The sequence below is a fragment of the Sulfitobacter dubius genome, assembly GCF_900113435.1.
GTDB classification, from domain to species: Bacteria; Pseudomonadota; Alphaproteobacteria; order Rhodobacterales; family Rhodobacteraceae; genus Sulfitobacter; species Sulfitobacter dubius.
The window spans coordinates 1,127,578-1,242,920 of record NZ_FOPG01000001.1 but is presented as its reverse complement, the minus strand read 5'-3'; the positions used below and the strand labels follow the sequence as shown (position 1 = coordinate 1,242,920).

Here is a 115,343-nt window from a genome sequence, read left to right as displayed (position 1 = left end):
GGGCCGAACGGATCACTGGGCGGCGCAATTCGAGCAGGAAGGCGACGAACAGACTTAGCATAATGCTGGCGAGGCCGCCGATGATAGCAAGCTTTTTGCGGCTGGCCGAGACTGGATATTCGGGCAGTTCGGCCTGCTCAAGCGTGATCAGTTTTTCGCCGCGCTGATCGGTTTCGAGCGAGAAGCCGACTTCGGCCTCATTGCGCCGGGCTGTGATTACTTCCAACTGGTTTTGCAATTGGGTCATCCGGCGCTCAAACCGGGCCAATTCACGCTCAACCTCTGGCGAGGTTTGCAGGCTTGCGGTCAGTGTCTCGCGCTGTTCTTGTAGCAAATCACGCTGTGTTGTGAGGCTTTCCATCGTGGCGTCCAGCTCAGCCTGTTCGCGGGCGATGGTGGCGGCGCGGGCGTCGGGGTTCACCCGGTCACGGGCCAGCCGCGTGGCGATGATCTCACGATCAAGCTCTAGGATCGCGTCATTCAAGCTGCTGATCTCGCCGCGGCGAAATTCTAGACTGCCTTCGAGGGAAAGATCATTTTCGGCGCGGTAGTTGGCCAATTCAGCCTCAAGCGTAGAAATATCGCGGATCAAGTTTTGCTCTTGGCGTTGGAAAAACTCCAAGGTTTCGAGGGTCTGGCTTTGACGCTGCGCGGCAGACATCTGGCGGGTGCGGTCGGCAAATTCGCGGGCCACGGCCTGCGCATCGGCTGGGTTGCCCATCTCGGCGGTGAAGGTCATCACCGAGATGGTGCCATCATCGGCAAAGCCCTCACGCGGGGCTGCGACCCCTGTAATTGTGACGGAACGGCGCAGCAGGTCGACTTTTTCTGACATCCGCAGCGCGGTCAGGTCTTCATAGAGGCCAAATCTTTGAATGATGTCGACAAGCGTTCCGCGTGCCATCAACTGCTGTTCGATCAATTGCAGGCGACGGGCTGACGACCCTTCGACGGTAGAAGGGGCAAGATCATTGGCGATCTTGGGCTGTTCGATCTGAATGACTTCGGAAGATTGATAAACATGGGCGATCGACAGCGCCCAAAATACCGAAGCGACACAGCCCAAAAGCGTGACCAGAATAATAACGCCCGCGCGGCGGCGCAGCATGTCGATGATGTCATCGAATGTATAGATCGGTCCCATGTGCCTCTTTCCAACCTGCTTTGGCCCCCAGTCCATTGCTTGGCGGGGTTTCCCTGCCTAGACCAGAAGACTTGGGCGATAATAGGGCGCTAACAGGCGCAAAGACAGGGGGTGTCAGGCATATTTCGGAAGGCTTGAAGACCGGGCACGGTTCAGGACGATGCCCAAAAGCGGCACCTGACCTTCAAGCATACGTTCACATTCACGCAGATGCCGCGCCATGGTCTGACTGCCGTCAGAGATCAACAATACCCCGTCAAGCTGAGGCAAGAAGGCCGACAGGTCGTCATGCTCCAACATAGGCGGCATGTCATATAGGACGATCTCTGGCTGGAGCGTCGCGCGCATCCGCAGCAAGGTTTCGGCCGTTGCGCTGTCTTGAAGGATTTCGGCGGCGTTCACCTCGGGTTGGTCATTCAGGCCAAGCGCCAACGTATCGCTTACACGAACCATCTGCTGGCCCAGACTGGTCCGACCGGCCAAAAGGTCGCTCATTGCACCGGGGGCGTCCGTGTCAAATGCGCGGGCCAGACCGGGATTGCGCATATTCATATCCATCAGGACAGTCCGTGATCCCGGCACTCGGGACAGGCTCAGCGCCAAATTGGTGGCTGAGAAAGTATTGCCGCAGCCTGACGTGGGCGCGGTGACGGCGATATTCACCCAGCCATGTTCCAATATCGTCTGACGCAGACGCGTGCGCAGCAGATCAAAGGCCCGTGCGGCCGCGCTGTTACGGTGATCATCGACCAGCGGCATGTCCCCACCGGGGCCGGGTGTTGCGATGGGCAGGTCTTGCCAACGTGGGGCGCGGTCATCGCTGACGTATTGCGTGATCTTAGGGGCGGCGACGGGCAGAGGCTCCTCGAAGGACAGATCGCCGTCGAACTCGTCCTCATTATCCATCACTGTACGACGCGGGCGGATGCTGTGCCGCATCCCCGGGCCGCCAAAGGTCGCCAAAACATCGCTGTTGTCCGCCCCGAGGGCGTCAGATGCGTAAAGATCCTTCATCTTGTTCCCTTTCGATTTTCTAAACATGAGGTGGACAATTTCCGATTGTTAGCAGGCGTGGTCAGCATCGCTCAGCACCCCGTCCGACGCAAGACGACCCCGACGGTTTTGATCAGAATGGTCAGATCCATCGGTAGAGAGAGGTTGCGACGGTAGGCGCCATCTACTTCATTGCGGTAGGTAAAGCGGCTGTTGTTGCGCGCAGAGACCTGCCAAAGTCCGGTAATGCCGGGGCGCAGAGCAAAGTAGGATTTCGGGTCGCCGTACATTTCAAGCTGTTCCGGCATCATTGGGCGCGGTCCGATCAAGCTCATGTCGCCAATCAGCACGTTCCAAATCTGAGGCAGTTCATCGATGGATGTGGCCCGCAAGAAGTTACCAACCCGCGTGATGCGCGGATCGTTCTTCAGCTTTTGCATCTCATCCCATTCCGCACGCATGGCCGGATTTGCGGCAAGATAGCTTTCCAATACCGCATCGGCGTCACGAACCATGGTGCGCAGTTTGAGGATGGAAAAGCGTTTCCCGCTACGGCCCAGCCGCTGCTGCGTGTAAAAGGGTTGGCCGCTTTCGATCCACAGCGCCAGCGCACAAAGGGCAATGATCGGCAACGCGATAGGCAGGACGGCAAGGATCAGCAGTTTGTCGAGAACCGGTTTGGCGTAGCGACCATAAAGACCCTTGGGGCGCAGGCAGAAAGAGGCCAATTCACGCGATGCCTGCAAAACGGCAGCGCCCGCAGCATTAGGTGCGCGGTCCATCTGGCGGGCCAGCACCGGAGGTCCGGCAGTGATTTCCATCAGGCCAAAAGCGTGTCGGTCGGCGTTAAAGTACTTCATCAAACCCCCCAGGGTCTATCGCATTCATTCGGGCCACTGCGGCCCGCGGCGCGTTCTCGCCGCTAAAAGTCGAAAGTCTATCCGACCTATACGTTCAGGTAGGGTACGTATCATTTGTTACCACCTTCGCGCCTTATTTGCTCCTTTTTTTAAGAAACAGACTGTTTCCTTCTTGGCGAGGCGGGCAGGATTTCATCAATGATCTGGGGGAGTTAGAGCAGGGGGCATCGGCATGGTGAGAGATGAGATCGGACCATTCATATCACGGTGAAAGGCGCGCCCGGAGGTATTGGAGTATATTATAAGGCACTGAATTATAATCTATAATTCCTAGGGATCGCGTCAGCTTTGTTTTCCGGTAGCGATGCGGGGCACTATTCATTCTGTGTTCGCAGGATCGATAATCCTGCCTCTGCCAAGGTGACCAAAACGCGTCAAAAGGACCCCGCGCCCCAGCCATGGTCACGAAAATGTCAAAGGGAAAGCTGGGCGACAGTTGGGCGAAACGCAAGATGCGTGGGCTTATCCCTCCCCAATGAACGGTTGAATCCCAAAGTGATTCCCTGTGGCTGTTCAGGGTCGGTCCGGCGATTCAATACGAGGAAAAGCATTAATCGAAATATGTGGTGTGGATGACCTGGCCATGGTTGTGCGTATCAGCCTTAAGTCCTCGATCCATTTGCTATTCGCGGGGATGACAAGTTTGCCGCCATAGCGGCTTGGGCACCTTTCACAAGTGATGGCTGCGATACTGGACAAGCGCTTACACAGCTCTCAGCGCAAATCTTACGAGCAGTGTGCACATCATCTGTTCGCTTCGACATTCACGATACCCCTATCGGTCCAAGCCGGATGTATCAGTTATGTCTGAGGCCCGTGCGGGCACTTCCTGCGCTTCTGCCGCTCTTCCCGAAGAGGTGCGGATTAGATTGGGGGCGTCCAACTCATCTGCGGGATCAAGCACCCCCGTTTAGGGGGACGAGGTCGCATAGCATTTGCGCTGGATCAATTCGCGCGCAGTAATCGCCGCAAGCGCGCGAAAGCCGCGCACCGACATCTCTACAGGTTTGTCGCCGCCCAATTGACCCAAGTCAAAACGCCCCCGGTCGGGCCATGCGATCCGTCTTTGAAAGAGTGAAGGATTCGGAATATGATCGATATGGTGAAGTTGATCCTCTTCGCGCTGATCGCGTTTTTCGCGGCGCTTGGCGCGGATTGGGCCCGCGATCCGGCTTATATGGTTCATGCGGTGCTCATCATGGTGCTCGCGGCGGGGGCCTTTATCTGGCAGTTGCGCCAGATCCCAGTCGAGGATGCCCCGGCAGCGCCCAGCGTGTCCGCGCAGGCCTACGGGATGCGGGACTATATGGACGGGCCGGTCCGCTACGGCGTGATCGCGACGGCCTTCTGGGGCGTCGTCGGTTTCCTCGTCGGGACCTTCATCGCCCTGCAATTGGCCTTTCCGGTGCTCAACATTGACTGGGCGCAGCCCTATGCCAACTTCGGCCGCCTGCGCCCGCTGCATACCAGCGCGGTGATCTTTGCTTTTGGCGGCAACGCGCTGATCGCCAGTTCCTTCTACATCGTGCAACGCACATGTGCGGCACGGCTCTGGGGCGGCAATACCGCGTGGTTCGTCTTCTGGGGCTATCAGCTTTTCATCGTTCTGGCGGCCACAGGCTACCTTCTGGGCGCCACGCAGTCCAAGGAATACGCCGAGCCCGAATGGTACATCGACATCTGGCTCACCATCGTCTGGCTGGCCTATCTCGCCGTCTTCTTCGGCACGATCATGAACCGGCGCGAGCGGCATATCTATGTCGCCAACTGGTTCTTTCTGGCCTTCATCATCACCGTGGCCATGCTGCATGTGGTCAACAACCTTGCCATCCCGGTGTCGATCTGGGGCTCTAAATCGGTGCAGGTCTTCGCCGGCGTGCAGGATGCCATGACGCAGTGGTGGTATGGTCATAACGCCGTGGGCTTTTTCCTGACCGCCGGGTTCCTGGGCATGATGTATTATTTCGTGCCGAAGCAGGCGGGGCGGCCGGTCTATAGTTACAAGCTGTCAATCATTCACTTCTGGGCGCTGATCTTCCTCTACATCTGGGCCGGACCGCACCATCTGCACTACACCGCCTTGCCCGATTGGGCGGCGTCGCTGGGGATGGTATTCTCGATCATCCTATGGATGCCCTCATGGGGTGGTATGATCAACGGCCTGATGACGCTAGAAGGTGCCTGGGACAAGATCCGGACCGATCCGATCATCCGCATGTTCGTGGCCTCGCTCGCCTTCTACGGCATGTCGACCTTCGAGGGGCCGATGATGTCGATCCGGGCCGTGAACTCGCTGAGCCACTACACCGACTGGACCATCGGCCATGTGCATTCCGGCGCGCTTGGCTGGAACGGGCTCATCACATTCGGCGCGCTCTACTTCCTGACCCCGCGGCTCTGGGGCCGGACGCAGATGCATTCCATGGCGGCGATCAACCTGCACTTCTGGCTCGCGACCGTGGGGATCGTCCTCTACGCGGCCTCGATGTGGGTGACCGGCATCATGGAAGGGCTGATGTGGCGCGAGGTCGATGCCAACGGGTTCCTCGTCAACAGCTTTGCAGACACCGTCGAGGCCAAGTTCGTGATGTACGTGATCCGGGCTCTGGGCGGGGTGCTCTACCTCGCGGGCGGTGCAGTCATGGTCTGGAACATGTGGATGACCATCCGCGGACCGAAATCACGACCCGTTACCGTCGCCCTGCCTGCGGAGTAAGACAATGAGCAAGAACCCCCAAAGCCCCGACTACGACCCCACCGATGATCCCAAAGTGGTTACCGCCGGAGAAGGTATGCAGCAGGGAAAGATCCCAAACGAACTGCCGCCCGAGACGCAGACCATCACCTTTCATCAGCGGTTCGAGCGCAACGCGACCTTGCTACTGATGGCCTCGCTCGCCGTGGTCAGCATCGGCGGCATCGTTGAGATCGCGCCGCTGTTCTGGCTGGAGAACACCATCGAGGAGGTCGAGGGCATGCGCCCCTATTCGCCGCTCGAACTGGCCGGGCGCGAGGTTTACGTGCGCGAAGGCTGCTATGTCTGTCACAGCCAGATGATCCGCCCGATGCGCGACGAAACCGAGCGTTACGGCCACTACAGCCTTGCTGCCGAATCCATGTACGACCACCCGTTCCAATGGGGCTCGAAACGCACCGGGCCGGACCTTGCGCGTGTCGGCGGGCGCTACTCGGACGAATGGCACGTGGATCACCTGATCGACCCGCAGTCGGTGGTGCCCGAAAGCGTCATGCCGAAATACGCCTTCCTGATGGACGCGCGGCTCGATGGTGACGAGGTGGCCGATCTGGTCGAGACCCACCGTATGGTGGGCGTGCCCTACAGCGACGAGATGATCGCCAGCGCCAGTGCCGATTTCCGCGTTCAGGTCGATCCGTTCGGCGATTACGACGGGCTAATCGAACGCTATCCCGGCGCGCAGGTCCGCGATTTCGACGGCCAGCCGGGGGTAAGCGAGATGGATGCGCTGATCGCCTATCTGCAGATGCTCGGGACGCTGGTCGATTTCTCGACCTTCGTGCCCGACGCCAGCCGCTGAGGAGCCGCTGATGGACACCTATTCCTTCCTGCGCGAACTGGCCGACAGCTGGGCGCTTTTGATCCTCACTTTGATCTTTCTGGGCGTGATCGGATGGGCCTTCCGGCCCGGCTCGCGCGCGCTGCACGATGATGCGGCGACCGTACCGTTCCGCGATGAACCCGCGCCCAAGGGCCCAGAAGACGGAGCCACAAAATGACCGACAACCGCAAGATCGACCCCACCACCGGGACCGAGACCACCGGCCACAGCTGGGACGGGATCGAGGAGCTCAACACGCCGCTGCCACGGTGGTGGCTCTGGACCTTCTACGCAACCGTCGTCTGGGGGGTGATTTACACGATCCTCTACCCGGCATGGCCGATGGTCTCGGGCGCGACGACGGGGCTTCTGGGCTATTCTACCCGCGGCGAGGTCGCCGCCGAAATCGCCCGCGTCGAACTGTCGAACGCCGATCTGACCGAGAGCCTCGTCACCGTCGATCTCGGCGTGTTGGCGGAGAACGAAGAGCTACACCGTTTCGCCGTACAGGCAGGCCGCTCGGTCTTCGCCGCACATTGCTCGCAATGCCACGGCGCGGGGGCGGGGGGCGTGAAAGCCTCGGGCTATCCCAACCTTCTGGACGACGACTGGCTTTGGGGAGGGACTATGGCCGAGATCACCTACACTGTGCGCCATGGCATCCGCAACGAGGAGGACCCCGAGGCGCGGTTTTCGGAAATGCCCCCCTTTGACTGGATGGCGCCCGAGGAGCTGGACGCCACCGTGCATTACGTGCGCAGCCTGTCGGACCTGACGCATGACGCAACCGCCGCGGGGCAGGGGGCAAAGCTCTACGCCGACAACTGTAGCTCCTGCCACGGGGCCGCGGGGCTTGGCGACCGCGAGATCGGCGCGCCGAACCTTGCCGATGCGATCTGGCTGCGCGGCGACAGCTACGCGGACATTCTGGCGCAGCTCAAGGCACCGCGCATGGGGGTCATGCCTTCGTGGCAGGCCCGTCTGGGCGAGGCCGAGGTGCGCGCCGTGAGTGCCTATGTTCATGGGCTCGGCGGCGGTGAAGCCGACGTGGGGGAGGCCGCGGCGACAACTGCCGATTAAGCGCCGCGCTTTGATGCAGATCAAAGTGGCCTGTGCCCGACGGGTGTAGGCCACTGAGGCAGAACCCGGAGCCCGCAACCCCCATGTCCACACAAGCCCCGCCACTCTTCGCCCCGCGCGAGCCGATCTTTCCCCGCCGGGTCAACGGCTTCTTCCGCTCGCTGAAATGGGCGATCCTGATCTTCACGCTTGGGATCTACTACGTGACCCCGTGGATTCGCTGGGACCGGGGGCCAAACCTGCCTGATCAGGCTGTGCTGGTCGATCTGGCCAATCGGCGTTTCCATTTCTTTTGGATCGAAATCTGGCCGCATGAATTCTACTTCGTCGCCGGGCTGTTGATTATGGCGGGTCTGGGGCTGTTTCTCTTCACCTCCTCTCTGGGCCGGGTCTGGTGCGGTTATGCCTGCCCACAGACCGTCTGGTCGGACCTTTTCATGACCGTGGAGCGCTGGATCGAGGGCGACCGCAACGCGCGCATCCGCCTGCACAAGGCCCCGATAAGCCTGCGCAAGGCGCGACTGCGGGGGGCGAAATGGGCGGTCTGGCTCCTCATCGCCATGGCGACCGGCGGGGCCTGGGTCTTCTATTTCGCCGACGCCCCGACGCTGGCGCGCGATCTGGTCAGGCTCGAGGCGGCACCGGTGGCCTATGCCACCATCGCGGTACTAACGGCGACGACCTTCCTATTCGGCGGCTTCATGCGCGAGCAGGTCTGCATCTACATGTGCCCCTGGCCACGCATCCAGGGCGCGATGGTGGACCCGGGCACGCTGACCGTCGGCTACCGCCGCTGGCGAGGTGAGCCGCGCGGCAAGGGCGGGGTGAAACGTGCGCAGGCCGCGGCCGAGGCGGTGGGCAGCGGGGAGGCGGTAGCGCGCTATGGTGCCGCGCTCGACAAGGACAGCGCAGGTGCGCGGCAGTCCCGTAGCGGAGAGGCCCTCGGCGATTGCATCGACTGCAACGCCTGCGTCGCGGTCTGCCCCATGGGCATCGACATCCGCGAGGGCCAGCAGATGGAATGCATCACCTGCGCGCTCTGCATCGACGCCTGCGACGACGTGATGGACAAGATCGGCCGCCCGCGCGGTTTGATCGACTATCTCGCGCTCGACGACGAGCCGCCGACGCGCCCGGGCGAAAGTGCGGCGATGGCCGACTCCAACTGGCGGCCAAAACCGCTCTGGCAGCATGTCTTCCGGCCTCGAACCGTGTTCTACACGCTGGCTTGGGCCGCGATCGGCGTGGCGCTGGTGGTGGCGCTCTTCGTCCGGCCCGAGATCGACATGACGGTCGCCCCGGTGCGCAATCCGACCTTCGTGACCCTATCTGACGGGTCGATCCGCAACGCCTATGACATCCGGCTGCGCAACAAGCACGGGGAAGCGCGCGACTTCCGCCTGTCGCTCGGCGCGGCGGCGGGACTGAAACTGGCGCTTGAGGGTTACGTGGGAACCACCGTCGCGGTGCCCCCCGACAGCACGCAGCGCCAGCGGGTCTATGTCATCGCCCCGCCCGAGGCTCCGGCGGCCGCGCGCGCTCGCAGCGACCTGCGCTTCTGGGTCGAGGACGTCTCCTCGGGCGCGCGGGCGCATGGCGATACTATCTTCAACGGAAAGGAGTGAGGCGATGACGGCAAGGCAGGTCAATCGGCCACTGACGGGATGGCACGTGCTGGCGGGCTTCGTCGGCGGTTTCTCGATCATCATCGCGGTGAATCTCGCGCTGGCGATCAACGCGGTACGGACCTTCCCCGGCAAGGAGACCGAGTCGAGCTACATCGCCTCGCAGCACTTTCAGGCCGACCGGGCGGCACAGGAAGCGCTTGGCTGGGCGGTAGAGACCGATCTGACAGCAAATGCCCTGCGGCTGGTGGTGACGGCGGAGGGGCGCAGCGTCCGGCCGGAAATTCTCTCGGCGACGCTGGGCCGCGCGACCACCGTGGCGGATGACATCACGCCGATCTTCACTTGGGACGGTGCGGCTTGGGTGGCGCCGGTCAAGGCTGGGCCGGGCAACTGGAACCTGCGGATAGAAATGCGCGCGGCCGACGGCACCCCGTTCCGCCGCCGCATCCCGCTGCGGGTGGCACCATGAGCGTTGCGGCCTGCCCGGGCTGCATCGCCGCAGCCCCCCTGACCGAAATGCCGGCGCGCCCGGCACCAAAGGCCGGGGACGCGATATACATCGCCCTGCCGCAAATCCACTGCGCCGCCTGTATCGCGGGGGTGGAGCGCGTCTTGGCCGATCTGCCGTCGGTCGCCGCGGCGCGGGTGAACCTCGGGGCCAAGCGGCTGCGCCTTCTGCCGACCGCGGGCCATGACGAGAGTGAAGCCCTGAGCGTGTTGAACGCCGCCGGGTTCGATGCGCATCTGCTGGACGCTTCCGCCCTAGGTCCCGCGGGAGACGAGGAGGGCCGCAAACTGCTGGCGCGCGCCGCTGTCGCCGGGTTCGCCATGATGAACGTCATGGCCGTCTCCGTCGCTGTCTGGTCCGGTGCGGGCGAGGTCACGCGGGAGATGTTCCATTGGGTCTCCGCATCCATCGCACTGCCGGCCCTGGCTTTTTCGGCCGTGCCCTTCTTCGCCTCTACCGTCACGGCGCTGCGGGCGGGGCGTATGAACATGGACGTGCCGATCGCGCTTGCGATCTTTTTGGCTGCCGCGACCTCGCTCTACGAGACCTTCGCCGACACCGGCGCGCATACCTGGTTCGACGCGGCGCTGTCGCTGTGTTTTTTCCTTCTGGTGGGGCGCTATCTTGAGCACCGCGCGCGGGCCACGGCGCGCTCGGCGGCGGCAGAGTTGACAGCGTTGGAACTGCCCCGCGCGACCCGGCTGACCGAGGCGGGGCGCGAGACGGTGAATGTCTGCGCGCTGATGCCCGGCGACCGCATCGCGCTGGCGGCTGGCGCGCGGGCCCCGGTCGACGGGACCGCCGAAGGCCCCGCCACGCTCGACCGCTCCGCGCTGACCGGAGAGGCCGCGCCGGTGCCGCTTTCGGTGGGCGGCGCCGTCTGCGCGGGCGAGGTGATCCTTGGTGCGCCCCTGACCTTGGCCGTGACACGCCGGGCTGAGGACAGCACCCTGCGCCGCCTTGCCGCCCTTGTGGAGGTGGCTGAGACCGGACGGCACCGCTACAGCGGCCTCGCCGACCGCGCCGCACGTCTCTATGCGCCAGTGGTGCATGGGTTGGCCGCGTTGGCCTTTGCCCTCTGGTGGGGGCTGACGGGCGATCTGCATCACGCCATCTCGGTGGCGACGGCGACGCTGATCATCACCTGCCCCTGCGCTTTGGCGCTGGCCATCCCGGCCGTGACGGCGGCGATGACCGGGCGGCTGTTCCGCGGCGGCGTACTGCTGAAATCCCCCACCGCGCTGGAGCGTCTGGCCGAGATCGACACGGTGGTCTTCGACAAGACCGGCACGCTGACCGAAGGCGTGGCGCGGCTGCCCGGTCTCGCGCCCGAGGCCGCCGCGGTCGCGCGGGCGCTGGCCGAGGCCTCGGATCACCCGGTTTCCCGCGCACTGGTGGCGGCGCTTGCGGAGTGCGCTCCGGCGCAATTGACCGATCTACGCGAATTGCCGGGCGAGGGGGTTGAGGCGCGTTGGAACGGCAGATCGGTGCGGTTGGGGCGCGGAGCGAAGGGCCCTGTGCTCGAATTGCCCGGCGAAGTGATCCCGTTGCCCCTAACCGAGCACCTTCGACCGGGCGCATTGGAGGTGATCGCCGATCTGGAAGCGACGGGTTTTGACGTCGTGATGCTGACCGGAGACACCCCGGCCCGGGCCGAGGTGCTGGCACGGCGGCTCGGGATCGCCAAGGTTCATGCCGGGGTGCGCGCGGGGGACAAGGCCGACTGCCTTGCAGGGATGACCCGCGAAGGCCGTCGCGTGCTGATGGTGGGCGACGGGTTGAACGACACCGGCGCACTGGCAAGGGCTCATGCCTCGCTCGCGCCCGCCAGCGCGCTCGACGCCGCAAGGGTGGCCTCCGACGGGGTGATGCTGGGCGTGGACCTGCGTGCGGTGGCGCAGACGCTGGCGCTTGCCCGCCGTGCGCGGCGGCGCATCCGGCAGAACCTCGCCGTCGCGGCGCTCTACAATGCCGTGGCAATCCCGGTCGCGGTGCTGGGCCATGCCACGCCGCTGATGGCGGCGGCGGTCATGTCGTCGTCTTCGATCCTTGTGGCGATGAACGCGGTGCGCCGATGAATATCCTGATCATTCTCATTCCCGTGTCGGTCCTGCTGGGCGCGGGGGGGCTGGCCGCCTGCCTCTGGACCCTGCGCAACGGGCAGTACGAAGATCTCGAGGGGGATGCCGCGCGCATCCTTCTGGAAGATCCCCTCGACCCGCGGGGGCCGGACAGCAAAACGCCCGCCGCGCCGGAGTGAACCGGCGGGCGGGCATGCGTTGCAGATTGGAGCTCAGCGCGAAAACAGCACCGGCACCTCCGAATGGCGCAGCAGGTCGCGGGTGGCCGCGCCGATCACCAGATCATAGGCCCGCGAATGGCCGAAGGCGCCGACGGCCACCATGTCGGCACCACGCTCCATGGCCTCGCGGCTGAGCGCCGCGGCGACTCCCGGCCGTTCCCAACTGCGCTCGACCAGCGTGGTCTCAATCCCGTGGCGGTCGAAGGCCGCGGCCAGATCGCCCGAGGTCGCCTTTAGCCCCGCGTCGTGGCTGTGGTCGTTCACGCGCAGGATATGCGCGCAATCGCCCGCCTGCAGCAAGGCCAACGCGTCATGCGCCGCGCGGACCGCCTCGCGGGTGCCGTTCCAGCCCAACACGATGCTCTGCCCCAGATGGTCGCCCGAGAAATCCTGCGGCACCACCAACACCGGGCGGCCCGCATCGCGGATCACGCTTTCCAGCAGGCGGGCATGGGCGGGGGTGTCGGCATCGGGATCGGCGGCGGCCATCAGCACGATGTCCGCGCAATGCGCGCTTTCCACGATTCGTTCGGCGGCGGTTTCGGACTGGCTGTGCAGCAGGCGCCATTCGTGGGCAAATTCCTCTGCTTGATAGGACGTCTCGAAGATCTCCTTGATGTCCTCCGATTGCGCGACCTGCGATCGGCCGTATTCGGTGAAGACGATGTCGGGCACATGCAGGGCGACGCCGGGATAGACGGCGAGCGATTCGACAGTGTGCAGCCCGATCACATGGGCGTCATGACGCCGCGCGATAAGCGCCGCGGCGGCCAGCACGCTCTTGGCAGAGCGCGGGTCCGTGAGGCAAGAGAGGATGGTCTTGATGGTCATGATCTGTCTCCTTTCATGCGGTGGCGCGGCGTCAGACACGCGCCTGTGCGGCCGAGAGCAGTGCGTCCTTATCCTTGATCAGCACCGTCTGCGCCCGGTCAAAAGCGATCACCCCGGCCTTGCGCAGCCGCGTGAGGGTGCGGCTGACGGTCTCGATCGTCAGGCCGAGGAAGTCGGCGATGTCGGCGCGGCTCATCGGCAGGGCGCAGCGCGTGAGCCCGTCGCGACTTGTGCCGATGCGGTCCGAGAGGGTGACGAGGAAAGAGGCCACCTTCTCCATCGCCGACTTGCGGCCCAGCATCATCAGGTGATCCTGCATCGCCGAAATCTCGCGCAGAGCGGCGTGCAGCAGCCGCTGGTGCGTGGCGTCGTCTCCTTTTAGCGTGTCCAGCGTATGGCGCCGGTGGGAGATGACCGCGCCGGCCTGGATCGCCTCGCAATCGCTGTGATGCACGGTGCCGTTCGGAAAGCCGATGATGTCGCCGGGCAGGCCGAAGGCGATCACCTGCCGCCGCCCGTCGTCCAGCACGCGGGAGAGACGAAAGACGCCCGAGGTGATCTCGTAGATGTTATTGGCGATGTCGCCCTCGCGGAAAAGATGGGCGCCCACCGAAAGCGTCCGGCGGTGTGCCGGGGCCGGGTTGGGTATCCCGACGGGGGCTGCAATGGCGGGGGTGAATGCGCTTGAAAGTGTCACGTACATGCGGGCGTCCTTGTTCTGTCGCAAGGCACTTTCCCAAGCCGAGGTCGCGGCGATACGCTTGGCCGTGTAACGGATTGTATCGGTTTGTCGCCGGGCGCAGCATTGGATAGGATGAGGGGCCCTGCTTGAACGCGCGAGACGGGGCCGCAACAGGGGGCTTAGCCGTGACCACGAAGAGAATTCTCGTCGTCGATGACGACGCCAAAATCCGCACCCTCCTGCGGCGCTGCTTTGAGAGCGACGGCTACGAGGTGGCCGAGGCCGAGGGCAGTGAAAGCGTACGCGCGGCCTTTGCCGAGGGTGATTTCGATCTGGTTACGCTCGACCTCAACCTCGGGGCCGAGGACGGTCTCGACATCGCGCGCGAATTGCAGCGCGAGCATGACGTGCCGATCTTCATGGTCACCGGCAAGGACGATGTAATTGACCGGGTGGTGGGGCTGGAGCTTGGCGCCGATGATTACCTGACCAAGCCGTTCCACGTCCGCGAGGTGCTGGCGCGGGTGCGCTCGGTGCTGCGTCGCACGGCCAAGCGCCTGCCGCCCGCCGCGGCGTCAGGAGAAGTCGCCGAGCTGTGGCAGTGCCTCGACGGACTGCGGATCAATTTCGACGCCATGCAGCTTCTGGACCGCGAGGGCCGCGACTGCGCGCTGACCACGTCGGATTTTAAACTGCTGGCGGCTTTCGTGGGCAACCCGCAGCGCCAGCTGTCCCGCGACCGGCTGATGGATCTGGTGAACGGCAGCGATTGGACCCCGCTGGACCGCACAATCGACAATCAGGTCGCCCGCCTGCGCAAGAAGCTTGAACGCGACCCGGCCCGCCCGCAGTTGATAAAGACGGTGCGCGGGCTGGGCTATATGCTGACCGAAAAGCCTGTCGATCTGGCCGGTTAGCTGGACAGGAGCGCGCCGAGCGCCTCTGCCAGATCGGCCTGCCGGTAGGGCTTGCGCAGCATCGGGAACTGCTCGGCCACGGCCTTGCTTCCGAGGATGTCTTCTGAAAACCCCGAGGTGATGAGAACCTTGATCCCCGGCATCTCTTCCGCCACGCGCAGGGCAAGCGCATGGCCCGAGAGTTCCCCCGGCATCATCAGGTCGGTGAAGACCACGTCGATATCCCGGCGCGCCTGCAGGGTCTCCCAAGCCGCATCGCCACTGGTCGCCGTGACGCAGACGAAACCAAGCGCCTCGAGCCGGGTCTCCGACAGGCGCAGCACGCGCGGATCGTCCTCGACCAGCAGGACCCGCCGCCCGGCACCGATCCCGGCATGGCCCTTCGCGCGGTCATCTGCCTCGTCCCCCTCGGGCGCGGCATTGGGCAGAGCGGGGAAATAGAGGCTGATCGTCGTGCCCTTGCCGAGCTCGCTGTAGATCGAAATATGCCCGCCGGACTGTCGGATGAAGCCATAGACCATCGACAGGCCTAGACCGGTGCCTTGCCCCACCGGCTTGGTCGAGAAAAAGGGCTCCATCGCGCGGGTGCGGGTCTCTGTCGTCATGCCCTCTCCGGTATCGGCGATGGAAAGCCGTATGTAATTGCCCATGTCGATGCCGATTTCCTGCACGACGTAGCTGTCGTCGAGCGCCATGTTCTGCGTCTCGAGGGTGAGCCTGCCGCCCGCAGGCATGGCGTCCTGCGCATTGAGCGCGATGTTGAGCACCGCGGTCTGCAACTGGGTCGCGTCGATCATGGTCTGCCACAGGTCCGGGGCGAAGGCCGTCTCGATCGCGATATGCGCGCCGATGGTGCGTCGCAGCATCGCGACTGCCTTTGAGACCTCGGCGTTGAGATCGGTCACCTCGGCGTTAAGCGTGCTTTTGCGGGCAAAGACCAAAAGCCGCGAGGTCAGGTCGGCGCCCACCTCGGCGGCCTCAAGCGCGTCCGAGATCAGCGCGCCGCTTTTCGTAGAGGTTTCCGCAATCTCGAGCAGTTCGAGGTTGCCAATGACGACGGTCAGCAGGTTGTTGAAATCATGCGCGATACCCCCGGTCATCTGGCCAATGGCATCCATCCGTTGCGAGCGGGCCGTCGCCTCCTCGGCGGCCTTGCGGCGCGAGAGGTCGTGCATGATCCCGACAAAGGCGACCTCGCCCTCGATATCGGCGCGGCCCACCGAGAGGTGCAGCGGGAACACGCTGCCATCGGCGCGCAGACCCTCGACGTCGCGGCCTATGCCGATGATCCGTTTCTCCCCGGTGTCGAGGTGGTGGTGCAGAAAACCATCGTGCCGAGCCGCCATGTCGGCGGGCATCAGCATGCGGACATTGCGCCCAACGAAGGCCTCGACCGGGTGCCCGAATAGGCCGGCTGCCGCCTTGTTGACCCGCAGGATCCGCCCCTCGTGGTCGGCGATGACCATAGCATCAACCGCGGCATCCAAAAGCGCGAGCAGGACGGGGCTTGTGTCGTTGATCTTCATGCGGGTTTCCGTCGGTCAGGGGCGTCAGGGCAGCAAACGCGCTGGCGTGGGGTCTTGCAAGCAGTCTGTCGTTTAGCAACGCTGGCTGTTAACGTTGTATCGTCTCCAAGTAATCGAGAAGGTTCTCGAAGTCTGTCTCCAGAACTTCGCCATCCGCGCCGCCATGAGGGTACACATTTCGCAACCCCTGCGCGGAGAAATCCGGCATCGGGGAGGCGGGATCGTCCTTTTCCAGCTGGCCCATGACAAACCGGCTGACGAACTCGCGCGGGAAATAGCCGTCGTTGCGACGTTTCAGCAGGGTGAGGTCGGGGGCCACCACGTAGGTAGGGCTCGCAGCCGCGTTGCCCGGCTCCATGCCGCCGCCATGGCATGCGGCACATTCCTTGGCGTAGATCCTCTGCCCTTCCCGCACCGCTCGAGGGTCGCGGTCAGGCGGCTCGGAACAGGCGGTAAGAAAAGCGCAGATCGTTCCGACGAAGAAAATTGAGCGTGTGTGCATGGCAGATCGTTCCTCTCGTTATGAGTGAACCTTGGCGGCGTTGTTAATTATGGGGCAGGGGGAGGCAAAGAAGGGTCTGACCCACCCTTCTTCATCGGTGTTGTCGAGTGGTGCTGCTGAATAGGTACTAGAAACATTACATCTCGAGAATGCGTGATTTCGGGGGAAACTCCTTGATCTGAATCAATCGTCGTCGGGCTTTGCCTCGAAGGAAAGAAGGAACTTTCCGGATGTCACTGCCGAAACATCCGAAATAAGAGCTTACTGCGCGCAGTGCTGACCTTGAACACTTGCGATGCTGCGCGGCCTTGCCGATGTCGGGTTACTGGCGCTTTGCCATAGCTCTAAGCTAATTGGTAAAGGTCCGCTTTGGGCCGTCAGCGGCTGTCATCAGGACATAGTTCCGGATCACTTGCCAAATGGTCAATCAGTGCGCGTACTCGGGTTGTTAAACGCCTGTTTTGAGGGAACAGCGCGGCGACGACATAAGGCGAAATCCGGTTCTCCGCAAAAAGCTCGACCAGCTCTCCGGTCTTCAGGCAATCGGCGACAGTATATGCCGGACACCGGGCGATAGCTGCGCCTTGTCTTGCAAGACGTGCGGACGCTGCGGGCGCGTCCATTCGGAAGCGCCCGTTTACTTGGACGGTTTCTTCCCGGCCACCGATATTAAATCTCCACATCGTGGGCTCGGCCATATTGCTATCCAAGATACACTCATGCGTTATCAGTGACCGTGGGTGGCTTGGACGTCCTGCGCGTTCCAAATACGCCGGAGAGGCACAGACAACCAAAGCCATGGGGCCCAGTTGTCGGATTTTCAGAGAGCTGTCCCGCATGGGGCCAATCCGGATAGCAAGGTCGAGGCCTTCCTCTACAATCGATGCCCGCCGGTCCGAGAACCTCAGATCCAGTTCTACATGTGGGTGTGCCTCGGAAAACTTTGTGAGCGAGGGGACCAGCCGCGTTACCCCAAAGCCCGTTGGTGCCGAGATGTGGATCACACCACGCAGCGAGACTTGTTCGTTCCGAACCCGCTCTTCCAGCTCGTCGAAACCGTCCAAAAGAGGTTCGCACAGCGTGAGGTATGTCGCCCCTGCGTCCGTCAACGAGACGCTACGCGTTGTGCGATTGAGCAACTGCACCCCAAGCGCGTTTTCCAGATCAGCCACGTATTTGCTTACAAGGCGCGCGGAACGCCCCATGCGTTTCGCGGCAGTGGTGAACGATGCGTTCTTTGCGACCAAGGCAAAGGCCCGCATACGGTCGATTTTGTCCATCAGATTGCGCCTTTTGAGGGCTTATAATAGGTCGAATTTAGGTGATTATCGCCAAAAGATGCAAGGTGTATTGCTGGGCCAACATCCAAATCCAAACGGAGAGTCATATGCCCAATGCTGTTCGCATTCACCACTTTGCCAAGTCCGGCCATGCGCATCGCGCCTTGGTTTTCGCCAAGCTTGCCGGGATTCCGCATGAAATCGTTCCAGTCGATCTGGCCGCGGGCGCGCACAAGTTGCCTGAGTTTCTGGCCATGAACCCCAATGGCCAAGTTCCAGTCCTTGAGGATGGAGATGTGGTCGTGTCCGACTCGAACGCGATCCTTGTCTATCTTGCTCGGGCTTACGCGCAGGACTGGTTTCCGAGCGACGCGATCGGAGAGGCCGATGTCCAGCGCTGGCTTACTTTGGCGGCTGGAGAAATCGCCTTTGGTTCCTGCGCTGCGCGGTTGATCACTGTCTTCGGTGCTCAGTTGGACCCGGATTTTGCCGCCGCTGTAGCTGCAAAAGCGTTGCAAAAGCTGGAGTATCGCCTCACGGACCATGATTGGCTTGTCGGTGATGGACCCACGATCGCAGATGTTGCCTGCTATTCGTACACCGCGCATGCGCCAGAAGGGAACATCTCGCTCGATTCTTACCCTCACGTTCGCGCTTGGCTGGCCAGGTTCGAAGCACTGCCAGGCTTCGAGGCAATGCCGTCGACAGCCGTTGGCTTGGTTGGAAACTGAAAGGATAGATTTATGGCACCAGAAGCCCCGCGGCATCCTTCGCCACCCTTCACAAAAGAAAGTGCTATTCAGAAGGTGCGCTTGGCGGAGGACGGCTGGAATGGCCGAAACCCGTCGCAAGTCGCGCTGGCCTACAAGCCGGACAGCAAATGGCGCAATCGGGCTGAGTTTCCCGAAGGACGCGATCAGATTGAAGCGTTCCTAACCCGGAAATGGGCCAAGGAGCTCGACTACCGCCTGATCAAAGAGCTTTGGGCCTATGATGGGAACCGTATCGCGGTGCGCTATGCTTACGAGTATCGCGACGACAGCGGGAATTGGTTCCGTGCTTATGGCAACGAGAATTGGGAGTTCGACACGAATGGCTACATGGAGCGCCGTTTCGCCAGTATCAATGAACAACCAATCAAGCCGGCGGACCGCAAGTTCCACTGGCCGCTCGGGCGGCGTCCGGACAATCATCCCAGTCTGAGCGATCTGGGGCTCTGACTGGCAGAAAGTGGAAGGATCAAGCGATGGAGCAGATGCACAAATCGCACTGGGGAGAGTTGGCTTTGCAAGCGCGGCGTCACACGCCGCAGGAGCTGAGCGATGCAATCCCGCATTACATCTACAGCGAAATGCCACAGCAACACGCGGGGTTCTTTGCGGGATTGTCCTATTTGCCGTTGGGGACGCTTGATCGGCAGGGACGCCCTTGGGTGAGCCTTCTGGTCACGCAGTCCGCCAGCGATCCATCGCTTGGCATTCATATTGCGGGCGAGAACGCGATACAGGTCGTGGCGCAAACCAATCCCTTTGACCCCTTTGTGCGCGCAATCAGTCAAGATCACTCTACAAACGGCGATGCCCGGCTATTTGCTGGGGTCGGGGTCGATTTCAGTAACCGTCGGCGCAACAAGATTTCAGGTTTAATCGAGGATGCTGCGGTCGAGGGCGGGGGAAAGATCAAACTGAACCTGACCTCAAATCAGCATCTTGGGAACTGTCCGAAATACATCACTGTCCGTGCTTTGGAATACGCACAGCGCAGCGCGAAAATTGCTCTTGATCGCTTTGACGTGCAGTGTTCGACACTGCCGGAAGCGGCAAAGTCCGTAGTCGCGCGCGCCAGTACGGTGTTTATGGCGACGAAACACACGAGCGATAGCAGCGCTCAGAGCGACATGGGTGTCAATCATCGCGGTGGCGCTCCGGGTTTTGTCCGGTTGTACGAGGCGGGCTATGGCGACACGTATCTGGTTTTGCCTGATCATTCCGGCAATCGTTTTTACCAATCGCTCGGGAATATCGAAACCGACCCACAGGTCGGATTGGTCTTTCCGGATTTTGATACCGGTGAAGTTCTCTATATCACGGGAGAGGCCGAAAATTTACTTGGGGCTGACGCGGATGCTTTGATGCCGCGCACAAGCTTGCTGACGCGCATCAAGGTAACAGGTGCAGTCTTTGTGCGGGGCGGACTAAACTTAAAGCTTACGTCTCAAGAAGAGCTGTCGCCCTATAATCCGCCGGTCAAACTCTTACGCACGGAGTTGGAGCAGAGCGGGCATGCGATCAAAACGCATATCAGTACAGAGGTGCTTACGGCTACGCTTGTCTCGACAAAAACCCTGTCTCTCACGATCACGACCTTCGATTTCGAGCTTTCCCAAGCGGTTCAGATGCCATTGCCCGGCGGGTTTGGTGTTTTTGACTTCTCTGGCCTTTTGCACGCGGGCTACAGCCACATGAACGAGGCGAACCCGCAGCTAGTGAATGAAGACTTCGTACGCACTTGGACTGTGTCCAACGCGCCGGATTTAGGCGCAGATCGAACCGGCTTTGGTCGGACCAACCGGGTCAGTGTTACCGTCAAACGCAAACCGGGAGGCCTGATGTCGAACGTTTTGCACGACAGCGCGGATCAATTGCTAGCGCAGGCTCTTCCTATTCAGTTCAAAGGAATGGGCGCTGGTTTTACTTGTTTTTCGGGCGATGCTGGAGAGGGGTATCCAAAGTTCCCTGAAAAGATGCTGTGGGTCGCAGGGGGTGTGGGCATCACACCGTTTATGGCGATGTGGGATGGGATCCAAAAGCTGGCAATGGCGCATCCGCAGAAACAACCTATCGACATCGTGCTTTTGTTTTCTGGACGGGACGATGACATCGCAGTTCTTCATCACTTTGTGCTGCAGAAATGCTCTGAATTGGACCCGTTGAGACTGCAAATCGTTGCGTTTCAAAGCGCGGGAGAAAACCTGTTGGCTGGTGAGTCCGCTTGGAATGAACTTCGTGAGACATTCGCTGGTCAGTCGCTAGAGAGAAAGGCGCGACGCATGCAGCCCGAAGACGTTAAGGCGGTTGCGCATCTTGGAATGCGGGATGTGTATATGTGCGGCCCGGACGCCATGATGAACAGTGTCGAAGCGGTCCTAGACGAGCTGAGCATTGAAGAAACACGGCGTCACCGCGAAACATTTGTCTTTTGAAAGATGGCGAGTTTGGGTTGCAGGTCTGTTCAGAAGGCACCTCAAATGCCTCTTGGTCAGGAATGTTCAGCGACCGTAAAGTGGGGGGCGGTAAAAACCGGAAGAGCAAGGATCGGAAGCTTTGTGCCCAATGACCGGCTCACATAGCAGTTCTGATCCGATCCTGCGCGGTATCATTAGTGCATTGACCGCAGCCGAGGGCCTCACAGCCGCATTTGGCAATGCGGAGCAAGTGGGGGTGTTGAACGAAGAAGGGTTCGAGCATGTCAATAATCTGCACCGGGGCCGCCACGATCGCAGCACGGCATCCGGAAAACTCGCGCAGAAGAGATCGTTGAGCAAGGCGGTTCAGTTTACGAGGTGTTGGCGGTCCTACCGCACAGCGACATAAAAACTGCTGAAATTTACATGAAGAAATTCCGCCGTGCGGGCCTGGTAAAGCAGGCTGCTGACCGCCGTGCGCAGCGTGGAAGAGCCTCAAGTGTCCCACTCCGTGGGATATTTCCGTATAGGAAATGTAGCGAGTTTAAGGTCTTATCAGGAGAAGTGGCAGCCCGTAGGGGGCTCCAATAAACCGCGAAAACCCCAATAAATTATGGGGCAGGGTGTACCAACGGCAGTCGGATGTGGATCCATGCGATCAATAGGTTAGAACGAATGTGTACCACAGGAGGAGGGTGCCGCCCTGAAACTGAAATGCCAGTGGATTAGGTTTCGGAACCCTAATCTTGTACTGAGCGCTTGATAAAAACCGCTTACGATGAGCGAGGTAGACTATCCCCTTTCATTCATTTTTGACTTACGTTTTGGTTCTGTGCTCTTGGACGTGGCACTACGCCGCAGCTTTGCTTTCCGCGAACTAATGCCCGGCCTGTCCGACCTTTCGGAATATGTGGGAGGCGTCGGCCGTCAGAAGCTGCTGGCTCCGGTTAGCGCGCGCAGCTTTTGATTTGGTTTTGCCCAATCAAGGTCGGCAGGCTCAAGGGCTGGCGGCGTCGCAACTTGCTACGGCCGATGCCTAAAAGACTTCCTCACAGCCATCGCTCTCGCCGCTACTTTCACCCACTGACCTGTGGGGCTCGAGCCTAGCCTGGCCTAGAAGGCGGTCACGCGCTGTGAGCGCTGCCTAATGCCTCAACGCGGAGGCCAGTATTCGGTGGCAGAGGAATAGACCAATTCAACCGACATGCGCACAAGGATCGCACCTATAAGTAGACACGGGGCATGCGAGAATAAGGTCTTGTCTAACGACAGGGCGGCAGCAAAGGCTCTGCATAAGAACTGGTCTAAAGGCGGGAGGTCGCTTCGTGCAGTTCGGCGACCTCTGATTGCCTTCGCTCCTTTAGTCGTCGGAGGGGTGATACGTGTTCCGGAATATATAGAAACCGGCATACCTATTATTTACTTCGCAGCAATATCGCGCCCTCGAGGTTTTAAACGCAAGTTGGGCCGGCCTTTCGGAACGACGCGTTTTTCGGAATTATCAGTCTTTGTGATTACGACCTTGGCCCTCGAATCGAAGCCGTTCTCTGGGAAGATTTCGCTTATGTAGTGGCTTTTCGGTAGAATGTTTGAGATCATAAGCTTAATTGTCGACGCAAAACGTTTCTTTTGCCACGCATCAAAGTCGTGTCTAAGGAGGTCATTTTCGATGATATCACGGGCATATCTGTAAGGGTTTACCTCATCGACAACATAGTCGCATAGCGCTTCTATCCAGCTAATCGTGTAGGTCTCCTCATGGGTTACGAAGTTCGTTCTGGGAAGGTATTTGCTAAACTTCTGAAGGGCATTCCCGACGCTTGTGCTGTCTGTTTCCCAAAAAAATTCTCCGAATTCCGTTGGACGTTCGTCAACTGATCGGAAATACGCCGTGCCCATAACTGCGGGTTTGGAAATTGTGTTGCTCAGGAATAGATAGACTGCATCCGACATCTGTATTTCGGACTGATCCATTTGTACGATGCGCCTTGCAATCCGATGATAGCGCTCTCCCATAGTCTCTTCGCATTTAAGGTAAGATTCTGCCATCTTCTTCAGTTCCGCCGATGGGAGGGCCATTGATCTCTCGGTGCTGTCTCCCTCGCGTTGAAGGTTCGGAACCAATGCGGCTAAGTCTTTTATAGCACTGAACAACTCTTCCTGGCGGTGCTCGATAGCTTCGCGATACTTCAGCATTATCTCGGCACTCTGATCAGAGATATATTCTTCCTCTATGTCCGGGAGGTAATCTTCCCCGAACCGTGTAATCTCCGTTCTACCTTCGTTTCTCTCCAACTCCTCCTGTTTTTCTTCTTCATAGCTGTATTCCGCGTCCAACTTCTCCATCTCCACGATGCTGGAATAGATCTTTTGGACATATCCACAGGCCTGACTTGCAAGTTGAGCTCGCACCTCCACCTCGCCAGAATCGATGTAAGACTCCCTCCAAGCCTGAGCATTGGCTATTCTATTTTGGGCTAGGGTCAGTTTCTCGACCCGATAGGCAAGCCAGATAGCGATGGCGGAACCGGCGACTCCAATTGAAACCCCTACGACACCGGAAAACCAATCTGAAGCGTTGCCCCAAAGATTAGAAGGGTCTTCCTCTTGGAAAAACGCTTTGCCAAACAAGTGGCTTCCCGCCGTCGTCATTAGGAAGAGCGCCGTGAATAGGAGAAGGATGCCTGCGGGCTCCCAGATGCTTCTGTTGCCTAAATATCCTTGGTTTTGAGGTTCCCCGCCCTTTCCAGCCCGAGCTCTCTTGGCGGAAATTGTACCATTATCTGTTGAACTCACGGCTCTTCCCTGTCTCAATTCCTGTTTGCCATTGCAAGCAGGCCTCCCATACATTTGTAAGTGAAGCTTCAACCTGCATCTTCGATCTCAGGTTGTAATTTAGAGGCGAGCTTGGCTGCAAGCCCTTATATTGTTCATGGATTCAATGCGGGGGATCAGGTTGCGCTGACTTGCCGCCTTGAGTCCGAAGGTTGTCTATTTGCTGCGAGCGCTCGTGGAGATGAGCAGTATGTTTTGACCCGGGAAGTCGGCTCATCGCACTAGTGATCTAGCGGTATTTCGAGTGGCGTTCTCGCTGACGGAAACTAAGGTAACGATTTAGGAGTGCCCGGATGTTGTCCGCGCCAACCGGATTCTGGCTATGTACGTAGAATTGGAACCCCCAGGGGAGCCCGCTTTCGAACTCCGTACCCTCCAGTTCACCAAGATCCCCCGCCACCAACTTCTTAGCAATGTCGTATCCAGTTGGTTCTGCCTCCCCTAGGTCATGGTCGAAACTGATGAAGTCTGGTGGCCCAAAACTCCGGAGCGCTGAAGCCACCTCTGCCAGATTGCGAGCGATCTGCCATGCTTGCCCGTCGCTAGGTGGGAAGCGTTCATCGTCGATAAAAAGTGGATAAGTCATTTGCTTTGCTTTTTTTTGTCGTTGTTCCCATCAACCCAAATTGCGGGCCGGGATACAAGGCGTCTAACTTGAGATTGGATTTTGGACAGTCTCAAGGGCCTGAAATCCCAGCAATCTACCCCGACGTTCAGGGCACCCGCATACCCAGAGAATTGATCGTGTACATGGCCGAACAGGTGCAGGGCCCCGTACCTCGCCCTATTCCAAGTAAGCAAAGGATAGTGGCACAAGACAAGATTCTGGTCATTGTCCTTGATTTCTGCAAGATCCTGTACTGACGACCAAGGAAGGCTCAGGGTGCTTTTGTGGTCGTGGTTTCCTCGAACGAGATGTTTGCGTCCAGGAACAGCTTCGTAAAGCTCGGCAACATAGCGCCTGCTTTCGGCATTTCTTGCGAATGCGAAATCACCTAGGATCCACAGGTCATCGTCCTCATCAACGCACTGCATTCGCCGCAAGAGTTCTTTATCCATCTCCTTGGCTGAACCGAAGGGGCGCGAGCAATGCTGGATGATGTTCGAGTGATTGAAATGAAGATCGGCGGTGTACCAATTTGCCATGAGCAGTACCTCTTCACATCAAGATTGGCATTCTGCACAAGGCCTCAATGTCATCGAGGTGCTTTGTGACAGTGCGCAAGTTTCGCATCGGGTGCCGCTCCGGATAAGCGGAGAGCAGTCGTAGAATGTCCTCGACGATTTCGTCCCGCAGCCCGCGGTTGCTCACCTGCTTTTCGGCAAACTTGATGAGGTGATCCGTGGTTAAGGCGGGCACCGAGACAATGCGCATACGAGAACGGAGGGCGTCGGGGATCTTGTCCCTGAGGTTTGCAGTGAGGATCCAGTTGACGTGGCTCATGTCAAAACTGGTCTGGTAGTATGGGCAATCCCAGTTGCGGGCGCTGACCGGCTCCAACAGCCCCAATAGCGCATGCAGGACAGACGTACTTGCGCCACTGGTAGAGTTGGCAATGCCAGCCTTGCAGATCTCATCAACCACAACGATTGGGTTGCCAACGCTCGTGTCGAGAATTGTCTGCACTGGCCGGCCGGGGGTGGAGCTACTCCAAGTCCTTTGGCTGCCCACTACGCCGAAACCTTCAGTGGCGGCTGACACATCAACGATTACGGATGGGGTCTGGCTTAGTGCGCCCAAATGCCGAGCAAGATGCGACTTCCCAATTCCTGGTGGGCCAATCATTAGAGTCGGCGAAAACTTGGTTCCGACTCCGCCAGATTGGATGTGATTGCGCATGTCGAGCCAAATCTTTTCGGTCACTGGCTGCATCCAAGGCATTTCTTCGTGAAGTGCGGCTCCCAGATCATCCACTTCATCGACAGATACAGGGCCGTTAAGGGTAACCCCCCGCGATACTTTCTTTAGAGGGACGCGATCCTCATTCTTCAAGCTGCGAGCCGAAACATAGCCTTGCCGGAGGTTACGAATGAACTTCGCACGCCTTTTAATCTTCGCCTCGTCATCCTCGGTCAGATCGATTTCGTGCTGATTGGCTTTCGCGCTTCGCAAGCGCTCAAGGTGGGATGTAAGGCGACCCTCAACGCGGTCAGTCTCCACTGAAAAGTAGCGGACTCGGGTAAGGAAGGGAATTTTAACTGTCATGTCGGCCATCCGAAAACAAATAGTCAGATGGGGCTTCGCAGCGCTGTAGTTTTCGAGAAATGTAGACGCGACCCTGCTAAGCCCCGGGAAGGGGTTATATCAATCGTTGAATGATATGAGGATGCTGCGTGACATAATTGTATTATTATGCATCTTCGGGTTGTTTGGCAAGGGGAAATTCAACTTTTGAAGATCGAGATGGTCAAGAGTTTCAATTTCGGTTGCTTAAACGCAGGTTCAGGAAGGTTGCTGGTGGTTAGAGCGACATGCTCTTTAGGCTGGTAACGCGTGGGCTTCCCAGCTCCCTGTTGACCCGCTCACACCGAACCTCTGCCGTAGGATCTTTTAGGATATCTATGAAACCCCAACTCGAATCTGATGCTTGTGCATCTCAGTCCCGAAGTACGGAAAGCTTTGTTGCAATGCGCCCCGGACTATCTCAGCTTCAGCTTCGAGGATCGGGAGGCACAGCGTGCGGCTTGGGCGCTATCGGGAAATGACGCAATCAGGCGCCATCCGCTACGGCACGCGCTGGGGAAGACCCCTGAGGAAATTAGCGCCATCGATAATGGCGATCTTGATTTATCAGGCAATGAATCGCATCGGTTGAACGCATATACGCAGCAGGTTGAAGGGGTGGGTGAAGACTTCTTCAGCTGGAATGAATATCTGCCCTACAACCAAACAGCTTTATCGTTCCGCACTATCGCAGATTACGACCGAGAGCTTCACGATTGGCAGGAGAGAGTTCGCGCAGATGAGGAGATCAATGGCGACGCTCAGGTCTATCGCGACACCATGGGCGGCGAATGGGTGCGCTATCTAAAGCAGGGAGAACTCCGATACGGTGCTATGTGGAGTCGAAATGGATTTATTCTAGGGGCGCTTGAGCGCATCGGATTAGACCTACTTATGGAGCTAGTGCCGTTCGAATATATCGAAGGACCCAGTCACGGCGTACCGGCTGGAGAAGGTCTGGTAACCCTAGATTTCCGGCTGAGAGCCCAAGGCCTCGAGGCTTTGTATCGTGCGCTGTCCAAGGCTATTTTCGACATCAAACAGGAACGGCGTGAAGAACTTTTAGCAGAACATTTTGACGGCAAGAAAGTTGCTGTTTGGGTTATTGAAGATAAAGACTGGTTCAGTGACGCTGAACCAAACTACACTCACATCGTTTTCTCTTCTTCCGCAGCCATGAGCCAGGTCCGGACCAAATCACTTTTAGCGGACTGCGCAGCGATTGCGGGTGACGTGGCTGAGCTGAGAGCTGCCTTTGACAAAGAGGTGGCTCAGTTCACCTCTGGTGTGCGTGCAGCTTACTCAGAATTGAGAAAGCTCCACACCAGAGGCTCGGTCGTCGGTTCCGCATTCTGAACGTGATCGACGACTTCAGTCGCGAATGTTTGGCTGCCGTGGTCGATACGTCTCTGTCTGGAGACCGCGTTGCGCGTGAGTTGGACAGGATCGCTGAAATGCGTGGATACCCCTGCATGGTGGTCAGCGATAACGGCACAGAACTAACCTCCAATGCGATCCTGAAATGGCAGGAAGACCGCAAGGTCGACTGGCACTACATCGCACCGGGGAAGCCGATGCAAAACGGGTTTGTGGAAAGTTTCAACGGGAGGATGCGGGATGAATGTCTGAACGAGCACCTGTTCGACAATCTACGTCATGCCCGCCGGTTGATCGCTGCGTGGCGTAACGACTTCAACCAGCACCGTCCGCACACAAGCCTCGCTGGCCTGACGCCAGCGGAATATGCTAACCGGTCAGAAGAGGACCAAAACCTGAACAGAGCTAACCTAAATTAGCGGACTCAATGGGGAGCAGGTCACGGCCTAACGCCAAAGATTTAGCTCCAAGGACTCCGCTCAGAGCTGGAGGGAACTTAAGGCTCAGGTCATATCATACAAAACGCACAAAACGCGTCTTGCTGACAATATCACTGGAAAGTCGCGGCCTATCTGTGTCGGGGCAGTTGCCACGACGATTGACGCACCTAAACCACCGATTGTTTCGAACTGGCGGAGATGACTGCTCGCGCCACCGAGCTTGGTTCCGATACGCTTAAGAACGTTTCGCCCGTCTGACAGCGAAAGAGCAACTAATGACCCGATAAAACGGTCCAATTCATCAGGCAGAATCCTAGGCCCGCCAAGCACGACTTGTCCGGGCAACACCAACGGCACAGCGCTTTCCTCTCGCACACGATAAGCCAGTTCAACATTGCGTAACTCAGGGGCGTTGTCGATCTGTGTAGCTTCATGACCACCAGGAGGAGTGGGTATGTTTGCAAAAATCACACCGACAATCTTGTAGATTTTTAGTTTTCCTTGATCGAACAGCAAAGTTGTGCGCCGATTTCGCGGATCAGGTATCTCAGCCGTAAGTGAAACTCCGGTTGCATCTCGCGGCTTCAACATTCTCCGAGCGAACACTTTTTCACCCAACGTTGAGATAACTAGGTTTTGGTCGCCTCCAGCGTAGGGCTGAGAGTTAACAATGGCTATGGCACCCGATGGTATCGAAAATCCAAGACTTTCGCCTCGAATGAAGAACAATGATTTGCCATCGAACCAGTCACTCGACTGGTACTCGTCGAGTATCTCTTGTGACCCTTCGCCTAAGATATCAGCCGTGAACGCTGCCAAATCGGGACAAATTGGAACATTGAAGTCGGGTTTCACCATCGACGGTAGTTCAACTAATGGATCGTCCACAATTGGCGCCTCTATCAATGGCTCACGCCATTTATGGAAACGGAACTGTTGGTGGACCTTCTCGACGGAGGTTCTTAAATCGCTAAACTGATCCTCGACGTTTTTAACATCCATGTATTGAATAGATTGTTTGTCATGATGGGACTGGTTCAGAATGCGTCGGGCTTCCGCCCCACTTTCAAAGGCAGGATGTTTGGCAAATCGTTTTACGACTGGGTCGGTAGCAAGTTCACCGATACCGCTCGAGACAAGCGACTTTAGTTTGTCTAGCAAAGGAATCAACGTTGGGGCTTGCGTAGGGTTAGCGTATGCTGGGTTCAGACTTCCATCAAACAAGTCCCCTATTCGGGCTTCTAAAAAGACCCTCAAATCCGATGCGTAGTCCTGCGCGAGATTGTGGGCATCGTTATTACGTCTGAACGCCTCCCTCTTTTTGTCGACTTCCTCAATGGACGGCGAGAGCATCAGGACAGGACGATCCACGTGGACAGGATGCACTGAAAGGTGCCGCACGCGATTGGCGCTCCGGTTTTCCTGCACTAGCGCTCGAGCAAAGTTCTTATCGTGCGTAGTAGCCAATACCTGAACCAAGTTTTCTGCAAGCCGTGTTATTCCTCTTGCAAGCCTGATCTTATTGTCGTTGTCTAATAGGTCTTGCGGATCGTCCAAAACTAAAAGCTTTAGGCCGCCTCTCACCTCTAAAACGTGTTCACGAAATGCTAAGAAGAATCCAAGCAATGAACCACGAAGGGCCGAAGCATTTGCAAGGTGCTGGGCTGGCCCTTCCACCCCCATGCGTCCAACTTTTAGACCGAGTACCCCTTTTGCATCCAACTCAGTGCCCGTAAGTTCCGGTGCATAAGTGGTGGCATTCTGGTAAACGGCATTCCTCCAATACTCCGCTCGATCTTGTAGAAGGGTTCGCAGCTCCTTAACCTGCGCTTCCGCAAGTGCGCCCAAGGGTATCAGCTCTTCACATGCGAGTTCCGCCCTTTGACAGAGGGCAATTTTTTTGATGGTGGCTCTATAGTTCGTTTCGCAATTTTTTAACCGCGAGACACACTGCAGTGCAGAGTTCAAAGGAGCGACACCATCAACAACAACCAACAAGCGATTCAACTTCGCTTCAATTGCTGGGTTTTCTAAACCCTCTGTCTCTTCTCCTTTTACAACTGCAATTTGAAACTCACGAAGAGACGGTCGATTTTCCTTGATCCACTGAACGAAACTAAGTATTTTCTCCAACTTAGATACTAGTGCTGCAAGCTCATCTGCTTGATCGTTGTCGAGTACAGGAAAGTCCACTTTTGCCTGCGTTTCGTATTCCGTTAGCTTTTCGCTTTCGATCTTGACTAACTCTGATACACTCCGAGAAAGAGATGCCAGAACACCCTGGAAACAATCCGCTTCAAAAAGCTCGACCGTGAAGGTCCTTGTCATCAATTCGACCGGCTTGTGCGGCAGCTTAAGTCGAAGTTCAGAGGATAATGTGCCTGATAGCTCCATACTCAACCGTCCGGCCCAATTCTCGGACCACTGAGCAATCGACTTTGAGATGAACTCTTTGTCCGCTGCGGCGTCACCAATGTGATCTATTATCGGTCTGCCGGTTACTGGATCAATCCTATTTTCAATATTTTGAATGCAAACTGGACAGTTTTTCTCCATCGATTGCTGACTAAGGCTTAACCAGTCAGAAATCCGCGCATATAGCTGGGCTCTACTTGCGAGTGGTCGATCTGCAATTAGTGCATTTAGCTTGCCCGCCTCGGACATGATTTGCTTTAGGAGGCGACGAGCAAGAGCTTCTTCGTCGTCAGTCACTAACATCATTTTCACAACTCGAGACATAGACGGTAAGTCTCTGACCGCTTTCAGTTGAGCTAGAGCAGGATGTATCTGCTTTTCAAGTTCCGAACGCGAAGAGCGATCTTCGGGATCGAATTCTGCTCCTAAGACAGCCTTTGCGTCATTAAACGCCTGTGCCTTTACTCCCTCGAAATAGTTCTGAAGCCTTTGGAGGCCATCTTCTGCTCGTTCCGAACTAATGATTGGAACTGTGAAATCGAGTTCAAGATCAGAATGTTCCGTCGCTGTTCGCTCGATGTCCGATACAGACTCCCCATATTTGGAGATTAGCTCTCCACATTTGTCGTCAAGTTCTTTGATCAGTCGGCTTGAAATCCTATCTTTGGTCTTTTGAGCGTGCTTTGAGAGATCAACGAGAGAAGCTAACCCCGTTAGCTTAGCAACTGCATGACCGAGTTGAGACGTTGAACCGACTGAAAGGAAGGGCAACAAGGCTGGCATGGTAGTCGCCATCTGCCACGCAATTGGATCAAGGCCAACCGCCTTTAGATCGGGAGGGTTCTCTACTACCCTACCTCTCGTTGTCCTGCTTTGCTCTCTCCTCAAAGGCGGAAGTTCGATCCCTTCGCTGTCAACAAAAAACAATTCAACCCAAGTATCTGCAATGATTGGTTTACCCTGCTCCGGCAGATCATCTCCTGCATGGGGCATAGGAGTAACGGCAGACATCATGTGACGCGCCAAATCACCGTTTTGTGCTTTTACCTCGCATTCAAACTCAGTAGGGCCCGATTCCGGTTCTCGTTGCGACCTAATAAGGTGGCCAGTCAAACACCAAACAATTGCATTTGCGACCGATGTCTTGCCAGAACCGTTGGCTCCCTCAAGAAGAGTTACTCCCTGTTCAATTTCGAACACGAAGTTTTCCGGCGGCGTTCGCGCTAAGCCGAATGAATGCAAGCCAGCAAATCTATGAGCAACAACCCTTTTAAGTGTGAGCACTCTTTTTAGATGCGGGACGTCTGTCAAAGAAGAGGCTAAGCTCTCCGGAATCTCACGGCTAATTCGATCTACAATTGCTTCAACGTCTTGGGCATTTAGATTGCGGTGCCATTTGTCAGTGTTAGTTCGATACCACTCTAATACATTTCGTGTGTCCGCGCTTTCAAAGTTTACCGTGTTACCGCCTGCGATAGCCACGCGCCTGCCCAATACCAAATCAGTTAGCAGGCTGTCTGTAGTGAGAAGGTGGAGTGCTCTAGCTTCGTGTATGGTTCCGTCGTTCATAAAATTACTCATTCTCGATAATGCACTGGGCGAGCCAAGCTTCTTGTCAACAACTCTACAACGAATTCGAAGTTATGAAATATCAAAAGAGACTCGTGGCGCGATTTGGGTGATTTCGACGAGTGGATCGCATGGTCGTCACGATTGCGAACGGCCCTTCTTTCGATCTCTAAACAGGACATTCAATACCCCGCCAAGCGAGTGCATGCCGACGCAAACCAGCAATCGGTCAAGAAATTTTTTAAGCCGAGACATGTCCAAACTAAATTCGGCTTTCGGGAGCGCAAACGCAGCAATCTACCCGACATGTGAACGGCTGGTTTGGGCCGTATCCCTCTCAAACAGCATTACGTCTGAATTAGAGATAGATTCATCTCACTGAACGGGCGTGGACCGCAGCATGTCATCGGTGTCAAGGTTGAGCGCGCTACGCCAGAGCGGGGTTTTGAACATATGGCAGACCTGCTTGTCAGTGCCGTCTTCGCGGATTTCGATCAATAGTCCTGCCCATTCGAGCGGCCGCAGCACGTAAGAGGAAAACGCGGCCATCTCACGCCATCCTGCTGTGTGCCAATCTTGTGGCTCATCATAGAAGGCTTCGAACAAGGCAGCCTCAGTAGTGCCATGATCGGCTTCCACGTTGATCACATTCAACCAGACGTTCCATTTTCCGAAGGGACGGTCGTCGAGGCGGGCATAGGAAGCGTGATCCACATGGAGGACAAAGTATGGGATCAACTCTGCAAACAGTCGACCAGGAGCTTGTGAGAGCTCGGTGCCACGTTTCGTTGGCCGGAACTCACCTTTGAAGTGACGTCCTAATCGTAGCGAAATCAGGAGGAAATGCAGAATTTCGAGCGGGGGGAACTCGTATTCATTAATCACCTTATTGTAGCGAAACATTTTTTCTGCATTTCTGCCAGGCCATTCAAAATGCTCTACAGCCCAATGGACGAAGACGCGTTTGAAGGCCTTGGTTTTGGTGAGGCCAATTGATCCGTGCTTTTGCGTATATTGCAGGATCAGCAAAGCCCCTCGCAGTAGTGGAGACTGCGCTAGGTCGGGGTGGTCGTCGGCGAGAGTGCAGAATTCGATCATTTCAGGATGCTGCCATAGACCGCGCTTTGGTTCCATGCTGTTAGTAAAATTTGAATGCGTTGCTTGCAAAATTGCGCGCCCCTGCGGTGCGGTTAGAAGAGTGCCGGATTCAAGCCAGTGCGGCGCATCCACATTTGGGAAATGGGCCCATGCTTGACATTATACCCGATTCATAACTATTGAAGTTACATGAAGCGTGATAGCCGCCTTTCCTCAGTTTTGCACGCGCTCCTTCATATGGCAGAGCGTGAAGTACCTATGACATCCGGCGATCTAGCAAAATGCCTTGGCACTAATCCTGTCGTTGTTCGGCGGACCATGGGTTTTTTGCGGGACGCCGGTATCGTTGCCTCGGATCGTGGTCATGCTGGGGGGTGGCGCATTACGGCCGATCTCAACACCATCTCGCTGCGCCAGTTGCATGATGCCTTGGGCGAGCCCGCGCTGTTTGCCGTCGGCAACCGTAACGAGGCCCCAGAATGTCTAGTCGAACAGACCGTCAACGCGGCGCTGGACCAAAGCTTTGCCGAGGCCGAAGCCTTGCTTTTGGCACGCTTTGGAGAAATCACACTTTCCGACCTCACCGCAGATTTCTCTATGCGATATGCCGCGCTGCTCAAACAGAAAGAACCTTAAATGCTACACGATGTAATCATCATCGGGGGAAGCTATGCTGGCATGGCGGCTTCCCTCCAACTTTTGCGCGCTCGCAGATCCGTGCTGGTTATCGACGCCGGTAAGAGGCGCAACCGCACCGCCAGTCATTCCCATGGGTTTCTAGGGCAAGACGGTGTCGATCCTGCTGTCATTGCCAGCGATGCCCGCCGCTAGTTGAAGCTCTATCCGACTCTGACTTGGGTCGAGGGAGAGGCCGCCGCCGTCACCGGTGAACGTGACACGTTTGAAGTGGCAACCATCGACGGCCAAACTTACCAAGGCCGCCGCATCCTTTTTGCGACTGGCGTGATCGACAACCTTCCGGGGATCGACGGGCTTGCGCAACGATGGGGACAGTCCGTCTTTCATTGTCCATATTGCCATGGCTACGAGCTTGATGAGGGCCGCATCGGTGTCATTGCGTCCGGTCCGATGTCGCCGCATCAGGCCGAACTCTTGGCCGAATGGGGCACGGTTACATTTTTCACCAACGGTGCCCTGACGCTGGAGCCTGCCATCCGACAAGAGCTGGAGCTTAAGGGTATTACCGTCGAAGATACCCCTATCCGCACAATCGCCGGTGAGGCCGATGTGCAGCTTAGTGATAACCGGACTTTCACATTTTCCGGGCTCTTTGTTGCGCCGACCGTCACACCCTCTACTTTGGTGCCAGCCACACTCGGCTGCGACATCGCGGAAGGGCCGATGGGCCAGATGATCGCTGTGGACGGGTCAAAAGAAACCACAATGTGCGGCGTATATGCTTGCGGCGACGCAGCCATGATGCCGCACTCATTGTCTCTTGCTGTCGGTGACGGTGCCATGGCTGGGCTGAGTATTCACCGGTCTTTGGTTTGGCCGGACATGCATCGATGAAGATGTCATGCTTGGATAAAGGCCGAGTTCGCTACGCCTTGCACTAGAGGCGGGGAGGGGACATTCGCTGCACTGCGCACCGATGACCGCTGTGCGCAAAGTTGCCGCTACAAAGTTGCGAGCTGTGGTCGCTCTTCGAAACCTGACCGGCCCCAAGCAGTCCTTCATGGTGCGAAGGAACGCTGTAGTACAACGCGGCAAGGCGAACTTTAGTCAGGAGTTCGTGAAGCGTGGATTGCGGATAGAGGCAAGTAGCAGGAAAATTAGATAATTTTGTTGTTGGCGTGAAAGTTCAATCCGTATATCAGGGTTAGCGATCCGCAAGTAGATTTTTCCGCCATTTTTTGTGGCGGCTATAAATATTGTGGCCGGGGTTTCCCTGAGCACCTTACAGATAATGGTATAACACCATGCGACTGCTAAAGAGTGCTTGCGGATCACTTTATTAAGGCGCTGATTTTATGAGCATTTATCGATATGGGATTAAAGACCTTAAGGGATGTGCGGACCTAGGAGATTTGGCTCGGTTATTGGAGGTTCAGCCGAAATTTTTGTCCAAGCAGATTTACCATGTGGATGATGCGGACAAATACCATGTTTTTCCTATCCCTAAAAAGAACGGTTCCCTCCGGCAAATCCATGCTCCAAATTCAAACCTGAAATTCATCCAGTCTCGATTAAGCCGGTTACTTTACCAGTGTTACTTCGATTTACATGGCAAGCCGAAGAACCTTTCAAAGGTTCTTTCGCACGGTTTTCAACGAGATCGCGACTTATCTATCTTTACCAATGCAAACCGTCACACAAATAAGAGATATGTTTTCAATGCGGATATTGATAACTTTTTCCCTAGCTTCAATTTCGGACGCGTTCGTGGATATTTTATAAAGAATGAACATTTCAAGCTTACTGAGACTGTGGCAACAGTTATAGCTCAAACAGCATGTTTCCAGAACTCTCTTCCTCAAGGTGCGCCCTCATCTCCCATCATAACCGAGTTTATCACGCAGGTTCTTGATTACCGTCTACAATCAATTGCGAAGCGCAATCGATGTACATATTCACGGTACGCGGACGATTTGACGTTCTCGACAAACTTAGGAGAGTTTCCGTCAAAGATCGGATATCCGTTTCCATTGCCAGAAGTCTGGGTTGCTGGGCCAGGCCTTGAAAGGGCGATAGCCAAGTCAGGTTTTAAGCTGAATGAAAAAAAAATAAGAATGCAACACGCCCAACAAAGACAGGCGACGACGAATTTGACAGTAAACCAAAAAGTCAATGTTGGATCATACTATTACAAAGGCGTTCGTCTATGCGCGAACGCTATGATGAGGCATGGAGCAGCGGTAAGACCAAAAAAGGCAATCGAGCCGGGAACCCCCCTAACTGCCAATCAAATTTTGGGCATGCTAGCCCATGTACACGACATCAAAGGACGCGAATTAGAACATAAGGCGCTTAGAAAATATGGAAAGTTTCAACCTGCACCACACTACTTGAGGTTAATGGGTGATTTTTATCACTATAAACGCATTCACATTAACCCACGTCCGATTGTTATCTGTGAAGGAAAAACCGACTATATATACTTAAAAGAAGCGATTAGGTGGAACGTGGCTGACCCAAGAGTTTCCAGCCGGCTTGTCGACCCGGTCCGATTACTTGCTCCGACCGGAAAAGGTGACCAATGGTTAATTGATTTCCTAAAACACACGAAAACAGCAGACAATTTTTTGGGTCTTGCTGGAGGCGGCGGTGATCTAAAAAATTTTGTAAACATCCACTTAGGAAGAATTAAAATATTTCATGACAATCCGCTGCTTCAACCAGTTATAATAGTTGTAGACAACGATAGTCAGAGCACAGAAATGTGGTCGACGATCAAAAAGGCCTCCGGATCGACTAACAAGATTGACGGATCGGAACCTTTCTACCATGTCGCTAAAAATCTTTATGTTGTTCCCATCCCAAGTGGTGGAAAGTCCAATTTTTACATTGAAAAGCTCTTCGACGATAGTTGGTTAAAGGAGGATCTTAACGGACGTACGTTTAAGGTACTTCAAAGAAAGGATGAAAAATTAAAGGATACTGAATACGGAAAAGGAGAGTTCGCCGATAAGGTAATTAGAGCTAACAGAGGTAAAGTCGATTGTTCCTCCTTCTTGCCGCTACTGCACACAATTTGTGATATCATAGACAAGTAAGTGATTAGGGAACGTGCAGGTCATCTTCCTATTGTCAAAATGCCCGCTCTTGTGATTTGAGCATCGGAAGATGCTCAGGCCGCGAAGGCCCGAAACCCGCCCTTCCTGCTTCCCCCCTCGATGCTTCGCTGCGCCCAAATGTTGTAAAAGGGCTAATTGCCGTCATCCGCCGCACCGTCCGCGAAGGTAGGCTCTGGGCCGTCCGTATCGCCAGCCACAACCAAGATATAACGAATGCTACGTTCCATCCGATGGCAACTCCAAGCCCTTTCTATCAGATGATTGACGAGTGATCTCGCCGAAGGTTGGCAGTGTTCTATGGGAAACACTGAGATATTCGCGAAGACTTGGTGGCTGGCCTCCCGACGAGGGGGCGGATCAGCAAACGTGTTTCGTAGCTGCCGCATGGGCGGCCTTTTTGTATTCCGAATTTCCAGGCTGAACCTGGCGCAATCTTCTATGTGTAAGAATTTTGCAAACTTATAATTGAGAAGGGCTTGGCGCAGGAGGATCAGCGCAAAACCTGTCTTAGGACTTCTTGAAAACCTGTGAATTATGCCTCTTAAGATTGTCTTTAGGTTAATTTTTCCGCACCCTCATTTGGTAATTTATGGTAAATATAAGTGACTTGAAGAGACCTTTCCCACACAAATTATTCATAGTGTGGGAAGCTATGACCAGCTAAAAGATGTAACAAGATGGCTTCTTGAAGAACAGTTAGGTCGCGGGTCACAGATAGCCCGGCATCGAAGGTAAGACCCAAGATGTCCAAATCCGAGGGGAATGCCATTCCACTGTCCGCTTGGCTGAATCTATCCTCACTGTTGTCAAAGCGATGTTCACTAATCCCAACCATCTGCGTGTAGAAGATTTAAGTCGTGTAGAGGGAAATATGATCTGCACGTATCTCAATGCCTTCCACACCGACCAGGACAAGCTCTTTGGCTTAAGAAGCAGTAGCAACGGGGCGGGCGTGGCGATGGCAAGAGTAAGGCGCCTCTGGAAGTTACCCTTCAGGATCCTATTGCCCCAATTCGCAGGTGCAGAGCGCAGCTCTCCGAGGACCGAGGGTACATTGTGACGTGATCAAAGGAGGCATGGAGCGGGCGCAAGAGCGCACCGAGGGGGCAAAACGCGAAGTGGTGAGCGCCTTTGGGCTATTCCAGTAGTAGGTGAGCGGAGGGAGGCGAGCCGGATGAAGATTCGTTTCGTTCGCTGACCGACTTTTCATCGTGTAAAAAATTTTGCGCGGTGCGCGGATGTCCGTTCCGACGGGCGGTCCAGCAGCGTCTTGTTAGCGTGCAACTGGCCGGTTTGGGCCACGAGCGATCCCTAGAGCGGTGTGGATCAAGGGCCGGTTTGCGTTGTTGGTCGGAGAGCTATCCGGACGTGCCTGAAGCGCCGGATGGCAACGGTGAAGAGGACTGCATTCCCTTTGTTGACTTGTGAATACGCTCACTAACGATGCGGTCTCTCAATATTCGATGCCATCATTCAATGGAGCCCGACCGGGTCTGATGTGGACAGGTCACTGCCTCCAGCCTCAACTCTGCCCCTTCTTCTTTTAATACGATTTTAACGATTTGGGCCCCGGTTCGGTCTATTATCAGGAAAACGAATAATAAAATTGAGGCACCAACATTGAAACTAAATATGAGTAGTCCGCTTCAGGAAAAAAAGCTGCATGAACGTTCGCTGCAAAGCAGAATTATCATAGTTGATGAGGCGTATGCCAAAGACTCTGTTGCGGGCGCGTATGGCTTCCAAAGCAATCATGAGACGAGTTTAGTATGTGGTTCTATGCCCCGCTTTAAATCAGCGGGTAGGGCTCTCATTTCAGTTGCAATCAGTCTTCGGACCACTTCGGACTGCTTCTCGACCCTACGAGGTGAGCCTTGCAACGTGCAGTGGGGAGAAATTTGACATGCCAGCTGCCCGTCCAAGCCAAGCTTCGGTCTCAAACGCAATCGGAGCAATTGTAGCGGCAGGATTAGTACCCGCCGAGATCAGAGTATCGCCAGATGGAGCATTCAGCATAGAGATTGCTCATCTGCAACAGACCGGAAAAAACAATAAAATGGGTGGTGTAGGGGATTCCCGAACGCTGCCGAGATGGGGGGATTAAAGATGAAGCTGAATATTGAATACCCGGGGCTATGCCGGGAAACCACCGGTTCTGGTCGAAGAAGGTGGAGGGTGAGGGTCGAGGGCCAAAACAACAGAAAAATTACGCTGCCTGTAGGGCCGAAGCATCCTGAGTTCCATCGCTACTACAATGCAGCGAGACAAGGAGATAGGATGCAGCTCACAGCGCAGAAGTCTGTCAGTCGGAACTCTCTGGATGGGATGAGAGATCTATATGCTGTTTGGATGGAAGGCCAGGTGAGGGCAGGGGCTTTGTCGCCCGACACGCTCAGCAGTCGAAAGAGGGGCCTTCGACAAGCTGCCGATTGCTTAACCGAAGCTGGGGCTAGGATCGGTCAGCTGGATGCCGATTTGCCTCTTGCGGCTTTTGCTCACATCAGAGATTCATTTGGTGAACGAACGGGTGCGGCGCAGACTTGCTTAAAGGCACTTCGTGCGATGTACGCGTGGGGTGCGGAAAATGGCTACCCCCCTAACTCCGACATCATCAGCGTCAAAGACTACCATCGTTCCAAGGGAGGTGCCCAGTCATGGACGAATGCCGATAAGGCCCGTTTCCTGAGGCGACATGGTTCAGGCACCATGGCTCGACGTTGGTTCATGCTTGCGCACGATACTGCAGGGAGAATTGGAGACATGCATCTACTTGGGCCTAAGAACGAAGAAGCCCGGGACGATCAAATTGTCATCCGCTGGCAGCCAAAAAAACGCGGGTCCCAAGGGGTAGCGGTGCCCATTTCAGGCCCCCTATTGCTAGAGTTAGGAAATCTACCCGACGACGCCCCAGCCTACCTGCTGACCGCATCGGGAAGGCCATTCTCTTCCTCCGGCAGCTTGGACAACCGGGTTCGAAAATGGATTATACAAGCGGGACTTTGTGAGCGGGATAGTGACAATCAAAGGCTCCGTGCGACTAGATCCCAACACGGAATCCGGAAGGCTCGTGCAGAGGAAGTTGCGGAGCAGGGCGGATCAGTTTTCGAAGTGATGGCACTCCTATCGCATTCAGATTCGAAAACCGCAGGAGTTTACTTCAAACGATTTGAAAGAGATGGGCTTGCAGCGACAGCTATCGGGCGAATTTCGGTCCTGGGTGAAACTCAAAGTGTACCATCGAGTAAATCCTTTGGTACACTTCGGAACAAAAATCGTACAACTTCAAATGCTTACGAAGATAAGTGGCAGCCCGTAGGGGAATCGAACCCCTCTTTCCAGGTTGAAAACCTGGCGTCCTAACCGATAGACGAACGGGCCACTCTTTTGTCAGGTCAGTGCAGCGTTTCGTGTGTGCTGCTCTGTCTGTGAGCGGACGTTTAAGTAATCCTGCGGAGGGCTGCAAGCAGAAAAATGAACTTTTTCTAGAAAAAGTTTTCAGGCCCGCGCGGCGTCCTCCAAACGCAGTTGAACGCTGCGCCGACCGCGGAAATTATTGATGTCGAGACGCCCTGCGAGGTGGAAGCGCGCGCCGCCGTGGTTTTCAAGCGCGGGGCCGAGGGGGCCGTCGTAGGCACCAAAGGAAATGGCCTCTAGGTTCGCGCCCAGACCGTCGCCGAAACTTACTTTGAGGTGGTTCTCACCCACGCGTTTGGCAAAGCGGATTTGCATATCGGCGAAGGCATAGCGCGGGGCAGGGGCGCCCGCGCCGAAGGGGCCGGCCTGATCGACCATTTCGGCCAGTTCCACCGTGGCCGCGCCGGGCATCATCATGCCGCAGAGGTTCAGGTCAGCAGGTCCGGCCAGATGCGCGCCCTGTTTGGTGAGCAATTCGCCAAGCCGTTCCATCGCCGCGTCGATCTTGTCTTCTGCCACCGTCAGGCCCGCTGCCATCTTGTGACCGCCGCCCTTGATCAGCAGCCCTTCGGCAGCAAGGCGCTGGATCGGCGCGCCGAGGTCGATACCACTGATCGAGCGGCCAGAGCCTTTGCCTATGCCGTCTTCTACGCCGATGACGATGGAGGGGCGGTTGGCGGCTTCCTTCAGGCGTGAGGCGACGATGCCCACCACGCCGGGGTGCCAGCCGGGGCCAGCGGCCCATGCCAGCGGCCCGTCAAAGCCGCGTTCTTCGGCCTGTGCCATGGCGCTGGCGCGCACGGCGGCCTCGACCTCGCGGCGGTCGGTGTTGAGCTGGTCGAGGCGTTCGGCGAGGGCCGCGGCCTCATGCGGGTCAGCGGTGGCCAAAAGCCGTGCGCCAAGGTCGGCCTGCCCGATGCGCCCGCCCGCGTTAATGCGGGGGCCAAGCAGAAAACCGAGGTGATAGGCCGTGGGGGCCGTGTCCATCCGCGCCACATCGGCAAGGGCGGCCAGACCGGGGCGCGCGCGGCGGGCCATGACTTTGAGACCCTGACGCACAAAGGCGCGGTTGACGCCGATCAGCGGGGCCACATCGGCCACGGTGGCCAGCCCCACGAGGTCCAGCATCCCCATGAGATCCGGCCCCTTCTGGCCCGCCTCACGCAGCTGGCGGCCTGCTTCGACGAGCATCAGGAATACCACCGCAGCGGCGCAGAGATGCGCCAGCGTGCCGTCTTCGTCCTGTCTGTTGGGGTTCACCACAGCCAGCGCATCCGGCAGCGTTTCGCCGCCCAAGTGGTGATCGAGCACGATGACATCTGCGCCCTTGGCCGCCGCGATTGGTCCGTGAGACAGCGTGCCGCAGTCGACGCAGACGATCAGATCATGCTCGGCGGCGAGGGCCGACATCGCCTCGTCATTGGGGCCATAGCCTTCGTCGATACGGTCAGGGATATAGAGCGTCGCGCGGTGGCCCATATCGCGCAGCCAGACCAGCAGCAGCGCCGCGGAAGAGCCGCCATCCACGTCGTAGTCCGCGAAAATCGCGATGCGTTCACGTTTTTGCAGGGCCGATAGAAACCGCGTCGCCGCGGCCTCCATATCGCGCAGGCTGCGTGGGTCGGGCAGCAGGTCGCGCAGGGCGGGGGCCAGAAAGCCCGCCGCCTCGGTGTCGACCACGCCGCGGCGCGCCAGCACTTGGCACACCGGGTCGGGCAGGCCCGCACGCTGCACCAGCAGTTCCGCCGCGCGAGTCAGTTCCACGTCAGGGCCGATCCAGCGCCGCCCGGTCAAAGATGTTTCGACACCGAGAAAGCTCATGCGGACCTCATCTGGCCGTTATGGAAGGGGGTGGGGAGGGCCAGTCTGGCCCTCACTCCGCCGGGGTGCGGTAGTTGATGCGACGGACCGAACCGGTGCGCGAGCGCATGATCAGCGTCTCGGTGGTCAGCCAACCCGGCTCACGTTTCACGCCCGGCAGGATGTTGCCACCGGTGACGCCGGTGGCGGCAAAGATCACGTCTTGGGTGACCATCTCGTCGCGCGAATAGATGCGGTCAAATTCGGTGATCCCGGCTTTGGCGGCGCGGCCCTTTTCGTCGTCGTTGCGGAACAACAGGCGGCCATACATCTGCCCGCCCATGCACTTCAACGCCGCGGCGGCCAGCACGCCTTCGGGCGCGCCGCCTTGGCCCATATACATGTCGATGCCGGTTTCGGGGTCAGCGCAGTGCATCACGCCAGCCACGTCGCCGTCGGTGATCAGGCGGATGGCCGCGCCGGTGGCGCGAACCTCGGCGATCATGTCGGCGTGGCGGGGGCGCTCGAGAATGCAGACGGTGATGTCGGACGCCGCGCAGCCCTTGGCGCGGGCCAGTGCTTCGACCCGGTCACCGGGGCTCATGTCGAGGGTGACCACGTCCGTCTCGAAACCCGGACCGATGGCGAGTTTGTCCATATAGGTGTCGGGCGCGTGCAACATGGAGCCGCGCGGTCCCATGGCGATCACGGTCAGCGCGTTGGGCATGTCTTTGGCGGTCAGGGTGGTGCCTTCGAGCGGGTCAAGCGCGATGTCCACGCCGGGGCCATTGCCGGTGCCGACCTCTTCGCCGATGTAAAGCATCGGGGCTTCGTCCCGCTCACCTTCGCCGATGACCACGACGCCCGCGATATCGAGCATGTTGAGCTGTTCGCGCATGGCGTTGACGGCAGCTTGGTCGGCGGCCTTCTCGTCACCCTTGCCGATCAGCTTGGCCGAGGCCAACGCGGCGGCTTCGGAAACGCGGGCGAGGCCCAGAGAGAGCATGCGGTCTTGGAATTCGGCAGAAGCGGTCATGGAGTGTCCTTGGGTGCAATGTGTTTTCTGTCCTGTACCCTTGCGCGGGCCTCGGGGCAAGTTTTGGGTTGGGCGCAGGTAGCACTTGGCCGGGAACCAAGCCGCAGGCGCCGGGTCGTCACGCGAAAGCCGTGCCGTATTACAAGGGCGCACCTTTGGCGCGACCGGGTAGGCGATTTGGTGATGCTAGGCGCACCTTGGTGATGCTAGGCGCACCCGCGAAACGCACATCACGGGCACACTATAAAGTGGCACGAAGCACCGTCTCATCGCCGACCCGCGGGCAGGCGATGGCCCACAGCCTCAGACCTCTTCGATCCGCAGAGCCACCGGTTCGCCCGCCAGCACGCCGGTCTTGTCCATATTCGCCAGCGCCTCAACCAGCGCATCCCGGCTGGTTTTATGCGTCACAATCAGCACGGGGGCAGAGGTATCGGCGTGCTCATACTGCCGCATCCGGTAGATGCTGACACCTGCTTCGCCCAGCACTGTCGCGATCTTCGCCAGTGCACCGGGTTTGTCGACGAGCGCCATGCGCAGATAATAGGGGGCAGGGCGCTGGCTGCTGGCGGGGGTGGTTTGCTCTAACGTCTCGGCAGGCTGGCCAAAGACCGGCCCGCGCAACCCGCGTGCGATGTCGCAGACATCAGCCATCACCGCGCTCGCCGTCGGACCTTCGCCCGCACCGGCACCGCGCAGCACGATCTGACCCACCGCGTCGCCTTCGATCACCACCATATTGGTGCCGCCGTCCAGCTGACCCAAGGGCGACGTCTGCGGCACGAGGCAGGGCATCATCCGCTGCTCCAGCCCGCGGCCGGTTTTCTGGGTCACGCCCAGCAGTTTGATCTTATAGCCCATGTCGGCGGCGGCGCGGATGTCTTCGATGGCGACCCGCTCGATCCCCTCAAGCTGGATGCCGTCAAAGTCGATCTTGGTGCCGAAGGCGATGGAGGACAGGATCGCCAGCTTATGCGCCGCGTCGATGCCGCCCACGTCCAATTGCGGATCAGCCTCGAGATAGCCCAGCCCATCGGCCTCGGCGAAAATCTCTTGATAGGTTTTGCCCGAGTCTTCCATCCGCGTGAGGATGTAATTGCACGAGCCGTTCATCACCCCCATGATCCGGGTGATCTCATTGCCAGCAAGCCCTTCCATCAGCGTCTTGATGACCGGGATGCCGCCCGCCACAGCGGCCTCATAGCGCAAAGCCACGCCTGTGCCTTCGGCCTGTTCGGCCAGCGCTTGGCCGTGCATTGCCAGCATGGCCTTGTTCGCGGTGACCACGTGTTTGCCCGCCGCCAGTGCGGCTTCGGTCGCGGCTTTGGCCGGGCCGTCCGCGCCGCCCATCAGTTCGACGAAAACATCGACATCATCGCGGGTTGCCAGTTTGACGGGATCGTCTTCCCAGTCATAAGACGCAAGCGACAGCCCGCGATCCTTGTTGCGGGTGCGGGCCGAGACCGCAGAAACCGTCATCGCGCAGCCGGTGCGGGCCTCTAACAGTGCGGCCTGCTGGCGCAGAATGCGCAGCACACCCACGCCCACAGTTCCCAATCCGGCAATCCCGAGGCGAAGCGGCTTAGACATGGCGGTGGTCCTTCTGGTCTGATCCGAGAGGCCCGACAGGCTGGGCCGGGCTTTGCCGCGATGTAGCGGGTTCAGCGCCCGCGTGCAACGCGCATACGCTTTTGTAGGCTGGGGATTTATTCGACGTCTTCACCGGATTCGGCGGCCTGACGCGTGCGCTTTAACTCAGTCGCCCGTGCGCGCAGCCGTGCCACCCGCGCGGCGGTCGCGGCATCGGCGCTGTTGCTGCCGATCCGCCCGGCGCGGGCGTCCAGTTGGGCGGCACGTCCGCTCAGCTCTGCCTCGGTTCGAACAGGATCGATCCGGCCAGCGGTGGCCTGCGCCAAAAGCGGGTCGATCGGTACAATATCGGGAAAGGACGCGGCCTCAAGCTCAGGGGTGATCGTGCGATCAAGCGCGGGAAACTGCGTGCAGCCCGCAATCAGCGAGACGCCCAGAAACAGGGCGGTGATCGAGAGGGGGCGGGGCGTGCGCATGAGGGTCATGCCTCGTTCTGCCCCAGCCACGATCTTCGCGCAAGCGGGGTTTGCTTTTGAACGCTTGTTCATTAAATTACCGCCATGGCAAGAACCACAGGCTCCCACTCCGATATCACCGGCCCGCGTGTCCGCGCGGCAGCGTTGCGACTTTTCGCACGGGGCGGCTATGCTGCCGTGTCAATGCGCGCCATCGCCGCCGAAGTCGGCGTGCAGGCCGGGGCGCTCTATAATTACACGCCTGATAAACAAAGCCTGCTGTTTGACCTGATGCAGGCGCATATGACCGACCTGCTGGCCGAGACGCCCCATGACCCCAGCCGCCCCGCCATGCAGCAGTTGCAGGATTTTGTGGCCTTTCACATCCGATTCCACGCGGATCGGCCTGATGAGGTTTTCATCGCCTATATGGAGTTGCGCAATCTGACGGAGGAGAATTTCGCCGTGATTGAGCGTCTGCGCCGTGACTATGAGGACCGGTTGGAATCAATCCTTCGCGCCGGAGTGGCCAGCGGCGATTTCGCCGTCGCCGATACCAAGATCGTTACGCTGGCGATCATCGCAATGCTGACGGGGGTGAATACATGGTACCGCGCGGGCGGACGGCTGTCGCTGGACGAGGTCGTAGCACAATATTGGGACATGGTGCGCAAGGCCGTGACCGCCTGAGCGGCCACGGCCCTTTCGTTCAATGTGCAGGGCGGATGAACGTCCCGTTGTTCAGATCGCGCATCGCCTGCTGTATCTCGGCGCGGGTGTTCATCACGATCGGCCCGTGCCACGCCACCGGCTCTTCAATCGGCGCGCCCGAGATCAAGAGGAAACGCACACCTTCCGGCCCGGCCTGAACCGTCACCTCGTCGCCGGTGCCGAAACGGATCAGCGTCCGGTCGCCTGACATGTCGCGGATGTTGACCTCTTCGCCGCCGACTTCTTTTTCCAGCAGCACACTCGAGGGGGCGGAGGCATCCGCGAACGCACCCGCGCCTTGGAAGACATACGCAAAGGCCCGGCGGTAGGTGTCGATCTTAAAGGTCTTTCTGACCCCCGCTGGCACGAACACATCCAAATACTGCGGATCGGCGGCGATGCCATCGACGGGGCCGCGTTTGCCCCAGAACTCGCCGGTGATGATCTTGACCCGCGTGCCGTCGTCATCAATCACCACAGGAATGTCGGCGGATTTCATATCCTGATAACGCGGCGCGGTCATCTTCTGGGCTGACGGCAGGTTTCCCCAAAGCTGGAAGCCGTGCATCTGCCCCTTGTCGTTCCCGCGCGGCATTTCTTGGTGCAAGATGCCCGAGCCTGCGGTCATCCACTGCACGTCGCCCGCGTTCAGATCGCCGGTGTTGCCCAGCGAATCCGCGTGTTCTACGGTGCCTTCGAGCACATAGGTGATAGTCTCGATCCCGCGGTGGGGGTGCCAAGGGAAGCCTTTCTCAAAGTCTTCGGAGCGGTCGTTGCGGAAGTCGTCGAACAGCAGGAAGGGGTCCAGTTCCGACGGGTCGTGGAAGCCGAAAGCGCGGTGCAGTTTCACCCCGGCGCCTTCCATCGTGGGCGTGGCGCGGCGGGTTTCCAATGTGGGTCTGAGGGACATGATGCTCTCCTTTGCAGTTGCTTAGAAGATAGGCGGCTGCGGTCACCTCAACAATTGGCCCCGGCGAACGGGCCCTGTGCAAATTTGCGCAGCTTCAGCAATTTGGCACGTTCACCGCCAGCCCGCCGAGCGAGGTTTCCTTGTACTTTTCGCTCATATCCGCACCGGTTTGGCGCATGGTCTCAATACAGGCGTCCAGCGGCACCAGATGCGTGCCGTCGCCGCGCAGCGCCAGAGAGGCCGCCGACACCGCCTTGATCGCGCCCAGCCCGTTACGCTCGATACAAGGCACCTGCACCAGCCCTTTGACCGGGTCGCAGGTCATGCCGAGGTGGTGCTCCAAGGCGATCTCGGCGGCGTTTTCAATCTGCTGCGGTGTGCCGCCCATCACGGCGCAGAGCCCGGCGGCGGACATGGCGGCGGCGCTGCCGACTTCGGCCTGACAGCCCGCTTCTGCGCCTGAGATTGAGGCGTTGTATTTCACCAGCCCGCCAATCGCGGCGGCGGTGAGCAGGAAGTCTTCGATATGCGCCTCTGACGCGCCGGGCACGTGGTCGAGGTAATAGCGCAGGGTGGCGGGCATCACGCCTGCCGCGCCGTTCGTGGGCGCAGTGACGACCTGACCGCCAGCCGCATTCTCCTCGTTCACCGCCATGGCATAGACGCTCATCCAGTCGTTGATCGTATGCGGCGCGGATTGGTTCTGCCCACGCTCGGCGATCAGCGCGTCGTAGATGCCCTTGGCGCGGCGTTTCACCTGAAGACCACCGGGCAGGGTGCCATCGGTCGTCAGCCCGCGGTCGATACAATCGCGCATCACCTGCCAGAGCCGTTTGCTGCCTTCGCGCAGGTTCTCGGCCCCGCCACGCGCCTCTTCGTTGGCGCGTTTCATACCTGCGATGGTCTTGCCGGATTTCGCTGACATCTCAAGCATTTCCGCGGCGGACTTGAACGGGAAGGGCACCGGCGCGCCCTCATCCGTGTCCTTGCCCGCGGCCAGTTCCTTTTCGGTCATCACGAAGCCGCCGCCGATGGAGTAATAGGTCTCGCGCAAGGCAACGTCGCCTTGGGCATCGGTGGCCATCAGCATCATGCCGTTGGCATGGCCTGTAAGCTTGGTGTCGTAGTCGAAGATCATGTCGCGCTCAGGATCGAAGCGCAGTTCGGGCAGGCCGTCGACGCTGATACGCCGGGTCTGTTTGATCTCTTCCAACACCTTCTCGGCGGCTTCGGCGTCATAGTCCTCGGGCGTGAACCCGGCGAGGCCGAGGATCGTGGCGCGGTCGGTGGCATGGCCCACCCCGGTAAAGGCGAGACTGCCATGCAACGAGGCGCGCAGCCCGGCGAATTGGAAGGGCGATGCGCGCATCTGGTCCAGGAAACGCCCCGCCGCCACCATCGGCCCCATGGTATGCGAAGACGAAGGGCCGATGCCCACTTTGAACATGTCGAATACGGAAAGAAACATCAGGTGGCGGACCCTTTTATGGTTGCGGGTGTCGGGGCGCGGTGAGACGGGTATCGCCCAGACCTTTGGCGCAATGCAAGCGGTGTGGGCCGAGCCAACCATTTCCTGCCGCCGCTTGGCACGCTGAAAGCGACAGGGCGCGCGCTCTGGCCGTCCTGTGGCATTGCCGTGCGTCCAAAAACCGCTGACTTGCCCCTCGCACCCTATGCCAATTCGCCCTATAACGCGGCAAACGCCTCTAGGGAGCTGCCCGATGTCCGGAGAACTATCACCTATCGACAAGGCCAAATTTGTGGCTGCGAAACGGGCGTGCGATTTTGTGGAAGATGGAATGCGTGTCGGGCTTGGCACAGGATCGACCGCCGCGTGGCTGGTGCGCTGTCTGGGCGAGATGGTGCGCGACGATGGGCTGCGTATCAAAGGCGTGCCGACCTCCTCGCGCACGGCGCAACTGGCGCGGGATGTGGGGATCGAGGTGATCTCGCTCGACGAGGCGAAATGGCTCGACCTGACGATTGACGGGGCGGATGAATTCGACGGCGACCTGAACCTCATTAAAGGCGGTGGTGGTGCGCTGTTGCAAGAAAAGATCGTCGCCACGGCAAGTGACCAGATGGTGGTGATCGCCGATGTCGGCAAAGAGGTGCAGCATCTCGGTGGCTTCCCCCTGCCCATCGAAGTGATTCCCTTTGGCTGGCAAACCACGCAGGCGCTGGTCGAAGAGACGCTGATCTCGATGGATGTGCTTGGCCGCAACTCGACCCTGCGGATGAACGGCGAGGTGCCTTTCATCACCGACGAGGGGAACTATATCCTAGACCTGCGGCTGGGGCGCATCGGCAACGCGCGGCAATTGGCGCTGGTGCTGAACCAAATGCCCGGCGTGGTGGAAAACGGCCTGTTCATCGATATCTGTGACGCGGTTGTGATCGGCTACGGGGATGGCAGGGTTGAGGTGCGCGACATAAATGAAGGCACTGTGGCGACCGATCGGCTGGAATTTGTCGAGACCGACAACCTGTTTTCCGACCTGAGCGATTAGCGCCCACAAAGCGAGACACGCGCGATCCCGCGCAGCACCAGAATATGCGCGATCCCGCGCAAGACCAAAAACGACTAAGAGAGGCGCCAAATGGCCAAGAATGAATTCGACTACGACCTGTTTGTCATCGGTGGCGGCTCGGGCGGTGTGCGCGCGGCGCGCGTCGCGGCGGGCGAGCATGACGCCAAGGTCGGACTGGCCGAGGAAGACCGCTATGGCGGGACCTGTGTGATCCGGGGCTGCGTGCCTAAGAAGCTGATGGTCTTCGCCTCGGGCTATGCCGATGTGGTGGATGAGGCGAAATGCTTTGGCTGGGATCTCAAGGCTGGGCCCTTCGATTGGCATGACTTCAAAAGCCGCCTGAACACAGAGTTGGACCGCCTCGAAGGCGTCTATCGCAAGCTTCTGAAGAACTCCGGCGTCGACACATTCGACGCCCGCGCGCGGATCAAAGACGCCCATACCGTCGCCCTTTCCGATGGGACCGAGAAGACCGCCAAACACATCCTCATCGCCAGCGGTGGTCGCCCCGTGCGCCCCGAGATCGAGAATGCGGAACTGGGTCTGGTCTCTGACGATCTGTTCCATCTGGAGAAACTGCCCAAGTCGATCCTGATCATCGGCGGCGGTTACATCGCTTGTGAATTTGCCTGTATCCTAAACGGTTTGGGTGTCGAGGTGACGCAATACTACCGTGGCGCGCAGATCCTGCGCGGCTTTGACGACGAAGCCCGCGGCATGGTGGCCGAGATGATGCAGGAAAAGGGGATCGACCTGCATCTTGGCACCAACATCCTTGAGATGACGCCCAGCCACGAAGACGGCAGCGGCCCAATGAAGGTCAAGCCGACCAACGGCACCGAAAAGATGTTCGACCAAGTGCTCTTTGCCACGGGCCGTCGCCCGAACAGCGACGACATGGGGCTGGAAGAACTGGGCGTAAAACTGGGCCGCAGCGGTGCGATCGAAGTGGACGAATACAGCCAGACGGCTGTGCCTTCGATCTATGCAATTGGTGATGTGACAAACCGGATTAACCTGACGCCTGTGGCGATCCGCGAAGGGATGGCCTTTGTCGAAACGGTCTTTGGCGGTAAGCCGACGCCGGTCGATCATGATCTGGTGCCCTCGGCAATCTTCACCCAGCCCGAAATGGGCACCGTGGGGCTAAGCGAAGAAGCCGCGCGGGAGGCAGGGCCGATCGAGGTCTATGCGACTTCCTTCAAACCGATGCAGGGGGCCTTTGCGGGCAAGGCGGACCGAGTGCTGATGAAACTGATCGTTTGCGCTGATACACGGGTTGTGTTGGGTTGTCATATCGTCGCACCCAATGCGGGTGAATTGATCCAAATGGTCGGCATCGCAGTCAAGATGGGCGCTACGAAAGAGCAGTTCGACGCCACCTGCGCGGTGCACCCGACCATGTCGGAAGAACTGGTTACCATGCGTAATCCAACCCGCACGGCTTGAATATCACGCGAAAGCGTACAATTTTTAGAACGATAGGCCGCATGGGCGGCCAAGAGGGGAACATAACAATGGCAGGAAATTCGCAAGGCCCTTGGGGGGGCGGCGGAGGCGGCAACCGGGGCAACGGCGGAGACCGTGATACCGGTGGAGACCGCAGCAACGGGGGACGCAAAGACGGTCCACGCGGGCAGGGCGGCGACCGCCCCCAAATGCCCGAGATCGACGATTTGGTGCGTAAGGGCCAAGAGCAGTTGCGCGTTTTGATGGGTGGCCGTGGTGGTGACCGGGGCAATGGCACCGGCGGCGGCGGTCGCGGTTCTGGCGGGCCGGGCGTGACACGCTCGACCCTGGGCATCGCGCTCTTGGCCGGGGTGGCGCTCTGGGGTTTCGCCAGCTTTTATACCGTGCGGCCTGAACAGCAGTCGATCGAACTGTTCTTGGGCGAATTTTCCGGCATTGGCACCGAGGGTCTGAACTTTGCCCCATGGCCGCTGGTTACCGCAGAGGTTTTTGACGTCACCACCAACCGCACTGAAGAACTTGGCGTGCGGCGCGGGGGCGGCGGCAACGAAGGTTTGATGCTGACCACGGATGAAAACATCGTCGATATCGACTTTCAGGTGGTCTGGAACATTAAGAACGCGCGCGATTTCAAATTCTCGCTGCGCGACCCCGAAGCCTCCGTTCGTGCGATTTCCGAATCTGCCATGCGCGAAGTCATCGCCCAATCCGAACTGGCTCCGATCCTGAACCGGGATCGTGGTGCGGTGGCCGACCGGGTCAAAGAGTTGATCCAAACCACGCTTGATAACCGCAAAACCGGCATCAACGTGCTGCGTGTCAACGTGAACAAGGTCGATCCGCCCAGCCAGACTGTGCAGGTCACAGATGCCAACGGCAACACAACCACGCAGTCGGTTGTCGATGCTTTCCGTGACGTGCAGGCCGCCGAGCAGGAGCGCGACCGGGTGGAACGTCAGGCGGATGCCTATGCCAACCGCCGTACCGCTGAAGCACGCGGTGAATCGGCGCAACTTCTGGAAGCCGCCGAAGGTTACCGTGCCCGTGTAGTGAACGACGCCGTGGGTGAAGCCAGCCGTTTTGAAGCTGTGTTGGAAGAGTACCGCAACGCGCCCGAAGTAACGCGCAAGCGGCTGTATCTTGAGACCATGGAAAAGGTGCTGGGCGACGTGGATAAAATCATCCTCGAAAACGGCAGCGGTCAAGATGGCCAAGGCGTTGTTCCCTATCTGCCATTGAACGAGCTGCGGCGCAGCGGAGGGTCGAACTGATGCGTAAAACGAGCTTACTTATCCCCATCGTCGTCATTGCCATCGTTGGTATATTGGCCTCGGTTTTTGTGGTCGACGAGCGTGAAAAAGCGCTGGTTCTGCGCTTTGGTCAAATCAAACAGGTCCGCAACGAGCCGGGCATTGGTTTCAAGGTGCCTTTCTTGGACGAGGTTGTGCGCTACGAAGACCGCATTCTGTCGCTGGAAACGCCGGTGATCGAAGTCACCCCTGCCGATGACCGCCGTTTGGAAATCGACGCATTCGTCCTCTACCGGATCGACGATATGGTCCAGTACCGCCAAGCTTTGGGTGCGGGCGGAGAGCGTCAGGCCGAAAGCGAAATGGGCGGCATCATGGAAAGCCAAATCCGTGCCGTTCTGGGCTCGCAGGGTGTGACCTCCAACACGATCCTGTCCCCTGAGCGGTCCGACCTGATGGAGCAAATCCGTGTGCGTGCCGATGCCCGTGCACAGGCGCTTGGCCTCAAGGTCGTCGATGTGCGGCTGCGTCAAACCAACCTGCCTGAGCAGAACTTTGATGCGACGTTGCAGCGGATGATCGCCGAGCGTGAGCGTGAAGCCACCGACGAACGCGCCCGTGGCCGTGAAGCCGCGCAGCGTGTGACTGCCCTTGCAGACCGGACCTATGAAGAGATCCTCTCGGAGGCGCGCCGTGATGCGCGTATCATTGAAGGTGAGGCCGATGCCCAGCGAAACAACATCTTCGCACAGGCCTATGGCAAGGATCAGGAGTTCTTTGAATTCTACCGGTCGTTGACCGCCTATGAGCAGGCCTTGCAGGGCGATAACTCGACCATGGTGATGTCACCGGACAGCGAGTTCTTTAACTACCTGCGCTCTGATCAGGGCAGCCGCTCTGCCGAGGGCGAGCGCGAATGAGCCTTGTTTTACTGGCTCTCGGGTCGGTTCTGATATTCGAGGGGCTGGTGTACGCACTGGCCCCTTCGTTTTTGGAGCAGATGCTGGAGATGCTGCGCCGCATTCCTGAGGGAGCTTTGCGCCAAGTTGGCGCGCTGGCGGTCGTTGCGGGGCTGATGCTGGTCTGGCTGGCGTTCCAGCTTGGCGTTTAGGGGCGCTTGAAGGCGCCGAGCTACCGGGTGGTTTCCGCTTGAGCTTCTACAATGGTCACATGACGCTGCGCAAATTCGTCATGCGCCCGACAGTTGAAAACCCCGTGATCGGCCCCATCTTTGATGTTGCAGCGCGTCCGTTCGGAATGCACTCTGCCCACGTTGGCAACAACAGGAACAATCAGGAGACGATGAATGCAGGCCAAGGCGGTTTCCCTGTCCAAAACAGCACAAGACACCCAATGGATGCGAGCGATGGCAATGGGGGTGATGGCGCTGACCCTCTTGATCCTGCAAGCCAGCATGGCGCTGGCCAAACCCGAAAGCCTCGCCCCGCTCGCGGAAAAGATCAGCCCCTCGGTGGTGAATATCACCACGTCGACCACAGTTGAGGGCCGCACCGGGCCGCAGGGCATCGTTCCCGAAGGCTCTCCTTTCGAGGATTTCTTCCGCGAATTTCAGGACCGCAACAACGATGGCGAGGGTAACCGGCCGCGCCGTTCCTCGGCGCTTGGCTCGGGCTTTGTGATTTCTGAAGATGGCTATGTGGTGACCAACAACCACGTGATCGAGAGCGCCGATGAGATTACGATCGAATTTTTCTCGGGAGAGGAACTCGTCGCCGAGGTGATCGGCACCGATCCAAAGACCGACATTGCGCTGCTGAAGGTCGAAGCCAAACAGCCGCTGCCCTTCGTTTCTTTCGGGGACAGCAACGCTGCGCGTGTTGGCGATTGGGTCATCGCCATGGGCAATCCGCTGGGGCAGGGCTTTTCGGTCTCTGCGGGTATCGTCTCTGCGCGCAACCGGGCGCTGTCGGGCACCTATGACGATTACATCCAGACCGACGCCGCGATCAACCGGGGCAACTCCGGCGGGCCGTTGTTCAACATGGATGGCGAAGTGATTGGCGTGAACACCGCAATCCTGTCGCCCAATGGCGGCTCCATCGGCATCGGCTTTTCGATGGCCTCCAACGTGGTGACACGGGTGATCGATCAGTTGAAAGAGTTCGGCGAGACCCGCCGCGGTTGGCTGGGCGTGCGCATTCAGGACGTGACCGATGATGTGGCCGATGCCATGGGCCTCAAGAAAGCCGTGGGCGCATTGATCACCGACGTGCCGGAAGGTCCGGCGCGGGAAGCAGGCCTTAAAACCGGTGACGTTATCAAATCCTTCGACGGTGTCGAAGTTGTAGATACCCGTGGCTTGGTCCGTCAGGTGGGCAACAGCCCCGTCGGCGCGACCGTGCGTGTGACCGTGCTACGCGATGGCAAGACCCAGACCATTAAAGTGGTGCTGGGCCGCCGCGAAGATGCGGATGGCGCGGTTCCTGCGGCAATGGACGAAGATGCTGAGGATGGCACTGAAGCCGAGCCGCAGTCTACGATGTTGATGGGGCTGACCCTGACCCCACTCACGGATGCGCTGCGGGCCGAACTTGGTGCGGATGATGGCATGACCGGCCTTGCGGTCACGGATGTCGATCAGACTTCCGAAGCCTTTGAAAAAGGCCTGCGCATGGGCGACATCATCACCGAAGCTGGACAGGAAAAGGTGACAAACATCACCGATCTGGAAGCGCGTATTGAGGCGGCAAAAGATGCGGGGCGCAAGTCTCTGCTCTTGCTGGTGCGCCGTGGTGGTGATCCGCGCTTTGTGGCGCTGTCGCTGGCTGAGTGATCTGCTAAGGTAGAGGTTAATGAGGGCGCCTGCGGGCGCCCTTTTGCGTTTCGGGATCAGCCGCCTTGCCGGGGCACCGCCACCAACCCAAGCGCGCGGGCGGTGGTAAGTGATAGCACTTCACTGTTCGGCCCCTGCTGCGCCTGATAGCGCCGCACCGCTTGCCGCGTGGCGGCGTCCATCTCGCCCGTGATCGGCCCGCTGTAATAACCACGCGCCTGTAGTGCGCGTTGCAATGTGCTGTTGAACTCTACCGTGAGCACATCCGGGCAGGGGGTCTCAAACCAGTTGTCGACCCGCGCGCGTACAATCTCTTGCCGTGTCTCGGTTTTGTAGACCGGCGGCTTGGCAATGCTGCCATCGGGGTTCATCTTGGCGGGGGTGACTTCGACCTGTTCGGTCACCGTTTCAATTACCGCAGGGCTAACGGTGCGGCCCCAGCAACTGCCCTCAGCTGCGCCTGCGGGGCCGTTGCGCGTCGCCTCCAACACCCCCGGCTCCGGGCGCGGCGTGGCCGGGGTCGTGCTGTCACACCCCGCAATCCCGGCCACCGCCAAGAGCAGCGCCCCGCGCAGGGTGGCGGATCGGAATGTGATGGGTTGTTTCATGCCGGTTCTCTCGGGCTTGCCTGTCGTTCGCGGTGCAGACTAGCGGGATGCGCGGACCTTGCCCACCGCAATGTCACGCACTGCGTGACCTCACGAAAAGGGGGCTGGAACCGGCTGCCATAGCCCGCTAAACAAGGCCGAACTTTTAGGACGAAAGGGCATCATCATGGCCAAAATCACCTATGTCGAACATTCCGGCACCGAACATGTGGTCGAGGTGGCCAATGGTCTCACGGTCATGGAAGGCGCGCGGGACAATAACATTCCCGGTATCGAAGCCGACTGTGGCGGGGCCTGCGCTTGTTCCACCTGCCACGTCTATGTCGATCCGGCCTGGACAGAGAAACTGACCCCGATGGACGACATGGAAGAAGACATGCTCGACTTCGCGTTCGAGCCTGACCCTGCGCGCTCGCGTCTGACCTGCCAGATCAAGGTCACCGATGCGCTGGACGGTCTGCGTGTGCAGATGCCCGAAAAGCAAATCTGATGCGGGCGGTCGGCGCGGCACTACTGGCGCTGATCGCAACCAGCGCCGTGGCGGAGACGATCACCGCCGCGCGCTATATCCACCCGACCGGGCGCTACGCCCATGGCATTCTGGGCGATGCGCTGGAATGGGGCGGAGTGCAGATTTCCTTGGCAGACGGAAGCGCGCGGCGTTTCGTTCTGCCCCGTGACCATGTTTTCGAAGATATCGCCCCGCGGCTGGTCGATGTGACCGGCGACGGCGCGCCCGAAGTGCTGGTGATTGAGACCGACATGAACCGTGGTGCGGCGATGGCAATCTACGGCCCCGAGGGCAAGATTACTGAGACCCCACATATCGGCCAAAGCAACCGCTGGCTTGCCCCCATAGGTGCTGCTGATCTGGACGGCGACGGCGCGGTTGAGATCGCCTATGTCGACCGCCCGCATCTGGTGCGTGTGCTACGGGTCTGGCGTTTTGCGGATGGGGACCTGAGCGAAGTGGCTCAGATGTCGGGCCTGACCAATCATCGAATCGGGGAACCCTACATCTCGGGCGGCCTGCGCGACTGCGGTGCCGGGCCTGAGATGGTGCTGGCGGATGCCGATTGGCAGCGCGTGGTCGGGGTAACCCTGAAGGACGGGCAGCTTGCGCGGCGCGACATCGGCCCTTTCGCGGGGGCCGAGAGCTTCGCCAAGGCACTTGCCTGTGAGTGAGAGTGCTGGGTCGGCTGAAGCCGCCGCCTGTTAGCTCAGCGCGCGCCAGCCGATGTCGCGGCGGCAGAAGCCTTCTGGCCAATCGATCCCGTCGACCATCGCATAGGCACGCTGTTGTGCCTCGGCCAGCGTGGCGCCCCGCGCGGTGACGTTCAGCACGCGGCCGCCGTTGGCCAAGATTGCCCCGTCCTGTGCCACAGTGCCCGCGTGGAACACCATATTGGCGCTGTCTTCGGGCAGGTCTTTCAGCCCTTTGATCTCACTGCCCTTTTCATAGGCACCGGGATAGCCATTCGCCGCCATCACCACGGTCAGCGCGTGGTCTTCGGCCCAGTTGACCTGCATCTCGGCCAAAGACCCCTTGGCCGTTGCCTGCATCAGATCAAAAGCCTGCGCGCCAAGGCGCATCATCAGCACTTGGCATTCTGGGTCGCCAAAGCGCACGTTGTATTCCACCAAACGCGGCTGGCCGTCTTTGATCATCAAACCGGCATAGAGCACGCCCTGATACGGCATCCCGCGCTTGGCCATCTCGGCCATGCAGGGGCGGATGATCTCATCCAGCGCGCGTTCGGCGATTTCGTCGCTCAGCACCGGGGCGGGGGAATAGGCCCCCATGCCGCCGGTATTGGGGCCGCTGTCACCTTCGCCGACGCGCTTGTGGTCTTGGGCCGTGCCGATGGGCAGCACGGTCTCGCCGTCGCAGAGCACGAAGAAGGACGCCTCTTCGCCTTCCATGAATTCTTCGATCACGACCTCGGCGCCCGCGTCGCCAAAGGCACCGTCGAACATCTCATCCACAGCGGCCAAGGCTTCGGCGTCGGTCATGGCGATGATAACACCCTTGCCCGCTGCCAGACCGTCGGCCTTGATGACAATCGGCGCGCCCTGCTTTTCGACATAGGCGCGGGCGCTGACGGCATCGGTGAAATGGCCATAGGCCGCCGTGGGCGCATCGCAGGCGTCGCAGATTTCCTTGGTAAAGGCTTTGGAGGCTTCCAGCGCCGCCGCCGCTTTGGAGGGGCCGAAAACGTCGAAACCCGCCGCACGCAGATCGTCGCCTACACCTGCGGCGAGGGGCGCTTCGGGGCCGATGATGACGAAGTCGATGTTGTTCCCCTCGCAAAAGGTCACCACTGCTGCGCCATCCATGATGTCGAGCTTGGCGCATTGCGCAATGGCCGCGATGCCCGCATTGCCCGGTGCCACGATCAGCTTATCGCATTTGGGGTTCTGCATGACCGCCCAAGCAAGTGAATGTTCGCGGCCACCGCTGCCGAGGATCAGGATATTCATGCCGCGCACTCCCTTGGACTTCGTTGCTCCGCGTTCTAAGCTGGGGTGCCCACAGACACAAGGTGCCCAGATGGATCTGTTCGACGACCCCGCCCCCGGTGCAAACAGCCCCGAATTTACCGTCACCGAGCTTTCTGGTGCGATCAAGCGGGTGATTGAGGGTGAGTTTGCCCATGTCCGGATTCGGGGTGAAGTGGGCCGCGTCAGCCGCCCGCGTTCGGGGCATGTCTATCTTGACCTCAAGGACGACCGTTCGGTGATCTCCGGCGTGATCTGGAAGGGTGTGACCGCACGGCTTGAGACCCAGCCCGAAGAGGGGATGGAGGTCGTCGCCACCGGGCGCATCACCACCTTTGGCGGGCAGTCGAAATATCAGATCGTCATTGAGGATATCAAACCGGCGGGCATGGGCGCGCTGATGGCGCTGTTGGAGAAACGCAAGGCGACGCTGGCGGCGGAGGGGCTCTTCGCGCCCGAACGCAAACGCCCACTGCCCTATCTGCCCGAGATCATCGGCGTCGTGACCTCGCCCTCGGGGGCCGTGATCCGTGATATCCTACACCGGCTGCGCGACCGTTTCCCGCGCAAAGTGCTGGTCTGGCCGGTCGCCGTGCAGGGCGCGAAATGCGCGCCCGAAGTGGTGCGGGCCATTGAAGGGTTCAACCGCCTTACCCCCGGCGGCGCATTGCCACGGCCCGATTTGTTGATCGTGGCGCGGGGTGGTGGCTCGGTCGAAGACCTCTGGGGTTTTAACGAGGAAAGCGTCGCGCGCGCGGCGGCAGCCTCGGACATCCCGCTGATCTCTGCCGTAGGGCATGAAACCGACACGACGCTGATCGACTTTGTCTCAGACAAACGCGCGCCGACGCCGACAGCGGCGGCTGAGCTTGCCGTGCCGGTGCGGCATGAGCTGGCGGCATGGCTGGAGGGGCAGGGCGCAAGGATGCGCCAGGCGCTGAGCCAAGGGCTGACCCGCCGTGGCCAGCGGATGCGAGATCTGGCGCGGGCCCTGCCACAGGCCGACACGCTGTTGGAGGGGCCGCGCCAAAGGCTCGACCGCGGTGGTGAAAAACTCGCCCCTGCGCTGATCGCGGGCGTCCAAGGTCGCCGCGTGAAGCTGGCCGATATGTCCGGCGCGCTGCGCCCCGGCACCCTGCGCCGCCAACTGGAGGCGGATCGTCAGCGGCTGGCGCAGTTGTCAGCACGGCTCGGCCCGGCATGGCAGCGGAACTTCGCGGGGCAACGCGAACGGCTGGCTGCGCGGGCCGACCGGTTCCACCCCGACGTGCTGCAACGCCAAATCATGCGTCGTCGTGAACGGCTGCTAGACCGCACACAAACCTTCCGCCCGGAGGTGCTGCTCCGAGACCTTTCCCGCCAAGACCACCGATTGAAGGAGGTACTGGCCCGGCTGGCGCGCGCAGGCCGCGCCGATCAGGACCGCCGCCGCCGCCAGATCGACGCGATGGGCCGGACGCTCGGCACGCTCGGCTACCGCGAAACGCTTGCCCGTGGTTTCGCCGTGGTGCGGGGCGACGGTGATGTGGTGACAAGTGCGGAAGCTGCCAAGAACGCCGCCCGGTTGGAGATTGAATTTTCGGATGGTCGGTTGGCTGTCAAAGGCGAAAGCTAAGGCCGCTCAGACCCCGACTTCGAGCCCGAGACAGAGCAGAGGGTCGTTCTGCTCCTGCGCCTCGTAAAGCTCGGTCTGGGTTGGGTCATTCTCGAACCGGGCGACCAGCCCGGTCGGGCTTTCGGTAAAACTCCAGCATTGCGGGGTGGGGTCGTCTTCGTAGACGAAACAGATCAGCCCCTCCGCCTCATACCAACGTCCCTCCTTGCAGCGGCCATCAAGAAAGGACCACTGCACGCGCCGATCCTTGTGATAAATCTCCGCCCCATAGGGCGTGCCGGACTGGCCGTAGTAAAGCGTTTTGCCCTGCGTATAGGCCTCGAACTCCGCCGCTGACATCTCGGCCAAGGCGGGCAGGGGCAGGAGGGCGGAGATCAGGGCGAGGGCATGTCTCATCCCAACAGCCTGCCAGAAGCCCGCGCCCCGCGCCAGTGGGATCAGCCGCTGCGCCACCGCGCCACACGGCGGTCCATCACCCGACGCCAGATCGGTGGCACAAGGGCAATCACCGCCATGATGGGCAGGGAATAGGGCAGTTTCGGCATCTCATCGGTCACCTCCAGCGCCGGAAAAGCACGGGCGGGGCGCATGTGGTGGTCCGAATGGCGCGGCGCGTTCAGCATCATGGCCGCGGAATACCATTTCGGGGCGTTCCAGCTGTGTTGCGGGCCGATCGGCTCGAACCGGCCATCGGGGCGTTGCTGCCGCCGCAAGCCATAATGCTGCACATAGTCCGACAGCAGCAGTTGCATCTGAGCATAGGCGGCAAGGCCAAGATAGGCGAACAGCCCGGAAATGTCGCTCAAAAGCAGCGCGGTGAGCAGGGCCACTGCGGCACCGCTTAGGTAGATTGCATAGGGGTGCAGCCCCTTCGCCCCCGTCTTGCGCGCCCGCTGCGCGTTGTCGGCCTGCCACCCGGCGCAAAACTCGCCCCAACTTGCGCTCAGAAGAAACCGCCAAAACCCCATGCCTTTGGGCGCGGAATTGGGATCGGCGGGGGTGGCGGCGGCGGGATGATGCACCCGCAGATGGGCCGAGACGTGATGCCCGTGGAGCAACGAGATATAGACCGCCGTGCCGATCCGCCGGGGCAGGCGGCGGCTGGCATGGATCAACTCATGCGCGTTGGAATTGCTGATCTGGCCTAGAAACAGACCGAGGGCGGCAAAGATCAGAACGCGGTCCAGCCCCTCAAGATGCGGCGCGCCGCCAATCGCCCAGACCCCGAGCGGCAGCAGCAGGAAATGCGCGGTGGCCAAGGTCAGCGTCAAGGCACGACCGGAGCGGTCGGAAAGACTCACCGCGCGGCCCAAGCGGTCCATGAAGGCCACATGCACCGTGATCGAAAACAGCGCCAGCACGGGCCAGACCCCGCCCAAGAGGGCGGCGGCGGCGATCAGCACCGCCGGTGTCAGACTTGCGATCACATACCACAGCATGCGTTTTCCCCTGCGACGCCGCGCCAATGGGCTCGGCCCCCTCATTCTGCCCGCCGCAGGGTCTGCGCACAACGCAAACACCCGCGCGATTGTCGCTTTTTGATCGCCGGGCCGCCTGTGGATTTGTTACCAAGGCGGAAAGCAAGGCGGGGGGAGCGACATGGCGCTGGACGATCACGGCAAGGCAGCGGCGGGGGCGCCGCGAAAGGGCGTTTGGAAATCCGGCAAGGGCAAGGGGCGGCATCACCCCAAGGGGCGGCAGCTGCAGGACGCGGCGTGGGAGGAGGTCCGCACGCTGATGGGCGACCGCCCGCGCGCCCGCGACCTGCTGATCGAGTTTCTGCATTTGATCCAAGACCGCTTTGGCCACCTCTCTGCCGCACATCTGCGCGCCTTGGCCGAAGAGATGCGCCTGTCGATGGCCGAGGTCTATGAGGTCGCCAGTTTCTACGCGCATTTCGACGTGGTGAAAGAGGGCGAGACCCCACCGCCCGCGCTAACCATCCGTGTCTGCGATTCGCTGTCTTGCGAACTGGCCGGGGCGCAGGCGTTGAAATCGGCGCTGGAAGAGGGGCTGGACCCCGCAGAGGTCCGCGTGCTGCGCGCGCCCTGCATGGGGCGCTGCGACACCGCGCCGGTGTTGGAACTGGGCCACAATCATATCGACCATGCAACGCCGGAAAAGGTGCAAGCGGCGATCAAGGGGCAGGAAACGCACGCCCGGCTGCCGGACAATGAGGCTTATCAAGCTTACGCGAGTTCAGGCGGTTACGAGGCACTGTTGAACCTGCGTGCTGGCGGCGATTGGGAAGCGGTGCAAGAACAACTGCTAGAGGCCGGGCTGCGCGGGCTCGGCGGGGCGGGCTTCCCCTCGGGCAAGAAATGGGGCTTTGTGCGCGCCAATCCGGGGCCGCGCTATCTGGCAGTCAATGGAGACGAAGGCGAACCGGGCACCTTTAAGGACCGCTGGTATCTTGAGCGCACACCACATCTTTTCCTTGAGGGCATGTTGATCGCCGCATGGGCGGTCGAGGCGGAAAAAGTCTTCCTCTACATGCGCGATGAATACCCGGCGGTGCTGGAAATCCTGCGCCGAGAGATCGCGGCTCTGGAAGGTGCGGGCCTCATCGCGCCCGGCTATGTCGATCTGCGCCGCGGCGCGGGCGCCTATATCTGCGGCGAAGAAAGCGCGATGATCGAAAGCATCGAAGGCAAGCGCGGCCTGCCGCGTCACCGCCCGCCCTATGTGGCGCAGGTCGGAGTCTTTGGCCATCCGACATTGGTGCATAACGTGGAAACCCTGCATTGGATCGCCCGCATCTGCCGCGAAGGGTCACAGGTGCTGAACGCGACCGAAAAGAATGGCCGCAAGGGGCTCCGCAGCTATTCCGTTTCGGGCCGCGTGGCGCATCCGGGGATGTATCTGCTGCCTGCGGGGTCGACCATCACCGATATCATCGCGGCGGCAGGCGGCATGGCCGAGGGGCATGTGCTGAAGGCGTACCAGCCGGGAGGGCCGTCCTCTGGCCTGCTGCCTGCTTCGATGGATGACGTGCCGCTCGATTTCGACACGCTGCAACCGCATGGGTCGTTTATTGGCTCGGCGGCGGTGGTTGTTCTTTCGGAACATGACAGTGCCCGCGCGGCCGCGCTCAACATGCTGCGGTTCTTTGAGGATGAAAGCTGTGGACAATGTACGCCCTGCCGGGTGGGCTGCGAAAAGGCGGTCAAGCTGATGCAGGAGGAACGCTGGGATCAAGGGTTATTGGAGGAGTTGTCGACCGCGATGGTCGATGCCTCGATCTGCGGGCTGGGGCAGGCGGCACCGAACCCGATCCGGCTGGTGATGAAGCATTTTCCTGACGAAATCTAACTGCAGCAGCTCCCGGTAGCCTTGATCTGCCCTAGGCGCCCTTCCATCTGCGCGGGCAAGCCTATAGATCAAGACGAAACTGCATGGGAGACGCCGATGGCCTTCTTCACGAAGCTCAAGGACCGCTTGTTCAAATCCTCGTCCAAGATCGACGAGGGGCTAGAGGCGATTGTCAGCGATGGCGGCGAAACAGAGGCCGAAGCGGCCCCCGTGGATGCGGTGATGGACCAGCCCGGCGCGGCCTCTGATGTGATGCCCGACGGGCAGGAGGACAGCGGCCCGATGCTGGCGGCCGAGCAGGAGGAGGAAACCCCCGAACCCGCGCCGATGCCAGAACCGACGCCCGCGCCGATGCCAGAGCCGACGCCCGCGCCCGCCACCATTCCCGAGCCCACCCCTCAGCCTGCGCCAGCGGTACCACCTGAGCCCGCAGATCCGGAGCCCGCGCCCGAACCCGAGCAGGTGCCGCCAGCGGTCGATCCCGAACCCGCTCCGGCCCCCGATGAAGTGCCGCCCGCCGTGGACCTGCGCCAAGCCATGACCCCGGTCGCCCCTGCGCTTGACGAAGCAGAGGCCGCTCCTGCGAAGCCAGGCCTTCTGGGCCGTTTGATGGGCCGCAGCACGGCGCAGCCTGTGGTGCGCCGCGCGCTGGACGATGAGATGCTCGAACAGCTCGAAGAACTGCTGATCAGTGCTGACATGGGCGTCGACACCGCGCTGCGGGTCACGGCCAATATGGCCGAAGGGCGCTTTGGCAAGAAACTCTCGGTGGCGGAGATCAAACAACTGCTCGCCAGCGAAGTCAGCCGCATCATGGAGCCTGTGGCGCGGCCCTTGCCGATCTATTCCAAGACCCCGCAGGTGGTGCTGGTGGTCGGCGTGAACGGCTCTGGCAAGACGACAACCATCGGCAAACTGGCATCACAATTCCGCGCGGCGGGCAAGAAGGTCGTAATCGCCGCTGGCGACACCTTCCGCGCTGCTGCGGTGGAGCAATTGCAGGTCTGGGGCGAACGCGCAGGCGTGCCGGTTTTGACCGCAGCGCAGGGCAGCGACCCGGCCAGCCTTGCCTTCGACGCCATGGGCCGCGCGCAGGAGGAAGGCGCTGATCTGTTGCTGATCGACACCGCAGGCCGTTTGCAAAACCGGGGCGACCTGATGGAGGAATTGGCCAAGATCGTGCGCGTCATCCGTAAGAAGGACGAGACCGCGCCGCATAACACCCTATTGGTGCTGGACGCGACGACCGGGCAAAACGCACTGAACCAAGTGAAGGTTTTTCAAGAGATTTCCGACGTCAGCGGTCTGGTTATGACCAAGTTGGATGGCACCGCCAAGGGGGGCGTTCTGGTGGCGCTGGCGGATCGTTTCGGCCTGCCGATCCATGCCGTGGGCCTGGGGGAGCAGATTGATGATCTGTCGCCCTTCGACCCGGATGAATTTGCCGCTGCTTTGGTGGGCACGGATGCCTAACGCACTCTTGGCCGCTGCGGTCGGCGGCCCGGTTCAATCATGGGTGCCAAGCAGTTTTTCGATTTGGCGCAACACGGTAAGCACGGCAACGACGATCCCCGCCGTGAGGCAGGCCAGCAGGATTTGCCCCGCGCCGCAGGACAGACCAATGGCCCCCGCCAACCACATCGACGCGCCGGTGGTGATGTTGCGCACTTCGCCGTTGGAGGTGAAAATGATCCCCGCGGCAAGGAAGGCGACGCCCGCCGTGACCGCTTCGATCAAACGCAGCGGATCAAAGCGCATCTGGTCGCCTTTGCCGAACTCCAGACTGCCCAACTCCTGCCCGATGATGATGAACAGACAAGCGGCGATGGCCACCATGATATGGGTGCGCAGCCCCGCGGGCTTGTCCCGCCGCTCGCGCTCATACCCCACGACACCTGCAAGAAACGCGGCCATCAGCAGCCGCGCCGCGGCGACGGTGACCGGTACGGCAGAGAAACTATTGGTCAGGTCATCAAGCAGGCTTTCGAGCATGGAAATTCCGTTTGTGGCTAGGGCTTTGAGGAATAAACCTCTCGTCGCTGTGGTGGTTCCGCAATGACCGAATGGATCCTGTCGATCGAAGGCACGCCCGCGGGGCATACTGCGGCGCTCTGGTTGGCGCTTTCGGCGGCCTTTTTGCATGCGGTCTTTGGCGCGTTGCAAAAGGGGCGGCATGACCCGTGGCTGACGCGCGGGGCGATTGATGTCTCCTATGGCGTGATGGCCGCGCCCTTTGCGCTCTTCGTCGTGCCATGGCCCGAGCCGCATATGTGGGTGATCTTCCTCGGCGCTTTCGTGATCCATGTGATCTACAAGCTGTTGCAAGCCTGGGCCTATACCAAGGGCGCCTATACGGTGGTCTACCCGGTGGTGCGTGGCACGGGGCCGCTGTTTGCCGTGGTGGGGGCCTATCTGATCTTTGGCGAGCGGTTCAACGCGGTGCAGTGGCTGGGTGTAGCGGTGCTCTTGAGCGGTATCTTCGGCCTTGCCCTCTATAACCTGCGCAATCTGGTCGCCGCGCGAGATACGCTGCACGCGGCGCTCGGGCTGGCGGTACTGACGGGCTTGTTCGTGGCGCTTTACACCACATATGACGCATACGGCATCCGAGCCACTGCGGACCCGTTCACCTTCCTCGCATGGTTTTTCATGATCGACGGGCTGGTGATGCCGGTGATTGCATGGCGGCGCTGGCACCGGATGGAGAACCCGCCCGAGGTCGCGCCGCTGATGCTGCGCGGCGTGATCGGCGGGTTGATCGCTTTTGCGAGCTTTGGGTCGGTCATGTTGGCCACGCGGCTTGATAAGGTGGGCGAGGCGGCAGTGCTGCGCGAGACATCGACAGTCTTTGCCGCGCTGATCGGCTTGCTGGTGCTGAAAGAAACCGTCGGCCCGCGCCGGATCGCGCTGATGGCGCTGATCGCGGCCGGGGCGGTGATTGTTGAAATGGGCGGCTGAAGGAACAAGCATGTCAGAACCAAGAGAGATCAACCCAATGCTGCGTGCAGGCTTGGAATACGGGCCGGTGCTGGCCTTCCTCGTCGCCTATTTGTGGCTCAAGGATAATACCTACACCCTCGGCGGGACCGAATATGACGGCTTCATCGTTGTTACCGCGATGTTCGTGCCCTTGCTGGTCCTGTCGACCGGTGCGCTCTGGGCGCTGACGGGCAAGCTCAGCCGGATGCAGGTCGCCACCGTGGTGCTGGTGGTGATCTTTGGCGGGCTGTCGGTCTGGCTGAACGACGACCGCTTCTTCAAGATGAAGCCGACGCTGATCTATGTGCTTTTCGGCGGTCTTTTGGCGGTCGGCCTGCTGCGCGGGCAATCTTATCTCAAATACGTCATGGAAGAGATGATGCCCCTGCGTGACGAGGGCTGGATGCTGCTGACCAAGCGGCTGATGTTTTTCTTCTTTGGTCTGGCGCTGGCGAATGAATTGATCTGGCGGTTCTTCTCGACCGACACGTGGGTCTATTTCAAAACCTTCGGCCTGACGGCGGCGATTTTCGTTTTCTTCATGGCGCAGGGCAAGTTGTTCGAAGCCTACGGCGAGAAGAAAGACCAAAGCTGATCCGAATTTAAACCATGCCCGCGCGAAACTGTTGACCTGCAGCGTCGCGCGGCGTAATCCACCCCGCGTGGCGATTTGTTACCGGATTGTGGGCCACGTTAAACATGCCGCTAAAAGGTCAGGATGAAAGACCCCCTTTCGCTTGGCCGCGTCTGGGGTTTTTTTTATGCCCGCAAGGTCGGGCCGGAAGGATGAGGTACATGAGCAACGACCGTCACGCGCGCACTCAAGCGATCCACGCAGGCACCCGCCGCAGCCAATATGGCGAGGTGAGCGAGGCGATCTACCTCACCCAAGGGTTCGTCTATGACAGTGCCGAACAGGCCGAAGCCCGGTTTGAGGAAACTGGCCCGGATGAGTTCATCTATGCCCGCTATGGCAACCCGACGGTCGCGATGTTCGAAGACCGCATCGCCACCTTGGAAGGGGCCGAAGATGCCTTTGCCACGGCCAGCGGCATGGCGGCGGTGTCGGGTGCGCTGATCTCGATGCTGAAGGCGGGCGATCATGTGGTGTCGGCCCGGGCGCTTTTCGGCTCCTGTATATATGTGCTCGAAGAAATCCTTGGCCGCTACGGGGTGGAGGTCACTTTCGTCGACGGCAGCGATCTAGGCGCGTGGGAGGCCGCGATCCGCGAGGACACCCGCGCGGTGTTCTTTGAATCCGTCGCCAACCCCACGCTTGAGGTGATCGACATCGAAGCCGTCGCCAAACTGGCCCATGCCAAGGGCGCGCTGGTGGTGGTCGATAACGTGTTTGCCACGCCGGTGTTCTCCCGCGCGATCTCGCAGGGGGCGGATGTGGTGGTCTATTCGGCGACCAAACATATCGATGGGCAGGGCCGCGCGCTTGGCGGTGTGGTGCTGGGCAGCCGCGATTTCATCCGCGGCACGCTTGAGCCTTACATGAAGCACACCGGCGGCTCGATGAGCCCTTTTACAGCGTGGATCATGCTCAAGGGGTTGGAAACCATCGACCTGCGGGTACGGGCGCAGGCGGCCAGTGCGCAGGAATTAGCAGAAGCGCTGGAAGGCCACGCGGCACTGGCGCGGGTGCTTTACCCCGGCCTCTCCGCCCATCCGCAAAACGCGCTTGCGATGCAGCAGATGGGGGCAGGGGGCACGGTGCTGTCCATTGACCTCAAGGGCGGCAAGGCGGCGGCCTTCGCTTTCCTGAATGCATTGCAGGTTGGGGTGATCTCTAACAACCTCGGCGATGCGAAGACCATCGTAACCCACCCGGCCACCACGACGCACCAGCGTTTGCCGCAGGAAACCAAAGACCTTTTGGGCATCACGCCGGGGCTGGTTCGCATCAGCGTGGGGCTGGAATATACCGGCGATCTCAAGGCCGATCTGCTGCAAGCGTTGGACGCGGCGGCGCAAGCCTGACCTGATGTGTCGCAGGCGCGGTGGCATTTTTGCCCCGCGCATCATACATTGAGGATGACAGACCGGAGGGCCGCGCAATGAACATCGTGACTGAGATGTCCGAAACACCGGATCGAAGCGCGGCGGAGGCTGCGCTCGCCACCCTGCGCGCTTGGGCCGATACGGCCACCCCGGCAGAGATCGCAGCTCTTGACCCGGCCATGGCGCGGATGCTGGCCCCCGCCGAATATCCCGCCCTCAGCCGCGCCTATCCCGAAGATTTCACCGCAGGCGACAATTACCGCGCCAGCCTGCCGGATCTGCAAAACGGCCCCTCCAGCCTGATCCGCGGCGCGCAGCAGTTGATCCAGCATGTCGGCATCTCGAACTTTCGCCTGCCGATCCGTTACCGCAGCCGTGAAGGTGGGGATTTGCGCCTTGAAACCTCCGTCATCGGCTCGGTCTCGCTCGACGCGGAGAAGAAGGGCATTAACATGTCCCGCATCATGCGCAGCTTTTACCGCCACGCCGAGGCGACCTTTAGCTTTGAAGTGATCGAAGCGGCATTGGATGACTATAAGGCCGACCTAGAAAGCTTGGATGCACGGATCCAGATGCGCTTTTCTTTCCCCATGAAGATCGGCAGTCTGCGATCGGGGCTGACCGGGTACCAGTATTACGACATCGCGCTGGAACTGGTCGAACAAGACGGGCAGCGCAAGAAGATCGTGCATCTCGACTACGTCTATTCCAGCACCTGCCCCTGTTCGCTGGAGTTGAGTGAACATGCACGGGAGACGCGGGGGCAGTTGGCCACGCCACATTCGCAACGCTCCGTCGCGCGTATTTCCGTCGAGACCAACGACGCAGGAGATTGCTTGTGGTTCGAAGACTTGGTCGAAATATGCCGCCGCGCTGTTCCGACTGAGACTCAGGTGATGGTCAAACGCGAGGATGAACAGGCGTTCGCCGAACTCAACGCCGCCAATCCGATCTTCGTTGAGGATGCCGCGCGGCTGTTTTGTGAACAGCTTTTGGCCGATGGGCGGGTAGGCGATTTTCGCATTGTCGCCAGCCATCAAGAAAGCCTGCACAGCCATGACGCAATCAGTGTGCTGACCCAAGGCGATACTTTCGCCGCGCAAAGTATTGATCCCAAAATGTTCAACACGCTGTTCCACGTTGGTTAATCGCCTTTTGCTCAGCGGTCTGTTCAGCCATGGGTTGTTTGCATCTGCAATGGCGCGCTTTTTCGGGGGTAAAACCCGCGCCATGGCCTGAATATTAGCGCATAGTCGCACTTAAGCCCTGCAAGCCACGCCCAGCCGGTATGCGAAAACGTCGGTTCTGCTGCGGCGCAGCATTGCCTATCTAACGGTCATCGAAACACTGGAAATTGCAAAGGCAATCAGATGACCTACCAGAGCACTGCTCATCCCGCCCACTCCGTCTCACCTCTCGAAGGGCTACGGCGCGCCGGCGCTGGTCTGCGCCGCTTTTTCGCGGGGATCGGCCATGGCATCATGATGGGCTCCACCGCCCACCGCCGTTTTGAACAGGTCCAAATCCTGCAAGCGAAAAGCGACGAAGAATTGGCCGCCATGGGCATCAAGCGTGACGACATCGTTCACCACGTTTTTAAAGACCTCTACTACATCTAAGACGACACGGACCGGGGCCAAATCGCGCCCCGGTCCCGTCTCGGCTTGACAGCGACGAGCGGCCAAGCCAACGCTGCGCCCATGTTGGATATACGACCTGTCGGATATGTCGTGGGCCTTTTGGTGGCCGTGCTTGGCCTTGCCATGATCATACCGATCTTGGTCGATCTGGCCGAAGGCCGGGGCCAATGGTGGGTTTTCGTCGAGAGCGCACTGATCACGACGCTGGGCGGCGGTATGATCGCCCTTGCCAGTGCCAATGGAGTCCGCGAAGGGCTCACCATTCAACAGACATTCATGCTGACCACCGGCGTCTGGCTGATGCTGCCGCTCTTCGGGGCTTTGCCCTTTGTGCTGGGCGCGACCGAGGCCAGCGTCACCGACGCGATGTTTGAAGCGATGTCAGGTTTGACAACCACTGGAGCGACGGTGCTGACAGGGTTGGAAGACCTGCCCAAGGGGCTGCTGATCTGGCGCGGGATCCTGCAATGGCTGGGCGGCGTCGGTATCGTCGTCGTCGCCATGGTGTTCCTGCCCGAACTGCGGGTCGGTGGTATGCAGATCTTCAAATCTGAGTCTTTTGACACCTTCGGGAAAATTCTGCCCCGCGCGGGGCAGATTGCGACGCAGATCTCAGTCATCTACCTGTGGCTGACGCTGGCCTGTATGCTAAGCTATCTTGCCCTTGGTATGACCACCTTTGACGCCACGGTCCACGCGCTGACCACCGTCTCGACGGGTGGTTTCTCTAACTACGACGCATCCTTCAGCACCTTCTCCGGCCCCGCCGAATATGTCGCCGCGATTTTCATGATCCTCGCCGCGCTGCCCTTCGTGCGCTACGTTCAGCTTATCAACGGCAACCCCGTGGCGCTGCATCGCGACCCTCAGGTGCGCGGCTTTTTCATGACGATGACCTTTCTGGTGGTGATCGTGTTTTTTGCCCTGCGCAGCGCCACAACCTACGATTCCGAGCGGATCCTGCGGGAGGCAATCTTTAACATCACCTCGATCATCTCGGGCACCGGCTATGCTTCGGCAGATTATATGCAATGGGGCAGTTTTGCGGTCGCGCTATTCTTTTTCATTGGCTTGATCGGCGGTTGTGCGGGGTCGACGACCTGTTCGATTAAGATCTTCCGCTACCAATTGCTTTTCGCGTCCATCCGCGCGCAGTTACGGCGCATCCGGTCGCCGCATGGCATCTTTACCCCGCGCTATGATGGCCGCCCGGTTGGGCCCGATGTGCTGAGCTCGGTCATGTCATTTTTCATGTTCTTCGTGGTGTCATTGGGGCTGATCTCGGTCGCGCTGAGCCTGACGGGGCTGGATTTCGTCACCTCTGTCTCGGGCGCTGCGGCGGCGTTGGCAAATATCGGGCCGGGGTTGGGGCCTATCATCGGGCCGGCGGGGAACTTCAGCAGCCTCAACGACACGGCGAAATGGATACTCATCATCGCCATGTGGATCGGACGGTTGGAACTGATGGCGGTCTACGTCATGTTCACTGCAAAATTCTGGCGCGCATGAAACGCGAAAGGGCGGCACCCTTGGCGCCGCCCTTCGTCTAAGGTCACTGAGCAAGACAAAGACCATCCCGCCTCGTGTTTCGGTGTTATTCCCAGCAGCTAACCAGAACGGTCATGCCCTGTGCGCGCAGCGTCAGGTCGCGCGGCGCGATAGGGGCAGCGGTGCTTTGTGCCATCTTGCTGTTCAGCCCTGCGTTTTGCGCGGCCTTGAGGATCACATCACCGTCGAGGGCAAAGCTTACGTCTTCTGGCAGCTTGCGGTCGCCATCGGTGCGGGGCAGCAACATGCCAACCACATGGCCGTTATCGTCAAAGACCGGGCCACCTGAATCGCCGGGCTGCGCTTTTACGGCCAGCCGCTTGAGGGTTTCTTCGCCGTTCAGCCCTTTTAGATCCGACAATGCGCCAAAGGTCAGGGTCGCCGCACTCAGAACACCTTCGTAGGAGTAGCCCGCCACGGAGATTTCCGATTGCAGGCGCGGTGCGCTGTTGCTGAATTCCGCCACGGCCAGAGGGGCCAGACGGCTTTCGGGCTTGAGCAACGCAAAGCCGCTGGCGTCATCCGTGGCGACAACTGTGGCGTCGGTATCGGCGTCCAGCGTCACACGGGTGCATGAGGCGACCGCTTCGCTGGTGGTCACAACTGCGCCGTTGCTGTCAATGAAAAAGCCGCTGCGGGCGATCTTGGGCTGGCGGATCTGCAAACCCGCGACCAGATCAATCGCTTGGGCGTCGTTGTTGCCGGCAGCGGCGTCCAGTACAGCGGGCAGGCGGGTCAGACTTTTGGACATCTCGGCAATCACGCGGCGACGACGGTCTTCGTCACCGGCGGGCCAGATAAGCGTGAAGCCTTTGATCTGACCATTCTCCAGCGAGACCTGCGTCTGGCTGATGATGCTGCCGTTTTCACCGATCAATTCGAAAGAGTCGCGCTTGCGCTCGCGCGGGCCGTCCAGCGGCACGATCTCTAGGGTTTGCATGATGTCATAAAGACCATAGAGCGTGTCGCGGTTGCCCGGCTGGCTGATCAACAGAACCCGCGCACCGATATTGCCGCTGGCATCGTAATGCGCAAAGGGTGGCTCATAACGGGCAAAGGCAACCTCGGCCGTGGGCATCATAATTTCGATCCCCGCCTTCTCGTCACGCACCATTTGCAGGCCCAAACCATCAAGCACTGCGTTGTACTGCGCCATCAGCGCGGCACGCTGCCGGGTGGTCAGCACGCCTGTCTGGTCGTAGCCGTTTGCCGACTGCCATTCCCCCATTGACGCGCGGGTGCCGCGGCCAAATGCGCCATCAATCGCAGCGTCGTAAAAACCGGCCCATTGCAAGGCGACTTGCAAGTCACGGCGCTCTGCCGGAGAGAGGGCCCGTTCAGAACGACGCGCCTCCGCCGGGGTCTCATCCGGTTCGGGCGGCGCGGGGGCGGCAATTGTTTCAGCAGGTTCTTCGCCTGCGGTGCTATCGCCCTCTGTCGCGGCCGGATCTAGCGGGGTTGTCGTGACTTCGGGTGTTGTTTCGGGGGCGGCAGTTTCAGTCTCGAAACCCGCAGGCGGGTCAATCACACCGGTATCAAGCACATTGGCACCCACGGGCCAGAACTGCTGGCGAAAGCGGTTCGATTGCTGAATGAAGCTGTCACGCGGCACCAGACCGTCGCGGACATAGCTGCGCAGCACCAGTTCCGCATCTGCCCGGCGGTAGGGGCCAACGGCGATGCCATACCAGCCGCCGCCCAAAGAAAAGCCACTCACGTCATCCAACAGGGTCTCATAGGCCCGCGCCCGATCTGTGGCCTCTGCCAAAGACGGCTGCGCCTCAATCTGTACCCATACGACATCCTCTGCCGATTGCGCCCGTGCAAGCCCGGCCCAAGACAGGCTCAGGGCCAAAAACATCGCCACGGGGGCAAAAAGAAATCGCTTCATCGTCACTCAACTCTCGTAAAACCAAATCCGAGCCAGATTACGCCGGAAAGCGGCGCAAATGCCATGGCAAAGGGGCTGAATTTCTCACAAAGCTGCGATTGACCCCCATGGATTGCAGACGTAGGAAAGGCGCGCATCATTAAGGGGCAATCACCATGTCTGACGCGGCGCAGAAACCACGCTCTTTTCAAGAGATCATCCTTGCATTGCAGAGCTATTGGGCGCGGCAGGGCTGCGCGATCCTGCAACCCTATGACATGGAAGTGGGCGCGGGCACCTTTCACCCGGCCACCACGCTGCGCAGCCTTGGCACGCAGCCATGGGCCGCGGCCTATGTGCAGCCCTCGCGCCGCCCCACCGATGGGCGCTATGGTGAGAACCCAAACCGCTTGCAGCATTACTACCAGTATCAGGTGCTGATCAAACCGAGCCCGCCCAACCTGCAAGAACTGTACCTCGGCTCGCTTGAGGCCATCGGCATCGACATGGCGCTGCATGACATCCGTTTTGTCGAAGACGATTGGGAAAGCCCGACGCTGGGCGCGTGGGGGCTGGGCTGGGAGGTCTGGTGCGACGGGATGGAAGTCAGCCAGTTCACCTATTTCCAACAGGTCGGCGGTCACGACTGTCACCCCGTATCGGGCGAGTTGACCTATGGGTTGGAGCGTTTGGCGATGTATGTGCTGGGCGTCGATCACGTGATGGACATGCCCTTCAACAGCCCCAACGCGCCGATCCCGCTGACCTATGGCGATGTCTTCAAACAGACCGAAGAAGAATTCGCACGCTGGAACTTTGACACTGCCAATACCGAGGTGCTGCTCGATCAGTTCAACGAGGCTGAGGCACACTGCCAGTTCATCCTTGAGCAGCCCGCCGAGGACCCCAAGACCGGGAAACGCATCGTCATGGCGCATCCGGCCTATGACCAATGCATCAAGGCGAGCCACATCTTTAACCTTCTCGACGCCCGCGGCGTGATCTCGGTCACCGAACGGCAGGCCTATATCGGGCGCGTGCGGGCCTTGGCCAAACAATGCGCCGATGCCTTCGTGCAGACCCGTGCAGGTGGCTGGACACCTGACGCGGAAAGCGCGGCATGAGCGGCAAGATTGTTGGCATCGTGATCCTTGTATCTGCGCTGATCGCTGGGGCTGCACTTTATTATTTGCAGATCTACGGCTTTTACCACGAGGTGCCCGAGCCCAAGGTTGAACTGGTCTCGCTGACCTCGCAAGAGGCGGAAGAGATCGCCGCAGACAATCTGCAAGCCATCGACGCTGACAGCTCTCCGATCAGGTTCCGCGCATGCTTTACTCATGATATCAGCCTTGCCATGGCGACCGAGACCTATGAGATGACCGACCACACCGATCCGCGTAACGCCCCGGGCTGGTTCGATTGTTTCGACGCTCCGGCCATCGGGGCCGAGATTGAGGCTGGCACCGCGCTGACCTTCCTCGGCGGCAAAAACGTGCATTACGGCGTCGATCGGATTGTGGCGCTGACCGACGACGGGCGCGGCTATATTTGGCATGAGCTTAACGACTGCGGTGAGAAGTCATATGACGGCACCGTGGTGGGCGAAGCCTGCCCAGAGCGGCCTGCGAACTAAGACAATAAAGGTTCCGCGCAGAAAATAGCGCGGAACCTTTTGCCCGCGCCGAACGCTTGTTCTCCATTAGAACGGGGGCACGGGTGACAGACAAATCACATGAAGGACTGAAGTGGGTGATGCGCGCGGGCTATGGCGCGCGGGGCGTAATCTATACGATCATCGGCAGTCTGGCGCTGCTGGCCGCGTTCAAATCGACTCAAGCTTCAGGTACCAAAGATGCCCTCGCTGCACTGCGGGACGAACCCTACGGGGTGCCAGCGCTTCTTGCTATTGGGGTCGGGTTGCTGGCCTATTTGGTATGGCGTGTGGTTGCTGGGGTGCAGGACGTCGAAAATCAAGGAACTGATCCCAAGGGGCTAATTGCGCGGCTGGGGCAAATCACCACTGGGCTGATCCACGGCGGTATCGGCGTTTCAGTATTGGCGCTGGCGATGAGTGGGAAGAACAGCGGCGGCGACACCACGCAAGACTGGACACAAAAGCTGATGTCGATGCCGATGGGCCGCTATGTCGTGTCAGCGATTGCGCTGATCTTGCTCGGCGCGGGTATCTATTATGCCTACAAAGGCTGGAGTGGGAGCTACAAAGGCCATCTGGCCCGCACACATTTCACCGAAAGCATTGACCCTATTCTGACCATCGGCCTCGTTGTCTATGGTATCATGATGGCGTTGGTTGCCGGGTCATTAGGTTATGCCGCACTCACGGCCAATCCCGAACAGGCGGGCGGTTTGGGCAAAGCGTTGCAAGACCTGCGCAGCATGGCCTTTGGGCGTTTTTTGCTTGGCGGTGCCGGGTTGGGGCTGATCGGTTTTGCGATCTATAACTTCGTTGAGGCTGCCTACCGGGTAGTGCCGAAATTCTCCGACCCCGATATCCGCACCTTGTTGGATTAAACGCAGGGCGGGGGGCTAGACCCTCCGCCTAGCACTCGTTATCCAAGCCCCCGATGAGACGCCGCCGTCGCGGCAAGAATTGGGGGCCGCCCGTGCCAGATCTGCTGATTGAACTTTTCTCCGAAGAAATCCCTGCGCGGATGCAGAAACGTGCTGGTGAAGACCTGCAAAAGCTGGTGACCAACGGTCTGGTCGAAGCTGGTTTGACCTATGGCTCCGCCGCCGTTTTCACCACCCCGCGCCGACTGACCCTGGCGCTTGGCGATATGCTTGCCGCCAGCCCGCGACAGGTGGAAGAACGCAAAGGCCCGAAAGCCGACGCGCCCGAGAAAGCCATCGAAGGTTTTTTGCGCGGTGCTGGTCTGACCCGTGATCAGTTAGAGGAACGCGACACGCCCAAGGGCAAGATCCTCTTTGCCAAGATCGAAAAGCCGGGCCGCCCGGCGGCTGAGATCGTGGCCGAAGTGCTGGAACAAACCATCCGCAACTTCCCCTGGCCAAAGTCGATGCGGTGGGGCACGGGGAGCCTCAAATGGGTTCGCCCGCTGCATTCGATCCTTTGCGTCATCAGCGATGAGGCCGGGGCCGAGGTTGTGCCGCTGACCATCGACGGCATCGCCGCTGGCAACACCACACGCGGGCACCGTTTCCTTGCACCGGCTGAGATCGAAGTCTCGGGGTTCGAGGATTATCAAGACAAACTCTCACGCGCCTTTGTCGTGCTCGACCCCGCGGCGCGGGCCGATACGATTTGGCATGACGCGACCAACATGGCCTTCGCCGCCGGGTTGGAAGTGGTTGAGGACGCAGGGCTTCTGGCCGAAGTTGCCGGGCTGGTTGAATACCCCGTCGTGCTGATGGGCCGCATCGGCGAGGATTTCCTCGGACTGCCGCCCGAGGTGCTGCAAACGTCGATGAAAGAGCACCAAAAGTTCTTCTCGGTCCGCAATCCGAAGTCGGGTCAGATCGAGCGTTTCGTCACCGTTGCCAACCGCACAACCGCCGACGAGGGTGCCACGATCCTTACCGGCAACGAAAAAGTGCTGGGCGCGCGGCTGTCGGATGCGAAGTTCTTCTGGGACAATGACCTGCGCACCGTGACCTCGGGCGCGGGGATGGAGACTTGGGTCAAAGCGCTGGAAAACGTTACCTTCCACAACAAGCTCGGCACCCAGGCCGAGTTGATCGACCGCATGGCCACTCTCTCGCGCGAATTGGCGCCGCTGGTCGGCGCCGACGCCGATGAGGCCGAGCAGGCGGCGCGGGTGGCCAAGGCCGACCTCAGCTCCGAAATGGTCTATGAATTCCCCGAATTGCAGGGCCTGATGGGCAGCTATTACGCGCGCAAGGCGGGGATGTCGGATGCCGTGGCCGATGCAGCGAAAGATCACTACGCGCCGCTAGGGCCGTCCGATGACGTGCCAACAGCGCCGGTGTCGATCGCTGTGGCTTTGGCCGAGAAGATCGACAAGCTGACCGGCTTTTGGGCGATTGATGAGAAACCCACCGGGAGCAAGGACCCCTTTGCGCTGCGGCGTGCAGCTTTGGGGGTTATTCGGATTTTGTTGGAGAATGATGTGTCGCTGTCGCTGAACGACGTGCTGGGGCAAAGCGCCGAGATCGTCGGAGACCGCGATGCAGGCCGGGCTGATATCGCGGATATTCGGGGCTTCATCCACGACCGCCTCAAAGTCTACCTGCGCGACCTAGGCATCCGTCACGACGTCATCGACGCCTGTATCGCTATGGACGGCAGCGAAGACCTGACCCTCTTGGTCAAACGCGCCCGCGCCCTGTCGGAGACGCTGAAAACCGACGACGGCGAGAACCTGATCCAAGGCTTCAAGCGCGCCAACAACATCCTCAGCCAAGCCGAAGAGGCCGATGGCGTGGAATACTCCTTCGGCGCTGATCCGAAGTTTGCCGAGACGGATGCTGAAAAAGACCTCTTCGCCGCGCTCGACAAAGCCGAGGCCAAGATCACCTCGGCGATGGCCGCGCAGGATTTCTCGACCGCGATGGCGGCCATGGCCGAATTGCGCGGGCCGATTGATGCTTTTTTTGAAGCGGTGCAGGTCAATGCCGACAACCCCACAGTGCGGCGCAACCGGCTTAATCTGCTGAGCCGCATTCGCACGATCTGTAGTGCCGTGGCGGACTTGACCAAACTGGACGGCTGACCGCGGAGGGGGCGAGATCACTTGCCCCTTCTGCCTCAACCCCTATGCTGCACCGGAACGATTAAGGTGCCGCAGTGCAGAATGATCCCCATACCACGCTGGTGACCCCCACCGCGCCGATTGCCAATACCACCCACGGCGGGCGGGCCAAATGCCTGCAACGTCTTGTGCGGCTCGACCTGCCGGTGCCACGGACCATTGCGCTGTCATTTGACGCGGTGCAGCAGATCGCGCGGGGGCAGATGCCTGATGTGCAGGGAGTGGTCGATCAGTTCCCCAAAGGGGCGCTTCTTTGTGTGCGGCCCTCCAGCCAAGACCCTGATTGGGGCGGGCCGGGCGCGGTGTTGAACATCGGGATCAACGACGCGCTCTTTGAAAGCTACGCGGGCACCATCGGCGAAGGCCCGGCAGCGGCGCTTTATTCGCGGTTTGTGCAGTCCTATGCGGTCAATGTCGCGCGGCTGGATCCGGATATGTTCGACGATGTGAACGGCGATGGCCGCGCGGCGCTGATGGCCTCCTTGCGCGCTTATGAAGCCGAGACGGAAGAGCGTTTCCCCCAAGACCCGGCGACCCAGCTTGCTGCTGTGCTGCGCTCCATGGCGCGGGCGTGGAACGGGACCTCGGCGCGGCTGCTCCGGCAGGCTAAGGGCGCGCCTGCGGATGCGGGGTTGGGGCTGGTGGTTCAGGAAATGGCCTTTGGTGTGGGGCAGGGGCAGTGCGGCTCGGGTGTGTTGCAACTGGTCGATAGCGATACCGGCCTGCCGCAAATCACCGGGCGATACCTCAGCCAAAGCCAAGGCCGCGATGCGCTGGAGGGTGATGCCGCAGCGATGTATCTCACCCGTGATCCGCGCGGGCCGTCGTTGGAAGAGCTGGTGCCCGATGCCTTTGCGGAATTGAAGGATCACGCGGCGCTGATGCGCAAGAGGCTTCGGGCCGAGATGCAGGTCGAGTTTGTTATCGATCAAGGCAAGCTGCATATCTTGGACGGTGTGAAGGTCGCGCGTTCCTCTCGGGCCGCCGTGCGGATCGCTGTGGCGCTGGCCGACGAAGGGATCATTAGCCGCGAGGAAGCGCTCATGCGGGTGCAACCGCGCACTCTGTCGGAACTGCTTCACCGTCAGGTTGACCCAAGCGCCAAACGCGACGTGATCGGGCGCGGCATCGCGGCCAGCCCGGGTGCGGCGACGGGGCGGATCGTCTTTTCCGCCAGCGACGCGCAGGCCAGCGCCGCGCGGGGGGAGCCTTGCATCCTCGTCCGGCGTGAGACCTCGCCTGAGGATATTCGCGGCATGCATGCCGCTGCCGCCGTGCTGACCGAACGCGGCGGCATCACCAGCCATGCGGCGGTGATTGGGCGCGGCATGGGGCTTCCTTGCGTTGTCGGTGCGTCGAACATGCGCTTTATCGTTACCCAGCGGCAGATCATCGCCCCTGATGGGCGGGTCTTTGTCGAAGGGGATCAGATCACCGTCGACGGCTCGACCGGGCAGGTGCTGGCCGGGGCGGCCAAGATGCAAGAAGCCGCACTTGACGATACCTTCACCCGGCTGATGGGCTGGGCCGAGGATGTGGCCGACATCGGCATTCGCGCCAATGCCGACACGCCAGCCGATGCGCAGACCGCGCGCAATTTCAACGCCCATGGCATCGGGCTTTGCCGCACCGAACATATGTTTTTTGAGCCCGGTCGCCTGACCGTGATGCGCGAGATGATCTTTGCCGAAAGCGGCGAAGACCGCCGCGCCGTGCTGGAACGCCTGCTGCCCATGCAGCGCGAGGATTTTACCCAGTTGTTCCGCATCATGCAGGGGCAACCTGTCTGCATTCGCCTGTTCGATCCGCCGCTGCATGAATTCCTGCCTTCCGACAAGGCCGGGCAGCGCGAATTGGCCGAGGCGCTTGGCCTCCAGATGTCCGACGTGACGCGCCGCGTGGCGGCGATGACGGAGTATAACCCGATGCTGGGCCTGCGCGGCGTGCGGCTCGGGGTGACGGTGCCGGAAATCTACGAAATGCAGGCCCGCGCGATCTTTGAAGCGACCATTGAGGCCAGCCGGGATGGTGAGCCTGTGGTGCCCGAGATCATGATCCCACTGGTCAGCGCCCGGCGCGAGGTCGAATTGGTCAAAGCCAGCGTTGATGCCGTGGCCGCCGCCGTGCGCAGCGAGCGTGACGCGAGCTTTACCTATCGCCTCGGCGTCATGGTAGAGACCCCGCGCGCCTGTTTGCGTGCCGAGGAAATCGCGCCGCATTGCGCCTTTCTCAGTTTCGGGACCAACGATCTGACGCAGATGACCTACGGCCTCTCGCGCGACGACGCAGGCCGCTTTATGTCGAACTACGTCCAACAAGGGGTCTACCCGGAGGATCCCTTCCATGTGCTCGACACCGATGGGGTCGGCGAATTGCTGCAGCTTGGGGCGGAAAGGGGGCGCAAAGCCCAGCCCGGAATCACCCTTTCGATCTGTGGGGAGCATGGCGGGAACCCCGAATCCATCGCTTTTTGCCGCGAATCGGGCTTTGATTATGTTTCTTGTTCGCCGTTTCGCGTGCCGGTTGCACGTTTGGCCGCCGCCCAACTCGCCATTGCCCACAAGATCGGGTAGGGGCGGCGGGCCGTAGCGCAACTTATACCATAATTCGGCGGGTTTCTGCACATAACGTCTGGCCGGGTTTACCACCGGGAACCTTTTGGCTATCCGCCCCGCAGCCCTAACAATGATGCGAGGCGCATAATGCGTTTTATCCGGTCGATCTCTTTTGCGTTATCCGTTGCTGTGTGCAGCGCCCCCTTGGCCGCTGTCGCCAGTTCCGAGAGCGCCAGCAATCTTGCGCAGATCGAAATTCAGGGCCTGAAATCCGCGGGCGCAGCCCGGCTTCAGGAAATGGTCGCGCAGCCTGCATCAGCCAGCGAGACGGATGTGAAGTTCTCGAAGGCATGGATCGACAGCCAGCCCAAGGCCAAAACCAGCGCAGAGTTGCAGTGTCTTGCCGAGGCGCTTTACTTTGAAGCCCGCGGTGAGACCGTCAAAGGTCAGTTCGCCGTGGCCGAAGTGATTATGAACCGCGTGAAATCGGCCCGCTTCCCCGGTACGCTTTGCGGTGTGATCAATCAAGGAACGGGCCGCAAGTACCAGTGCCAGTTCACATATACCTGCGATGGCAACAAAGAAGTCATCAATGAACCGCGCGCTTTTGCCCGTGTCTCTAAGGTGGCGCGTGCGATCATCGACGGTTCCGCGCCCAAGCTGACCAATGGCGCGACCCATTATCACACCACTGCTGTGAACCCCAACTGGGCGCGCGTCTATACCAAGACGGCCCGGATCGGTCAGCATCTTTTCTATCGTCACACTTGGAAAACCGCGTCGAATTGATTTCGCGCGGGCCGCGCTTTGGGGTGCTGGCCTGCTGGCGGTGGGCCTGTTAAAGCTGCTAAAGAAGCGCCCCGAGGGGCCGTTACCCTGATCCGATAGGCGCTGCCGATGTCCGACGAAATCCGACTTGCCTTTGCGCATCCGTCTGAGCGGGCCGAGACGATGGCCGGGCCCGAGCCGCGCGACCGGATTTCGCTGCGTGACCATATTGTCGAAGTAGAGATCGGCGCCTTTCAGGCCGAGCGGGACGTGACCCAACGGGTCTGCTTTAACGTGGTCGTCGAAGTGATGCCGCTGACAGGTGTGGTGGATGACGACGTGGATCGCATCCTTTCGTATGACCGTGTGACCGAGGCGATTGCCGCCGAGCTTGCTGCCGAACGGCTCAACCTTTTGGAGACGCTGGCCGAGCGGGTGGCAGACCGGATCTTGGTCGAGCCGCAGGCGATGCGGGTCTTTGTGCGAATCGAAAAGTTGGACCGTGGCCCCGGCGCGCTTGGGGTTGAGATCGTGCGGGCACGGGGCGGAGATGCCACGCCGCAAGACCCCGCGATTGAGACGCCGCAACCGCTTGTCGTCTATCTGTCGAATGCTGCCATTACCTCCCCCCATTTGATTGACTGGCTTGACCAGTTGGAAGCGTCGGCGCAGCCGGTGATCTTGTGCGTCGGCCCGGCTGACATCGCCACGCCGCAGGCCGGGCAGGAAAAAGCGCAACGCCATATTGATTTGCTGGCGATAGAACAGAACGCTTGGATGGTCTTTGGCCGCGACCCCCGCTGCGCCGTTGTGGGCAGCCGGACAGAGCTGGACTGGGCGATGAAAAACGATCAGATATGCATCTGGGCCCCTTCGCGGATCGTACTGGATGCCGTCGACGGCCCTGCCGCTGCACCGCATGAGGCACCGGCGCTGGCGGCGTGGTTCGCGGCAAGCCTTGCTGCGACGGAACTGCTTATTGTTGGTGCTGCCCTCCCAGAGATTGCGGAGCTGCCGACGCGCGCACTGTCGATCGATACGGCAAAGATCGCGTAATGGCAGACTACTTCCGTCCCCTCGTTCAAATCGACCCGGCACGACCCGAAGGGGCTATGTCCCTCGCAGGTGGCTGGGGTTGGTTTAGCCATGTTGAAGTGCTGTCGCGTGCGCGCGCCGGGAAAGTCATCTCGGCAGCGGATTTACCCAAATCGGCCCTGGACGCGTTGACCACGACGCGTGCGCCTATTGCGGGGCTTGCCCTCGACCGCCCGCGCGTCATGGGCATCCTTAACGCCACACCAGACAGTTTTTCCGATGGGGGCCGTCACGCTGATCCGCAAGTTGCAGTGGAGGCAGGCATGGCGATGCGTGCGGCGGGTGTCGATATGCTCGACGTTGGCGGCGAATCGACCCGTCCGGGGGCCGAAACGGTGCCTGAGGGCGAAGAGATTGACCGAATTGTGCCAGTTATCGCAGGGCTTCGCACCGCAGGAACAGGGGCGATCAGCATCGACAGCCGCAAGGCCGCCGTGGCCGAGGCCGCTGTGGGGGCTGGGGCTGATCTGGTCAATGACGTTGCCGCCCTTACGTTCGATCCCGCCCTTGCGCCTTTCTGTGCGGCGCGGAAACTGCCCGTTTGTGTGATGCACGCTCAGGGTGATCCGGCGACGATGCAACGTGATCCGCGCTATGAGGACGTGCTGCTTGATGTCTATGACTACCTAGCCGACCGCATCGCCGCGCTGGAGGCGCAAGGCATCGCGCGGCACAATATTATCGCCGACCCCGGCATCGGCTTTGGCAAAACGTTAGAGCATAACCTTGCGCTGTTGGCGCGGCTGAGCTTGTTTCACAGCCTTGGCGTACCGATTTTGCTGGGCGCGTCGCGTAAGCGGTTCATAGGCACTATCGGCGGAGGAGAGGCTGGCGCAGACCGTGCTCCCGGTTCAATTGCCGTGGCGCTGGCGGCGCTCAGCCACGGGATACAGTTCTTACGCGTTCATGACGTAGCGCAAACCATTCAGGCGATTGCACTTTACCGTGCTGCCATGGCAGGAAAACAAATATGACAAAGCTTTTTGGTACCGATGGCGTGCGTGGCACGGCCAATATTCACCCCATGACCGCCGAAATGGCGTTGCGCATCGGCGCGGCTGTTGGGCGATATTTCCGGCGCGAGAAGGATACCGTGCACCGTGTGGTGATCGGCAAAGACACCCGGCTTTCTGGCTATATGTTTGAAAACGCTTTGACGGCTGGGCTGACGAGCACTGGGATGAACGTTCTGCTGCTTGGTCCGGTGCCGACACCGGCAGTCGGGCTTTTGACCCGCTCCATGCGGGCCGATTTGGGGGTCATGATTTCGGCCAGTCACAATCCGGCCAGCGACAATGGTATCAAGTTTTTCGGACCGGATGGGTTCAAACTCTCTGACCAAGTTGAGCAGGAGATCGAGGCGCTGGTCGCCGAGGGGGTGGAGCCTACGGCTCCCAACCAGATCGGCCGCGCCAAGCGGATCGACGACAGCCGCTATCGTTATATTGAGCGGGTCAAATCGACTTTCCCGCGTCAGATGCGTCTGGATGGGCTAAAAGTGGTGATCGATTGTGCCCATGGTGCGGCCTATCACGTCGCCCCCATGGCCCTCTGGGAATTAGGCGCCACGGTTATCCCTGTGGGCGTGGCACCCAATGGCCTCAACATCAATGATGGGTGCGGGTCTACCCAACCACAATCCGCAGCCGAGGCCGTGGTCGCAAATGGCGCGGACGTCGGCATTTGCCTTGATGGTGATGCGGATCGGGTGATCTTGATCGACCAGAATGGGCGGATTGGCGACGGGGATCAGTTCATGGCGCTGATGGCGTCGCGTTGGGCTGCGGATAGCCGGCTGGCGAACAAGTCGCTTGTTGCCACGGTAATGAGCAACCTTGGACTTGAGCGGTTTCTCAATGATCGCGGTGTGCAACTGGAGCGGACCGCCGTTGGCGACCGATATGTGGTGGAGCGGATGCGGGCGGGGGGCTTTAACCTCGGCGGAGAACAATCGGGCCATATCGTCATGACCGATCACGCCACCACCGGTGATGGTCTGATGGCCGGGCTACAGTTTTTGGCCGAGATGGTCCGTTCGGGGAAGCCTGCCTCTGAACTGCTTTATCAATTCGATCCGGTGCCGCAACTGCTGAAAAACGTGCGTTTCTCTGCCGGTCAGACCCCGTTGGAGGATACACAGGTCAAGGCCGCCATCGCGCAGGCTGAGGCCGATCTGGCGCAGGGTGGGCGGCTGTTGATCCGCAAATCAGGCACCGAGCCTTTGGTGCGCGTCATGGCAGAGCATGAGGATGCGGAGCTGATGGAACGGGCTGTGGACAGTGTGGTTGATGCCGTGAACCGGGCGGTGGGCAGCTAAGCCACTTTATCCGCGCTGGAACAACCGTTTCAGCGCGCCGTATTGGCTGAGCCCGACCCCCGCGAGGATCAGCGCCATCGCATAAAGCAGTGACATCGGCAGCGGTTCTGACAGCACCAGCGCACCCAGAAGGACCGACCAGACCGGCACTTGGTAATTCACTAGGGACATAAAGACCGGCCCAGCAGTGCGCACCACGTAGACCCGCAGGAAAGCTGCGCCTGCTGTAGGGACGAGGCCAAGAAAGGCCAACACACCCAAAATTTTAGGCGCGGGCATGGGGGGCGGGCCTTCGCTGAGGAAAGCGGCAGGCAACATGATACTGGCGCCGACCAGCATGAGGATTGTGGCCAGCCCTATGGGGTCGACCGACGGCAAGCGGCGCATAAGGATCGAACTGACGGCATAACACGAGGCTGCGCCGACGCAGGCGATCCGCCCCGCAGTTTCCATCGCGGCTCCCGTGCTTTCAAATGCTTGGCCGCCAATCAGCACCACCACGCCGACAAAGCCGATGACGAATCCGCCGACTTTACGCGGAGTCATGTTTTCGCCGGGAAGCAGGAAATGCGCCAGCGGCAGAACGATCAGCGCAACCGAGGCCATGGTCACCCCGGCAAAACCAGAGGTTACAAATTGTTGCCCCCATGCGAGCAGCGAGAAGGGTAAGGCAGAGCTAATGATGCCGATGGTGATTAGGATCGCGACGTTTCCGCGCGTTGGGCGCTTTGTAAAAAGCGCGAAACCGCGCACGGCCCATAGCGCAAGCATAACCATCGAGGCAAACCCGATCCGAGAGGCGGCGAGCCAGAAGGGTGTGATGCCCGTAAGTGCAATTTCGATGGCCAGAAAGGTGCCGCCCCAGACAAAGCCCAGAATGGCGATCAGCAGCCAACTGGTGCGGGTGATCTGAGGTGTGGTGTTCATCGGGGCTCCGGCGTGAAGGCAAAGACCCCGGCGCGAGGCCGGGGTCGATGTCGTCTTGTCTGTAGGTGGAAATGGCTCAGTTCTTGGCCTTGTCCACCATCTTGCCTGCGGAAATCCAAGGCATCATCTCACGCAGTTTCGCGCCGACCTGTTCGATGCGGTGTTCGTCATTGATGCGACGTGTGGCTTTGAACGAAGGCTGGCCGACGGCGTTTTCTTGCATGAAGTCGCGCACGAACTTGCCGTTCTGGATGTCCGTCAGCACGTCTTTCATGCGCTTCTTGGTCTCGTCGTAAGGCAGGATGCGGGGGCCTGAGACATATTCGCCGTATTCCGCGGTGTTCGAGATCGAGTAGTTCATGTTGGCGATGCCGCCTTCATAGATCAGGTCGACGATCAGCTTCACTTCGTGGAGGCACTCGAAATAGGCCATCTCAGGGGCGTAGCCCGCTTCGACCAGTGTCTCAAAGCCCATGCGGATCAGTTCAACCAAGCCTCCGCAAAGCACGGCCTGCTCACCGAAGAGGTCGGTTTCGCATTCTTCGCGGAAGTTGGTTTCGATGATGCCCGAACGGCCGCCACCGATGGCGGAGCAATAGGAGAGGCCGATTTCCAGCGCTTTGCCGGAGGCGTCTTTGTCGACGGCCACGAGGCAGGGCACGCCGCCGCCTTTGGTGTATTCGCCGCGCACGGTGTGGCCGGGGCCCTTGGGCGCCATCATGATCACGTCGACGCCTTCTTTCGGCTCGATCAGGCCGAAGTGGACGTTCAGACCGTGGGCGAATGCGATGGCGGCACCTTCGCGGATGTTGTCATGCACGTATTTCTTGTATGTTTCGGCCTGAAGTTCATCGGGCATTGTGAACATGATCAGGTCGGCCCAAGCAGCCGCTTCGGCGATGCCCATGACCTTGAGGCCTTCGCCTTCGGCCTTGGCGGCGGAGGCAGAGCCTTCGCGCAGGGCGACGACGAGGTTCTTGGCACCGGAATCGCGCAGATTCAGGGCGTGGGCGTGGCCTTGGGAACCGTAGCCGAGGATGGCTACTTTTTTGTCCTTGATGAGGTTCACGTCGCAATCGCGGTCGTAGTAAACGCGCATGTTCTTGTCCTTTGGTTGATCTCTATCTGGGGTTCACCATAGCGATCTTGCGTCTAGGAGCCATTGTCATCGCAGAGGTATTTGTGAAAGGATGAAGATAGTTATTCGTAGTTTCGATGTAAAACGGAAATATCATGCTTGATGATCTGGATCGCCGTATTTTGCGCTATTGGCAGGCGGAGCCGAGTCTCAGCCCCGGGGAGCTGGCGGAGCGGTGCAATATCACCTCCGGCAAAGCGGCGCGACGGATTGCGCGGCTGCAAGATCAGGGGATCGTGCAGGGCAGCGGTGTGGTGATTGATTGGGCCGCACTTGGTTATGCGTTGGAAGTGTCCTTGCGGGTGACACTGGACAAAACGCAGGCCAATGCCTTTGACATATTCATGGCGGCGGCGCGGCAGGTGCCTGAGGTGATCGAGTTGCAGACCTTTTTGGGGCGTGTCGATCTGCGGCTGTCGATCATCGCGCGGGACATGGGGCATTATCAGCAGATTTACCGCAGCCGCATTCTGACCCTGCCGCATATCGCCGAGATCGAAGCGTTGATGCATGTGGCGCGGATCAAGACGCAGGAGGGGCTGCCGTTGTGATTGAGCTTGATGAGATCGACCGCGCCTTGCTGCGCGCTTTGGCGCGGGATGCCACACAGAGTGCGAGTGCCTTGGGGCGGCGGTTTGGTCTGTCGCAGCCTGCAACGTGGCGGCGCATCAGGCGGCTGGAGGAGGGCGGCGCGATTTCGGGTCGGCGGTTGCGGTTGAATGCCGAGGCGTTGGGTTTTGGCGTGACCGTTTTTCTGGGCATCAAACTGGCCACGCGGGGCCGGGTGAGTTTGGAGGATTTCGAGCGGGCGGTTTCGGCCATTCCCGAGGTGCAGACGGTAGAGCATGTCTTGGGACTTTTCGACTACCGTCTGCGGGTCGTGGCGCGGGACCTGCCTGACTTCGAGCGTGTGCTGAGGCGGCGGATCATGACCCTGCCCGGCGCGGGAGAGGTGGAGGCCAATGTGCTTTTGAGCGAGGAGCGTTTGCCAGGGCCGCTTTAGCCGCGAATTGCCTTTTGCGTCGGCGGGCCATATGCCTTTGATCGAAAGATGGAGGAAGAACGATGGCATTGCTCGACACGGTAGACCCCACGGGGCTTGATGAATTCAGCGTGGTCTTTACCGACCGGTCGCTCAACCACATGTCGGCGGAATTTCAGCAGGTCATGCGCGACCTCTCGGGCTGGCTGGGCGAGGTTTATAACGCCGACGCTGTGGCGCTGGTGCCCGGCGGTGGTACCTATGCGATGGAGGCCGTGGCCCGGCAATTCGCGCGCGGCCAAGACGTGTTGGTGGTGCGCAACGGGTGGTTTTCCTACCGTTGGAGCCAGATCATTGAGAGCGCCGATCTGACCAAGAGTGCCGAGGTGATGAAGGCGCGGATGCAGGGCAACGCCAGCCCCGCGCCCTTTGCGCCCGCGCCGATTGAAGAGGTCACCGCGGCTATTCGCGCGCAGAAACCGCAGGTCGTGTTTGCACCGCATGTGGAGACCAGCTCGGGCATGATCCTGCCAGATGACTACATTAAAGAAATGGCCGCGGCGGCGCATGAGGTCGGCGCGTTGATGGTGCTTGATTGCATCGCCTCGGGCTGTGTCTGGGTGGATATGAAGGCACTTGGCGTCGATGTGTTGATCTCGGCCCCGCAGAAAGGGTGGAGCGCGTCGCCTTCCGCTGGGCTGGTGATGATGTCCGCGCGGGCGGAGGCGCGGTTGAACGAGACGACGTCGGACAGTTTCGCCATCGACCTGCGCAAGTGGCGCGACATTATGAAAGCCTATGAGGCCGGGGGGCACGCTTATCATGCGACCATGCCGACGGATGCGCTGCGGCTGTTCCGTGATACGGTGAAAGAGACCCGCGATTATGGGTTTGACCGGTTGAAAGAGGCGCAGTGGCGTTTGGGGGAAGCGGTGCGGCAGGCGCTGGCCGCACGGGGTGTGACTTCGGTTGCTGCTGATGGTTTCGCCGCGCCGGGCGTGGTGGTCGGCTATACCGCCGATCCGGATGTGCAAAACGGCAAGGCTTTTGCCGCTCAAGGCATGCAGATTGCTGCCGGGGTGCCGTTGCAGGTGGGAGAGCCGGATGATTTCCGCACCTTCCGTCTTGGGCTGTTCGGGTTGGATAAGCTCTATGACGTTGACGCGACCGTGGCACGGTTGACGGCTGTGCTCGACGAGGTTTTGTAAGGCAGGCTGCGCCGCGTGTTAGCGGTGCAGGCCCAGCCCCATCTGCATCAACATCTTGCGCACTTGGGGCAGGACGTAGAGCGCATTGAGCGCCGCCGCCCGTGCATCGCGGGCCAGTGGGTTGCTGGCTTGGCTGGCTCGGTTGAGCAGGTCAATGCCCCGGACGCGCAGGCTGATGTCTGCGTGGCGGGCCTTGTGGTAGGCCTCCAACATGTCAGCGTCGCCGAGCGTTCCGGGCGATTTGCGGGCCAAATCTAGCAGCGTCGCCAGATCGGTCAGTGACATGTTCAACCCCTGCGCGCCGATGGGGGGCAGCACATGTGCCGCTTCGGCCACCAATGCCAGCCGTTCGCCAGAGAGGCGCTTGGCCTCTTGGCTGATGATCGGCCAGAGCGCGCGGGGGCTGGCGAGGGTCAGCGGCCCGAAGAGATTGGCCGAGCGCGCCGTTGCTTCGGCCTCGAAAGCGGCGTTATCCAGCGTGACGCGGGCTTGGGTCGCGGGGCCGTCGTCCATCCACACCACGGCAGAGCAGGGCATGCCGTCGCGGTCGGGCAGGGGGACGAGGGTGAAGGGGCCGCCGGAGCGGTGCACTTCGGTCGAAACATTCTCATGCGGGATCGGGTGGGTAACGCAGAAGGCCAGCGCCTTTTGACCGTAGCGCCGGGTGGTAACTTCGATCCCGGCCGCTTCGCGCATCGGGCTGTTGCGCCCATCGGCAGCGATCACCAAGCGTGTTCTGATCCGGCTGCCGTCGCTCAGGCCCACGCGGGCCTCGCTTTGCCGGGTGAAGAGTGTCGTGGTGCCGGTGCCGGGGCGGAAATCGACGTTGGGCAGCTCGTTTAGGCGGGTGAGCAGCTCACGGCGCAGCAGCCAATTTGGGAAGTTCCAGCCGAAGGGGGCATCTGAGATATCGGCGGCGTCGAACTCGCGGGTGACGCGGGGGCTCGGGTCTTCGCCCCCCGCATCGACGATCCGCATGATCTGCAAAGGGGCGGCATGTGGGGCGAGGCGGTCCCATAGTCCGGCGTCTTCCAAGAGCAGCCGGGCTGGTTGCAGCAGCGCGGTGGAGCGCATGTCGGCGCCCTCGGCTGCGCCGTCGGTGACGGGTGGTGTGGGGTCGACGCAGATCACATCGAAACCCGCCGCGCCAAAAGCGGCCGCGGCAGTCAGTCCGGCGATGCCGCCGCCGGAAATCAGGATGTCGCAATCAAAGGTCATCAGCCCGCCACCCGTGTTAGAAATTCGCAAAGGTCTTGCGTATGGTAGTGGATGTGATCGCCTTCGCCACGTGTGGGCGCCACATGCACTGTGCACATCCCCAAGGCGTGCGGGGCCGCAAGGTTGCGTGGATCATCCTCAAACATCGCGGCGGCTGCGGTTTGGAAACCGTCGATGGCAAAGACCTTGTCATAGGCGGCGGCTTCGGGTTTGGGCAGGAAATCCGCATGTTCGACGCCGTAGACCGCATCGAATAAACCGGTGAGCCCGCGCGCCTCCAGCACCCGCTCGGCGTAGGGAGCGCAGCCATTGGTATAGACGATGCGCCGCCCCGGCAGAACGCGGATCGCTTGGGCCAGCAATGGGTCGGGGGTCAGCCGGTCCATCGGGATGTCATGCACATCCGTGAGGTAGGGGCCGGGATCGACGCCATGTTCGCGCATCAGCCCTGCCAGCGTGGTGCCATAGGTCTGCCAATAGTGCTGGCGCAGGTGATTGGCCTCGGCCCGATCCACCTTGATCGCACGCATCACCCAGTCGACCATGCGCGCCTCGATCAGATCGAAAAGCCGCGCCTCGGGGGGGTAGAGCGTCTGATCAAGGTCGAAGACCCAAGTGGTGACATGAGAGAAAGCATCGCGCGGCATGGCGCAGAGGTAGGCCGAGACGGGCAGCCGCGCAAGCCCTCCCGGGTTGCGCATATGGTCGCGGTGAGTAAGGTGGCGCAACTTTCAAGGACTTGTACCCAATGCCCGACGCCAAAACCGGCCCGACCGACGCCTATTCGATGATACTAGAGGCCATCGACATCGGCACCTATCGCCCCGGTGACCGGTTGGTTGAGAGTGAGTTGGCCGACCGATTTGGCGTATCGCGCACGCCCATTCGTGAGGCATTGCAACGGCTTGAGACGCAATCGCTACTGGTGCGTGATGGGCGCAGCTTGATCGTTGCCTCGCTGGATCACAACCAAATGGCCGAGCTTTACGTCGTGCGCGGCGAACTGGAAGGGCTGGCGGCACGGTTGGCCGCACGTCATGCCACAGCCGAGGAGGTGCGCGTGTTGCGCGAGATGGTGGACGCCGACAACACGCTCGCGGGCAACCCCAATGCGTTGGCGCGGGCAAATAAGCGGTTTCATAAGCAAATTCATCTCGCGTCCCATAACCGCTATCTGGTGCAGCAGCTCGATCTTGTGCATCGCTCGATGGCGCTTATGGCGACATCGTCGCTGGCGGTAGAAGGCCGGGGCGAGATTGCCCAAGTGGAGCATGACCGTATCGTGCAGATGATCGAAGCGCGTGACGAAGATGGGGCAGATCAAGCATTGCGCACCCATATCTCCGTCGCTTTCATGACCCGATTGAAGCAGGAAGCGGCCCGGCGCGAGGATGAGTTTTAGGCTTGCGTTGCCCGCCCCGGGGAAGGGCATGGCCATGGGCGGTTTTGTCCCAATAATGCGGGCTGCGGTTCAGTTCATAAAGCGCCTTGGCCGCGGAGATCGCCCCTAATGTGAAATAGAGCGGCAGGGTGATGACCCATGGCAGCAAATGCCGGTAGCCGCTTTTTGATACTGCAATGGCCGAAGCGCAAAGGTTCAGCATTTCCGATAGGATAAAAAGCGTGAAGATCGCGGTCATGAGTGTCGAAGACAGAAAGTCTGTGACCGGATGATATAGCCCAAAGTAACTAAGCCAGAGCGACCAAAGAAGCGGGGCGAGAACGAATTGCGAAAACGTGGCGAGGAAAGTCGCCTGCACGCCTAAGAACCGGATCAGCCCAAGGTCGTCCAGCAAGGCCCGCGGCCTGCGCATATGGACACACCATGTAATCAGATATCCCTTAAGCCAGCGCGAACGTTGTCGCACCCACGGCCAAGGACGGCAGTTCGCCTCTTCAAAGGTGACGGTGGGCAAAAGTTCGGTGGCGTAGCCATGCCGCGCCAGCCGCAGGCCCAAATCAGCATCCTCGGTCACGTTATGTGCGTCCCACGCGCCAAGACGTTCGAGGATATCACGGCGGAAAAACAGGGTCGTTCCACCCAAAGGGACAACCAACCCCAGCCGGGCGATGCCGGGCAGGATCACGCGCCACCATGTGGCGTATTCGATGGTAAAACAGCGTGCCATCCAGTTGCTGCGGCTGTTGTAGAAATCCAAAACCCCTTGTAAACAGGCGATATTATTCGGTGCATTTTGAAAGCGGGTGACGACTTGTTCGATCTGGTCCGGCTCTGGCGCGTCTTCGGCATCCCAGACCCCAATGATACTGCCCCGGCAAAAATCGAGCGCATAATTCAGCGCGCGGGGCTTGGTCTTTAACACCCCGGCATCGGGCACTTCGATCACGGTGATCCACGGGGGAAGAGAGGTGCGTTCAATCGTATTTCGGGTAACCTTGTCGCTCGCCTCAAGAACCAAAACCACTTCTAAAAGAGACTTTGGATAGGTAAGTCGGGAAAGCCGCGCGATAAGCGCCTGCGCGATCTCTTTCTCGCGCAAAAGCGGCACTAAGACCGAGACGCGTGGCAGACGAAATCCCTTTAGGTCTCGGAGGTTGGGCTGGGCAGGGGGCGGGCGCGGGTGATTTAGCGCCCCCCACAGTGCCGCTGCTTTTAATGCGCTGGTCATCAACAGTGTGATCGCCCCCCAGAGAAGCGCTATTGCCAAGACCGCCGAGGGAAAGAGCAACAGCAAGGCGGCCGCGGTCAGCCACAGGGCTGCCGTTGCAGATTGCCGGATCCTGCCGTGTGCGCCCCAGTCTCGACAGCTTTCTAGGGCAGGGACGCGCGTCGCAGCATGATGCGCGAGTTCCGCCGCGTAGAGCTTGCCGATTTGGGCCTGCACATGCTGGGGGGCGGCAACGACCAGCATCAGGGTTTCGCCCCTTTCGCCCAAAGCACTGCAAAGCTGCGCAAAATCGCCGGGTCGTCCGGTCGCCACCAAAAGCCGGTCGCCCAGTTCCAGCCAAGGAACCGCGCCAAATTTCAGGCAAATCGTGACGGGTATCTGCTTAGAGAGCCGCGGGTCAGAGGGGCTGCGGATCAGGTCGACAGGCTGCGCCCCATACTGCCGGGCGAGGGTTTTGACGATATCTTCGGGGGAAATTAACCCCTCGGCGGCCAGAACCTCGCCCAAAGGCGCATCGATCCGGCGTTGCAGCGCAAGCCCATGTAGCAGATCATCAGGCCCAATGGCACCTGCTGCGATTAGGTATTGGCCCAACCGCATCCGCTGGGCGGGTGCGGTGGCCACACGCGGTGCCGAAAGTTTTAGGCGAAGGTTGCTCATTCCGTGCCCCGAAGAGGTTCGAAATGAGACTGACAGGCGACCGTTAAGCCAGAGTTAACAGCCGCCTATGCAATCAATACATGTGCCGAAATTTAGGCGTTGCGCGCGGCCATGGCTTCGCTGAAACGCTCAAACAGGTAATAGCTGTCTTGCGGGCCGGGGCTGGCTTCGGGGTGGTGTTGCACCGACCAGACTGGACGTCCATCAAGGCGAATGCCACAGTTGGACCCGTCAAACAGGGACACATGCGTCTCACGCACGCCCTCGGGCAGGGATTGACCGTCAACCGCAAAGCCGTGATTCATCGAGGTAATCTCAACCTTGCCGGTATCGTTGTCCTTGACCGGGTGGTTCGCGCCGTGGTGACCGTGGCTCATTTTGACGGTCTTGGCACCAAGCGCCAGCGCCAGCATCTGATGGCCAAGGCAAATGCCAAAGACCGGCAGATCGGTCTTGTTCAGAACGTCCTTGATCATCGGCACCGCATAGACACCGGTGGCCGCCGGATCGCCGGGGCCATTGGTCAGAAAGACACCATCGGGCTTGTGGGCCATGATATCGTCATAGGTCGCGGTTGCAGGCAGCACGGTCACGTCACAATCAGCCGAGGCAAGACAGCGCAAGATATTGCGTTTCGCACCGTAATCGACGGCCACCACTTTGTGCTTCGCTTCGTTCTGGGGCGCGTAGCCATCGGGCCATGCCCAACGCATCTCGTTCCAGCGGTAAGTCTGGGCACAGGTAACATCCTTGGCCAGATCCATCCCTTCGAGCCCGGCAAATTCGCGGGCGGCGGCAACCAGTGCTTCGATATCGAAGTTGCCGTCCGGGTCATGGGCGAGGGCGGCGTGCGGCGCGCCCTGCTGGCGGATCGCGCGGGTCAGGCGGCGGGTGTCGATACCGCCGATGGCGATACGGCCACGCGCAGCCAGCCACTCCGAGAGCGGCTGAATGTTGCGCCAACTGCTGGGCGTGGTGGGCATCCATTTGACGACCATACCAGCCGCGACCGGATCGCCGGTTTCGTCATCTTCGGGGTTGGTGCCGACGTTGCCGATATGCGGGAAGGTGAAGGTCACGATCTGGCCCGCATATGAGGGGTCGGTCATGATCTCTTGGTAGCCGGTCATTGCGGTGTTGAAGCACAACTCCGCCACGGTTTGGCCAGCGGCGCCAAATCCCATGCCGTAGAAAATCGATCCATCCGCAAGAGCAAGGCAGGCGGTTGGGCGGGGGCGAGCAGGCGCGGACATGGGGCAGTCTCCGGGCTGAAAGGGTGCGGGTAAACGGGTGGCAACCTAGTCCCGCGCGGGCGCGGGGTCAATAGGGTAAAAGAAATGAGATATCTTGTAAAAACAGATAGTTACCAATCGTCACCCCCCATTGCTCCGCCCGAACAGAGCAGGTAAGCTGCGACCCTTGGATTAAGCGAAACACAGGAAACCACCATGTCATTGCGGATGCGCATCTCGGATGCTTTGAAACAGGCCATGAAAGACAAGGCGGCGGACAGGCTTTCGACGCTGCGGCTTATCAATGCTGCGATCAAGGACAAAGATATCGCCGCCCGGGCCACGGGTAAGGACGACGGGGTGTCGGATGCCGAAGTGCTGGGTATCCTCAGCAAGATGGCGAAACAGCGTCAAGAATCGGCGCGCGCCTATGAAGAGGGCGGTCGTTTGGACCTTGCAGAGCGTGAGCGCGAAGAGGTCGAAGTGATCGAAGAGTTCCTTCCGCGGCAACTGACCGTGCCGGAAACCGCCGCCGCCGTGGACGCCGCCATCAAAGAGATTGGCGCGACCTCGATCCGCGACATGGGCAAGGTCATGGGGCTTTTGAAAGAGCGCTATACCGGTCAGATGGATTTCGGTGCCGTTGGGCCGGTCATCAAGGAACGGCTGAGCTAAACAGCATATTTAGCTGTCAGAACGAGGGGCTGGGCCGTTGGGTCTGGCCCTTTTATGTTTGAAGGTGGCGCGACAAGTCTTCGAACAGTGCGATCCGTTCTTCTTCGCTGAGGAATGCGCCGATCTCTACCTCGCGGCCTCCGCCGCGCAGGGTGACGTAATGCGGCACCGGGCCGTCATCTTGGTATTTCTTCACGCGGGTCCAATAGCGGTTGCAGGTCCAATCCTTCACCTCGCCCTTGGCCGTTCTGTGCACCAGCCGCGCGGTTGTGTCGTCGAGTGTCAGAACCTCTTCGATCTGGCGGGCGTGGTGGTTGTGCTGCAAAGCCCAGTAAATCGCACCCAAGGCGATCAACACAAAAGGCAGCAATCCCCACAGCAAGGCGGTGCCAAGCATGGCAAACAAAGGGATCATCGCAAGTGTAAACGTCGCCAGCATGAACGCAGCAAAGCCGCGTGCGGGCAGAGATTGATGCGGCCAGAGGCGCATCATTTGCGGGTCAGCGCGGGGCGGGGTTTTCCATTCGTAGGGCATGGCGTTGCTCAGGCTCACTTGGGCATCAAGATAGTCAAGACTGGCGCGATGGCAATGCGGCGCGGGGACGCGGTCGCCTAATCGCCCAGCAGATCCCAGCGGTTGCCAAAGGGGTCGCGAAAGACGGCGACCTTGCCATAGGGTTCATGACGCGGCTCTTCCTCGAACGTCACGCCAGCCGCCGTTAACTGATCAAACGCAGCGGTGAAATCCTCGACCTTCAGAAACAACCAGACACGGCCTGCGCCTTGATTGCCGATCGCCGCCTCCTGCGTCTTGCCCTCGGCGCGGGCAAGGATGAACCCTGTCTGTGCGCCCGGCGGCGTGACGCGGACCCAACGTTTGCGGCCCTGATCCACGTCTTCGGCAAGGTCAAAACCCATAACGCCGCAGTAAAAGGCGATTGCCGGATCATAATCGGGCACGATGAGCGTAATTGCGGAAAGATACATGACGGCTCCTTTTGGCCGGGCGCGGCATACCGCGCCCGGTTTTTAATTATTCGAGTTCGACAAGCAGGTCTTTGGCGTCAATCTGCCCTCCGGCCTGCACATGCACCGCTTTGACCACAGCATCACGTTCCGCATGTAGGCCCGTTTCCATTTTCATCGCCTCAATGGTCAGCAAAAGATCACCAGCCTTGATTTTTTGCCCTTCTTTCACCCCGACAGAGGCCACAACACCGGGCATCGGCGCGCCGATGTGGTTGTCATTGCCTGCTTTGGCTTTGGGCCGCTGCACGGTGGCATCTTTTACCAACCGGTTCGCCACACGGATCACCCGTGGTTGGCCGTTGAGCTCAAAGAACACTTTCACCTCGCCATCTTCTCCGGCCTCGGATTCAGCCTGAAGACGGATTTCCAAGGTCTTGCCGGGGTCGATCTCAGCCGAGATTTCAGCACCGGGTTCCATGCCATAGAAGAACGTATGCGTGGGCAGGGTGCGGACCGGACCATAGAGGCGGTGGCGGCCCATGTAGTCGAGGAAAACCTTGGGATACATGAGATAGCCGCAGAGGTCTTCATCGTCGATCTGCATCCCATCAAGCTGGTCTGACAGTTCCTTGCGGATGGCCTCAAGATCAACGGGTTCAAGGTGTTTGCCGGGGCGCTCGGTGTTCGGTGCCTCGCCCTTGAGCACCTTTTTCACGATGCCCGCCGGGAAGCCATTCGGCGGCTGGCCCAGATTGCCGCGCATCATGTCGATCACGCTGTCGGGGAAGGAAACGTCGACATTCGGGTCTTCGACCTGCGCGCGGGTGAGACCTTGGGACACCATCATCAAGGCCATGTCGCCCACGACCTTGGAGGAGGGCGTCACTTTCACAATATCGCCGAACATCTGGTTCACATCCGCATAGGTGCGCGCCACCTCGGGCCAGCGGTCTTCCAACCCCATGGAGGCAGCCTGCGCCTTGAGGTTGGTGAACTGGCCGCCGGGCATTTCGTGCAGATAAACTTCGGAGGACGGGGCCTGCATCCCGGTCTCGAAGGCGGCGTAATGGGCGCGGACTTCTTCCCAGTAATCCGAGATTTCGCGCACGGCTTTCATGTCGATCCCAGTGTCGCGGTCGGTGTGTTGCAGGGCCGAAACCACGGTGCCCAGCGTCGCCTGCGAGGTGTTGCCCGAAAGCGCGTCCATGGCGCAATCGACAGCATCAACGCCCGCCTCGGAGGCGGCGAGGATTGTCGCGGTGGCACTGCCTGCGGTGTCATGGGTATGGAAGTGGATCGGCAGGCCGACTTCGGATTTCAGCGCTTTGACCAATGCGCGGGCTTGGGCGGGTTTCAGCAGACCGGCCATGTCTTTCAGCCCCAGCACATGCGCGCCGGCAGCTTTCAAATCCTTGCCCATCGTGACGTAATACTGAAGGTCGTATTTCGCACGGTCAGGGTCAAAGATGTCGCCCGTGTAGCAGATCGTGCCTTCGCAGACTTTGCCCGCCTCGACCACAGCATCCATCGCGACGCGCATGTTCTCAACCCAGTTCAGGCTGTCGAAGACGCGGAAGACATCAACGCCGGTATTGGCGGCGGTAGAAACGAATTTCTGCACCACGTTGTCGGGGTAATTGGTGTAGCCCACCCCGTTAGAGGCACGCAGCAGCATCTGGGTCATCACATTGGGCATTGCCGCGCGCAGGTCGCGGAGGCGTTGCCAAGGGCATTCCTGCAAAAAGCGGTAAGCCACATCAAAGGTCGCCCCGCCCCAGCACTCGACTGAGAACAGTTGCGGCAGATTGGCGGCATAGGCGGGGGCCACGCGGATCATGTCGCGCGAGCGCATACGGGTGGCAAGCAGGGATTGATGCGCGTCGCGCATGGTGGTGTCGGTGATGAGCAGTTGGCGCTGCTGGCTCATCCAATCGGCCACAGCTTGTGGGCCTTTTTGCTCCAACAGGTTGCGCGTGCCCATCTGCGGCTCGCCGCGCAGCACGGGCGGCTTGGGGTCGCGGACATGGGCGGCGGGCAGGGCGTGGCCCTTGGTCTCCGGGTGGCCGTTGACGGTGATGTCGGCGATATAGGTCAGCACCTTGGTGGCGCGGTCGCGGCGCTGTTTGAAGTCGAAAAGCTCGGGCGTCTCGTCGATGAATTTGGTGGTGTATTCATTGTTCAGAAACGTCGGGTGTTTCAGCAGGTTCTCGACAAAGGCGATGTTGGTGCTGACCCCGCGCACCCGGAACTCGCGCAAGGCGCGATCCATCCGGGCGATGGCCATTTCGGGCGTTGGCGCTTTGGCGGTCACCTTGGTCAGCAGGCTGTCGTAATAGCGCGTGATGACCCCGCCCGCATAGGCAGTGCCGCCATCCAGGCGAATGCCCATGCCGGTGGCCGAGCGGTAGGCGGTGATGCGGCCATAGTCGGGGATGAAATTGTTCTGCGGGTCTTCGGTTGTGACGCGGGTTTGCAGCGCGTGGCCGGTGAGGGTGATGTCTTCTTGGCGGGCCTTGCCGGTGGCCTCGGCCAGCGGTTTGCCCTCGGCGATAAGGATCTGGGCGCGGACGATGTCGATGCCGGTGACCTCTTCGGTGACGGTATGTTCGACCTGCACGCGCGGGTTCACTTCGATAAAGTAGAATTTGCCGTCGTCCATATCCATCAGGAATTCGACGGTGCCGGCACATTCATAGTTCACATGGGCGCAGATCTTGCGGCCCAATTCACAAATCTCGGAGCGTTGTTCTTCGCTCAGGTAAGGCGCGGGCGCGCGTTCGACGACCTTTTGATTGCGGCGCTGGACAGAGCAATCGCGCTCATAAAGGTGGTAAATGTCGCCCTGCTTGTCGCCCAAGATCTGCACTTCGACGTGGCGGGCACGCAGGATCATCTTCTCCAGATAGCCTTCGCCATTGCCAAAGGCCGCTTCGGCCTCGCGCCGCCCTTCGCGGACTTTCTCTTCGAGTTCTTTCTCGGACATGATCGGGCGCATGCCGCGACCGCCGCCGCCCCATGAGGCTTTGAGCATCAGGGGATAGCCGACTTCGGCGGCTTCGGCGCGGATTGCGTCCATGTCTTCGCCCAGCACCTCGGTCGCCGGGATTACCGGAACGCCTGCCTCCATCGCAACGCGGCGGGCCGAGGCTTTGTCGCCAAGTGCGCGCATGGTTTCGGCGCGCGGACCGATGAAGGTAATGCCATTGTTCACACAAGCATCGACGAATTCGGGGTTTTCCGACAGAAGGCCATAGCCCGGATGGATCGCATCAGCGCCGGAGGCTTTGGCGACGCGGATCATTTCATCAATGCTGAGATATGCCGCGACGGGGCCTAAACCCTCGCCGATGCGATAGGCCTCATCCGCCTTGAACCGGTGCAGGCCAAGCTTGTCTTCCTCGGCATAGACCGCGACCGTTTTCTTGCCCATCTCATTGGCGGCGCGCATGATGCGGATCGCAATCTCACCGCGGTTGGCGATCAGGATCTTTTTGAAATCGGTCACTGGTTAGTCTCCCCTGCTGGATTTGGAGGCAGCTTAGGGATGCTGCGGTGCAGCGCAAGAGGGCTGTGACAGTCTTTGTCACATTTCTGTAAGCAAACCGATTAAAGCGGCGATAAGTCGAAGGGCTGCGGCAGGTCGCGCAAGTTCCGCGCTCCAAGTTGCCCCATATTGGCGATCAGGTCGCGTGCGAGCAGGTCGATCAGGTGATCAACACCCCGTGGCCCGAGGGCGGCGAGCGCGAAATGGAACGCCCGGCCCAGCATCACAAAATCCGCACCAAGCGCAAAGGCGCGCAAAATGTCGAGCCCTGATTCCACACCGCTGTCAAAGATCACCGGCAGTTTCGTGGCCGCGCGGATGGCTGGTAGGACTTCGGCACTGGCGGGGGCGGCATCGAACTGACGGCCTGAATGGTTGGATACCCAGATCGCATCGGCCCCGGCTTTTTCCAAAGCTGTTGCATCCTCGGGACGCAAAACGCCTTTGATAACTAAAGGGCCGTCCCAGTGATCGCGCAGCCAATGTAGGTAATCCCAATCCGGCGCGGTGCGCAGCAGATAACCCACATGGGCGGTCGGCGGCAGGTTCGCGGTGGCGGTGCCTTGGGTATATTTATCGAGCATTTTCATGTGCGGCAGGCCACGGCGGGCCATGCCCATTGCCCATGCGGGCCGCATCGCCACCTGTGCCATCAGCCGCGGGGTAAGCTTTGGTGGGCTGGTCAAACCAGAGCGGGTTTGCCGTTCGCGGCGCGAGGCGACAGGCACATCAACGGTGAGAACCAGCGTTGTAAAACCTGCGTCCTTGGCGCGGGCCAGCATATCGGTGCGAATTTCAGGGTCGCGCGGTGGGTAGAGCTGGAACCAGCCATGATCACCCAAATGGGGTGCGACGTCTTCCGGGCTGGTCGCCGCCACGGTGGAGAGGCCAAAGGGGATGCCGGCCCGGCCCGCCGCACGGGCAAGGTGGGCTTCGGCATCCGGCCAAATCAAGCCCGACATACCCAAAGGAGACATGCCAAAGGGCAGCGGGAGTTTCTGCCCCAGAAGATCAACGTTCAGGTCAGGGGTAAATTCACCATGCAGCACCGAAGGCATAAGTCCGACGCGATCCAATGCGGCGCGATTGCGGTGTTTGGTCGCCTCAGTCCCGGTCGCGGAATCTAGGTATTCCCAAACAAATTTGGGCAGGCGCGACTGGGCGCGACGGCGGAGGTCTGAAAGGGCGGGGTAGGTTGCATGTAAGTCCATGGCGGCATTTGCGCCAACGGACTACGGATTGTCCAGATGAAGAAAATGCGTCGATCCTGTTCACCTGCCCGGCTGCTGCCTAGGAGGTTAAGGGGCCGGAATTGACGCCTCTATCGAACGCTCAAGACGCCACTTGGCTGCTGTCAAAAGACCGACCGGGCAAGCGGCGAGGCCGCGCTTGTTTTGTTGGCTGGCGGCGTTGGCAGGTTATCGGCCATATCCACAAGAGCTGCGATGGCGGCTTCGATCTCGTCACCTTCTTGGATATCAGCACTGTCCACGTCGATCAGGTGCACCGTCGGATTGGCATCTGCCTCCAAACGTTCCTGCGCGATCGAGCGTAGCTCTTGCATGGTGCTGTCGATGGCGCGGCAAAGCCCCGCAAGCATCCCAGCAGACCCTGTTAGTTTCGCAGGATCAATCAGACCTTTCTCAGCGGCGTCCAGTACCGTGGAGATCTGTTCAAGTTTAAACGAAGATGTCGCCGCGAAATAGCGCACGTCTTCGAAGGCGAGGGTGTCGCGGTTATCACGCTGCACCCGCTCTACAACGATGGCACTGCCCACCACCCGGTCTATGCCACGGTCCGACTGCACATAATGCAACGTGGTATCCCAGATCAGCGGGCCGCGGGGCATATGTAACATTTCACGATAGCGAATTTGGCCCGCGTTAGAGACACAGCGCGCATAGCGTTCGTTGACCGCTTCGGCCTCATCTTCAGGCATTATGGCGTGAAGGGGGCGTTTGATCACCTCTGCCATCACCATCCCGCTATTGGCTTCGTGGGCCGTATTAAGTGCAAGAAGTTCGAAATGCCCATTATCGTTGTTCAACTCAGCAATGAACATTGGCAGTTTGAACCGGTCAATCTCTCGGCGCAGGACCGAAGTATCTTCGTTTCTAAACATGAGCGGTTCCTCTCCTTTGTCGTTATTCTGCCACATTGACGCCAAAGCATTATCAACGGGTAAAGATTTTCAACGCATTTTAAGCTCGCTTGTCTCTACTCCGCCGCGGTCTGCCATAGCGTAAATTCGCTAACCCAAAACTGAGTGAAAGAACATTTGCAGAACGTCTCTTTATCTCGTATCGCGGACGCGCTAGATTGTTGGAATGAGTGATTTTGACGAAATGGATGCCTTCGAAGGTGCATCATTGTCCGCCCGCGCGATGGCTGCGCGCCCGCAGCCTTATCTGGAGGGGTTGAACCCTGCCCAGCGTGCTGCGGTAGAGACATTGGATGGCCCCGTACTGATGCTCGCAGGGGCGGGCACCGGTAAGACACGGGCGTTGACTGCCCGAATCGTGCATTTGCTGAATACGGGGCGGGCACGGCCGAATGAGGTTTTGGCGGTCACCTTCACCAATAAGGCCGCGCGGGAGATGAAGAACCGCGTTGGTCAGATGCTGGGCCAACAGGTTGAGGGGATGCCGTGGCTTGGCACGTTTCATGCGATCTGCGTCAAGCTGCTGCGGCGTCACGCGGAGCTGGTCGGGCTAAAAAGCAATTTCACGATCCTTGATACGGATGATCAACTGCGTTTGCTAAAGCAACTGGTCGCCGCCGAAGGGATCGACGATAAGCGCTGGCCTGCGCGAATGTTGGCCGGGATCATTGACGGCTGGAAGAACCGCGCGCTGACCCCGGACAAGATCCCGAGCGCCGATGCTGGCGCTTACAATCACCGCGGGCCAGAGATTTACGCGCAATATCAACGCCGTCTGATCGAACTAAACGCGACAGACTTTGGCGATTTGCTGCTGCATATGGTGACGATTTTTCAGGCGCACCCGGATGTGTTGGCGCAGTATCAGCGCTGGTTCAAATACATCCTCGTTGATGAGTATCAGGATACCAACGTCGCCCAATACCTGTGGCTGCGGCTCTTGGCGCAGGGGCACAAGAACATCTGCTGCGTGGGCGACGATGACCAGTCGATTTATGGCTGGCGCGGGGCCGAAGTGGGCAACATCCTGCGGTTTGAGACGGATTTCCCCGGCGCCCATGTGGTGAAGCTCGAGCAGAATTACCGCTCGACCCCGCATATTCTGGCGGCGGCCTCGGGCGTGATCGCGGGCAATGAGGGGCGCTTGGGCAAGACCCTCTGGACCGAGGAGACCGAGGGCGAAAAGATTCGCCTGATCGGCCATTGGGATGGTGAAGAAGAAGCGCGCTGGATCGGGGATGAGATCGAATCCGCGCAGCGCGGAACGCGGGGGCTCGACCCATTTTCTCTCGACGATATGGCGATTCTGGTGCGGGCGAGCCATCAGATGCGGGCTTTTGAGGACCGTTTCCTGACCATCGGCTTGCCCTATAAGGTGATCGGAGGCCCGCGCTTTTACGAGCGTTTAGAGATTCGTGATGCCATGGCCTATTTCCGCGTGGTCACCAGCCCTGACGATGACTTGGCGTTCGAGCGGATCGTGAACACGCCCAAGCGCGGTTTGGGCGAGAAGGCACAGCAGAAAATTCAGCGCACGGCGCGGGATCACGGGGTGAACCTTGTCGAGGGTGCGCGGATCCTTTTGGCGCATGACGGGATCGGCGGCAAAGGGGCGGCGCAGTTGCGGCTGTTGATCGAAGGGATCGACCGTTGGTCATCAATGCTGCGCGGTCCACGGATTGAGATCAGCGAAGATGATAACGTGCTGGATGACGGGATTGCACCGTTGCGGGTGGATTTCGGCCCGCCCGAGGTGTCCCATGTCGAATTGGCCGAGATGATTCTCGACGAAAGCGGCTATACCGGGATGTGGCAGAACGACAAAACGCCCGAAGCACCGGGGCGTTTGGAAAACCTTAAGGAACTGGTCAAGGCGCTGGAAGGGTTTGAAAACCTACAAGGTTTCCTCGAACACGTCAGCTTGATCATGGATAATGAGCAGGAGGGCGATGGCGAGAAGGTCTCGATCATGACGCTCCACGCGGCCAAAGGATTGGAATTCCCCATGGTTTTCCTGCCCGGCTGGGAAGATGGGCTATTCCCCTCGCAACGCTCAATGGACGAAAGCGGGATCAAGGGCTTGGAGGAAGAGCGGCGGTTGGCCTATGTCGGCATCACCCGCGCCGAACAGATTTGCACCATCTCCTTTGCCGCCAATCGCCGGGTATTTGGCCAGTGGCAAAACGCGATGCCTTCGCGCTTTGTTGATGAACTGCCCGAAGAGCATGTGGATGTGTTGACCCCACCGGGACTTTACGGCGGTGGGTTTGGGGCTGCCATGCCGCAGTCTGATCTGCATGACCGCGCGGCAAGTGCGAATGTCTACAACTCTCCGGGTTGGAAGCGTCTGCAATCGCGCAGTGGGGCGCGGGGCACGAGCCAGCCGCGCGAAAGCCGAAACGTCACGATCGACATGCAGGCGGTCGCCGCCTTTGAAATGGGCGAGCGCGTTTTTCACGATAAATTCGGCTATGGCGAGGTGATCGGTATGGAGGGCGACAAGATGGAAGTCGCTTTTGAAAAGGCCGGGACCAAGAAGGTCGTGTCGCGGTTCTTGACCGGCGGGAAAGACGTGCCCTTCTAAGGCTATCTTGCTGCCTACCCGTGGCTAAAGAATACCTGCTTAAACAGCACCTTACATACAAAAACGGCGGCACCTTGGGAGGAAGGTGCCGCCGTTTCTATGTCGGCCCGAAGCGTCGAGGGAGGGTCGGCTTCGGGTCTCCTTGCGGGGTCCGCCTCATCAGGGAGGAGGAAAGTGACGCGCACCCCGGCTTTCAGACGGCAGAACAGGGAGGGGTTCTGACGTCCGATTTCTATCTCGGCTCAGCCGCGGGAAGATTCCCATGCGACGCGGCGCAGTTCGGAACGGCTCAGACCAAGGTCGGCCAGTTCGCGGTTGCTCAACGCGCTCAAACCGTCGAAAGTTTCACGGTACAGACGGTGCTGTTTGTAGCGAGTTGCAAGACCTTCGAATGCGCCGCCGATACGGGCGAAGACGGAAGTTGTGTTTGCGGTTGTTGTGTTCATGTAAGCCATTTCGGCGCCTCTTTTTTCATCTGTGTATCATCTCGTTGCCTGCTATTTACGCTCTTTCTGCATTTGCACAACGGGCATAAAGTCAATCCCGCTATGCAGAAAGTGCATAGGTAGAAAATTCGATAAGACATTGAATTAAAAAGGTTTCATCAGCGAGCTAACTCGGCGCACTGTCACAAAACTGTCATCTGAAGGGGGAGGGAGGGAAAGAGCGGCGACATCTGGGAGGAGGTAGATGTCGCCGCCAAATACAGACACATCCGGGAGGAGGATGGATACGTCTGGTCTTTCCAAACTCAGCTACATCCGGGAGGAGGATGGATGCATCTAAGTCTTCTCAAAATCAGACACATTCGGGAGGAGGATGAATGTGTCTGGTCTTTCCGAAAGCTGGGCGCTTGGCCCTGCCTATGAAAGTAAGTTAGCGCTAATTGCTGCGCTTGCACAATGTTTCTTTTTGCAATGCTGCTATGCAGCAAAAACATGGTATGCCTGCGTAATTCTTGGGCATTGCGCCTGTTCTTTATGCGAAACAGGCCATCCCCTTGCGCTTGGCGTAGAACCTGCCATTTCAGGAGGCTTAATAGAGGAGAATTTGCGCATGTCTGTGACCAAAGCAGAAGTCGAAGCGGCGCTGGAGCGGGTGCAACTGCCTGACGGAAAAAGCCTGCTATCCCATGATTTGATCCGTGCATTGGTGATTGATGGCGAAAAAGTGCGATTCGTCATCGAGGCACCCAATGCTGACGTGGCCCGCCAGATGGCGCCACTGCGAGACGCGGCAGAGCAGGTGGTGCGCGACTTACCCGGAGTTGGCGATGTTTCGGTCGCGCTGACGGCGCATGGTCCTGCACCCAAGGCGCCCAGCCTGAAAATCGGGGGGCATCCGAAACCGCAGGAGGGGCCGATGAAGCCCAGCGGTGTGAAGCGCATCTTGGCTATCGGCTCGGGTAAAGGCGGTGTAGGGAAATCCACCGTCAGTTCCAACCTTGCCGTGGCGCTGGCGCGTGCGGGCCGTAAGGTCGGGCTGTTGGATGCTGATATCTATGGCCCCAGTCAGCCGCGCATGATGGGGGTGAATAAGCGCCCCGCCAGCCCTGACGGTAAGACCATCATCCCGCTTCAGGCGCATGGCGTCACACTGATGTCGATCGGCTTTATGTTAGAAGAAGGCAAGGCCGTGGTCTGGCGCGGGCCGATGTTGATGGGCGCGTTGCAGCAGATGCTGGGGCAGGTGGAATGGGGCGAGCTTGATGTGCTGCTTGTCGATCTTCCGCCCGGTACGGGGGATGTGCAGCTTACGCTTTGCACCAAGTCTGAGCTTTCGGGTGCTATTGTCGTCAGTACGCCGCAGGACGTTGCGTTGATCGACGCACGCAAGGCGTTGGATATGTTTGCGACCCTGAAAACACCCGTTCTGGGGTTGATTGAGAATATGTCGATGTTCGTCTGCCCCGATTGCGGATCGCAGCATGAGATATTTGGTCGCGGTGGCGTGGCAGCAGAGGCCGATAAGATGGGGGTGCCGTTGCTGGGCAGCCTGCCGATTGATCTGGAGACCCGTCTTGCGGGGGATAGTGGCACACCAGTTGCCGCAGGCGAGGGGGCCATGGCCGATGCTTATGCCCGCATCGCGCGTGGGTTGATCGACGGCGGTATGGCTTGAATAGAGGCGCGCGGGCGGCTTAGCCCAGCTCGCGCCCTTCGATCAGGTGGCCATACAGCGTTGTCAGCATCGAGACGAAGACAAGCCCCTCTATAAGATAGAGCACTGAATCCAGCATCAGGCGCAGGCCGGGGTCGGCGGGGAGCAGCATGCCCGCGATAACCCCTAATAGTGTATTCACCACAGCCAGCAGCACGGCCAGCGCCCATAGCGTGCGCGATAGCGGTTCGGTCGCGCGCCAGCTTTCGCTTACTGCCATGACGTGACCCATGGCCGCTGCGGGCAGCACAAGGCTAAGCCGCAGCGCCAGCCACAGAAAGGCCACGCCCGCTACCAGCCCGATCAGCAGCAGTGCTACAGGGCTTGAGCCGGTGAGGCCGCCAACCAACAGCATGGCAATCCCGATGGGGATCGCAGCAAGGAACTGCACAAAGCCCAACACTATGGCGCGCCAAACGTAGCTCCAAAACAGCCGCGCGCCCGGGCGTACCTCTGCCCCTGTGGCGTCACGGTCAAGCAGGACATGGCGATGCCAGAGCACAGCCATCAGCGCATAGCCCAAGATGCCAGCAAGACCGCAAGCGATCAAAATTAGCAGCTGATCCGTTGGTGGCGGGGCGGCACGGTCTATCACTTGATCCATCGCGCCCAATGCATCACCTGCCAGCACGCCTGCCACGGCTGCTGCCCCCATGACCCAGAAAACTGCTGGCAAGATTACCCGCAGTGTCGTGGCTGGCGCATGAAACAACATATTCAGCGCGTGCGTAAAAAGAGCTGTGGCTTGGATCATGATGCACTCCTCCGATTTGCGGCACTACATGGCGCGGGCGTGGCGAAAGAACAAGATGCAGCTACGCGATCTGGGAGGTTCCGCTGGGAAAGCATGGGTGGGCGGGACAACATGGGAAATGTCGCGGGAGTACATGGGAAGTCTGGGAAATGATGGGCCAGCCATGGCCTGCTGGAGGGAATTGCCGATTCGCAGGCGTGGGAATGGGCGTTGATTTTGTCGACTGATCCAGCGACTCTGGCGAAAGTTGCAGAACAGGCAACGAACACGCCCTGTGGATAACTATGTGTGCAAAATTTGGTGGGAAACCGTGGGACATTATGCAGGCGTCAAGCTGGCAACAATATCTTGTGTTGTTTGTTCAAATTTCATCTAATTGAGCCATTTTCCGCTCAGAAAGTTATACCAGATGTTGTTCCCACACCCTGTGCAAAACAAAATATTGCGCCGATTTTCAAAAAAATTGTAGACGCCCATCAATTCCCATGGCATCCCTTGTTCATCGGATGAGAACGGGACACGGGGCAGCAAACGACCCCAAAAATAAAACAAAACCTAGCAGGTTTCATACAGGCACCTCGCTTTCATCAGACCAAAGAGATCCGGCGCGTGAGCGAGCAGACATCCCCCCAGGTGGCGCGCGCAGTCGGACTTCCCCGCCAAGCTGCGGGACGTGGGCGGCGGGTTGATCAGTGGCAGCAGATCAACCCGCCGTTTCCATTTCCAGGCAGCGATTTTCGGATCAGGGCGGACAACGAATTAAGCGCAAAGGCGCAAGAGGCAGGGACAGAACGTGAGCCGCAGGTTCAGAGGCGAGAGCCAACACAAGGTCGATACGAAGGGGCGGGTGTCTATCCCAGCCTCTTTTCGGCGTGTGTTGGAGGCTGGCGATCCGAACTGGAAAAACGGCGACAATCCCGAACTGGTCATTGTTTATGGCGACCAGCGCCGCAACTACCTTGAATGCTACACCATGGAAGCCATCGAAGAGGTCGACGCCAAGATCGACCGCATGCCGCGTGGCTCCATGCAGCGTAAGGCGCTTCAGCGTCTGTTCCACGGCCAGTCTTTCCCGACCACGGTAGATGAGACAGGCCGTTTGGTGCTGCCCGCCAAGCTGCGCAACAAAATTGAACTCAACGGCGAGGCGTTCTTTATCGCTGCCGGTGACACCTTCCAGATTTGGAAGCCCGAAACCTACGAGACCGAGGAAGAAGCATGGCAGCAAGAGCTGCCGGATGATGTCGATCCGCTCTCGTTCCTTGATGGTGATATGGAGGTCTGACGGAATGGTTGCTGCCTCTAACCCTTCCGCCCCTCACACCCCCGTTCTGCTGCGTCCTATCCTGAGCGCCGTGGCGCCCGTGGAAGGGGTCTGGCTTGACGGTACTTTTGGTGCGGGCGGCTATACCCGTGGTTTTCTAGAAGCCGGCGCCGCGCGTGTGATCGCGGTGGACCGTGACCCTCTGGCGTTCGAGATGGCAGCGGAATGGGCCGGAGACTACGGCGACCGCATCACCATGCAACAGGGAGTCTTCTCACGCATGGATGAATATGCCCAAGACCTCGACGGCGTGGTGCTGGATCTCGGCGTTTCCTCCATGCAACTCGATCAAGCGGAGCGTGGCTTTTCCTTTATGAAGGACGGCCCGCTCGACATGCGGATGAGCCAAGACGGCCCGTCGGCGGCGGACCTGGTCAATGAGGCTGAAGAAGAGGTCATCGCCAATATCCTCTTCCAATACGGCGAAGAGCGCGCAAGCCGCCGCATTGCCAAGTCGATTGTCCGCGCACGGGAAGATGCGCCGATTACCACCACGTTAGAATTGGCCAAGCTGGTCGAAGGCTGTCTGCCGCGCTCGAAACCCGGCCAGAGCCATCCCGCTACCCGCAGTTTCCAAGCGCTGCGCATCGCAGTGAACAATGAATACGGCGAGCTGTTTCAGGGGCTTATGGCCGCTGAACGCGCGCTAAAGCCGGGCGGCAAACTGGCCGTGGTGACCTTTCATTCGGTCGAGGATCGCATGGTCAAACGCTTTCTCACCGCGCGTGCCGGGGCCGGGGGCAACGCCAACCGTTTCGCCCCTGCGCTGGAGCAAGAAGCGCCGCAGTTTACACTGAAATCGCGCAAGGCCATCGGGCCTGACGCGCTGGAATTGGATGAAAACCCGCGCAGCCGCTCGGCCAAGCTACGGGTCGCCACGCGCACCGATGCGCCCAGTGGCGAGATTGACGCGAAATCCATCGGCATGCCGATGGTCAGGGGGATCTGAGAGATGCGCACGGTGATGTATATCCTCACCACCATTGCCGTGGTTGGTTTGGCCTTCTGGGCGTACCGCGAGAATTACGCGACCCAGCAGGCACTGAGCGATGCTGACAGGCTGCATGCCAATATCCGCGCCACCCATGCCCGTCTGGCTGTCCTACGCGCCGAATGGGCGTTCCAAAACCGCCCCGACCGGCTGCGCGATCTGGCCGACCTGAACTTTGACCGTCTGGGCCTGCTGCCGCTGCACCCCGGCCAGTTCGGTCAGGTCGATCAAGTGGCCTATCCGCAGCCGCCATCCGAACTGCTGCCGATCACCGATCCTGTGGATGTCTCGACCATGAATTACGACGCGCTTGCTGGCGCGGATGAGTCCGAGGAGGACTTCGAATGATCCGCACCCCGCTCCGCCCTCTGGCCCGTATCCTTGACGCCCGCGAAAAGGGTGAAAATCCCGATGCGATCGAGCGTGAGAACAAGCGCATCCGGCATGAGCAGATGCGCGACAAGGCCCGGATGCGCGCCGAGGGGCGGCTTTTGGTGCTGGGGGTTTGCTTCCTCTGTGCCTTCACCGTGATCGGCGGGCGCATGGGTCTGCTGGCGATGTCAGAGCCGTCCGAGCCGCGCGGCCATGCGCCGGGGGCCGTGATCTCGGCCTCCCGCGCCGACATCACAGACCGCAACGGCAACCTGCTGGCGACGAACTTTGAGACCCACGCGCTCTACGCGCAGCCACGCCATTTGATCGACCCCGAAGTGGCCGCGAAAAAGCTGGTCAAAATCTTTCCCGACCTGAAAGAAGACCGCCTGATCAAAGATTTCACAGGAAAGCGTAAGTTCCTGTGGATAAAAAAGAAAATCAGCCCAGAGCAGATGCAGGCCGTGCATGACATTGGCGATCCGGGGCTGCTGTTCGCGCCGCGCGACATGCGCCTTTATCCCAACGGTTCGCTGGCCGCACATGTGCTCGGCGGGGCGAGTTACGGCAAGGAAGGCGTCCACGCCGCCGAAGTGATTGGCGTCGCAGGGGCCGAGAAATATTTCGACGACTACCTGCGCGACCCGGCCAATGGCGCGAAACCGCTGGAGCTGTCGCTTGACCTGACCGTGCAGGCGGCATCTGAGCGGGTGCTCTACGGCGGCATGAAGCTGATGAACGCCAAGGGTGCCACCAGCATTCTGATGGATGTGCACACTGGCGAAGTGATCTCGGTCGCGTCGCTGCCTGATTTCGACCCCAACAACCGCCCCCGTCCGCTGACCCAAGGCGATGCGTCTGACAGCCCGCTGTTTAACCGGTCGGTGCAGGGGGTTTACGAGCTTGGCTCGACCTTCAAGATCTTTGCCGCGGCTCAGGCGATCGAGTTGGGCCTGTTCAACGCCGACACGATCATCGACACCTCCGGCCCGATGAAGGTTGGCGGCTTCCGCATCGGTGAATTCCGCAACAAGAATTACGGCAAGCTGAGCGTTGCTGACATCATCGTGCATTCCTCGAACCGGGGCACAGGCCGGATGGCGTTGGAGATCGGCATTGAGCGACAGCAAGAGTTCTTGAAAAGCCTCGGTTTCTTTGAACCGACCCCCTTCGAAATCGTCGAAGCTTCTGGCGGGAAGCCACTGCTCCCGAGCCGCTGGACCGAGTTGTCGAGCGTCACAATCTCTTATGGTCACGGGCTGTCGAGCACACCGATGCACCTTGCCGCGGGCTATGCCGCCATCGCCAATGGCGGGCGCGTGGTGAAGCCCACGCTGCTGAAACAATCCGCCCCCCAACTCGGCCCCCGCGTCATGTCCGAAGAAACCGCAGCCCAAGCGCGGATGATGCTGCGCAAAGTCGTCACCGATGGCACGGCCAGCTTTGCCGAGGTGCCGGGCTATCAGATCGCGGGCAAGACCGGCACCGCCGACAAGCCCAAACCCACCGGGGGATATTACGAGGATAAGGTGATCAACACTTTCGCCAGCATCTTCCCCATCGATGACCCCAAATATGTGCTGATCGTCACGCTGGACGAACCTGTGGAAACCTCTGGCCCGAAACCGCGCCGCACGGCGGGTTGGACAGCTGTGCCCGTGGCCGCTGAAATGGTCCGCCGCATCGCACCATTGCTGGGCCTGCGCCCGGCTGTTGAACCGGTGAACGACGCTGTGCTAACGCTGACCAGCAGCAACTGAAAAGACATCTCTATGACCGACCGGGCCGTACCCCTTTCCTCCCTCGGGCTGACCGCGCGGGCGGGGGCCAACCCCATGATCACCGGGATCGCGGTCGACAGCCGCGAGGTGCGCGAGGGCACGCTCTTCGCCGCCATGCCGGGCAGCCGCGTGCATGGGGCAGAGTTCATTCAATACGCCCTGCGGATGGGCGCGGCGGCGGTGCTGACCGACGCGGCAGGGGCGAAACTCGCTGCCGAGGAATTGGCTGGCTCTGACGCGGCGCTGGTGGTCTCCGACTCCCCGCGCGAAGCGCTGGCGCGCACGGCGGCGCTGTGGTTCGGCGGCCAGCCCGCCACAATGATCGCCGTGACCGGCACCAACGGCAAAACCTCGGTCTCGACCTTCGTGCGCCAGATTTGGGTTGAGATGGGATTGCCTGCCGTGAACCTTGGCACCACCGGGGTAGAGGGCGCATGGGCCGCCCCCTTGGCCCATACCACGCCAGAGCCGATCACCTTGCACCGCACGCTGGCCGAAGCGGAGGCGAATGGCATCACCCATGCCGCGATGGAAGCGTCGAGCCACGGGCTCGACCAGCGGCGGCTGGATGGGGTGACGCTCAAGGCGGCGGGATTCACCAACTTCACCCAAGACCATCTTGATTACCACGAAACATTCGAGGCCTATTTCGCCGCCAAGGCCGCGCTTTTCGCCCGTGTCCTGCCCGAAGACGGCACGGCGGTCGTTAATATCGACGATGAAAAAGGCGTCGACATCGCCGCCATCGCCCGCGCGCGGGGGTGTGAGGTGATCACCGTGGGCCGCGACGGGGGCGATCTGCATCTGCAAGGCCAGCGGTTCGATGCCACGGGTCAAGACCTGCGCTTTAGCTGGCGCGGCAAGACCTATCAGAAGCGGCTCAATCTGATCGGTGGTTTTCAAGGCGATAACGTTTTGCTGGCCGCCGGGCTGGTCATCGCCTGCGGCGCCGATCCGCAAGAGGTCTTTGACACGCTGCCGCATCTTACCACCGTGCGGGGACGGATGCAGCTTGCCGCCACCCGCGACAATGGCGCGGCGGTGTTTGTGGACTACGCCCATACGCCCGATGCCGTGGCCACTGCCCTCGCGGCCATGCGCCCGCATGTCATGGGCCGGCTTGTTGCCATCGTCGGCGCGGGCGGGGACCGGGATCGGGCTAAGCGCCCTTTGATGGGGCAGGCAGCGACGGAAAATGCGGATATGGTCATCGTGACTGACGACAACCCGCGCAGCGAAGACCCGGCGAGCATCCGTGCCGCCGTGCTGGGCGGCGCACCCGACGCGATGGAGGTCGGCGACCGGGCCGAAGCCATCCTGCGCGGCGTCGATGCTTTGGAGCCGGGCGACGCGCTGCTCATCGCGGGCAAGGGGCATGAGACCGGGCAGACCGTTGGCGACGACGTGCTGCCTTTCGACGATGTGGAACAGGCCAGCGTGGCCGTGGCGGCACTGGACGGGAGACTGGCATGAGCCTTTGGACAGCGAGCGAAGCGGCGGAGGCCACGGGCGGGCAGGTGCAAGGCAATTGGACCTGCAACGGGGTTTCGATCGACACACGGACGCTGCAGCCCGGCGATCTCTTCGTCGCGCTGAAGGCCGCGCGGGACGGGCATGAGTTCGTGGCCCAAGCGCTCGATAAAGGGGCTGCTGCCGCGCTTGTGACCCATCTGCCCGACGGCGTCGCCGAGAATGCGCCGCTGCTGATCGTGGAGGATGTGCAGCAAGCGCTCGAAGCGCTTGGCCGGGCAGGGCGTGCGCGTCTGGGTCCGCAGGCCAAAGTGGCAGCGGTAACCGGTAGCGTCGGCAAGACCTCCACCAAGGAAATGCTGCTGGCGATCTTTGGCGATCAGGGCCGGGCGCATGCCAGCGTCGACAGCTACAACAACCACTGGGGTGTGCCGCTGACACTGGCACGGATGCCGCGCGACACGGATTACGCGGTGATCGAGATCGGCATGAACCACCCCGGAGAGATTGCACCCCTCGCCAAACAGGCGCGGCCCGACGCGGCGATGGTGACCAATGTCGCCGCCGTCCACCTCGAAGCCTTTAGGGATGTCGCCGCCATCGCGGTGGAGAAGGCTAGCATCTTTGACGGCATGGAACCGGGCGGCGTGGCGGTGATCAACGCCGACCATGAACATAGCGATATCGTGCTCGACAAGGCGCTGGAACGGGGCCTGCGCGAGACCACCTTTGGTCAAGCGGGCCATCACTACAAGCTCGGCGAGGTCAAGGTGCAGGGCGATGCCACCGTGGCTCAGGCCGAGGTCGAAGGCGCGCCGCTGATCTTCAAGATCGCCACACCGGGGCGGCATTTTGCGATGAACGCGCTTGGCGCGCTGGCGGTGGCCGAAGCGCTTGGCGCGGATCGGGCGCTGGCGGTGCAATCGCTGGGCCGCTGGTCGCCCTATGCCGGGCGCGGTGTGCGCGAACGTATTTTGCTGGATACCGTCGATACCCATTTGGCGCTGGAGCTGATCGACGACAGCTATAACGCCAACCCGACCTCCATGGCCGCGGCACTTGAAGTGCTGGCGGCCTCGGAAGTCACCCATGACATTGGGCGCGTCAGCAAGGGGCGGCGGATTGCCTTTGTCGGCGACATGAAAGAACTCGGCCCCGAGGCGTTGGCGTTGCACGCGGGGCTGGCCGATCTTGAGGCCACCCGCGCGCTCGACGTGGTGCATTGCGTCGGCCCGTTGATGAAAGCCTTCTACGACAACCTGCCCGAACACCAGCGTGGCGATTGGACAGAAACCGCCGAAGAGATGTTGCAAGGTCTCCGCAGTCGTCTTGATTCCGGCGATGTCGTGCTGATCAAAGGGTCGCTTTCGATGAAGCTGGGCGGTATTGTTGACGCCATCCGCAAAATGGGCCATCCGGTCCCGACCGCCTGATTGGCGATTCACCCCACATGATGAGTTAGGACGCGATATATGCTCTATTGGTTGACGCTGCTGTCTGATGGCGGCGATTTTTTTAACCTGTTTCGCTATATCACCTTCCGCGCGGGCGGGGCGTTTCTAACGGCGTTGATCTTTGGTTTTCTCTTCGGCAAGCCGCTGATCGAAGTGCTGCGTAAGCGGCAGGGCAAGGGCCAACCCATTCGGGATGACGGCCCCGAAGGGCATTTCGCCAAGGCGGGCACGCCCACCATGGGCGGGCTGCTGATCGTTGGCGCGCTACTGACCTCAACCCTGCTTTGGGCGCGGCTCGACAATCCATATATCTGGCTCGTGCTGTTTGTAACCATGAGCTTTGCCGCCATCGGTTACGCCGACGATCACGCCAAGGTCAGCAAACAGAACACGGACGGTGTGCCGGGCAAAGTGCGGCTTTTGCTGGGCTTTCTGATTGCGGGCATCGCAGGCTACTGGGCGGCGCAGTACCACCCGGCAGAGTTGCAGTACCAATTGGCGATGCCGGTTTTCAAAGATACGCTGATCAACCTCGGCGTTCTGTTTGTGCCGTTTGCGATCATCGTGATCGTGGGCTCGGCCAATGCGGTGAACCTGACTGATGGGCTTGACGGTTTGGCGATCATGCCGGTGATGATCGCCGCCGGTGCGCTTGGCGTCATTGCCTATGCCGTGGGCCGGGTGGACTTTACCGAATACCTCGACGTGCACTACGTCCCCGGCACCGGGGAAATCCTGATCTTCACCGCCGGTCTCTTTGGCGGTGGCCTTGGCTTTCTGTGGTACAACG

98 protein-coding genes, 1 tRNA gene, 1 pseudogene and 1 riboswitch (2 of these 101 only partly in view) are annotated in these 115,343 nt (G+C 59.9%); of the genes and pseudogenes, 60 read left to right on the top strand and 40 right to left on the bottom strand.

What is annotated here, in order from left to right; translation table 11 throughout:
- The 3 genes from BM229_RS06035 to BM229_RS06025 form a co-directional block, all read right to left on the bottom strand.
- Positions 1-1,144, bottom strand: the 5' portion of a protein-coding gene (locus BM229_RS06035; protein ID WP_093926723.1) for a GumC family protein. Its footprint begins 158 nt before the window's first position; the window shows 1,144 of its 1,302 coding nt (coding positions 1-1,144); its start codon is at positions 1,142-1,144; its stop codon lies off the left edge, out of view.
- Between the two features lie 114 nt (positions 1,145-1,258).
- Positions 1,259-2,158 carry a CpsD/CapB family tyrosine-protein kinase gene (locus BM229_RS06030; protein WP_093926722.1) on the bottom strand — a complete coding sequence of 300 codons (900 nt, stop codon included), beginning with the start codon at positions 2,156-2,158 and terminating at the stop codon, positions 1,259-1,261.
- A gap of 71 nt (positions 2,159-2,229) precedes the next feature.
- Entirely contained in the window at positions 2,230-2,997 is a 768-nt protein-coding gene (locus BM229_RS06025; RefSeq protein WP_244152121.1) for a sugar transferase, read from the bottom strand.
- 1,150 nt (positions 2,998-4,147) lie between these two features.
- On the opposite strand from BM229_RS06025, the gene ccoN reads away from it, so the two are divergent.
- From ccoN to ccoS, 8 genes are all read left to right on the top strand, one after another.
- On the top strand, positions 4,148-5,773 hold the full coding sequence (gene ccoN / locus BM229_RS06020; protein ID WP_093926721.1) for a cytochrome-c oxidase, cbb3-type subunit I: 1,626 nt from the start codon (positions 4,148-4,150) through the stop codon (positions 5,771-5,773).
- Positions 5,774-5,777: 4 nt separating this feature from the next.
- On the top strand, positions 5,778-6,614 hold the full coding sequence (gene ccoO / locus BM229_RS06015; protein WP_093926720.1) for a cytochrome-c oxidase, cbb3-type subunit II: 837 nt from the start codon (positions 5,778-5,780) through the stop codon (positions 6,612-6,614).
- Positions 6,615-6,624: 10 nt separating this feature from the next.
- Complete coding sequence (locus BM229_RS06010; protein WP_093926719.1) at positions 6,625-6,813, top strand: cbb3-type cytochrome c oxidase subunit 3; 189 nt, start codon at positions 6,625-6,627, stop codon at positions 6,811-6,813.
- Positions 6,810-7,715, top strand: coding sequence for a cytochrome-c oxidase, cbb3-type subunit III (gene ccoP / locus BM229_RS06005; protein WP_093926718.1), 906 nt, complete (start codon positions 6,810-6,812; stop codon positions 7,713-7,715). The genes BM229_RS06010 and ccoP overlap by 4 nt, the downstream gene beginning before the upstream one ends.
- An 83-nt stretch (positions 7,716-7,798) precedes the next feature.
- Positions 7,799-9,340 carry an RdxA/RdxB/FixG family protein gene (locus BM229_RS06000; RefSeq protein WP_093926717.1) on the top strand — a complete coding sequence of 514 codons (1,542 nt, stop codon included), beginning with the start codon at positions 7,799-7,801 and terminating at the stop codon, positions 9,338-9,340.
- A 4-nt stretch (positions 9,341-9,344) separates the two neighbouring features.
- A complete protein-coding gene (locus BM229_RS05995; RefSeq protein WP_093926716.1) occupies positions 9,345-9,812 on the top strand; it encodes a FixH family protein in 468 nt (155 codons plus the stop codon).
- Positions 9,809-11,929, top strand: coding sequence for a heavy metal translocating P-type ATPase (locus tag BM229_RS05990; protein WP_093926715.1), 2,121 nt, complete (start codon positions 9,809-9,811; stop codon positions 11,927-11,929). Before BM229_RS05995 ends, BM229_RS05990 begins: the two co-directional genes overlap by 4 nt.
- Positions 11,926-12,111 carry a cbb3-type cytochrome oxidase assembly protein CcoS gene (ccoS, locus tag BM229_RS05985; RefSeq protein ID WP_093926714.1) on the top strand — a complete coding sequence of 62 codons (186 nt, stop codon included), beginning with the start codon at positions 11,926-11,928 and terminating at the stop codon, positions 12,109-12,111. The genes BM229_RS05990 and ccoS overlap by 4 nt, the downstream gene beginning before the upstream one ends.
- 33 nt (positions 12,112-12,144) lie before the next feature.
- Here the strand turns inward: ccoS and BM229_RS05980 are convergent, their stop codons facing one another.
- Together BM229_RS05980 and BM229_RS05975 are read right to left on the bottom strand one after the other, a co-directional pair.
- The gene (locus BM229_RS05980; RefSeq protein WP_093926713.1) at positions 12,145-12,984 is read right to left on the bottom strand and encodes a universal stress protein; all 840 of its coding nucleotides are present in this window, start codon (positions 12,982-12,984) and stop codon (positions 12,145-12,147) included.
- A 31-nt stretch (positions 12,985-13,015) separates the two neighbouring features.
- A complete protein-coding gene (locus BM229_RS05975) occupies positions 13,016-13,687 on the bottom strand; it encodes a helix-turn-helix domain-containing protein (RefSeq protein ID WP_093926712.1) in 672 nt (223 codons plus the stop codon).
- Between the two features lie 164 nt (positions 13,688-13,851).
- On the opposite strand from BM229_RS05975, the gene BM229_RS05970 reads away from it, so the two are divergent.
- On the top strand, positions 13,852-14,583 hold the full coding sequence (locus BM229_RS05970) for a response regulator (RefSeq protein ID WP_093926711.1): 732 nt from the start codon (positions 13,852-13,854) through the stop codon (positions 14,581-14,583).
- Here the strand turns inward: BM229_RS05970 and BM229_RS05965 are convergent.
- The 3 genes from BM229_RS05965 to BM229_RS05955 form a co-directional block, all read right to left on the bottom strand.
- A complete protein-coding gene (locus BM229_RS05965; protein WP_093926710.1) occupies positions 14,580-16,109 on the bottom strand; it encodes a PAS domain S-box protein in 1,530 nt (509 codons plus the stop codon). The genes BM229_RS05970 and BM229_RS05965 overlap by 4 nt on opposite strands.
- A gap of 88 nt (positions 16,110-16,197) precedes the next feature.
- Positions 16,198-16,611, bottom strand: a complete 414-nt coding sequence (locus tag BM229_RS05960; protein ID WP_093926709.1) for a c-type cytochrome — start codon at positions 16,609-16,611, stop codon at positions 16,198-16,200.
- A 377-nt stretch (positions 16,612-16,988) separates the two neighbouring features.
- Entirely contained in the window at positions 16,989-17,891 is a 903-nt protein-coding gene (locus BM229_RS05955; protein ID WP_093926708.1) for a LysR family transcriptional regulator, read from the bottom strand.
- Between the two features lie 107 nt (positions 17,892-17,998).
- On the opposite strand from BM229_RS05955, the gene BM229_RS05950 reads away from it, so the two are divergent.
- The 4 genes from BM229_RS05950 to BM229_RS05930 all read left to right on the top strand — a co-directional run bounded on the left by BM229_RS05950 (position 17,999) and on the right by BM229_RS05930 (position 22,042).
- The gene (locus BM229_RS05950; protein WP_093926707.1) at positions 17,999-18,622 is read left to right on the top strand and encodes a glutathione S-transferase family protein; all 624 of its coding nucleotides are present in this window, start codon (positions 17,999-18,001) and stop codon (positions 18,620-18,622) included.
- Positions 18,623-18,634: 12 nt separating this feature from the next.
- Positions 18,635-19,111: a nuclear transport factor 2 family protein gene (locus BM229_RS05945; RefSeq protein WP_093926706.1), complete on the top strand. Its 477-nt coding sequence runs from the start codon at positions 18,635-18,637 to the stop codon at positions 19,109-19,111.
- A 26-nt stretch (positions 19,112-19,137) separates the two neighbouring features.
- Complete coding sequence (locus BM229_RS05940) at positions 19,138-21,093, top strand: pyridoxamine 5'-phosphate oxidase family protein (protein ID WP_093926705.1); 1,956 nt, start codon at positions 19,138-19,140, stop codon at positions 21,091-21,093.
- Positions 21,094-21,853: 760 nt separating this feature from the next.
- Entirely contained in the window at positions 21,854-22,042 is a 189-nt protein-coding gene (locus BM229_RS05930; RefSeq protein ID WP_093926703.1) for a hypothetical protein, read from the top strand.
- A 452-nt stretch (positions 22,043-22,494) separates the two neighbouring features.
- Here the strand turns inward: BM229_RS05930 and BM229_RS05925 are convergent, their stop codons facing one another.
- From BM229_RS05925 to BM229_RS05910, 4 genes are all read right to left on the bottom strand, one after another.
- Positions 22,495-23,871, bottom strand: a complete 1,377-nt coding sequence (locus BM229_RS05925) for a hypothetical protein (RefSeq protein ID WP_093926702.1) — start codon at positions 23,869-23,871, stop codon at positions 22,495-22,497.
- A 268-nt stretch (positions 23,872-24,139) separates the two neighbouring features.
- Positions 24,140-24,496 carry a cyclic-phosphate processing receiver domain-containing protein gene (locus tag BM229_RS18475; protein ID WP_093926701.1) on the bottom strand — a complete coding sequence of 119 codons (357 nt, stop codon included), beginning with the start codon at positions 24,494-24,496 and terminating at the stop codon, positions 24,140-24,142.
- The gene (locus BM229_RS05915; RefSeq protein ID WP_093926700.1) at positions 24,493-25,056 is read right to left on the bottom strand and encodes a metallophosphoesterase; all 564 of its coding nucleotides are present in this window, start codon (positions 25,054-25,056) and stop codon (positions 24,493-24,495) included. Before BM229_RS05915 ends, BM229_RS18475 begins: the two co-directional genes overlap by 4 nt.
- Positions 25,057-25,069: 13 nt before the next feature.
- Positions 25,070-26,125 carry an AAA family ATPase gene (locus BM229_RS05910; protein WP_093926699.1) on the bottom strand — a complete coding sequence of 352 codons (1,056 nt, stop codon included), beginning with the start codon at positions 26,123-26,125 and terminating at the stop codon, positions 25,070-25,072.
- 369 nt (positions 26,126-26,494) lie between these two features.
- Between BM229_RS05910 and BM229_RS05905 the strand changes: the two genes are divergently transcribed.
- Together BM229_RS05905 and BM229_RS05900 are read left to right on the top strand one after the other, a co-directional pair.
- Positions 26,495-27,490: a hypothetical protein gene (locus BM229_RS05905; RefSeq protein WP_093926698.1), complete on the top strand. Its 996-nt coding sequence runs from the start codon at positions 26,495-26,497 to the stop codon at positions 27,488-27,490.
- Positions 27,469-27,930, top strand: a pseudogene (locus BM229_RS05900) (integrase core domain-containing protein); the annotation flags it as partial. The gene BM229_RS05905 and the pseudogene BM229_RS05900, both read left to right, overlap by 22 nt.
- A gap of 84 nt (positions 27,931-28,014) precedes the next feature.
- On the opposite strand, the gene BM229_RS05895 reads toward BM229_RS05900, so the two are convergent.
- Both BM229_RS05895 and BM229_RS05890 read right to left on the bottom strand, forming a co-directional pair.
- Positions 28,015-31,947, bottom strand: a complete 3,933-nt coding sequence (locus tag BM229_RS05895; protein ID WP_139226263.1) for an ATP-binding protein — start codon at positions 31,945-31,947, stop codon at positions 28,015-28,017.
- A gap of 363 nt (positions 31,948-32,310) precedes the next feature.
- Positions 32,311-33,069, bottom strand: coding sequence for a hypothetical protein (locus BM229_RS05890; protein ID WP_093926696.1), 759 nt, complete (start codon positions 33,067-33,069; stop codon positions 32,311-32,313).
- Between the two features lie 153 nt (positions 33,070-33,222).
- Between BM229_RS05890 and BM229_RS05885 the strand changes: the two genes are divergently transcribed.
- From BM229_RS05885 to BM229_RS05875, 4 genes are all read left to right on the top strand, one after another.
- Positions 33,223-33,669 carry an RrF2 family transcriptional regulator gene (locus tag BM229_RS05885; RefSeq protein ID WP_093926695.1) on the top strand — a complete coding sequence of 149 codons (447 nt, stop codon included), beginning with the start codon at positions 33,223-33,225 and terminating at the stop codon, positions 33,667-33,669.
- Positions 33,670-33,864, top strand: coding sequence for an FAD-binding protein (locus BM229_RS18345; RefSeq protein WP_244152120.1), 195 nt, complete (start codon positions 33,670-33,672; stop codon positions 33,862-33,864).
- The gene (locus tag BM229_RS05880) at positions 33,865-34,566 is read left to right on the top strand and encodes an NAD(P)/FAD-dependent oxidoreductase (protein ID WP_244152119.1); all 702 of its coding nucleotides are present in this window, start codon (positions 33,865-33,867) and stop codon (positions 34,564-34,566) included.
- Positions 34,567-35,027: 461 nt separating this feature from the next.
- Complete coding sequence (locus BM229_RS05875; RefSeq protein WP_093926694.1) at positions 35,028-36,770, top strand: retron Ec67 family RNA-directed DNA polymerase/endonuclease; 1,743 nt, start codon at positions 35,028-35,030, stop codon at positions 36,768-36,770.
- A gap of 3,324 nt (positions 36,771-40,094) precedes the next feature.
- Here BM229_RS05875 and BM229_RS05865 read toward each other — a convergent pair.
- The 5 genes from BM229_RS05865 to BM229_RS05845 form a co-directional block, all read right to left on the bottom strand.
- Positions 40,095-40,169, bottom strand: a tRNA-Glu gene (locus BM229_RS05865).
- Positions 40,170-40,286: 117 nt separating this feature from the next.
- Positions 40,287-42,026, bottom strand: coding sequence for a single-stranded-DNA-specific exonuclease RecJ (gene recJ / locus BM229_RS05860; RefSeq protein WP_093926692.1), 1,740 nt, complete (start codon positions 42,024-42,026; stop codon positions 40,287-40,289).
- Positions 42,027-42,078: 52 nt separating this feature from the next.
- The gene (glpX, locus tag BM229_RS05855) at positions 42,079-43,041 is read right to left on the bottom strand and encodes a class II fructose-bisphosphatase (RefSeq protein WP_093926691.1); all 963 of its coding nucleotides are present in this window, start codon (positions 43,039-43,041) and stop codon (positions 42,079-42,081) included.
- A gap of 303 nt (positions 43,042-43,344) precedes the next feature.
- The gene (locus BM229_RS05850; RefSeq protein ID WP_093926690.1) at positions 43,345-44,631 is read right to left on the bottom strand and encodes a homoserine dehydrogenase; all 1,287 of its coding nucleotides are present in this window, start codon (positions 44,629-44,631) and stop codon (positions 43,345-43,347) included.
- A gap of 116 nt (positions 44,632-44,747) precedes the next feature.
- Positions 44,748-45,116 (bottom strand): hypothetical protein, encoded by a 369-nt coding sequence (locus BM229_RS05845; protein ID WP_208604027.1) that lies wholly within the window; start codon positions 45,114-45,116, stop codon positions 44,748-44,750.
- Between the two features lie 75 nt (positions 45,117-45,191).
- Between BM229_RS05845 and BM229_RS05840 the strand changes: the two genes are divergently transcribed.
- Complete coding sequence (locus BM229_RS05840; protein ID WP_093926689.1) at positions 45,192-45,776, top strand: TetR/AcrR family transcriptional regulator; 585 nt, start codon at positions 45,192-45,194, stop codon at positions 45,774-45,776.
- Between the two features lie 19 nt (positions 45,777-45,795).
- On the opposite strand, the gene BM229_RS05835 is transcribed toward BM229_RS05840, so the two are convergent.
- Positions 45,796-46,707, bottom strand: a complete 912-nt coding sequence (locus BM229_RS05835; RefSeq protein ID WP_093926688.1) for a pirin family protein — start codon at positions 46,705-46,707, stop codon at positions 45,796-45,798.
- Between the two features lie 94 nt (positions 46,708-46,801).
- Positions 46,802-48,175, bottom strand: coding sequence for an L-serine ammonia-lyase (locus BM229_RS05830; protein ID WP_093926687.1), 1,374 nt, complete (start codon positions 48,173-48,175; stop codon positions 46,802-46,804).
- Between the two features lie 253 nt (positions 48,176-48,428).
- Here BM229_RS05830 and rpiA point away from each other — a divergent pair, with 253 nt between their 5' ends.
- From rpiA to BM229_RS05800, 6 genes are all read left to right on the top strand, one after another.
- On the top strand, positions 48,429-49,217 hold the full coding sequence (gene rpiA / locus BM229_RS05825; RefSeq protein WP_093926686.1) for a ribose-5-phosphate isomerase RpiA: 789 nt from the start codon (positions 48,429-48,431) through the stop codon (positions 49,215-49,217).
- A 90-nt stretch (positions 49,218-49,307) separates the two neighbouring features.
- Positions 49,308-50,687, top strand: coding sequence for a glutathione-disulfide reductase (gene gorA, locus BM229_RS05820; RefSeq protein WP_093926685.1), 1,380 nt, complete (start codon positions 49,308-49,310; stop codon positions 50,685-50,687).
- 68 nt (positions 50,688-50,755) lie between these two features.
- On the top strand, positions 50,756-51,979 hold the full coding sequence (hflK, locus tag BM229_RS05815; RefSeq protein ID WP_208604026.1) for an FtsH protease activity modulator HflK: 1,224 nt from the start codon (positions 50,756-50,758) through the stop codon (positions 51,977-51,979).
- Positions 51,979-52,878: a protease modulator HflC gene (hflC, locus tag BM229_RS05810; RefSeq protein ID WP_093926684.1), complete on the top strand. Its 900-nt coding sequence runs from the start codon at positions 51,979-51,981 to the stop codon at positions 52,876-52,878. The genes hflK and hflC overlap by 1 nt, the downstream gene beginning before the upstream one ends.
- Positions 52,875-53,069, top strand: a complete 195-nt coding sequence (locus tag BM229_RS05805) for a DUF2065 domain-containing protein (protein WP_093926683.1) — start codon at positions 52,875-52,877, stop codon at positions 53,067-53,069. The genes hflC and BM229_RS05805 overlap by 4 nt, the downstream gene beginning before the upstream one ends.
- A 195-nt stretch (positions 53,070-53,264) precedes the next feature.
- The gene (locus BM229_RS05800; protein ID WP_093926682.1) at positions 53,265-54,752 is read left to right on the top strand and encodes a DegQ family serine endoprotease; all 1,488 of its coding nucleotides are present in this window, start codon (positions 53,265-53,267) and stop codon (positions 54,750-54,752) included.
- 56 nt (positions 54,753-54,808) lie between these two features.
- Here the strand turns inward: BM229_RS05800 and BM229_RS05795 are convergent, their stop codons facing one another.
- Positions 54,809-55,360, bottom strand: coding sequence for a peptidoglycan-binding domain-containing protein (locus BM229_RS05795; protein ID WP_093926681.1), 552 nt, complete (start codon positions 55,358-55,360; stop codon positions 54,809-54,811).
- 166 nt (positions 55,361-55,526) lie between these two features.
- Between BM229_RS05795 and BM229_RS05790 the strand changes: the two genes are divergently transcribed.
- Positions 55,527-55,850 carry a 2Fe-2S iron-sulfur cluster-binding protein gene (locus BM229_RS05790; RefSeq protein WP_067625538.1) on the top strand — a complete coding sequence of 108 codons (324 nt, stop codon included), beginning with the start codon at positions 55,527-55,529 and terminating at the stop codon, positions 55,848-55,850.
- The gene (locus tag BM229_RS05785; RefSeq protein ID WP_093926680.1) at positions 55,850-56,545 is read left to right on the top strand and encodes an FG-GAP repeat domain-containing protein; all 696 of its coding nucleotides are present in this window, start codon (positions 55,850-55,852) and stop codon (positions 56,543-56,545) included. The genes BM229_RS05790 and BM229_RS05785 overlap by 1 nt, the downstream gene beginning before the upstream one ends.
- Before the next feature lie 30 nt (positions 56,546-56,575).
- Here the strand turns inward: BM229_RS05785 and purD are convergent, their stop codons facing one another.
- The gene (gene purD, locus BM229_RS05780; protein ID WP_093926679.1) at positions 56,576-57,841 is read right to left on the bottom strand and encodes a phosphoribosylamine--glycine ligase; all 1,266 of its coding nucleotides are present in this window, start codon (positions 57,839-57,841) and stop codon (positions 56,576-56,578) included.
- Positions 57,842-57,911: 70 nt separating this feature from the next.
- On the opposite strand from purD, the gene xseA reads away from it, so the two are divergent.
- Positions 57,912-59,474: an exodeoxyribonuclease VII large subunit gene (gene xseA / locus BM229_RS05775; RefSeq protein ID WP_093926678.1), complete on the top strand. Its 1,563-nt coding sequence runs from the start codon at positions 57,912-57,914 to the stop codon at positions 59,472-59,474.
- Between the two features lie 6 nt (positions 59,475-59,480).
- On the opposite strand, the gene BM229_RS05770 is transcribed toward xseA, so the two are convergent.
- Complete coding sequence (locus BM229_RS05770; protein WP_093927231.1) at positions 59,481-59,870, bottom strand: hypothetical protein; 390 nt, start codon at positions 59,868-59,870, stop codon at positions 59,481-59,483.
- Between the two features lie 41 nt (positions 59,871-59,911).
- Positions 59,912-60,913 carry an alkane 1-monooxygenase gene (locus BM229_RS05765; protein ID WP_093926677.1) on the bottom strand — a complete coding sequence of 334 codons (1,002 nt, stop codon included), beginning with the start codon at positions 60,911-60,913 and terminating at the stop codon, positions 59,912-59,914.
- Between the two features lie 160 nt (positions 60,914-61,073).
- On the opposite strand from BM229_RS05765, the gene BM229_RS05760 reads away from it, so the two are divergent.
- Both BM229_RS05760 and ftsY read left to right on the top strand, forming a co-directional pair.
- Positions 61,074-62,786, top strand: coding sequence for an NAD(P)H-dependent oxidoreductase subunit E (locus BM229_RS05760; protein ID WP_093926676.1), 1,713 nt, complete (start codon positions 61,074-61,076; stop codon positions 62,784-62,786).
- A 96-nt stretch (positions 62,787-62,882) separates the two neighbouring features.
- A complete protein-coding gene (gene ftsY / locus BM229_RS05755; protein ID WP_093926675.1) occupies positions 62,883-64,259 on the top strand; it encodes a signal recognition particle-docking protein FtsY in 1,377 nt (458 codons plus the stop codon).
- A 33-nt stretch (positions 64,260-64,292) separates the two neighbouring features.
- Here ftsY and BM229_RS05750 read toward each other — a convergent pair whose 3' ends face one another.
- Positions 64,293-64,778 carry an MgtC/SapB family protein gene (locus BM229_RS05750; RefSeq protein WP_093926674.1) on the bottom strand — a complete coding sequence of 162 codons (486 nt, stop codon included), beginning with the start codon at positions 64,776-64,778 and terminating at the stop codon, positions 64,293-64,295.
- Between the two features lie 63 nt (positions 64,779-64,841).
- Between BM229_RS05750 and BM229_RS05745 the strand changes: the two genes are divergently transcribed.
- The 6 genes from BM229_RS05745 to BM229_RS05720 all read left to right on the top strand — a co-directional run bounded on the left by BM229_RS05745 (position 64,842) and on the right by BM229_RS05720 (position 70,921).
- Positions 64,842-65,744, top strand: a complete 903-nt coding sequence (locus tag BM229_RS05745; protein WP_093926673.1) for a DMT family transporter — start codon at positions 64,842-64,844, stop codon at positions 65,742-65,744.
- Between the two features lie 10 nt (positions 65,745-65,754).
- Positions 65,755-66,360 (top strand): inner membrane-spanning protein YciB, encoded by a 606-nt coding sequence (locus BM229_RS05740; protein WP_093926672.1) that lies wholly within the window; start codon positions 65,755-65,757, stop codon positions 66,358-66,360.
- A gap of 57 nt (positions 66,361-66,417) precedes the next feature.
- A riboswitch (SAM riboswitch) is annotated at positions 66,418-66,494 on the top strand.
- A 66-nt stretch (positions 66,495-66,560) separates the two neighbouring features.
- Positions 66,561-67,751: an O-succinylhomoserine sulfhydrylase gene (metZ, locus tag BM229_RS05735; RefSeq protein ID WP_093926671.1), complete on the top strand. Its 1,191-nt coding sequence runs from the start codon at positions 66,561-66,563 to the stop codon at positions 67,749-67,751.
- A gap of 77 nt (positions 67,752-67,828) precedes the next feature.
- Positions 67,829-68,920: a GTP cyclohydrolase FolE2 gene (gene folE2 / locus BM229_RS05730; protein WP_093926670.1), complete on the top strand. Its 1,092-nt coding sequence runs from the start codon at positions 67,829-67,831 to the stop codon at positions 68,918-68,920.
- Positions 68,921-69,142: 222 nt separating this feature from the next.
- A complete protein-coding gene (locus BM229_RS05725; RefSeq protein WP_093926669.1) occupies positions 69,143-69,391 on the top strand; it encodes a hypothetical protein in 249 nt (82 codons plus the stop codon).
- Between the two features lie 81 nt (positions 69,392-69,472).
- Complete coding sequence (locus BM229_RS05720) at positions 69,473-70,921, top strand: TrkH family potassium uptake protein (protein ID WP_093926668.1); 1,449 nt, start codon at positions 69,473-69,475, stop codon at positions 70,919-70,921.
- 85 nt (positions 70,922-71,006) lie between these two features.
- Here BM229_RS05720 and BM229_RS05715 read toward each other — a convergent pair whose 3' ends face one another.
- Positions 71,007-72,851 (bottom strand): serine protease, encoded by a 1,845-nt coding sequence (locus tag BM229_RS05715; RefSeq protein ID WP_093926667.1) that lies wholly within the window; start codon positions 72,849-72,851, stop codon positions 71,007-71,009.
- A gap of 155 nt (positions 72,852-73,006) precedes the next feature.
- Between BM229_RS05715 and BM229_RS05710 the strand changes: the two genes are divergently transcribed.
- From BM229_RS05710 to glmM, 9 genes are all read left to right on the top strand, one after another.
- Positions 73,007-73,954, top strand: a complete 948-nt coding sequence (locus BM229_RS05710; protein WP_093926666.1) for a glycine--tRNA ligase subunit alpha — start codon at positions 73,007-73,009, stop codon at positions 73,952-73,954.
- Positions 73,951-74,466: a DUF6446 family protein gene (locus BM229_RS05705; RefSeq protein WP_093926665.1), complete on the top strand. Its 516-nt coding sequence runs from the start codon at positions 73,951-73,953 to the stop codon at positions 74,464-74,466. The genes BM229_RS05710 and BM229_RS05705 overlap by 4 nt, the downstream gene beginning before the upstream one ends.
- Before the next feature lie 83 nt (positions 74,467-74,549).
- Complete coding sequence (locus BM229_RS05700; protein ID WP_244152118.1) at positions 74,550-75,365, top strand: DUF1206 domain-containing protein; 816 nt, start codon at positions 74,550-74,552, stop codon at positions 75,363-75,365.
- 92 nt (positions 75,366-75,457) lie between these two features.
- Positions 75,458-77,545: a glycine--tRNA ligase subunit beta gene (gene glyS / locus BM229_RS05695; RefSeq protein ID WP_093927230.1), complete on the top strand. Its 2,088-nt coding sequence runs from the start codon at positions 75,458-75,460 to the stop codon at positions 77,543-77,545.
- Positions 77,546-77,619: 74 nt separating this feature from the next.
- Entirely contained in the window at positions 77,620-80,157 is a 2,538-nt protein-coding gene (locus BM229_RS05690) for a putative PEP-binding protein (protein ID WP_093926663.1), read from the top strand.
- A gap of 129 nt (positions 80,158-80,286) precedes the next feature.
- Positions 80,287-80,928, top strand: a complete 642-nt coding sequence (locus BM229_RS05685) for a cell wall hydrolase (protein ID WP_093926662.1) — start codon at positions 80,287-80,289, stop codon at positions 80,926-80,928.
- 108 nt (positions 80,929-81,036) lie between these two features.
- The gene (locus BM229_RS05680) at positions 81,037-81,963 is read left to right on the top strand and encodes a dihydroneopterin aldolase (protein WP_093926661.1); all 927 of its coding nucleotides are present in this window, start codon (positions 81,037-81,039) and stop codon (positions 81,961-81,963) included.
- On the top strand, positions 81,963-82,976 hold the full coding sequence (gene folP, locus BM229_RS05675; protein ID WP_093926660.1) for a dihydropteroate synthase: 1,014 nt from the start codon (positions 81,963-81,965) through the stop codon (positions 82,974-82,976). Before BM229_RS05680 ends, folP begins: the two co-directional genes overlap by 1 nt.
- Complete coding sequence (glmM, locus tag BM229_RS05670; RefSeq protein WP_093926659.1) at positions 82,973-84,319, top strand: phosphoglucosamine mutase; 1,347 nt, start codon at positions 82,973-82,975, stop codon at positions 84,317-84,319. Before folP ends, glmM begins: the two co-directional genes overlap by 4 nt.
- A gap of 6 nt (positions 84,320-84,325) precedes the next feature.
- Here the strand turns inward: glmM and BM229_RS05665 are convergent, their stop codons facing one another.
- Both BM229_RS05665 and ilvC read right to left on the bottom strand, forming a co-directional pair.
- On the bottom strand, positions 84,326-85,246 hold the full coding sequence (locus BM229_RS05665; protein ID WP_093926658.1) for a DMT family transporter: 921 nt from the start codon (positions 85,244-85,246) through the stop codon (positions 84,326-84,328).
- 76 nt (positions 85,247-85,322) lie between these two features.
- Positions 85,323-86,345 (bottom strand): ketol-acid reductoisomerase, encoded by a 1,023-nt coding sequence (ilvC, locus tag BM229_RS05660; RefSeq protein ID WP_067622701.1) that lies wholly within the window; start codon positions 86,343-86,345, stop codon positions 85,323-85,325.
- 134 nt (positions 86,346-86,479) lie between these two features.
- Between ilvC and BM229_RS05655 the strand changes: the two genes are divergently transcribed.
- The 3 genes from BM229_RS05655 (at position 86,480) to BM229_RS05645 (ending at position 88,574) form a co-directional block, all read left to right on the top strand.
- Entirely contained in the window at positions 86,480-86,935 is a 456-nt protein-coding gene (locus tag BM229_RS05655) for an Lrp/AsnC family transcriptional regulator (RefSeq protein ID WP_093926657.1), read from the top strand.
- Positions 86,932-87,387 carry an Lrp/AsnC family transcriptional regulator gene (locus BM229_RS05650; protein WP_093926656.1) on the top strand — a complete coding sequence of 152 codons (456 nt, stop codon included), beginning with the start codon at positions 86,932-86,934 and terminating at the stop codon, positions 87,385-87,387. The genes BM229_RS05655 and BM229_RS05650 overlap by 4 nt, the downstream gene beginning before the upstream one ends.
- A 62-nt stretch (positions 87,388-87,449) precedes the next feature.
- Positions 87,450-88,574: an aminotransferase class V-fold PLP-dependent enzyme gene (locus BM229_RS05645; protein ID WP_093926655.1), complete on the top strand. Its 1,125-nt coding sequence runs from the start codon at positions 87,450-87,452 to the stop codon at positions 88,572-88,574.
- 18 nt (positions 88,575-88,592) lie between these two features.
- Here the strand turns inward: BM229_RS05645 and BM229_RS05640 are convergent, their stop codons facing one another.
- A complete protein-coding gene (locus BM229_RS05640) occupies positions 88,593-89,792 on the bottom strand; it encodes a UbiH/UbiF family hydroxylase (RefSeq protein WP_093926654.1) in 1,200 nt (399 codons plus the stop codon).
- A complete protein-coding gene (locus BM229_RS05635) occupies positions 89,792-90,439 on the bottom strand; it encodes a pyrimidine 5'-nucleotidase (protein ID WP_093927229.1) in 648 nt (215 codons plus the stop codon). The genes BM229_RS05640 and BM229_RS05635 overlap by 1 nt, the downstream gene beginning before the upstream one ends.
- Before the next feature lie 101 nt (positions 90,440-90,540).
- Between BM229_RS05635 and BM229_RS05630 the strand changes: the two genes are divergently transcribed.
- A complete protein-coding gene (locus tag BM229_RS05630) occupies positions 90,541-91,194 on the top strand; it encodes a GntR family transcriptional regulator (protein WP_093926653.1) in 654 nt (217 codons plus the stop codon).
- Here BM229_RS05630 and BM229_RS05625 read toward each other — a convergent pair.
- Together BM229_RS05625 and carA are read right to left on the bottom strand one after the other, a co-directional pair.
- Positions 91,145-93,082, bottom strand: coding sequence for a glycosyltransferase (locus tag BM229_RS05625; protein ID WP_093926652.1), 1,938 nt, complete (start codon positions 93,080-93,082; stop codon positions 91,145-91,147). The genes BM229_RS05630 and BM229_RS05625 overlap by 50 nt on opposite strands.
- Positions 93,083-93,174: 92 nt before the next feature.
- Positions 93,175-94,335 (bottom strand): glutamine-hydrolyzing carbamoyl-phosphate synthase small subunit, encoded by a 1,161-nt coding sequence (gene carA, locus BM229_RS05620; protein WP_093926651.1) that lies wholly within the window; start codon positions 94,333-94,335, stop codon positions 93,175-93,177.
- A gap of 195 nt (positions 94,336-94,530) precedes the next feature.
- On the opposite strand from carA, the gene BM229_RS05615 reads away from it, so the two are divergent.
- Entirely contained in the window at positions 94,531-94,989 is a 459-nt protein-coding gene (locus BM229_RS05615; RefSeq protein WP_093926650.1) for a GatB/YqeY domain-containing protein, read from the top strand.
- Between the two features lie 52 nt (positions 94,990-95,041).
- On the opposite strand, the gene BM229_RS05610 is transcribed toward BM229_RS05615, so the two are convergent.
- The 5 genes from BM229_RS05610 to BM229_RS05590 form a co-directional block, all read right to left on the bottom strand.
- Positions 95,042-95,524 carry a DUF2244 domain-containing protein gene (locus BM229_RS05610; protein ID WP_093926649.1) on the bottom strand — a complete coding sequence of 161 codons (483 nt, stop codon included), beginning with the start codon at positions 95,522-95,524 and terminating at the stop codon, positions 95,042-95,044.
- A gap of 77 nt (positions 95,525-95,601) precedes the next feature.
- Positions 95,602-95,976 (bottom strand): VOC family protein, encoded by a 375-nt coding sequence (locus BM229_RS05605; RefSeq protein ID WP_093926648.1) that lies wholly within the window; start codon positions 95,974-95,976, stop codon positions 95,602-95,604.
- Positions 95,977-96,022: 46 nt separating this feature from the next.
- Positions 96,023-99,463 (bottom strand): pyruvate carboxylase, encoded by a 3,441-nt coding sequence (locus BM229_RS05600; protein ID WP_093926647.1) that lies wholly within the window; start codon positions 99,461-99,463, stop codon positions 96,023-96,025.
- Between the two features lie 101 nt (positions 99,464-99,564).
- Positions 99,565-100,713, bottom strand: a complete 1,149-nt coding sequence (locus BM229_RS05595; RefSeq protein ID WP_093926646.1) for an alpha-hydroxy acid oxidase — start codon at positions 100,711-100,713, stop codon at positions 99,565-99,567.
- A 143-nt stretch (positions 100,714-100,856) separates the two neighbouring features.
- Entirely contained in the window at positions 100,857-101,624 is a 768-nt protein-coding gene (locus BM229_RS05590; protein WP_093926645.1) for a hypothetical protein, read from the bottom strand.
- A 205-nt stretch (positions 101,625-101,829) separates the two neighbouring features.
- Here BM229_RS05590 and BM229_RS05585 point away from each other — a divergent pair, with 205 nt between their 5' ends.
- Positions 101,830-104,247, top strand: coding sequence for an ATP-dependent helicase (locus tag BM229_RS05585; RefSeq protein WP_093926644.1), 2,418 nt, complete (start codon positions 101,830-101,832; stop codon positions 104,245-104,247).
- 242 nt (positions 104,248-104,489) lie between these two features.
- Here the strand turns inward: BM229_RS05585 and BM229_RS05580 are convergent, their stop codons facing one another.
- A complete protein-coding gene (locus BM229_RS05580; RefSeq protein WP_244152117.1) occupies positions 104,490-104,693 on the bottom strand; it encodes a DUF1127 domain-containing protein in 204 nt (67 codons plus the stop codon).
- 610 nt (positions 104,694-105,303) lie between these two features.
- Between BM229_RS05580 and BM229_RS05575 the strand changes: the two genes are divergently transcribed.
- On the top strand, positions 105,304-106,368 hold the full coding sequence (locus tag BM229_RS05575; protein ID WP_093926642.1) for an Mrp/NBP35 family ATP-binding protein: 1,065 nt from the start codon (positions 105,304-105,306) through the stop codon (positions 106,366-106,368).
- A 19-nt stretch (positions 106,369-106,387) separates the two neighbouring features.
- Here BM229_RS05575 and BM229_RS05570 read toward each other — a convergent pair whose 3' ends face one another.
- A complete protein-coding gene (locus tag BM229_RS05570; RefSeq protein ID WP_093926641.1) occupies positions 106,388-107,161 on the bottom strand; it encodes a hypothetical protein in 774 nt (257 codons plus the stop codon).
- A gap of 793 nt (positions 107,162-107,954) precedes the next feature.
- Here BM229_RS05570 and mraZ point away from each other — a divergent pair.
- The 7 genes in view from mraZ to mraY are tightly spaced (at most 39 nt apart) and all read left to right on the top strand, a layout consistent with a single transcriptional unit that may run on beyond the window.
- Positions 107,955-108,446 carry a division/cell wall cluster transcriptional repressor MraZ gene (gene mraZ, locus BM229_RS05560; RefSeq protein WP_093926639.1) on the top strand — a complete coding sequence of 164 codons (492 nt, stop codon included), beginning with the start codon at positions 107,955-107,957 and terminating at the stop codon, positions 108,444-108,446.
- A 4-nt stretch (positions 108,447-108,450) separates the two neighbouring features.
- Positions 108,451-109,434 carry a 16S rRNA (cytosine(1402)-N(4))-methyltransferase RsmH gene (rsmH, locus tag BM229_RS05555; RefSeq protein WP_093926638.1) on the top strand — a complete coding sequence of 328 codons (984 nt, stop codon included), beginning with the start codon at positions 108,451-108,453 and terminating at the stop codon, positions 109,432-109,434.
- A gap of 3 nt (positions 109,435-109,437) precedes the next feature.
- The gene (gene ftsL, locus BM229_RS05550) at positions 109,438-109,824 is read left to right on the top strand and encodes a cell division protein FtsL (RefSeq protein WP_093926637.1); all 387 of its coding nucleotides are present in this window, start codon (positions 109,438-109,440) and stop codon (positions 109,822-109,824) included.
- Entirely contained in the window at positions 109,821-111,608 is a 1,788-nt protein-coding gene (locus BM229_RS05545; RefSeq protein ID WP_093926636.1) for a peptidoglycan D,D-transpeptidase FtsI family protein, read from the top strand. The genes ftsL and BM229_RS05545 overlap by 4 nt, the downstream gene beginning before the upstream one ends.
- Positions 111,609-111,620: 12 nt before the next feature.
- On the top strand, positions 111,621-113,102 hold the full coding sequence (locus BM229_RS05540; protein ID WP_093926635.1) for a UDP-N-acetylmuramoyl-L-alanyl-D-glutamate--2,6-diaminopimelate ligase: 1,482 nt from the start codon (positions 111,621-111,623) through the stop codon (positions 113,100-113,102).
- Complete coding sequence (locus tag BM229_RS05535) at positions 113,099-114,532, top strand: UDP-N-acetylmuramoyl-tripeptide--D-alanyl-D-alanine ligase (protein ID WP_093926634.1); 1,434 nt, start codon at positions 113,099-113,101, stop codon at positions 114,530-114,532. Before BM229_RS05540 ends, BM229_RS05535 begins: the two co-directional genes overlap by 4 nt.
- A gap of 39 nt (positions 114,533-114,571) precedes the next feature.
- Positions 114,572-115,343, top strand: the 5' portion of a protein-coding gene (gene mraY / locus BM229_RS05530; protein WP_093926633.1) for a phospho-N-acetylmuramoyl-pentapeptide-transferase. The gene runs 311 nt beyond the window's last position; 772 of the gene's 1,083 nt are visible here — the first part of the coding sequence; the start codon lies at positions 114,572-114,574; its stop codon lies off the right edge, out of view.

What these genes read in the sequence shown, in the direction of transcription:
- BM229_RS06030 (WP_093926722.1), bottom strand. Translation starts at nt 2,158, where the DNA reads ATGAAGGATCTTTACGCATCTGACGCCCTCGGGGCGGACAACAGCGAT.
- BM229_RS06025 (WP_244152121.1), bottom strand. Translation starts at nt 2,997, where the DNA reads ATGAAGTACTTTAACGCCGACCGACACGCTTTTGGCCTGATGGAAATC.
- ccoN (WP_093926721.1), top strand. Translation starts at nt 4,148, where the DNA reads ATGATCGATATGGTGAAGTTGATCCTCTTCGCGCTGATCGCGTTTTTC.
- ccoO (WP_093926720.1), top strand. Translation starts at nt 5,778, where the DNA reads ATGAGCAAGAACCCCCAAAGCCCCGACTACGACCCCACCGATGATCCC.
- BM229_RS06010 (WP_093926719.1), top strand. Translation starts at nt 6,625, where the DNA reads ATGGACACCTATTCCTTCCTGCGCGAACTGGCCGACAGCTGGGCGCTT.
- ccoP (WP_093926718.1), top strand. Translation starts at nt 6,810, where the DNA reads ATGACCGACAACCGCAAGATCGACCCCACCACCGGGACCGAGACCACC.
- BM229_RS06000 (WP_093926717.1), top strand. Translation starts at nt 7,799, where the DNA reads ATGTCCACACAAGCCCCGCCACTCTTCGCCCCGCGCGAGCCGATCTTT.
- BM229_RS05995 (WP_093926716.1), top strand. Translation starts at nt 9,345, where the DNA reads ATGACGGCAAGGCAGGTCAATCGGCCACTGACGGGATGGCACGTGCTG.
- BM229_RS05990 (WP_093926715.1), top strand. Translation starts at nt 9,809, where the DNA reads ATGAGCGTTGCGGCCTGCCCGGGCTGCATCGCCGCAGCCCCCCTGACC.
- ccoS (WP_093926714.1), top strand. Translation starts at nt 11,926, where the DNA reads ATGAATATCCTGATCATTCTCATTCCCGTGTCGGTCCTGCTGGGCGCG.
- BM229_RS05980 (WP_093926713.1), bottom strand. Translation starts at nt 12,984, where the DNA reads ATGACCATCAAGACCATCCTCTCTTGCCTCACGGACCCGCGCTCTGCC.
- BM229_RS05975 (WP_093926712.1), bottom strand. Translation starts at nt 13,687, where the DNA reads ATGTACGTGACACTTTCAAGCGCATTCACCCCCGCCATTGCAGCCCCC.
- BM229_RS05965 (WP_093926710.1), bottom strand. Translation starts at nt 16,109, where the DNA reads ATGAAGATCAACGACACAAGCCCCGTCCTGCTCGCGCTTTTGGATGCC.
- BM229_RS05960 (WP_093926709.1), bottom strand. Translation starts at nt 16,611, where the DNA reads ATGCACACACGCTCAATTTTCTTCGTCGGAACGATCTGCGCTTTTCTT.
- BM229_RS05955 (WP_093926708.1), bottom strand. Translation starts at nt 17,891, where the DNA reads ATGGACAAAATCGACCGTATGCGGGCCTTTGCCTTGGTCGCAAAGAAC.
- BM229_RS05950 (WP_093926707.1), top strand. Translation starts at nt 17,999, where the DNA reads ATGCCCAATGCTGTTCGCATTCACCACTTTGCCAAGTCCGGCCATGCG.
- BM229_RS05945 (WP_093926706.1), top strand. Translation starts at nt 18,635, where the DNA reads ATGGCACCAGAAGCCCCGCGGCATCCTTCGCCACCCTTCACAAAAGAA.
- BM229_RS05940 (WP_093926705.1), top strand. Translation starts at nt 19,138, where the DNA reads ATGGAGCAGATGCACAAATCGCACTGGGGAGAGTTGGCTTTGCAAGCG.
- BM229_RS05930 (WP_093926703.1), top strand. Translation starts at nt 21,854, where the DNA reads ATGAGCGAGGTAGACTATCCCCTTTCATTCATTTTTGACTTACGTTTT.
- BM229_RS18475 (WP_093926701.1), bottom strand. Translation starts at nt 24,496, where the DNA reads ATGACTTATCCACTTTTTATCGACGATGAACGCTTCCCACCTAGCGAC.
- BM229_RS05915 (WP_093926700.1), bottom strand. Translation starts at nt 25,056, where the DNA reads ATGGCAAATTGGTACACCGCCGATCTTCATTTCAATCACTCGAACATC.
- BM229_RS05910 (WP_093926699.1), bottom strand. Translation starts at nt 26,125, where the DNA reads ATGGCCGACATGACAGTTAAAATTCCCTTCCTTACCCGAGTCCGCTAC.
- BM229_RS05905 (WP_093926698.1), top strand. Translation starts at nt 26,495, where the DNA reads ATGCTTGTGCATCTCAGTCCCGAAGTACGGAAAGCTTTGTTGCAATGC.
- BM229_RS05895 (WP_139226263.1), bottom strand. Translation starts at nt 31,947, where the DNA reads ATGAGTAATTTTATGAACGACGGAACCATACACGAAGCTAGAGCACTC.
- BM229_RS05890 (WP_093926696.1), bottom strand. Translation starts at nt 33,069, where the DNA reads ATGGAACCAAAGCGCGGTCTATGGCAGCATCCTGAAATGATCGAATTC.
- BM229_RS05885 (WP_093926695.1), top strand. Translation starts at nt 33,223, where the DNA reads ATGAAGCGTGATAGCCGCCTTTCCTCAGTTTTGCACGCGCTCCTTCAT.
- BM229_RS18345 (WP_244152120.1), top strand. Translation starts at nt 33,670, where the DNA reads ATGCTACACGATGTAATCATCATCGGGGGAAGCTATGCTGGCATGGCG.
- BM229_RS05875 (WP_093926694.1), top strand. Translation starts at nt 35,028, where the DNA reads ATGAGCATTTATCGATATGGGATTAAAGACCTTAAGGGATGTGCGGAC.
- recJ (WP_093926692.1), bottom strand. Translation starts at nt 42,026, where the DNA reads ATGAGCTTTCTCGGTGTCGAAACATCTTTGACCGGGCGGCGCTGGATC.
- glpX (WP_093926691.1), bottom strand. Translation starts at nt 43,041, where the DNA reads ATGACCGCTTCTGCCGAATTCCAAGACCGCATGCTCTCTCTGGGCCTC.
- BM229_RS05850 (WP_093926690.1), bottom strand. Translation starts at nt 44,631, where the DNA reads ATGTCTAAGCCGCTTCGCCTCGGGATTGCCGGATTGGGAACTGTGGGC.
- BM229_RS05845 (WP_208604027.1), bottom strand. Translation starts at nt 45,116, where the DNA reads ATGACCCTCATGCGCACGCCCCGCCCCCTCTCGATCACCGCCCTGTTT.
- BM229_RS05840 (WP_093926689.1), top strand. Translation starts at nt 45,192, where the DNA reads ATGGCAAGAACCACAGGCTCCCACTCCGATATCACCGGCCCGCGTGTC.
- BM229_RS05835 (WP_093926688.1), bottom strand. Translation starts at nt 46,707, where the DNA reads ATGTCCCTCAGACCCACATTGGAAACCCGCCGCGCCACGCCCACGATG.
- BM229_RS05830 (WP_093926687.1), bottom strand. Translation starts at nt 48,175, where the DNA reads ATGTTTCTTTCCGTATTCGACATGTTCAAAGTGGGCATCGGCCCTTCG.
- rpiA (WP_093926686.1), top strand. Translation starts at nt 48,429, where the DNA reads ATGTCCGGAGAACTATCACCTATCGACAAGGCCAAATTTGTGGCTGCG.
- gorA (WP_093926685.1), top strand. Translation starts at nt 49,308, where the DNA reads ATGGCCAAGAATGAATTCGACTACGACCTGTTTGTCATCGGTGGCGGC.
- hflK (WP_208604026.1), top strand. Translation starts at nt 50,756, where the DNA reads ATGGCAGGAAATTCGCAAGGCCCTTGGGGGGGCGGCGGAGGCGGCAAC.
- hflC (WP_093926684.1), top strand. Translation starts at nt 51,979, where the DNA reads ATGCGTAAAACGAGCTTACTTATCCCCATCGTCGTCATTGCCATCGTT.
- BM229_RS05805 (WP_093926683.1), top strand. Translation starts at nt 52,875, where the DNA reads ATGAGCCTTGTTTTACTGGCTCTCGGGTCGGTTCTGATATTCGAGGGG.
- BM229_RS05800 (WP_093926682.1), top strand. Translation starts at nt 53,265, where the DNA reads ATGCAGGCCAAGGCGGTTTCCCTGTCCAAAACAGCACAAGACACCCAA.
- BM229_RS05795 (WP_093926681.1), bottom strand. Translation starts at nt 55,360, where the DNA reads ATGAAACAACCCATCACATTCCGATCCGCCACCCTGCGCGGGGCGCTG.
- BM229_RS05790 (WP_067625538.1), top strand. Translation starts at nt 55,527, where the DNA reads ATGGCCAAAATCACCTATGTCGAACATTCCGGCACCGAACATGTGGTC.
- BM229_RS05785 (WP_093926680.1), top strand. Translation starts at nt 55,850, where the DNA reads ATGCGGGCGGTCGGCGCGGCACTACTGGCGCTGATCGCAACCAGCGCC.
- purD (WP_093926679.1), bottom strand. Translation starts at nt 57,841, where the DNA reads ATGAATATCCTGATCCTCGGCAGCGGTGGCCGCGAACATTCACTTGCT.
- xseA (WP_093926678.1), top strand. Translation starts at nt 57,912, where the DNA reads ATGGATCTGTTCGACGACCCCGCCCCCGGTGCAAACAGCCCCGAATTT.
- BM229_RS05770 (WP_093927231.1), bottom strand. Translation starts at nt 59,870, where the DNA reads ATGAGACATGCCCTCGCCCTGATCTCCGCCCTCCTGCCCCTGCCCGCC.
- BM229_RS05765 (WP_093926677.1), bottom strand. Translation starts at nt 60,913, where the DNA reads ATGCTGTGGTATGTGATCGCAAGTCTGACACCGGCGGTGCTGATCGCC.
- BM229_RS05760 (WP_093926676.1), top strand. Translation starts at nt 61,074, where the DNA reads ATGGCGCTGGACGATCACGGCAAGGCAGCGGCGGGGGCGCCGCGAAAG.
- ftsY (WP_093926675.1), top strand. Translation starts at nt 62,883, where the DNA reads ATGGCCTTCTTCACGAAGCTCAAGGACCGCTTGTTCAAATCCTCGTCC.
- BM229_RS05750 (WP_093926674.1), bottom strand. Translation starts at nt 64,778, where the DNA reads ATGCTCGAAAGCCTGCTTGATGACCTGACCAATAGTTTCTCTGCCGTA.
- BM229_RS05745 (WP_093926673.1), top strand. Translation starts at nt 64,842, where the DNA reads ATGACCGAATGGATCCTGTCGATCGAAGGCACGCCCGCGGGGCATACT.
- BM229_RS05740 (WP_093926672.1), top strand. Translation starts at nt 65,755, where the DNA reads ATGTCAGAACCAAGAGAGATCAACCCAATGCTGCGTGCAGGCTTGGAA.
- metZ (WP_093926671.1), top strand. Translation starts at nt 66,561, where the DNA reads ATGAGCAACGACCGTCACGCGCGCACTCAAGCGATCCACGCAGGCACC.
- folE2 (WP_093926670.1), top strand. Translation starts at nt 67,829, where the DNA reads ATGAACATCGTGACTGAGATGTCCGAAACACCGGATCGAAGCGCGGCG.
- BM229_RS05725 (WP_093926669.1), top strand. Translation starts at nt 69,143, where the DNA reads ATGACCTACCAGAGCACTGCTCATCCCGCCCACTCCGTCTCACCTCTC.
- BM229_RS05720 (WP_093926668.1), top strand. Translation starts at nt 69,473, where the DNA reads ATGTTGGATATACGACCTGTCGGATATGTCGTGGGCCTTTTGGTGGCC.
- BM229_RS05715 (WP_093926667.1), bottom strand. Translation starts at nt 72,851, where the DNA reads ATGAAGCGATTTCTTTTTGCCCCCGTGGCGATGTTTTTGGCCCTGAGC.
- BM229_RS05710 (WP_093926666.1), top strand. Translation starts at nt 73,007, where the DNA reads ATGTCTGACGCGGCGCAGAAACCACGCTCTTTTCAAGAGATCATCCTT.
- BM229_RS05705 (WP_093926665.1), top strand. Translation starts at nt 73,951, where the DNA reads ATGAGCGGCAAGATTGTTGGCATCGTGATCCTTGTATCTGCGCTGATC.
- BM229_RS05685 (WP_093926662.1), top strand. Translation starts at nt 80,287, where the DNA reads ATGCGTTTTATCCGGTCGATCTCTTTTGCGTTATCCGTTGCTGTGTGC.
- BM229_RS05680 (WP_093926661.1), top strand. Translation starts at nt 81,037, where the DNA reads ATGTCCGACGAAATCCGACTTGCCTTTGCGCATCCGTCTGAGCGGGCC.
- folP (WP_093926660.1), top strand. Translation starts at nt 81,963, where the DNA reads ATGGCAGACTACTTCCGTCCCCTCGTTCAAATCGACCCGGCACGACCC.
- glmM (WP_093926659.1), top strand. Translation starts at nt 82,973, where the DNA reads ATGACAAAGCTTTTTGGTACCGATGGCGTGCGTGGCACGGCCAATATT.
- BM229_RS05665 (WP_093926658.1), bottom strand. Translation starts at nt 85,246, where the DNA reads ATGAACACCACACCTCAGATCACCCGCACCAGTTGGCTGCTGATCGCC.
- ilvC (WP_067622701.1), bottom strand. Translation starts at nt 86,345, where the DNA reads ATGCGCGTTTACTACGACCGCGATTGCGACGTGAACCTCATCAAGGAC.
- BM229_RS05655 (WP_093926657.1), top strand. Translation starts at nt 86,480, where the DNA reads ATGCTTGATGATCTGGATCGCCGTATTTTGCGCTATTGGCAGGCGGAG.
- BM229_RS05645 (WP_093926655.1), top strand. Translation starts at nt 87,450, where the DNA reads ATGGCATTGCTCGACACGGTAGACCCCACGGGGCTTGATGAATTCAGC.
- BM229_RS05640 (WP_093926654.1), bottom strand. Translation starts at nt 89,792, where the DNA reads ATGACCTTTGATTGCGACATCCTGATTTCCGGCGGCGGCATCGCCGGA.
- BM229_RS05635 (WP_093927229.1), bottom strand. Translation starts at nt 90,439, where the DNA reads ATGCCGCGCGATGCTTTCTCTCATGTCACCACTTGGGTCTTCGACCTT.
- BM229_RS05630 (WP_093926653.1), top strand. Translation starts at nt 90,541, where the DNA reads ATGCCCGACGCCAAAACCGGCCCGACCGACGCCTATTCGATGATACTA.
- BM229_RS05625 (WP_093926652.1), bottom strand. Translation starts at nt 93,082, where the DNA reads ATGAGCAACCTTCGCCTAAAACTTTCGGCACCGCGTGTGGCCACCGCA.
- carA (WP_093926651.1), bottom strand. Translation starts at nt 94,335, where the DNA reads ATGTCCGCGCCTGCTCGCCCCCGCCCAACCGCCTGCCTTGCTCTTGCG.
- BM229_RS05615 (WP_093926650.1), top strand. Translation starts at nt 94,531, where the DNA reads ATGTCATTGCGGATGCGCATCTCGGATGCTTTGAAACAGGCCATGAAA.
- BM229_RS05610 (WP_093926649.1), bottom strand. Translation starts at nt 95,524, where the DNA reads ATGCCCTACGAATGGAAAACCCCGCCCCGCGCTGACCCGCAAATGATG.
- BM229_RS05605 (WP_093926648.1), bottom strand. Translation starts at nt 95,976, where the DNA reads ATGTATCTTTCCGCAATTACGCTCATCGTGCCCGATTATGATCCGGCA.
- BM229_RS05595 (WP_093926646.1), bottom strand. Translation starts at nt 100,713, where the DNA reads ATGGACTTACATGCAACCTACCCCGCCCTTTCAGACCTCCGCCGTCGC.
- BM229_RS05590 (WP_093926645.1), bottom strand. Translation starts at nt 101,624, where the DNA reads ATGTTTAGAAACGAAGATACTTCGGTCCTGCGCCGAGAGATTGACCGG.
- BM229_RS05585 (WP_093926644.1), top strand. Translation starts at nt 101,830, where the DNA reads ATGAGTGATTTTGACGAAATGGATGCCTTCGAAGGTGCATCATTGTCC.
- BM229_RS05580 (WP_244152117.1), bottom strand. Translation starts at nt 104,693, where the DNA reads ATGAACACAACAACCGCAAACACAACTTCCGTCTTCGCCCGTATCGGC.
- BM229_RS05575 (WP_093926642.1), top strand. Translation starts at nt 105,304, where the DNA reads ATGTCTGTGACCAAAGCAGAAGTCGAAGCGGCGCTGGAGCGGGTGCAA.
- BM229_RS05570 (WP_093926641.1), bottom strand. Translation starts at nt 107,161, where the DNA reads ATGATCCAAGCCACAGCTCTTTTTACGCACGCGCTGAATATGTTGTTT.
- rsmH (WP_093926638.1), top strand. Translation starts at nt 108,451, where the DNA reads ATGGTTGCTGCCTCTAACCCTTCCGCCCCTCACACCCCCGTTCTGCTG.
- ftsL (WP_093926637.1), top strand. Translation starts at nt 109,438, where the DNA reads ATGCGCACGGTGATGTATATCCTCACCACCATTGCCGTGGTTGGTTTG.
- BM229_RS05545 (WP_093926636.1), top strand. Translation starts at nt 109,821, where the DNA reads ATGATCCGCACCCCGCTCCGCCCTCTGGCCCGTATCCTTGACGCCCGC.
- BM229_RS05540 (WP_093926635.1), top strand. Translation starts at nt 111,621, where the DNA reads ATGACCGACCGGGCCGTACCCCTTTCCTCCCTCGGGCTGACCGCGCGG.
- BM229_RS05535 (WP_093926634.1), top strand. Translation starts at nt 113,099, where the DNA reads ATGAGCCTTTGGACAGCGAGCGAAGCGGCGGAGGCCACGGGCGGGCAG.